This window comes from Planomonospora sp. ID67723 (genome assembly GCF_015711605.1).
Lineage (GTDB): Bacteria > Actinomycetota > Actinomycetes > Streptosporangiales > Streptosporangiaceae > Planomonospora_A.
The window spans coordinates 224,712-340,054 of the sequence record NZ_JABTEZ010000003.1 but is presented as its reverse complement, the minus strand read 5'-3'; the positions used below and the strand labels follow the sequence as shown (position 1 = coordinate 340,054).

The 115,343-nt window shown below is 72.0% G+C and carries 100 protein-coding genes and 4 tRNA genes (2 of these 104 cut by a window edge); 56 read left to right on the top strand and 48 right to left on the bottom strand.

Features of this window, described 5'->3' with window-relative positions:
- Positions 1-1,047, top strand: the 3' portion of a protein-coding gene (locus tag HS041_RS23280) for a zinc-dependent alcohol dehydrogenase (RefSeq protein WP_196442931.1). The gene continues 123 nt to the left of window position 1, outside the view; the window shows 1,047 of its 1,170 coding nt (coding positions 124-1,170); its start codon lies beyond the left edge, outside the window; the stop codon is at positions 1,045-1,047.
- An 88-nt stretch (positions 1,048-1,135) separates the two neighbouring features.
- Here the strand turns inward: HS041_RS23280 and HS041_RS23275 are convergent, their stop codons facing one another.
- From HS041_RS23275 to HS041_RS23235, 9 genes are all read right to left on the bottom strand, one after another.
- Positions 1,136-1,315, bottom strand: a complete 180-nt coding sequence (locus tag HS041_RS23275; protein ID WP_196442930.1) for a hypothetical protein — start codon at positions 1,313-1,315, stop codon at positions 1,136-1,138.
- A gap of 43 nt (positions 1,316-1,358) precedes the next feature.
- Positions 1,359-2,234 carry an MBL fold metallo-hydrolase gene (locus HS041_RS23270; protein ID WP_196442929.1) on the bottom strand — a complete coding sequence of 292 codons (876 nt, stop codon included), beginning with the start codon at positions 2,232-2,234 and terminating at the stop codon, positions 1,359-1,361.
- A gap of 126 nt (positions 2,235-2,360) precedes the next feature.
- On the bottom strand, positions 2,361-3,545 hold the full coding sequence (locus tag HS041_RS23265) for a hypothetical protein (RefSeq protein ID WP_307845425.1): 1,185 nt from the start codon (positions 3,543-3,545) through the stop codon (positions 2,361-2,363).
- A gap of 247 nt (positions 3,546-3,792) precedes the next feature.
- On the bottom strand, positions 3,793-4,497 hold the full coding sequence (locus HS041_RS23260) for a hypothetical protein (protein ID WP_196442927.1): 705 nt from the start codon (positions 4,495-4,497) through the stop codon (positions 3,793-3,795).
- Positions 4,498-4,599: 102 nt separating this feature from the next.
- Positions 4,600-6,192 carry a TROVE domain-containing protein gene (locus HS041_RS23255; protein WP_196442926.1) on the bottom strand — a complete coding sequence of 531 codons (1,593 nt, stop codon included), beginning with the start codon at positions 6,190-6,192 and terminating at the stop codon, positions 4,600-4,602.
- 114 nt (positions 6,193-6,306) lie between these two features.
- A tRNA-Ser gene (locus tag HS041_RS23250) sits at positions 6,307-6,378 on the bottom strand.
- A 218-nt stretch (positions 6,379-6,596) separates the two neighbouring features.
- Positions 6,597-6,663, bottom strand: a tRNA-OTHER gene (locus HS041_RS23245).
- Between the two features lie 83 nt (positions 6,664-6,746).
- A tRNA-Glu gene (locus HS041_RS23240) sits at positions 6,747-6,818 on the bottom strand.
- 238 nt (positions 6,819-7,056) lie between these two features.
- The gene (locus HS041_RS23235; RefSeq protein ID WP_196442925.1) at positions 7,057-8,274 is read right to left on the bottom strand and encodes a BtrH N-terminal domain-containing protein; all 1,218 of its coding nucleotides are present in this window, start codon (positions 8,272-8,274) and stop codon (positions 7,057-7,059) included.
- 414 nt (positions 8,275-8,688) lie between these two features.
- Between HS041_RS23235 and HS041_RS23230 the strand changes: the two genes are divergently transcribed.
- The gene (locus HS041_RS23230) at positions 8,689-8,922 is read left to right on the top strand and encodes a hypothetical protein (RefSeq protein ID WP_196442924.1); all 234 of its coding nucleotides are present in this window, start codon (positions 8,689-8,691) and stop codon (positions 8,920-8,922) included.
- A gap of 90 nt (positions 8,923-9,012) precedes the next feature.
- On the opposite strand, the gene HS041_RS23225 is transcribed toward HS041_RS23230, so the two are convergent.
- Together HS041_RS23225 and HS041_RS23220 are read right to left on the bottom strand one after the other, a co-directional pair.
- Complete coding sequence (locus HS041_RS23225) at positions 9,013-10,182, bottom strand: XdhC family protein (protein WP_196442923.1); 1,170 nt, start codon at positions 10,180-10,182, stop codon at positions 9,013-9,015.
- Between the two features lie 191 nt (positions 10,183-10,373).
- On the bottom strand, positions 10,374-10,811 hold the full coding sequence (locus HS041_RS23220; protein ID WP_196442922.1) for an ATP-binding protein: 438 nt from the start codon (positions 10,809-10,811) through the stop codon (positions 10,374-10,376).
- Between the two features lie 281 nt (positions 10,812-11,092).
- Here HS041_RS23220 and HS041_RS23215 point away from each other — a divergent pair, with 281 nt between their 5' ends.
- Complete coding sequence (locus tag HS041_RS23215) at positions 11,093-11,473, top strand: DUF1304 domain-containing protein (protein WP_196442921.1); 381 nt, start codon at positions 11,093-11,095, stop codon at positions 11,471-11,473.
- 188 nt (positions 11,474-11,661) lie between these two features.
- Entirely contained in the window at positions 11,662-12,183 is a 522-nt protein-coding gene (locus HS041_RS23210; protein ID WP_196442920.1) for a thermonuclease family protein, read from the top strand.
- On the opposite strand, the gene recQ is transcribed toward HS041_RS23210, so the two are convergent.
- Positions 12,176-14,023, bottom strand: a complete 1,848-nt coding sequence (gene recQ / locus HS041_RS23205; protein ID WP_196442919.1) for a DNA helicase RecQ — start codon at positions 14,021-14,023, stop codon at positions 12,176-12,178. The two genes, HS041_RS23210 and recQ, sit on opposite strands and share 8 nt — an antisense overlap.
- Before the next feature lie 193 nt (positions 14,024-14,216).
- Between recQ and HS041_RS23200 the strand changes: the two genes are divergently transcribed.
- The 11 genes from HS041_RS23200 to HS041_RS23150 all read left to right on the top strand — a co-directional run bounded on the left by HS041_RS23200 (position 14,217) and on the right by HS041_RS23150 (position 26,480).
- Positions 14,217-15,893 carry a GspE/PulE family protein gene (locus HS041_RS23200; protein WP_196442918.1) on the top strand — a complete coding sequence of 559 codons (1,677 nt, stop codon included), beginning with the start codon at positions 14,217-14,219 and terminating at the stop codon, positions 15,891-15,893.
- A gap of 183 nt (positions 15,894-16,076) precedes the next feature.
- On the top strand, positions 16,077-17,192 hold the full coding sequence (locus HS041_RS23195; protein ID WP_196442917.1) for a type IV pilus twitching motility protein PilT: 1,116 nt from the start codon (positions 16,077-16,079) through the stop codon (positions 17,190-17,192).
- A gap of 2 nt (positions 17,193-17,194) precedes the next feature.
- Complete coding sequence (locus tag HS041_RS23190) at positions 17,195-18,424, top strand: type II secretion system F family protein (RefSeq protein ID WP_230879659.1); 1,230 nt, start codon at positions 17,195-17,197, stop codon at positions 18,422-18,424.
- Positions 18,425-18,539: 115 nt separating this feature from the next.
- Complete coding sequence (locus HS041_RS40140) at positions 18,540-19,001, top strand: type II secretion system protein (RefSeq protein WP_196442915.1); 462 nt, start codon at positions 18,540-18,542, stop codon at positions 18,999-19,001.
- Positions 19,002-19,101: 100 nt separating this feature from the next.
- Positions 19,102-19,890: a prepilin peptidase gene (locus HS041_RS23180; protein ID WP_196442914.1), complete on the top strand. Its 789-nt coding sequence runs from the start codon at positions 19,102-19,104 to the stop codon at positions 19,888-19,890.
- Between the two features lie 76 nt (positions 19,891-19,966).
- Positions 19,967-21,004, top strand: a complete 1,038-nt coding sequence (pilM, locus tag HS041_RS23175) for a type IV pilus assembly protein PilM (RefSeq protein WP_196442913.1) — start codon at positions 19,967-19,969, stop codon at positions 21,002-21,004.
- Positions 21,004-21,711, top strand: a complete 708-nt coding sequence (locus tag HS041_RS23170; RefSeq protein ID WP_196442912.1) for a PilN domain-containing protein — start codon at positions 21,004-21,006, stop codon at positions 21,709-21,711. The genes pilM and HS041_RS23170 overlap by 1 nt, the downstream gene beginning before the upstream one ends.
- Positions 21,711-22,385 (top strand): type 4a pilus biogenesis protein PilO, encoded by a 675-nt coding sequence (locus tag HS041_RS23165; RefSeq protein WP_196442911.1) that lies wholly within the window; start codon positions 21,711-21,713, stop codon positions 22,383-22,385. Before HS041_RS23170 ends, HS041_RS23165 begins: the two co-directional genes overlap by 1 nt.
- A gap of 101 nt (positions 22,386-22,486) precedes the next feature.
- Positions 22,487-24,253 carry a putative Ig domain-containing protein gene (locus HS041_RS23160; RefSeq protein WP_196442910.1) on the top strand — a complete coding sequence of 589 codons (1,767 nt, stop codon included), beginning with the start codon at positions 22,487-22,489 and terminating at the stop codon, positions 24,251-24,253.
- On the top strand, positions 24,253-24,960 hold the full coding sequence (locus HS041_RS23155) for a PulJ/GspJ family protein (protein ID WP_196442909.1): 708 nt from the start codon (positions 24,253-24,255) through the stop codon (positions 24,958-24,960). Before HS041_RS23160 ends, HS041_RS23155 begins: the two co-directional genes overlap by 1 nt.
- Positions 24,961-24,962: 2 nt before the next feature.
- Positions 24,963-26,480 (top strand): RICIN domain-containing protein, encoded by a 1,518-nt coding sequence (locus tag HS041_RS23150; RefSeq protein ID WP_196442908.1) that lies wholly within the window; start codon positions 24,963-24,965, stop codon positions 26,478-26,480.
- A gap of 14 nt (positions 26,481-26,494) precedes the next feature.
- Here the strand turns inward: HS041_RS23150 and HS041_RS23145 are convergent, their stop codons facing one another.
- The 3 genes from HS041_RS23145 to HS041_RS23135 form a co-directional block, all read right to left on the bottom strand.
- Positions 26,495-27,001, bottom strand: a complete 507-nt coding sequence (locus tag HS041_RS23145) for a flavin reductase family protein (RefSeq protein WP_196442907.1) — start codon at positions 26,999-27,001, stop codon at positions 26,495-26,497.
- Positions 26,998-28,236: a styrene monooxygenase/indole monooxygenase family protein gene (locus HS041_RS23140; RefSeq protein ID WP_196442906.1), complete on the bottom strand. Its 1,239-nt coding sequence runs from the start codon at positions 28,234-28,236 to the stop codon at positions 26,998-27,000. Before HS041_RS23140 ends, HS041_RS23145 begins: the two co-directional genes overlap by 4 nt.
- A gap of 130 nt (positions 28,237-28,366) precedes the next feature.
- A complete protein-coding gene (locus HS041_RS23135) occupies positions 28,367-29,356 on the bottom strand; it encodes an AraC family transcriptional regulator (RefSeq protein ID WP_196442905.1) in 990 nt (329 codons plus the stop codon).
- Positions 29,357-29,628: 272 nt separating this feature from the next.
- Between HS041_RS23135 and HS041_RS23130 the strand changes: the two genes are divergently transcribed.
- The 4 genes from HS041_RS23130 (at position 29,629) to HS041_RS23115 (ending at position 36,436) form a co-directional block, all read left to right on the top strand.
- Positions 29,629-30,768, top strand: a complete 1,140-nt coding sequence (locus HS041_RS23130) for a carboxylate-amine ligase (RefSeq protein ID WP_196442904.1) — start codon at positions 29,629-29,631, stop codon at positions 30,766-30,768.
- A gap of 60 nt (positions 30,769-30,828) precedes the next feature.
- Entirely contained in the window at positions 30,829-32,616 is a 1,788-nt protein-coding gene (locus HS041_RS23125; protein ID WP_196442903.1) for an N-acetylglutaminylglutamine amidotransferase, read from the top strand.
- Positions 32,616-34,484 carry a S9 family peptidase gene (locus HS041_RS23120; protein ID WP_196442902.1) on the top strand — a complete coding sequence of 623 codons (1,869 nt, stop codon included), beginning with the start codon at positions 32,616-32,618 and terminating at the stop codon, positions 34,482-34,484. The genes HS041_RS23125 and HS041_RS23120 overlap by 1 nt, the downstream gene beginning before the upstream one ends.
- A gap of 149 nt (positions 34,485-34,633) precedes the next feature.
- The gene (locus tag HS041_RS23115; protein WP_196442901.1) at positions 34,634-36,436 is read left to right on the top strand and encodes a glycoside hydrolase family 43 protein; all 1,803 of its coding nucleotides are present in this window, start codon (positions 34,634-34,636) and stop codon (positions 36,434-36,436) included.
- A gap of 45 nt (positions 36,437-36,481) precedes the next feature.
- On the opposite strand, the gene HS041_RS23110 is transcribed toward HS041_RS23115, so the two are convergent.
- On the bottom strand, positions 36,482-36,796 hold the full coding sequence (locus HS041_RS23110; RefSeq protein WP_374058875.1) for an MmcQ/YjbR family DNA-binding protein: 315 nt from the start codon (positions 36,794-36,796) through the stop codon (positions 36,482-36,484).
- 28 nt (positions 36,797-36,824) lie between these two features.
- On the opposite strand from HS041_RS23110, the gene HS041_RS23105 reads away from it, so the two are divergent.
- Positions 36,825-36,992, top strand: coding sequence for a hypothetical protein (locus HS041_RS23105; protein WP_196442899.1), 168 nt, complete (start codon positions 36,825-36,827; stop codon positions 36,990-36,992).
- A gap of 99 nt (positions 36,993-37,091) precedes the next feature.
- Positions 37,092-37,718, top strand: coding sequence for a hypothetical protein (locus HS041_RS23100; protein WP_196442898.1), 627 nt, complete (start codon positions 37,092-37,094; stop codon positions 37,716-37,718).
- On the opposite strand, the gene HS041_RS23095 is transcribed toward HS041_RS23100, so the two are convergent.
- Positions 37,705-38,538: a TIGR02452 family protein gene (locus tag HS041_RS23095; RefSeq protein WP_196442897.1), complete on the bottom strand. Its 834-nt coding sequence runs from the start codon at positions 38,536-38,538 to the stop codon at positions 37,705-37,707. The genes HS041_RS23100 and HS041_RS23095 overlap by 14 nt on opposite strands.
- Before the next feature lie 397 nt (positions 38,539-38,935).
- On the opposite strand from HS041_RS23095, the gene HS041_RS23090 reads away from it, so the two are divergent.
- Entirely contained in the window at positions 38,936-40,495 is a 1,560-nt protein-coding gene (locus HS041_RS23090) for a hypothetical protein (protein ID WP_196442896.1), read from the top strand.
- A 75-nt stretch (positions 40,496-40,570) separates the two neighbouring features.
- Here the strand turns inward: HS041_RS23090 and HS041_RS23085 are convergent, their stop codons facing one another.
- A complete protein-coding gene (locus tag HS041_RS23085; RefSeq protein ID WP_196442895.1) occupies positions 40,571-40,807 on the bottom strand; it encodes a helix-turn-helix domain-containing protein in 237 nt (78 codons plus the stop codon).
- The gene (locus HS041_RS23080; protein ID WP_196442894.1) at positions 40,807-41,304 is read right to left on the bottom strand and encodes a DUF2975 domain-containing protein; all 498 of its coding nucleotides are present in this window, start codon (positions 41,302-41,304) and stop codon (positions 40,807-40,809) included. Before HS041_RS23080 ends, HS041_RS23085 begins: the two co-directional genes overlap by 1 nt.
- An 894-nt stretch (positions 41,305-42,198) precedes the next feature.
- Between HS041_RS23080 and helR the strand changes: the two genes are divergently transcribed.
- The 7 genes from helR (at position 42,199) to HS041_RS23045 (ending at position 53,379) form a co-directional block, all read left to right on the top strand.
- The gene (helR, locus tag HS041_RS23075; protein WP_196442893.1) at positions 42,199-44,346 is read left to right on the top strand and encodes an RNA polymerase recycling motor ATPase HelR; all 2,148 of its coding nucleotides are present in this window, start codon (positions 42,199-42,201) and stop codon (positions 44,344-44,346) included.
- Between the two features lie 349 nt (positions 44,347-44,695).
- Positions 44,696-47,701, top strand: coding sequence for an AfsR/SARP family transcriptional regulator (locus tag HS041_RS23070; protein WP_196442892.1), 3,006 nt, complete (start codon positions 44,696-44,698; stop codon positions 47,699-47,701).
- Between the two features lie 93 nt (positions 47,702-47,794).
- The gene (locus tag HS041_RS23065) at positions 47,795-49,543 is read left to right on the top strand and encodes an FG-GAP repeat domain-containing protein (RefSeq protein ID WP_196442891.1); all 1,749 of its coding nucleotides are present in this window, start codon (positions 47,795-47,797) and stop codon (positions 49,541-49,543) included.
- A 148-nt stretch (positions 49,544-49,691) separates the two neighbouring features.
- A complete protein-coding gene (locus HS041_RS23060; RefSeq protein ID WP_196442890.1) occupies positions 49,692-50,324 on the top strand; it encodes a M15 family metallopeptidase in 633 nt (210 codons plus the stop codon).
- A gap of 239 nt (positions 50,325-50,563) precedes the next feature.
- Entirely contained in the window at positions 50,564-51,292 is a 729-nt protein-coding gene (locus HS041_RS23055) for a DUF8817 family protein (protein ID WP_196442889.1), read from the top strand.
- A 323-nt stretch (positions 51,293-51,615) separates the two neighbouring features.
- Complete coding sequence (locus tag HS041_RS23050; RefSeq protein ID WP_196442888.1) at positions 51,616-52,875, top strand: ATP-binding protein; 1,260 nt, start codon at positions 51,616-51,618, stop codon at positions 52,873-52,875.
- Positions 52,876-53,049: 174 nt separating this feature from the next.
- A complete protein-coding gene (locus HS041_RS23045) occupies positions 53,050-53,379 on the top strand; it encodes a helix-turn-helix domain-containing protein (RefSeq protein ID WP_196442887.1) in 330 nt (109 codons plus the stop codon).
- Between the two features lie 148 nt (positions 53,380-53,527).
- Here the strand turns inward: HS041_RS23045 and HS041_RS23040 are convergent.
- The 7 genes from HS041_RS23040 to HS041_RS23010 all read right to left on the bottom strand — a co-directional run bounded on the left by HS041_RS23040 (position 53,528) and on the right by HS041_RS23010 (position 56,851).
- Positions 53,528-53,599: transfer RNA gene (locus HS041_RS23040), tRNA-Val, on the bottom strand.
- Between the two features lie 32 nt (positions 53,600-53,631).
- The gene (locus HS041_RS23035; RefSeq protein WP_196442886.1) at positions 53,632-54,597 is read right to left on the bottom strand and encodes an ROK family protein; all 966 of its coding nucleotides are present in this window, start codon (positions 54,595-54,597) and stop codon (positions 53,632-53,634) included.
- Between the two features lie 146 nt (positions 54,598-54,743).
- Positions 54,744-55,061 carry a hypothetical protein gene (locus HS041_RS23030; RefSeq protein ID WP_196442885.1) on the bottom strand — a complete coding sequence of 106 codons (318 nt, stop codon included), beginning with the start codon at positions 55,059-55,061 and terminating at the stop codon, positions 54,744-54,746.
- 57 nt (positions 55,062-55,118) lie between these two features.
- Positions 55,119-55,595, bottom strand: a complete 477-nt coding sequence (locus HS041_RS23025) for a peroxiredoxin (protein ID WP_196442884.1) — start codon at positions 55,593-55,595, stop codon at positions 55,119-55,121.
- A gap of 91 nt (positions 55,596-55,686) precedes the next feature.
- Positions 55,687-56,115: a DUF3052 domain-containing protein gene (locus tag HS041_RS23020; protein WP_196442883.1), complete on the bottom strand. Its 429-nt coding sequence runs from the start codon at positions 56,113-56,115 to the stop codon at positions 55,687-55,689.
- Between the two features lie 123 nt (positions 56,116-56,238).
- Complete coding sequence (locus tag HS041_RS23015; RefSeq protein ID WP_196442882.1) at positions 56,239-56,646, bottom strand: secondary thiamine-phosphate synthase enzyme YjbQ; 408 nt, start codon at positions 56,644-56,646, stop codon at positions 56,239-56,241.
- Positions 56,647-56,656: 10 nt separating this feature from the next.
- Entirely contained in the window at positions 56,657-56,851 is a 195-nt protein-coding gene (locus HS041_RS23010; protein ID WP_196442881.1) for a DUF1918 domain-containing protein, read from the bottom strand.
- A gap of 255 nt (positions 56,852-57,106) precedes the next feature.
- On the opposite strand from HS041_RS23010, the gene aceE reads away from it, so the two are divergent.
- Both aceE and HS041_RS23000 read left to right on the top strand, forming a co-directional pair.
- Positions 57,107-59,857, top strand: coding sequence for a pyruvate dehydrogenase (acetyl-transferring), homodimeric type (aceE, locus tag HS041_RS23005; protein WP_196442880.1), 2,751 nt, complete (start codon positions 57,107-57,109; stop codon positions 59,855-59,857).
- Between the two features lie 130 nt (positions 59,858-59,987).
- The gene (locus HS041_RS23000) at positions 59,988-61,520 is read left to right on the top strand and encodes an alpha/beta fold hydrolase (RefSeq protein ID WP_196442879.1); all 1,533 of its coding nucleotides are present in this window, start codon (positions 59,988-59,990) and stop codon (positions 61,518-61,520) included.
- Between the two features lie 63 nt (positions 61,521-61,583).
- Here the strand turns inward: HS041_RS23000 and HS041_RS22995 are convergent, their stop codons facing one another.
- Positions 61,584-63,404 (bottom strand): serine/threonine-protein kinase, encoded by a 1,821-nt coding sequence (locus HS041_RS22995; protein WP_196442878.1) that lies wholly within the window; start codon positions 63,402-63,404, stop codon positions 61,584-61,586.
- A 168-nt stretch (positions 63,405-63,572) separates the two neighbouring features.
- A complete protein-coding gene (locus tag HS041_RS22990; protein ID WP_196442877.1) occupies positions 63,573-64,847 on the bottom strand; it encodes an amidohydrolase family protein in 1,275 nt (424 codons plus the stop codon).
- Between the two features lie 76 nt (positions 64,848-64,923).
- On the opposite strand from HS041_RS22990, the gene HS041_RS22985 reads away from it, so the two are divergent.
- Positions 64,924-65,448, top strand: a complete 525-nt coding sequence (locus tag HS041_RS22985; RefSeq protein WP_196442876.1) for a MarR family winged helix-turn-helix transcriptional regulator — start codon at positions 64,924-64,926, stop codon at positions 65,446-65,448.
- A 112-nt stretch (positions 65,449-65,560) separates the two neighbouring features.
- On the opposite strand, the gene HS041_RS22980 is transcribed toward HS041_RS22985, so the two are convergent.
- Positions 65,561-65,947, bottom strand: a complete 387-nt coding sequence (locus HS041_RS22980) for a VOC family protein (RefSeq protein WP_196442875.1) — start codon at positions 65,945-65,947, stop codon at positions 65,561-65,563.
- 78 nt (positions 65,948-66,025) lie between these two features.
- On the bottom strand, positions 66,026-66,727 hold the full coding sequence (locus HS041_RS40135) for a helix-turn-helix transcriptional regulator (protein WP_196442874.1): 702 nt from the start codon (positions 66,725-66,727) through the stop codon (positions 66,026-66,028).
- 142 nt (positions 66,728-66,869) lie between these two features.
- Between HS041_RS40135 and HS041_RS22970 the strand changes: the two genes are divergently transcribed.
- The 9 genes from HS041_RS22970 (at position 66,870) to HS041_RS22930 (ending at position 75,288) form a co-directional block, all read left to right on the top strand.
- Positions 66,870-67,283 (top strand): hypothetical protein, encoded by a 414-nt coding sequence (locus HS041_RS22970; protein ID WP_230879563.1) that lies wholly within the window; start codon positions 66,870-66,872, stop codon positions 67,281-67,283.
- Between the two features lie 10 nt (positions 67,284-67,293).
- Complete coding sequence (locus HS041_RS22965) at positions 67,294-68,454, top strand: glutathionylspermidine synthase family protein (protein ID WP_196442873.1); 1,161 nt, start codon at positions 67,294-67,296, stop codon at positions 68,452-68,454.
- Between the two features lie 31 nt (positions 68,455-68,485).
- Positions 68,486-68,965: a DUF350 domain-containing protein gene (locus HS041_RS22960; protein WP_196442872.1), complete on the top strand. Its 480-nt coding sequence runs from the start codon at positions 68,486-68,488 to the stop codon at positions 68,963-68,965.
- Positions 68,966-69,061: 96 nt separating this feature from the next.
- Positions 69,062-70,171, top strand: coding sequence for a PucR family transcriptional regulator (locus tag HS041_RS22955; RefSeq protein WP_196443511.1), 1,110 nt, complete (start codon positions 69,062-69,064; stop codon positions 70,169-70,171).
- A 117-nt stretch (positions 70,172-70,288) separates the two neighbouring features.
- On the top strand, positions 70,289-71,224 hold the full coding sequence (locus tag HS041_RS22950; RefSeq protein ID WP_196442871.1) for an ACP S-malonyltransferase: 936 nt from the start codon (positions 70,289-70,291) through the stop codon (positions 71,222-71,224).
- 78 nt (positions 71,225-71,302) lie between these two features.
- Entirely contained in the window at positions 71,303-72,259 is a 957-nt protein-coding gene (locus HS041_RS22945) for a beta-ketoacyl-ACP synthase III (protein ID WP_196442870.1), read from the top strand.
- A 74-nt stretch (positions 72,260-72,333) separates the two neighbouring features.
- The gene (locus HS041_RS22940; protein WP_196442869.1) at positions 72,334-72,573 is read left to right on the top strand and encodes an acyl carrier protein; all 240 of its coding nucleotides are present in this window, start codon (positions 72,334-72,336) and stop codon (positions 72,571-72,573) included.
- Between the two features lie 48 nt (positions 72,574-72,621).
- Entirely contained in the window at positions 72,622-73,854 is a 1,233-nt protein-coding gene (fabF, locus tag HS041_RS22935; protein WP_196442868.1) for a beta-ketoacyl-ACP synthase II, read from the top strand.
- Between the two features lie 12 nt (positions 73,855-73,866).
- A complete protein-coding gene (locus tag HS041_RS22930; protein WP_196443510.1) occupies positions 73,867-75,288 on the top strand; it encodes an acyl-CoA carboxylase subunit beta in 1,422 nt (473 codons plus the stop codon).
- A gap of 202 nt (positions 75,289-75,490) precedes the next feature.
- Here the strand turns inward: HS041_RS22930 and HS041_RS22925 are convergent, their stop codons facing one another.
- Entirely contained in the window at positions 75,491-75,985 is a 495-nt protein-coding gene (locus HS041_RS22925) for a DUF3145 domain-containing protein (protein ID WP_196442867.1), read from the bottom strand.
- A 391-nt stretch (positions 75,986-76,376) separates the two neighbouring features.
- Between HS041_RS22925 and HS041_RS22920 the strand changes: the two genes are divergently transcribed.
- The 4 genes from HS041_RS22920 to HS041_RS40130 are packed head-to-tail and all read left to right on the top strand — an operon-like array spanning position 76,377 to position 81,215.
- Complete coding sequence (locus HS041_RS22920; RefSeq protein WP_196442866.1) at positions 76,377-77,426, top strand: S8 family peptidase; 1,050 nt, start codon at positions 76,377-76,379, stop codon at positions 77,424-77,426.
- 34 nt (positions 77,427-77,460) lie between these two features.
- Positions 77,461-78,042 carry an RNA polymerase sigma factor gene (locus HS041_RS22915; RefSeq protein WP_307845424.1) on the top strand — a complete coding sequence of 194 codons (582 nt, stop codon included), beginning with the start codon at positions 77,461-77,463 and terminating at the stop codon, positions 78,040-78,042.
- Positions 78,042-78,503 carry a hypothetical protein gene (locus tag HS041_RS22910; protein ID WP_230879647.1) on the top strand — a complete coding sequence of 154 codons (462 nt, stop codon included), beginning with the start codon at positions 78,042-78,044 and terminating at the stop codon, positions 78,501-78,503. Before HS041_RS22915 ends, HS041_RS22910 begins: the two co-directional genes overlap by 1 nt.
- The gene (locus HS041_RS40130; RefSeq protein ID WP_196442864.1) at positions 78,504-81,215 is read left to right on the top strand and encodes a CHAT domain-containing protein; all 2,712 of its coding nucleotides are present in this window, start codon (positions 78,504-78,506) and stop codon (positions 81,213-81,215) included.
- Here the strand turns inward: HS041_RS40130 and HS041_RS22900 are convergent.
- From HS041_RS22900 to HS041_RS22885, 4 genes are all read right to left on the bottom strand, one after another.
- Positions 81,155-81,967 (bottom strand): sulfurtransferase, encoded by an 813-nt coding sequence (locus tag HS041_RS22900; protein WP_196443508.1) that lies wholly within the window; start codon positions 81,965-81,967, stop codon positions 81,155-81,157. The two genes, HS041_RS40130 and HS041_RS22900, sit on opposite strands and share 61 nt — an antisense overlap.
- Before the next feature lie 173 nt (positions 81,968-82,140).
- Complete coding sequence (locus HS041_RS22895; RefSeq protein WP_307845423.1) at positions 82,141-83,256, bottom strand: alkaline phosphatase family protein; 1,116 nt, start codon at positions 83,254-83,256, stop codon at positions 82,141-82,143.
- Positions 83,253-83,843: a DUF5998 family protein gene (locus HS041_RS22890; protein WP_196442863.1), complete on the bottom strand. Its 591-nt coding sequence runs from the start codon at positions 83,841-83,843 to the stop codon at positions 83,253-83,255. The genes HS041_RS22895 and HS041_RS22890 overlap by 4 nt, the downstream gene beginning before the upstream one ends.
- Before the next feature lie 79 nt (positions 83,844-83,922).
- A complete protein-coding gene (locus HS041_RS22885) occupies positions 83,923-86,562 on the bottom strand; it encodes a bifunctional acetate--CoA ligase family protein/GNAT family N-acetyltransferase (protein WP_307845422.1) in 2,640 nt (879 codons plus the stop codon).
- Positions 86,563-86,739: 177 nt separating this feature from the next.
- On the opposite strand from HS041_RS22885, the gene HS041_RS22880 reads away from it, so the two are divergent.
- Positions 86,740-87,633, top strand: coding sequence for a carbohydrate kinase family protein (locus HS041_RS22880; RefSeq protein WP_196442861.1), 894 nt, complete (start codon positions 86,740-86,742; stop codon positions 87,631-87,633).
- A gap of 22 nt (positions 87,634-87,655) precedes the next feature.
- On the opposite strand, the gene HS041_RS22875 is transcribed toward HS041_RS22880, so the two are convergent.
- The 4 genes from HS041_RS22875 to HS041_RS22860 form a co-directional block, all read right to left on the bottom strand.
- Positions 87,656-87,985: a hypothetical protein gene (locus HS041_RS22875; RefSeq protein ID WP_196442860.1), complete on the bottom strand. Its 330-nt coding sequence runs from the start codon at positions 87,983-87,985 to the stop codon at positions 87,656-87,658.
- Positions 87,986-88,239: 254 nt separating this feature from the next.
- The gene (locus HS041_RS22870) at positions 88,240-90,309 is read right to left on the bottom strand and encodes a RecQ family ATP-dependent DNA helicase (protein ID WP_196443506.1); all 2,070 of its coding nucleotides are present in this window, start codon (positions 90,307-90,309) and stop codon (positions 88,240-88,242) included.
- Between the two features lie 64 nt (positions 90,310-90,373).
- Positions 90,374-91,195, bottom strand: a complete 822-nt coding sequence (locus HS041_RS22865) for a TauD/TfdA dioxygenase family protein (protein ID WP_196442859.1) — start codon at positions 91,193-91,195, stop codon at positions 90,374-90,376.
- A 298-nt stretch (positions 91,196-91,493) separates the two neighbouring features.
- On the bottom strand, positions 91,494-92,054 hold the full coding sequence (locus tag HS041_RS22860) for a hypothetical protein (RefSeq protein ID WP_196442858.1): 561 nt from the start codon (positions 92,052-92,054) through the stop codon (positions 91,494-91,496).
- A gap of 207 nt (positions 92,055-92,261) precedes the next feature.
- Between HS041_RS22860 and HS041_RS22855 the strand changes: the two genes are divergently transcribed.
- Positions 92,262-92,840, top strand: coding sequence for a GNAT family N-acetyltransferase (locus HS041_RS22855; protein WP_196442857.1), 579 nt, complete (start codon positions 92,262-92,264; stop codon positions 92,838-92,840).
- Positions 92,841-92,963: 123 nt separating this feature from the next.
- On the top strand, positions 92,964-95,474 hold the full coding sequence (locus tag HS041_RS22850) for a DNA gyrase/topoisomerase IV subunit A (RefSeq protein WP_196442856.1): 2,511 nt from the start codon (positions 92,964-92,966) through the stop codon (positions 95,472-95,474).
- Between the two features lie 133 nt (positions 95,475-95,607).
- Here the strand turns inward: HS041_RS22850 and HS041_RS22845 are convergent, their stop codons facing one another.
- Both HS041_RS22845 and HS041_RS22840 read right to left on the bottom strand, forming a co-directional pair.
- On the bottom strand, positions 95,608-95,973 hold the full coding sequence (locus HS041_RS22845) for a VOC family protein (RefSeq protein WP_196442855.1): 366 nt from the start codon (positions 95,971-95,973) through the stop codon (positions 95,608-95,610).
- Positions 95,974-96,075: 102 nt separating this feature from the next.
- Positions 96,076-96,393 carry an S-layer homology domain-containing protein gene (locus HS041_RS22840; protein ID WP_196442854.1) on the bottom strand — a complete coding sequence of 106 codons (318 nt, stop codon included), beginning with the start codon at positions 96,391-96,393 and terminating at the stop codon, positions 96,076-96,078.
- A 168-nt stretch (positions 96,394-96,561) separates the two neighbouring features.
- Between HS041_RS22840 and HS041_RS22835 the strand changes: the two genes are divergently transcribed.
- Positions 96,562-97,056 carry a beta-class carbonic anhydrase gene (locus HS041_RS22835; RefSeq protein WP_196442853.1) on the top strand — a complete coding sequence of 165 codons (495 nt, stop codon included), beginning with the start codon at positions 96,562-96,564 and terminating at the stop codon, positions 97,054-97,056.
- A gap of 64 nt (positions 97,057-97,120) precedes the next feature.
- On the opposite strand, the gene HS041_RS22830 is transcribed toward HS041_RS22835, so the two are convergent.
- Entirely contained in the window at positions 97,121-99,193 is a 2,073-nt protein-coding gene (locus HS041_RS22830; RefSeq protein WP_196442852.1) for a DNA gyrase/topoisomerase IV subunit B, read from the bottom strand.
- Positions 99,194-99,434: 241 nt separating this feature from the next.
- On the opposite strand from HS041_RS22830, the gene HS041_RS22825 reads away from it, so the two are divergent.
- On the top strand, positions 99,435-99,665 hold the full coding sequence (locus tag HS041_RS22825; RefSeq protein ID WP_196442851.1) for a DUF7455 domain-containing protein: 231 nt from the start codon (positions 99,435-99,437) through the stop codon (positions 99,663-99,665).
- A 5-nt stretch (positions 99,666-99,670) separates the two neighbouring features.
- Here HS041_RS22825 and HS041_RS22820 read toward each other — a convergent pair whose 3' ends face one another.
- On the bottom strand, positions 99,671-100,423 hold the full coding sequence (locus HS041_RS22820) for a GNAT family N-acetyltransferase (protein ID WP_196442850.1): 753 nt from the start codon (positions 100,421-100,423) through the stop codon (positions 99,671-99,673).
- Positions 100,424-100,542: 119 nt separating this feature from the next.
- On the opposite strand from HS041_RS22820, the gene HS041_RS22815 reads away from it, so the two are divergent.
- Positions 100,543-101,277 carry a YaaA family protein gene (locus tag HS041_RS22815; RefSeq protein ID WP_196442849.1) on the top strand — a complete coding sequence of 245 codons (735 nt, stop codon included), beginning with the start codon at positions 100,543-100,545 and terminating at the stop codon, positions 101,275-101,277.
- 150 nt (positions 101,278-101,427) lie between these two features.
- Here HS041_RS22815 and HS041_RS22810 read toward each other — a convergent pair whose 3' ends face one another.
- Both HS041_RS22810 and HS041_RS22805 read right to left on the bottom strand, forming a co-directional pair.
- Positions 101,428-103,059, bottom strand: a complete 1,632-nt coding sequence (locus tag HS041_RS22810) for an RNA polymerase sigma factor (protein WP_196442848.1) — start codon at positions 103,057-103,059, stop codon at positions 101,428-101,430.
- Positions 103,060-103,300: 241 nt separating this feature from the next.
- Entirely contained in the window at positions 103,301-105,394 is a 2,094-nt protein-coding gene (locus HS041_RS22805; protein WP_196442847.1) for a SpoIIE family protein phosphatase, read from the bottom strand.
- A 525-nt stretch (positions 105,395-105,919) separates the two neighbouring features.
- Here HS041_RS22805 and HS041_RS22800 point away from each other — a divergent pair.
- From HS041_RS22800 to HS041_RS22780, 5 genes are all read left to right on the top strand, one after another.
- Positions 105,920-106,159, top strand: coding sequence for a hypothetical protein (locus tag HS041_RS22800; RefSeq protein ID WP_196442846.1), 240 nt, complete (start codon positions 105,920-105,922; stop codon positions 106,157-106,159).
- A gap of 541 nt (positions 106,160-106,700) precedes the next feature.
- Positions 106,701-108,275, top strand: a complete 1,575-nt coding sequence (locus HS041_RS22795; RefSeq protein WP_196442845.1) for a hypothetical protein — start codon at positions 106,701-106,703, stop codon at positions 108,273-108,275.
- Positions 108,276-108,282: 7 nt separating this feature from the next.
- Positions 108,283-109,038 carry a LamB/YcsF family protein gene (locus HS041_RS22790; RefSeq protein ID WP_196442844.1) on the top strand — a complete coding sequence of 252 codons (756 nt, stop codon included), beginning with the start codon at positions 108,283-108,285 and terminating at the stop codon, positions 109,036-109,038.
- A gap of 16 nt (positions 109,039-109,054) precedes the next feature.
- Complete coding sequence (locus HS041_RS22785; protein WP_307845421.1) at positions 109,055-109,714, top strand: 5-oxoprolinase subunit B family protein; 660 nt, start codon at positions 109,055-109,057, stop codon at positions 109,712-109,714.
- Between the two features lie 85 nt (positions 109,715-109,799).
- Complete coding sequence (locus HS041_RS22780; RefSeq protein WP_196442843.1) at positions 109,800-110,720, top strand: 5-oxoprolinase subunit C family protein; 921 nt, start codon at positions 109,800-109,802, stop codon at positions 110,718-110,720.
- Positions 110,721-110,840: 120 nt separating this feature from the next.
- On the opposite strand, the gene HS041_RS22775 is transcribed toward HS041_RS22780, so the two are convergent.
- The 3 genes from HS041_RS22775 to HS041_RS22765 form a co-directional block, all read right to left on the bottom strand.
- Positions 110,841-111,956: a winged helix DNA-binding domain-containing protein gene (locus HS041_RS22775; RefSeq protein WP_196442842.1), complete on the bottom strand. Its 1,116-nt coding sequence runs from the start codon at positions 111,954-111,956 to the stop codon at positions 110,841-110,843.
- Between the two features lie 62 nt (positions 111,957-112,018).
- On the bottom strand, positions 112,019-114,358 hold the full coding sequence (locus HS041_RS22770; RefSeq protein WP_196442841.1) for an AAA family ATPase: 2,340 nt from the start codon (positions 114,356-114,358) through the stop codon (positions 112,019-112,021).
- A gap of 243 nt (positions 114,359-114,601) precedes the next feature.
- Positions 114,602-115,343, bottom strand: the end of a protein-coding gene (locus HS041_RS22765) for a hypothetical protein (RefSeq protein ID WP_230879561.1). It continues 1,151 nt past the right edge of the window; 742 of the gene's 1,893 nt are visible here — the last part of the coding sequence; the start codon falls outside the window, past its right edge; its stop codon occupies positions 114,602-114,604.

The window sequence follows — 115,343 nt, the reverse complement described above, 5'->3', positions numbered from 1 at the left end:
CTCCACCTGCTGGACGGGTACGTGCCGACCATGATGGCCGGGGACGTCATCGGGCACGAGTTCCTCGGCGAGGTGGTGGAGGTCGGCCCGGACGTGCGCGATCGCCGGGTCGGCGAGAAGGTGGTCGTGTGCTCGATCATCGGCTGCGGTCGCTGCCGCAACTGCCGTGCCGAGATGTGGTCGCTGTGCGACAACAGCAACCCCGACCCCGGGTTCCTGGAGACCCTCAACGGCCACGCGACGGCGGGCATCTTCGGCTACTCCCATGCCATGGGCGGCTTCGCCGGCAGCCACGCCGAGTACATCCGCGTGCCGTACGGCGACGTGAACGCCTTCCCCGTGCCCGAGGGGGTGGCGGACGCCAACGCGGTGTTCGCCTCCGACGCGGTGCCGACCGGGTGGATGGGAGCCGACATCGCCGGAATCGAGCCCGGTGACGTGGTGGCCGTCTGGGGCTGCGGCGGAGTCGGCCAGATGGCGGTGCGCGCCGCCTACCTGATGGGGGCGGAACGGGTGATCGCGATCGACCGGTTCCCCGAGCGCCTGAAGATGGCCGCCGACCACGTGGGCGCCGAACCGCTCGACTACGAGAAGGTCGACGTGCTCGACGCCCTGAAGGAGACCACCGGCGGGCGCGGCCCCGACGTGTGCATCGAGGCCGTCGGGATGGAGGGCCACGGCACCGGCGCGCAGTACGCCTACGACCGGGTCAAGCAGGCCGTCCGCCTGCAGACCGACCGGGGACTGCCGCTGCGCCAGGCCATCCACGCCTGCCGCAAGGGCGGCACCGTCTCGGTGCTCGGGGTCTATCTCGGCTTCGTCGACAAGTTCCCCATGGGCGCGGTGATGAACAAGGGACTCACCCTGCGCAGCGGCCAGCAGCACGGGCAGCGCTACATCGCGATGATCCTCGACCGCATGGCCCGCGGCGAGATCGACGCGAGCCACCTGCTGACCCATCCGATGAGCCTGGACGACGGCCCGCGCGGTTACGAGATGTTCAAGAACAAGGAGGACGGCTGCGTCCGCGCCGTCTTCACTCCCTGAGCCGTCCCCGCGGTCTCCCGTTCAGGGCCGGACCTGGAGCCTCTTCGCCGCCGTCGGGGTTCCAGGTCCGCGGCTCCCGTCTCTCCGGCTACGCCGAGTCCGGCATCTCTGACCTGGCGGCCGCCTTCCGATCGTCGGGGATCTGTGCGGCGGGGCCCTTCGGGTCGTCCCCGCTCGGGGCGTCCGCTCCCGCGGAGTCCTCACGGTCGTCCGGCACCCTGGCCTCCGGGTCGTACGCCTCGGCGCCCTGCGGATCCGTCTCGGTCATGTGGTTCTCCCTCTCCGATCTCGATCCAGGTCCGGCGGGGCCCTCAGTCCTGCGGCCCGCCGTGCTCGGGGGCCGTGGAGGAGCCCCCGGCCGTGAGGCGCTCGCCCCGCTGCGCGCGCCACACGGGCAGGTGGAAGGTCTCACCGCGTTCGAGGTAGTGCACCCGTTCGGACATGCCGACGATCTCGACGTGATTGCGGAAGTCCTCGATCGGGGAGGCGAAGGCCTCGTAGTCGTCGTAGTGCACCGGGATGGCGGCACGCGGGCCGATCAGGTGCAGCCAGTCGGCGCCCTGCGCCCCGTCCATGGTGACCGTCATGCCGAGGATCCGGGTCCCGCCCAGGTGGAGGATGGCCAGGTCGACCTCGGGGAACCGGCGCGGGATCCCGGCCAGTTCCCGGCCCATCAGGGTGTCGCCGCTGATGCACAGGCGGAGTTCCACCCGCCCCCAGCGGGCGAACTCCAGCATGCTGCCCATCACGGGGGGCAGCAGCAGCCGGGCCGGGCCGGGGGCGTGGCGGCCGGGCAGCGAGGTGACCGTCAGCGTGCGCTCGCCCCGGCGCAGCTCGTGCTGGCGCCAGGTCTCCAGGCCCCGCGCCTGGCCGAACCCCTGACGGCGGAGGCGGCGGGCGGCCTGGGGCGTGGTGATGACGGGCAGGTCCTTGTCGAGGCCCCGGCGGGCCACCCGGTCCCAGTGGTCACCGTGCATGTGCGACAGCACCACGGCGTCCAGCGCGGGGAGCTCCCCGATCTCGATCGCCGGGTCGGTGCGGCGCCGGGAGCTGAGCCCGTAGCCCAGATAGGCCCGCTGGCCCCGGTGGAGGAAGTTCGGATCGGTCAGCACCGTGAATCCGCCGTAACGGATCACCGTGGTGGCGTTCCCGACGAAGAAGACACTGACATCATCCGAGCCTGCCATGAGGGCCCCTCCGATCTGCGACAGGCCCTCTACGTACCCTCTGCGGCACGGCAATCACGCGGAGAAGAGACCCAGGTCAGGCACCGGGAGCACGGGGGCGGGGTCACGCCCCCGTGCGGCGGGGCGTCAGTGGCCGGGGCCCGAGCCGTTCACCGTCAGGGCGGGCTCGGGCACCTCGATGGCGGGGAAGGTCCCGGTGTCGACGAGGCCGTGCTCGCTCTGTGCGGCCTCGATCAGGGCGTGGGCACGGGGCTCCAGCTTCCACAGCGCACGGCACTCGCGGGCGGTGGCCAGCGGGATGCCGGTCTCGTGGGCGATGTCCGTCGCGCGGGGGACGAACCTGCGTTCGATCTGCTTGTCCCAGTATTCGCGCGCCGCCCGCATCAGGGCCGCGCGCTGGACCGGGTCGACCGTCATGCCGGTGGTGTCGTCCATCACCTCGGCCTCGTCGTCGTCGTCGACCGCCACGCCGATCGGCGACGCGGCGGGGAGCGCCGGGGAAGCCGTCTCGGGCTCGGGGGCCCACGGGACCGGCGGGCTCAGGTCGATCAGGGCGGAGGTGTTGTAGAGCGCTCCGATCTGCGACAGCAGCGCCTCCTGGCGGGCCTGGTCGACCGCGAGGCCGGTGTGTTCCACCGCCCGGTCCATCTCCCGGTCCAGCTTCGCCAGCGCCGCGCGCATCTTCCGCTCGGAGGCCCCGCCCTCGCGCAGCGCGCGGGCCTTCTTGGCGGCCAGCGCGACCCGGGTCAGCCTCCGGTGGGCGTCGACCTCGCTGGCCGTGCGGTCGCTGACCTCGGCCAGCCCGATCCGGACGAGCATGCGCTCGGGGGTGAGCCTCCAGTTGATGCGGGAGCGCCCGGTGATGCGGTGCCGCTCGATCGCCATGCCCCGCTCCCACAGCCACGCGGCCACCAGCGGGGCGGCGAGCCGGAAGACCGCCTCGGCGACGCTGCGGGCGTCCATGCTGGACAGCACCGCGGTCAGGCAGGTCAGCGCCCACACCGCGACGCCGTCGATGCCGGCGGAGAAGTTCTCCCGCATGTTGCGGCGGGCCCGGACGGCACTGGTGATCACGGCGACTTCGATGAACGCGAAGAGCAGCAGCCGCAGCGGCCCGTCGAAGCCGAGGACGTCGCCGGCGAACTTCCACATGCCCTGGGCGGACACACCGGTGGCGATGCTGGCGGCGACGATGGTGAGGATGTCCTCGACCGGGCGGGGCGCGACGTAGCGGTGGAAGAGCCGGACCGTCACGCGGGCGGCGGCGCGCAGGACGAAGTAGGCGAGGACCGCGAGGATCAGACCTGCCACGCAGATGATGGCCGTTCTGACCGGCTGGTCCGAGACATAAGTGGCAATTTCATCAATAAGGGGCATATGTCACGGTCCGTCAGCTCGATGTCCAGGGGATATCGGGACGATCATTCCAGAAAGGAGGCGTCCTGTTTGCCAAACCCGGGCGCACATTTGGTACCGGAGTGAAAAACGAGACCCGCCCGTGTCGTACGGCGCGCGCCTCGTTCCTTGCGGAGGCGTGCGCCGTACCTCCCCGGGACGATCAGCCGCCGCCGCCCTGCCAGTAGATGTTGACGACCCTGACGATGCGCCCGCCCTCCGTGGTGATCAGCGCGGGCCGGGTGAGGCCCCCGCCCTCTCCGAGCGAGGCGGCCTCCTTCACCTCGTCGATCAACCTCTGCCGGGGGCAGCGCGCGGTACCGAGGTTGGTGGCCTTGTCGTAGGTCGGGCCGGTCCCGTCACAGCCGTAGGCGCTGAAGTACTCCACGTCCTCGGCGATCGGAGCCGCGAACCGGAGCACGTCCCCCTCCGGGGGGCCTTCGAAGTGGCCGTCCTCCCCGCCGCTCAGGGCGAAGCGGATCGGCCGGTACTCGGCCGTCCCGTCCGCGTCCACCCCGGTGATCCAGCCGCGCAGGACCCCCTCGAACGGCGCCGGCCGCCCCTTGCTCCAGTCGCGGTCCGGGCCGGTCTGGAACTCGGTCCCGAAGACGTCGGGAGCCGAGGCCGTCGCGGTGGGCCCGGCGGGACCCGTGGACCGGGCGGGCGCGGCGCCGGTCCCGGCGGGCGAGGAGGCCCCCGTGGCGGTGGGGGCGACGGTGGCGGGCGTGGCCGCCGGAGGGGCGGCCGCCTCCTGCGCCGAGCAGGCGGGCAGCGCGGCGAGGGCCGCGGTCAGGGCCATGGCGGGCAGCAGCGGAGAGCGCCGCCGGGAGAGCTCAGAAAAGTTCACACCCGTATAGATAGCGAACATGCCCGAAAGGGTGTCCCACCTCCGGGTGAAATCGCTTCCCGCAGCGGGCGGCGGGCCGTCCCCGCGCGGTGAACCACCGCGCGGGGACGGCCTCCCGGGTTCTCAGAACGGCCAGCCCGTCCCCTCCCCCGCCTCCAGCAGGGGGATCAGCCGGAACGTCGCGTCGGAGAAGCCGCCGAACTCGTGCCGGTTGCCCGAGCCGGTCGGCATCGCCGCGTGCCGGTATCCCTGCAGGTTGAAGCCGTACATGGGGACGTGCGGCGGTGCCGCGCCGGTGACGTCGCCGCCGTAGTGACCGCTCATCGTCTGCATGTCGGACAGGATGACGACCCGGTCGTGCCCGGAGTACGCCCTGCGGACCGAGGCGGCGATCTGCGTGCCGTGGCCCACCTCGCCGATCCGCGCGCAGAAGCGGTCCATCTCCTTCAGCACGGACGCGCCCTTTCCGACCTTGTGCCGGAACACGCCGTCGGCGAAGCCGTACAGGTCCACCCGCTCGCCGCGGGCGGCCAGCGCGACGCCGAACAGCGCGGCAGCCTGGGCCGGTGTGACGACGGAGCGCGCCGAGACCGCGCCACCCGTCATGGACGCCGAGGTGTCCACCAGGACGAGGGTCCGGCCGCCGAACGACGGCACGTTGCGCGTCGCCAGCCCCAGCGCCCGCTCCAGCGCGTGCCCCCAGCGCAGCGAGGGCGCCGTGCGGTACGCGGAGTAGAACCGGAACGGCAGCTGCCGCGAGCGGGCGACCTCGTCCGGATCGGTGAGCTTGGCGATGACCCGCTCCGCGACCTCGTCGGAGACACCGGCCTCGTCGAGGTTCCTGAGGTTGCGCAGCAGGGCCATGTAGCCCATCGACGGCACGACGGCCTCCCACGCCCGGGCGTCCATCGGCCCCTGCAGCCATCCGGCGAGCGCCTCCCAGGTCATGCCCGCGGCCGCCAGCCGGGCGGGCTCGGCCAGTACGGCGCGGCGCTCGTCCACCGGCAGGGCCGCCAGCTCGGCCCGGGCGCGCAACGTCGCCAGCGTCCGGGGGATCGGCTTGTCCCGTCCGTGCCTGCGGTCCAGGGCGTGCGCGAACAGCTCGCCCTGCCACGGCCGGTCCGCCGCGGGGGCGGGGTGCACCAGGTCGATCACGTCGCCGAAGCGGAAGCCCCGGGTCTCGCCGTCGTACTTGAGCAGGCTGCGCTCGCCGTACAGCCGCTGGACGGCGTCGGCGATGCCGCGCTTGACCGGCTTGGGCACCGCGCGGCCGTACCGGGACATCCAGTAGGCGAGCGCCTCGCCGGGCTCGTCGGCGCGCTGCAGGACACCGCTGACCAACTGCCGGTTGAGGCCGTGCTGCCCGGCGGCCAGGCGCGCCCTGACCGACTCCAGAGCGGCGACGATCGGGGCGGTGCGCAGGTTCGCCGTACCGCGCAGCCAGGGCAGGAAGCGGGCCATCCACGCGCCGTCCTCGACCGCGACCCGGTGGACGAGGGCGCGGAAGCGCTCGTCGCGCTCGCCCGCCTTCTCGTAGAAGGCGTCCTCACCGACCATGTTCGAGACCGCGAGCAGGAACAGCTCCCCCTTGGCCTGGCGGACGTATCCGGGGGCGCCCTCGTGGGTGCGGCCGGACGGCGCGCGCTCGGTCGTCACCGGGCTGGAGACGGCGGAGCGGCTGGTCACGGCGTTGACGAACGTGTTGAACTTGGACATGGACGCGGCTCCTTTCGCGGTGAGAGCAGGAGGGAACCCGCGTTCGCGCAGAACGTGCCCGAGATCGAGGCGGCGAAGGCGAAGGTGCTCTGCCACTTGAGCTACGGGGCTGTTCTGCCCCGGCCGGACTCGAACCGGCAACCACCCCGTCAACAGTGGAAGTATCCCTCGCCTGCGCACCGGGCACGTTCTGGAACGGTGGTCCCCCCGAGATCGGGATGACGACGGACCGCCCGGCCGATCGGGCACCAGCCCGATGGGGTCGGGCTGTCAGGAATCGAACCTCGAAGTATCCGCTGTCGTCGCACCGGGGGGTGCGTATGCAATTGTGGGGCCCTCCCGAGTTCGGAAGACCGGCGACGGTACGAAGCGTGCTGCCTTACACCACGCGCCGCAGGTTCCAGCCGGCGCGCCGGGAATCGAACCCGGACTTCCCGATCCCTAATCGAAGTAACCGTTGCCTTCGCACCGGGAGGGCCCGTGCATTCGTCGTCCTCCCCGAGATCGAAGCCGGCGGCGGCACAGATATGCTGCCGTTACACCACACCGGCCGGAGCCGGCGCCGGGACTCGAACCCGGACCTTCGCTTTGAGAGAGCGATGAAGTATCCGCAGCCTTCGCACCGGGGAAGCGCGTATTCATTTGTCTGCGCCGCAGAGTTCGATATCGGTCCCGGCTGGTTTTCTCTGGAAAAGAAGTATCCGGTCCCCTCGCACCTGAGGCGTTTTCAACGGTAGCGGCGATCGGAATGCGTCGCATCCGATTAATTCCGCCTCCGCCGGAGTCCGGGCCCCCGCCGGCCGCTCAGCGCCCGGCGCCGGCGCCGGCGCCGAGGCCGACACCGGCCCGGACCGAGCCCCGGGTTCAGACGGCCCGCAGCGCCGCCACCGCCTCCTCCTCGACCCGTACGGCCCGCGCCGCCAGCCCGGCCAGCTCGGCCAGCAGGTCCCTCCGCTCGTCCTCACCCAGCGGCCCCCCGTAGGCGCCCGTCGCGGCGATCTCCCGGAGCCGGGCGGCGGCTCCGGCCCCCTCGGTGAGCAGCAGCTCGGCTCTCTCCTCGGCCAGCTCCCGGTAGCGCGGGAACGGCTCGGCCGCCCGGGCGGCGATCCGCGACCACAGCTCCCCCGCCTCACGGTAGAGCCCGGCCGCCCGGGCGCAGGCCGTACCGCCGAGCAGGGCGCCGGCCTCGTCCAGGAAGGCGGCGTACAGCGGGCGGGTCGCGCCGGGCGCGGTGTACTCGGTCTCCAGGCACTCGTGCAGCCGCGTCATCGCGCCGAAGAACGCCTCCGGATGGGCGAACCGCCGCGCCCAGCCGGTCCTGCCCCCGGCGTCCCCGAGCTGCCCGGCGAACCGGTTCATGCCCGAGAGACCGAAGTTGACGTCGAAGGCGTTGCCCAGCACCGGCCCGGTCATCCCGGCCGCGGTCGCGGCGATCGCCTTCCGCACGGCCTCCGCCGGGTCGGCGCCCGCCGGGCCGGTGACCGAGACCAGATGGTGGCGGGCCTTCCTCAGCGCCGACCACGCGGCCATGAACTCCGAGAGGGGCAGCCGCTCCGGCTCGGCGCGCGCGTCCCGCACCAGCGCGTCGCCGCCGTCGAGGCCGACGACCGCGACCTCCAGCGGGTCGGGGAACGGCAGCCCCGGCCGCCAGGGCAGCGCGAAACGACTGACCCGGCAGATCGCCGTCCGGCCCGCCTCCAGGGTCTCGCGCAGGGCGCGCTCGGCGACCCGGGGCGAGCCGGTCTGCCGGACCTCGTGGGCGATCCCGGCACGGGCGAGCGCCGTGGGGATCATCGGTTCGGGATGGGCCTGGGCGACGATCGTCACCGTCGGGTGGTGGCCCCGGTACTCGAAGACGGCGTACATGAACCCGATGCCGCCGCCGAGTCCGGCGAGCATCGCCTCGCTGTGGCCGGGCAGCAGGTGGTGCAGGAGCGCCGCGTCATGGTGCCCGCTCGGCGGGTGTCCCCCCGCTGCGGTCCCACGGGCGGCGAGGACGTGGCGCAGCGCGCCGGTGTAGGACTCGCCGGTCCTGGCCATCCGCTCGCGGACCCGGCGCTTGAGGTGCTTGTGGTCGGTCATGATCTGCTCCTGGGGCGGCGGCGCGCGCACGTCTCCCACGCTCGGTGCTCGTTCCGCCGTGCAGGCCGTGTCAGACCGGGTGACACCGTTCACGCCCCGAGGACAACGATCCCCTCTGCCTCCGCGGGGGCCCGCGGCGTGGGCGCGGGCTCAGGAGGTCCGGCGCGGGACGGCGCCGCCTCCCAGGATATCGGGCAGGGGCGTGCAGGAGGCGCCGCCGGGGTCGAACCCGCGCGTCTGCGGGTGTCATCCGGGCCATTGCGCTCGTGCGCGGTCATCGCCCCCCATCCGGATCAGTGGTTCCGCCGGTGCTCAAGGCCGGGCATACCGGTGAATCCGGCGAACCCCGCCCGCGCGAGGGCCGGAGCCCCTCACAATGACTCAAAGTCACCACCGCCCCATGAAAGGATCTCCGTGACCGCCTCATCCGAGAGGGACAACCTCGACCTCGCCGCGACCGCCCAGGAGCTCGCCGACAACGCGCAGGCGGGATCGATCGATCACGCCGCCGCCGCGTCGGTGGCCATCACCTGCGCCACCACGCGGGACATCACCCATGCCCGCACCGTCCTCGGCGGGCTCACCCCCGACGAGGTCCGGCAGGCCGCCCTCGATCTCTTCGACCGGCTCTCGGCCCCGGCGGAATGAGCCGACGGTCCGGCGAGCCCGTCGGCGCTCCACGGTTTCGAGACGGCCCCGAGGCGGCCCCGGACGGAACCCGTCGCCGGGTTCACGTGCTCACGTCGGCGGCGTCCCGTGGATCCGGCCCTCGGTCTGCTTCAGCGGCATGCCGGTGCCGCCCCAGCGGTGCCGGATGAGCTCGGCCGCGATCGACACCGCCGTCTCCTCCGGGGTGCGGGCCCCGATGTCGAGGCCGATCGGGGAGTGCAGCCGGTCCAGTTCCTCCTCCGCCAGACCCGCCTCGCGCAGCCGCTTCATCCGGTCGTCGTGGGTACGGCGGCTGCCCATCGCGCCGATGTAGCCCGCCGGGGTGCGCAGCGCGACCTCCAGGAGCGGCACGTCGAACTTCGGGTCGTGGGTGAGCACGCAGATCGCCGTGCGCCCGTCGACCTCGGTCTCCCGGAGGTACTGGTGGGGCCAGCGCACCACGACCTCGTCGGCGTCCGGGAAGCGCTTGCGGGTGGCGAAGACGCCGCGGGCGTCGCAGACGGTGATGTGGTAGCCGAGGAACTTCCCGATCCGCGCCACGGCCGCGGCGAAGTCGATCGCCCCGAAGACGAGCATCCGGGGCGGCGGCGCGAAGGACCGCACGAACACCGCGACCTCGTCCATGCGCCGCTCGCCGCGCCGCCCGTAGTGGCGCTCGCCGGTCAGGCCCTGGGCGAGCATGCCGCGCGCGTCGTCGTCGACGGCCACGTCCAGGCCCTCGGCGCCGAGCGAGCCCGAGGCGTGGCCGGGCCAGATCACCCGCCGCGCGCCGAGGACGGCGGCGGCCTCGCCGGACGCGGCGCCGCCCGTCGCGGGCCGGGCCGGCGAGGCGGGACCGGTGCCGGGCGCGGTGACGGTCGTCGCGACGGCGACCGGGCGGCGACCGGCCACCGCCGCCGCCACCGCGGCCAGTTCGGGGAAGGTCTCCCGGTTCACCGGTTCGACGTAGACGTGCAGGATGCCGCCGCAGGTGAGCCCGACGGCGAAGGCCTCGTCGTCGCTGACGCCGTACCTCTCCAGGACCGGCCGCCCCGACTCCATCACCTGCCGGGCCGCCTCGTACACCGCGCCCTCGACGCAGCCCCCGGAGACGCTGCCGACGACCTCGCCTCCGGCGGAGACCGCCATCGCCGCCCCCGGTTCGCGCGGCGCGCTCCTGAACGTGCTCACCACCGTGGCGAGGGCGAACGTCTCCCCCGCCGAGTACCACCTCAGGATCACGTCCAGGACATCCCGCACCGCAGGCCCCTCCCCCAGCTCGACAACCCACTCCAATTTGGACACTTCCCCCAGATGTGCAGGGCGTCAAGCCATGGCCCCGGGTCCGCGCGGCCCGCACCGAGCGCTGCGGTGATCACGAACCGGTGGGGATGCTCCTGCGGCCGGGACCCGCGGACCTCCGGCGCCTGGAGCGGGCCCGCAGGGCGGCCCTACCCGGCGGACGGCGCCGCCAGCACGCACCAGACGATCTTGCCGCCCGATCTCGGGCGGTGGTAGCCCCAGTCGCTGGCGAGCAGGTCGACGAGGTGGAGGCCGCGGCCGTCCTCGTCGTCGCGGCCGGGGGATCTGAGGACGGGCGGGGTGCGGCTGGCGTCCCAGACCCGCAGCACGACCGCCTCCCCGGCCCGGTAGAGATCCAGCCGGACGTGGTCGGGGCTCGTGCGGGCCGCGGCCGCGGAGGCGGGACGGGGCACGGTCGCCTTGACGGCGTTGGAGACCAGTTCGGAGGCGACGAGCCGGGCCGTCTCGACCAGATCGTCCCGCCGCCAGCCCTCCAGCACGCGCTGGACGTACACGCGGGCGTAGTAGGGCGAGGTCGGGAAGGCGGAGAGCTCCAGGCAGTGCGCTGTGGCGGTGACACCGGTCATTTTCCCTCGCTCCTCGTTGGCACGTCGGGCACGGCGGCGCTGCGCGGCCGGGGGCCGCCTCCTCGGCGGGATCCGGGGCGCGGTGCCGCTCCTACGGGAGATACGGCCGCTGAGCGTCTCCGGGACCGGTCCCGGAAGGAGCTTCCGGAGCGGTCCCGTACGGCCCCTGCCGCCTCCGCGCCGCGAACGAGCGCGTCCGTCCCGTGTCCTGTCCGTCGGATTTGAACCGATTGGTACAGTATATTTTGAATCGATCGGTTCAAAACTCGTGGAGGCATCCCATGTTCGTCGTCGCATACGTGGCCGCGGTCGTCGCCGCCCTCGTCCACATCGGGTTCTTCGTCATGGAGAGCCTGCGCTTCACCCGGCCGGAGGTCTGGCGGCGCTTCCTCGTCGCATCGCAGCGCGACGCGGACGTCATCCGGCCCATGGCGTTCAACCAGGGCTTCTACAACCTGTTCCTGGCGCTCGGCGCGCTGGCCGGGGTGGCGGCCGGCACGCTGGGGCGACCGGTGGCCGGTGCCACGCTGATCGGGTTCGCCGCCGCCTGCATGGTGGGCGCGGGAGCGGTGCTGATCGTCACCGACCGCCGGTTCCTGCGCGCCGCCGGGATCCAGATCCTGCCCCCGCTGGTCGCCCTGACCGCCGTCCTGGCGGCGTGAGTCCACCGCCCTCCTCCGCCCGGCCGGCATCCGCGACGCCGTGCCCTGACCCCATCGGGCCCCGGGAGACGCGGGGAATCCGGGGATTACTTCACCGAACGCGGTGATTACCCGGGTGAACAGCCGGGGTACGGGTCTTGCACCGCCTGCCGTACCCGATCACCCGTCCCGTGAGCGAAAGGTCCTCCGTGAGACGTCTCCTTCGCCTGTCCCTGCCGGCCTGCGCCGTCCTCACCGCCGTTCCCCTGACCGTCCTGACGGCCGCGCCGGCCTCCGCCGCCCCGTCCGGCCTGCCGAAGGCCGTCAGGAAGGCGACCGTCGTGCGGATCGTGGACGGCGACACGATCGAGGTCCGGCTCCGCAAGGACGGCCCGGTCGTCCGGGTCCGTTTCCTGGGACCCGACACCCCCGAGCGCGGCCGGTGCTGGTTCGAGGCCGCCACGGAGCGCACCCGCCGGCTCCTGCCCGTCGGGAAGGCCGTCTACCTGCTACGGGACGAAGACGTCAAGGACCACTACGGGCGCCGCCTCTTCTACGTCTGGAACCGAGAGGGCGTGTCCGTGAGCCGCAACCTCATCCGCCACGGATTCGCCAAGGCCCTGCTCTACCGGTCCAACGACAGGTACATCAGGGTGATGCGGACCGAGCAGGCGAAGGCGCGGGACAAGGGGCTGCGGATCTGGTCGGGCCGCTGCGACGCGTTCAGCTGACGAGCTCCCGGAGGATCTGCTCGCCGTACTTGGCCAGCTTGTTCTCGCCGACGCCGCTCACCTCGCCCAGCTCGGCCAGGGTCGACGGGTGCTCGGCCGCGATCTGGCGCAGGGTCGCGTCGTGGAAGATCATGTAAGCGGGCAGTCCCTGCTCCCTCGCGGTCGCGGCCCGCCAGGCGCGGAGCCGTTCGAAGACCGGCAGTGCCTCCTCGGGCAGGTCGGCGGGGGCCGTGCGGCGGGGGCCTGCGGTCCTGTCCGCCGGCTCGGAGCGCGCCGTCCGCTCGGGCTCGCGCCGCAGCGTGACCTGGCGCCGCCGGGCCAGCACCTCGGCGCTGGCGTCGGTGAGCGACAGCGTGCCGTAGTCGCCCTCGACGGCCAGCAGTCCCTGGGCCAGCATCTGGCGCACCACGCCCCGCCACTCCGACTCGTTCAGCTCGGTGCCGATGCCGAACACCGTCAGGGCGGCGTGGTCGTGCTGGACGACCTTCTCGGTCTTCCTGCCCAGCAGGATGTCGATGATCTGTCCCGCGCCGAAGCTCTGCCGCCGCTCGCGCCGGAGCCGGAGCACGGTCGAGAGGATCTTCTGGGCGGCGACGGTGCCGTCCCAGGTCTCCGGCGGCGACAGGCAGGTGTCGCAGTTGCCGCAGGAGGCGGCTCCCTGCTGGCCGAAGTAGGCGAGCAGCCGCGCGCGCCGGCACTCGACCGTCTCACACAGGGCCAGCATGGCGTCGAGGTGGGTGCCCAGGCGGCGGCGGTGGGTGTCGTCGCCTTCGGAGGTCTCGATCATCCTGCGCTGCTGCACGACGTCCTGGAGCCCGTAGACCAGCCACGCGGTGGAGGGCAGGCCGTCTCGCCCGGCCCGACCGGTCTCCTGGTAGTAGCCCTCCACGGACTTGGGCAGGTCGAGGTGGGCGACGAAGCGCACGTCCGGCTTGTCGATGCCCATCCCGAACGCGATGGTGGCGACCATGACGAGGCCGTCCTCGCGCAGGAAGCGGGCCTGGTGGGCGGCCCGGGTCCGCGCGTCGAGCCCCGCGTGGTACGGCAGCGCCTCGATCCCGTTCTCCGTCAGGAAAGCGGCGATCTTCTCGACGGAGGCCCGCGACAGGCAGTAGACGATGCCCGCGTCCCCGGGGTGCTCGGTGCGCAGCAGTTTCAGCAGCTGCCGCTTGGGCTCCTTCTTCGGCGCGATGCGGTACCGGATGTTCGGCCGGTCGAAGCTCGCCACGAAGTGGCGGGCCTCCCGGAGGTTCAGCCGGGAGGCGATCTCGGCGTGGGTGGCCTCGGTGGCGGTCGCGGTCAGCGCGATGCGGGGCACGGCGGGCCAGCGCTCGTGCAGCGCGGACAGGGCCAGGTAGTCGGGGCGGAAATCGTGCCCCCACTGGGCGACGCAGTGCGCCTCGTCGATGGCGAACAGCGCGATCGCGCCCCGGTCGAGCAGGCTCAGCGTCGCGGGGGCCCGCAGGCGTTCGGGGGCGAGGTAGAGCAGGTCCAGCTCGCCGGCGAGGAAGGCGGACTCGACCTCGCGGCGCTCGTCCGGCTCCTGGGTGGAGTTGAGGAAGCCCGCCCGCACCCCGAGCGCCCGCAGCGCGTCGACCTGGTCCTGCATGAGCGCGATGAGCGGCGAGACGACGACGCCGGTGCCCTCGCGCACGAGCGCGGGGATCTGGTAGCACAGCGACTTGCCGCCGCCGGTGGGCATGAGCACGAGCGCGTCGCCGCCGGCGACGACGTGATCGATGATCTCCCGTTGCCCTTCCCGGAACGTGTCGTACCCGAAGATCCGGCGCAGCACGCGAGAGGCGTCATCCGCCTCGGGTCCGCTCTGGGGGGAAGCCATCGGGTCATTCTAGGAGGATCGGGAACCTCCCGCCCGGCGTCCCGCGCGCCGGGGTTCCCGGGGGTCGTGATCGTGGGGTTGTGATCGTGCCCACTCCGGCCCCGGCCCGCGGAAGTAGCTCAGGTAGCGCCCCTGGCGGCCGATGAGACCTCAGGACGGGACACGTCCGGAGACAGGCTGCCGTAGGGGTGACATGAACCAGATCTTCTCTCCGCTGATCGACGCGCTGAAGCAGCGGGGCGCCGACCCGCAGGCGCTCGAGCGAGCGGCGGAGGAGGCCGAGCGTACCGGGCGCTCCCTGCGCGCGGTGCTCATCAACGACAACGTCGTCACGGAGGTCCAGCTCACCGAGGCCTCCGCGGACATGTACGGGATCAAGAGCGTCGACCTGGTCGGCTACCCGATCGACCCGGCCGCGATCTCCAAGATCCCGCTCGCCCTGACGCTGCGCCACCGCGTCCTCGGCCTCTCGCTGAACGAGAACGAGATCACCGTCGGCATCACCGACCCGGGCGACGTGGTCGCGCTCGACGACGTGCGCGCGGCGACCGGGCTGACGGTCCGGCCGGTCGTGGTGGCCCGCAGCGAGCTGCGCCGCATCATGGACAAGCTCAAGCGCGAGGAGAACGACCTCGGCGACGTCGCCGAGGCGCTCCGCGCCGAGCAGGCGGCCGAGGCTGCGGTGTCGAACCTGAACTCCGTCGAGGAGGACGCGCCGATCGTCCGGTACGTCAACTCTCTGCTGGAGCAGGGCATCCAGAACCGCGCCTCGGACCTGCACCTGGAGCCGACCGAGCACGACCTGCGGGTGCGCTACCGCATCGACGGCGTGCTGCACGAGATCGACACCGTGCCCCGGCACGTGCAGTCGGCTCTCATCTCCCGACTGAAGATCATGTCGGGCGTCGACATCACCGAGCGCCGGATCCCGCAGAACGGACGCATCACCGTCATGATCAACGGCCGGAAGGTCGACCTGCGGACCGCCACCCTGCCCACGGTGTGGGGCGAGAAGATCGTGCTGCGGGTCCTCGACACCGGCGGCATCAACCTCGAGCTCGACAACCTCGGCTTCACCGAGGAGAACCACCGGCGCTTCTCCGGCTCCTTCACCAAGCCGCACGGCATGGTGCTGGTGACCGGGCCGACCGGCTCCGGCAAGTCGACCACCCTCTACGCCACCCTCGCGTCGATCAGCAAGCCCACCGTCAACATCATCACCGTCGAGGACCCGGTCGAGTACCGGCTGCCCGGCATCAACCAGGTGCAGGTCGACCACAAGGCCGGGCTGACCTTCGCGGCCGTGCTCCCGGCGATCCTGCGCTCGGACCCCGACGTCGTGCTGATCGGCGAGATCCGCGACCGGGCCACCGCGCAGCTCGCCGTCGAAGCCGCTCTCACCGGCCACCTCGTGCTCTCCACCCTGCACACCAACGACGCGCCCAGCGCGGTCGTCCGGCTGACCGAGATGGGCATCGAGCCGTTCCTCGTCGGCTCGTCGGTCGACTGCGTGCTGGCCCAGCGGCTCGCGCGGCGGTTGTGCGACTGGTGCAAGCAGGAGTACGTCCCGGCCGAGTCCGAGCTGGCCGGGGCCCGCTGGCCCTTCGGCGAGCTGCCCCGCCCGGAGCGCCTGTGGAAGCCGGCGGGCTGCCGCAACTGCGCCAACACCGGCTACCGCGGCCGGATCGCCCTGCACGAGGTCATGCCGATGTCCTCGGAGATCGAGGGCCTCACCATCCAGCGCGCCTCCGCCAACGAGGTGCAGCGGGTCGCCGAGGCCCAGGGCATGCGCCCGCTCCGCCTGGACGGCCTGGCCAAGGCGGCCGAGGGCCAGACCTCGCTCCCGGAGGTCCTGCGCGTCGCGATCTGACCGTGGACACGGCATCCCGGGCCGGGGCGCGGGACACGGCGCGGCGGTACGGCGCGCCCGTAGCGCCGAGGCGGCACACGGCGGACCTGGCGATCAGCGGCAGGACTATTCCGGAATATCACCTCATATCTGAACACATACGGCCGAACAGGCCGTTACTCGGTAACGGCAAGGAGATTTCCCATGGAGGCGGTTCATCCGCTCGGGCACCTGAAGGACGCCTTCGGCGAGGCGCGCAGAACGCTCAACGCGATGCTTGTGTCCCTGGTCGACGAACGCGGCTCGGACCTGCATCTGACGGCGGGCGCGCCGCCCGCGATCCGGGTGGACGGCAGACTGCTCCAGCTGCAGCATTTCGGCAGCCTCTCCCCGAGCGACACGGCGATGCTGCTGCGCGGGGCGGTGAACGAGGCCCAGTGGGCGCGCTTCGAGCGGGATCAGGAGCTCGACGTCGCCTACAGCATCGAGGGCGTCTCCCGCTTCCGCGCCAACTTCTACCAGCAGCGCGGCTCGTACGGCGCGGCCTTCCGGGCCATCCCGCACGAGATCAAGCCGCTGGAGGAGCTGGGCCTGCCGGACTCGGTGGCGAGGTTCGCCCACCTGCCCCGGGGGCTGGTGCTGGTGACCGGGCCCACCGGCTCGGGCAAGACCTCCACGCTGGCCGGCCTGGTCGACCTGGCCAACCGCACCCGTTCGGGGCACATCGTCACCATCGAGGACCCGATCGAGTTCCTCCACCCGCACAAGCGCTGCATCGTCAACCAGCGCGAGGTCGGCGCGGACACCTCCTCGTTCTCCCAGGCGCTCAAGCACGCGCTGCGCCAGGATCCCGACATCATCCTTGTCGGCGAGCTGCGCGACCTGGAGACGACCGCCACCGCGCTGGCCGCCGCGGAGACCGGCCACCTCGTCCTGGCCACCCTGCACACGCAGAGCGCCGCGCAGACGGTCGACCGCGTCATCGACATCTTCCCGCCGCACCAGCAGCAGCAGATCCGCACCCAGCTCTCCACGGCGTTGCAGGGCGTCGTCACCCAGGCGCTGGCCCCGCGGGCGGACGGCGCCGGCCGCGCGGTCGTCGCGGAGATCATGGTCGCCACCCCCGCCATCCGCAACCTCATCCGCGAGGGGAAGAACCACCAGATCCCGTCCTTCATGCAGTCCGGCGGGAGCGGCGGCATGATCTCGTTCGACCAGCACCTGGCCGAGCGGGTCCGGGGACGGCTCATCACCTTCGAACACGCGCTGGACATCTGCCACTCGGCGGAGGAGTTCAAGCGCCTCGTCGGGAGGGCGTGACCATGCCGGTCACCAAGACATTCGAGTACCAGACCATCGACCGCGACGGCAAGCGCGCCAAGGGCACGGTCGAGGCCGCCAACGAGGCCGCCGCCGCCCAGCACCTGCGCCAGCAGGGCCTCACACCGGTGTCGATCACCGAGGGCGGCTCGCTGCTCCGGCGGGAGATCACCATCCCAGGTCTGGGCAGCCGCACCACCCTCAAGGACCTGGCGGTCTTCGCCCGCCAGTTCGCGACCATGACCGCCTCCGGCATGTCGCTGATGCGCTCGCTGACGGTCCTGGAGGACCAGGCGACCAAGCCCTCGCTGAAGAAGGCGATCAGCGAGGTGCGGATGGACATCGAGGGCGGCATCTCGCTCTCCGGCGCCCTCGGCAAGCATCCCAAGATCTTCCCGACGCTCATGGTCGCGCTGGTGCGGGCCGGAGAGGCCGGCGGCTTCCTCGACAACGCCCTGGAACGCATCGCCGTCAACTTCGAGAAGGACGCCTCGCTGCGTGGCAAGATCAAGGGAGCGATGACCTACCCGGTCATCGTCCTGATCTTCACCGGGTTCCTCGTCGCCGGCGTGCTGGCCTTCATCGTCCCGGTCTTCGAGGGGATGTTCAAACAGTTCGGCGGCGAGCTGCCGTTGCCGACGCAGATCCTCGTCACCGCCAGCCACAGCCTGGCCTGGTCGGGACCGCTGTTCGTCGCCGTCGTCATCGGCGGGACCGTGCTGTTCCGCAGGGAACTGCGGAACAGACCGGCGCTGCGGCTGGCGTTCGACAAGCTGAAGCTGCGCCTGCCGGTCTTCGGGAAGCTGTTCGCGAAAATCGCCATCAGCCGGTTCTCCCGCAACCTCGGCACCCTGCTCGGGGCCGGCGTGCCGGTGATGCAGGCCCTCGACGTGGTCGGCGCGACCACCGGCAGCGCGGTCATCGCCGAGGCGATGAAGGACCTGCAGTCGGCGGTGCGCGACGGCCAGCCCATGTCCACACAACTCAGCAAGCACGCCATCTTCCCGCGCATGGTCGCTCAGATGGTCGAAGTCGGCGAAGAAAGTGGACAAATCAGTCAGATGCTCGACAAGGTTGCCGATTTCTATGACAGAGAGGTTGATACCGCGGCGGAGTCCCTGACCGCGGCGATCGAACCGCTCATGGTCATCGTCATGGGTGTCGTGGTCGGCGGAATGGTCGTCTGCCTCTACCTGCCGATGTTCACGATCTACCAGAACATCCAGAACTGACTGACCCCAAGAACTTTCCGTGCGCGCCACGGAAATGACCGGCCTCCGGGCCGGTTCGGCGCCGGGCGACCGCCTGAGCGCCACTTTCCACCAAAATGAGTACAGGAGTCTCACCATGAACGCAACGCTCCGGCGTCTGCAGAAGCGCGCGCACGGCGACCGCGGCTTCACCCTGATCGAGCTGCTGGTGGTCGTCGTGATCATCGGCGTCCTCGTCGCCATCGCGATCCCGGTCTACATGAACTACCGCGAGGGCGCGGCCGACAAGTCGGCGCAGTCCGACGTGCGCGGCGCCATCACCGCCGTGGAGAGCTACTACACGGTGAACGGCAACAAGTACCCGGATGGCCTGGCGGCGCCCGCAAAGGGAGTCTTCACCCTCGGGAGTGGTAGCACCGCACAGAAGGTGAGCATCTCTGCTGGTACCGAGCTGAACTACCTCAAGGTTAGCAACACTGACTACCTGATCTGCGCCACCAACGGCACCGGCTCGGGTGCGGTGTACGTGTACGACAACACCAAGGGTGGTTCGGTCGAAGCGGTGACCAACGCCAAGATCGCTACCTGCAAGGCGTGATCTCGCCCGGCGGGACGGAACGCAGACCGTGCCGTCCCGCCGGAAACCCCGCCACCTCGGCGAATCTCTTTGAGCCCACTGACAGGAAGGAGAGACCTCGATGGACACACTCGTGCTCGTACTGGCCGGAGTGCTCGGCCTGCTGGTCGGCTCCTTCCTGAACGTGGTCATCCACCGGGTCCCGCGGGCCGAGTCGCTGCTGCGGCCCGGCTCGCACTGCCCGCACTGCGCCGCGGCCGTCCGGCCCTGGCAGAACGTACCGGTGCTGAGCTGGCTCGCGCTGCGCGGCCGGTGCGCCGCCTGCCGCGAGCCGATCAGCGCCCGGTACCCCCTGGTCGAGCTGGCCACCGCGGTGCTGTTCGCCGCGGTGACCGCCCGGTTCGGGGTCACCCCGGAACTGCCCGCCTACCTCTACCTGGCGGCGGTCGCGGTGGCCCTCTCCATGATCGACTTTGATGTGCACCGGCTGCCGGACGCCATCGTCAAGCCGTCGTACGCCGTCGGCGCCCTGCTGCTGGCCCCCGCGGCCGTCACCGGCGCCGACTGGACTCCGGCCCTGCGCGGCCTGGCCGCGATGGCCGTGCTGTTCGCCTTCTACTTCGCGCTCGCCTGGATCTACCCGGGGGGGATGGGCTTCGGCGACGTGAAACTCGCCGGACTACTCGGCCTCTACCTCGGCTGGCTGGGCTGGAGCGCGGTCGTCATCGGCACGTTCGCCGCCTTCCTGCTCGGCGGGCTCGCCGGGACGGCGCTGCTGGCCGCCGGCAGAGCCGGTCGCAAGACCGCCATGCCGTTCGGCCCCGCCATGCTCGCCGGCGCCCTGCTCGCGGTGTTCGCCGCCGGGCCGATCGCCGCCTGGTACGTCGGCCTGCTCACGCCGTCCGCCTGACCCCGCCCGCCATGACGACTTCGACGACCCTGCCGACAACCCTGCCGCCGACGACCCTGACCACGAGGAGCACCTGATGGCCGCCGTCAACCCCATCGGACTGGACATCGGTTCGACGTCCATCCGCGCGGTGGAGACCACTCGCGGCAAGGACGGCCCGGTCATCACGAACATCGGGGCGGTCCCGCTACCGCCGGGCGCCGTGCAGGGCGGCGTCATCCACGACGCCAAGGCCGTCACCACCGAGCTGAAGCGGCTCTGGTCGGCGACGAAGTTCCGCAGCCGCAAGGTCGTGCTCGGCGTGACCACCCCCCAGGTCGTGGTCCGCGAGATGTCGGTCAACAACCTGCCGGCCCGCGAGATGCGGCCCTCCCTGCCGTTCCAGGTGCGCGACGCGCTGCCGCTGCCGGTCGAGCGCTCCCTGCTCGACTTCTTCCCTCTGGAGGACGCGGGCGAGCAGGAGACGGTGCGCGGGCTGCTGGTCGCCGCCCCGAAGGACGTCGTCACCACCGCCGTGCACGCCGTCGAGCAGGCCGGGCTGCACGTCGCCCGCGTGGACCTCGCCTCCTTCGCGCTGCTGCGCGCCGCCGCCCGCCTGGACTCGCAGGTCGAGGCCATCATCGACCTCGGCGCCCGGACGACGATCGTCGTCGTCCACACCGACGGCGTGCCGCTGATCGTCCGGACCATCCCCCGGGGCGGCGCCGAGGTCACCGAGACCGTCGCGGCCCAGCTCGGCATCGACCCGTGGCAGGCCGAGGACCTCAAGTGCCGCGTCGGCCTCCGCAGCGACCAGCCCGCCGAGAACGCCGAGAACGCCGAGGTGATCCGCGAGGCCGCCCGGCCCCTCGTCAACGAGATCCGCAACTCCTTCGCCTACCTCGGCTCCGGCAACCGGCCCACCCGGGTCGCGCGGGTGGTGCTCTCCGGGGGCGGCGCCCTGATGCCCGGCCTCGTCGAGGTCCTGCACGCCCAGCTCGGCATCGAGGTGTCCTTCGTCGACCCCACCGTGCGCACGCGCCGCGGCCGCCGCGACAAGCACGACAGCCTCGACCCGGTCCGCGCGGCCACCGCCGCGGTCTCGATCGGCCTCACCCTGGGAGCAGCAGCCTGATGAGCACCACTCCCCTCCTTCCCGGCCCGGACATGCCCGTCCAGGACCCGTTCCGAACGCTGTCCGTCGCGGCCGACCTGCTGCCGCCCGAGATCGCGGCCGCCCGGCGCGGCCGCAGGGCCCGCAACCTCGTGCTGTCCGTCCTCACCGTGTTCGTCCTGCTGCTGGGCGGCTGGTACGTCCTGGCCAGCCAGCAGACGACGGCCGCCGAGGAGGAGCTGGCCCGGGCCCAGACCGAGTTGCACGACTCGATGCGCCGGCGGAACGAGTTCTCCGAGCTCGTCAACGTCCGGGGGCAGGCGGAGACGATCAACACCCAGCTCGCCGCGCTGCTCGCCGACGACCTGCGCTGGGCTCGCCTGCTCTCCTCCGTCAGCCAGGCCGCGCCGGATGGCGTCAAGCTCTCCAGCATCACCGCCAAGATCAAGGAGAAGGCCGAGGGCGGCACCCGGGAGACGGACGACTCCGCCCTGCCGAACACCTCCGGCGAGGAGCTGATCGGGGAGGTCAGCATCACGGGCGTCGGCGACGGCAAGCGGGACGTGGCCGCCTACGTCGACGCGCTCGGCGAGGTGCCCGGCCTGGGCAACCCGCTCCTCAACGACGTGCGCGAGCAGGACGCCGGCGTGGACTTCGGCCTGCGCCTCGACATCACCGACGCCGCGCTCGGCGGCCGGTACTCCACCGAGACCGAGGAGGGGAACTGATGTTCACCGGACGGACCGACCGGCTCTGGATCGTCGGCGGTCTCCTCACCGCGGCCCTCCTGCTCGCCGTCGGCTGGTTCTTCTTCGTCGGGCCACAGCACGACGAGACCGACCGCCTGCAGGCCGAGGCCGAGACCACCGAGGTCCAGGCCGCGACCCTGCGCAGCAGGATCGCGGAGCTGAGCCGGGAGAACGCCGAGCTGCCCCGGTACAAGACCGAGCTGCGCACGGCCAGGGAGGCGCTGCCCACGGCCGCGAACTCGGAGGAGTTCCTGCGCGCGCTGCAGCGGGCGGGTGACGCCGCGGGCGTCACCGTGGACGGGGTCAGCGTCGGTCAGTCCGAACCGGTCACCGCCTCCGGCGCGGAGCTGCACGCCCTGCCCGTCGCCGTGACCGCCACCGGCGACGCCACCGACCTGGGCCGGTTCCTCGACCAGGTGCAGCGGGTGCACTCGCGCGCCGCGCTGATCGGCGACCTCACGCTCGGCTCCTCGGGGGGCGACGGCGAGACGCGCTCCGGCGAGTCGAGCCTCACGGTCAACATGAAGATCTTCGTCGCCCCGCCGACCGACGAGCCGGCGGCCCCCGAGGCCCCGGCGGCCCCGGAGGCCCCGGCGGCCCCGGAGGCCCCGGCTCCCCCGGTCGCCGGGGCGGCCGCCGGACAGCAGCCCTGAACGCGGAAGCCCTAAACAGCGGCGCGACGCCGCCGATCAGTATCCCGATGCCCGCCCTCGGAGCGGACCCCGTGTGCCCGGAAGGAAGACCAGGAGGCGTGATGTCGGCCGATCGCCGTACTCCCGCGCGATCGCGTGCCGGCTCGTGCGACCGCCGTACCCCCGTGCGGTCGCACGCCGCCTCCCGCGCCCGCGGAGCCGCCCGCGGCGAGGCCGGTTTCACGCTGATCGAGGTGATGGTCTCCATGGTGGTGATCGGGACCGTCATGGCCGCTTTGACGGTCTTCTTCACCAACTCACTGACCTTCACCGGCCACAAGCGCAGCGAGCAGCTGGCGATCCAGCTCGCCGGCGACGCCGTCGAGCGGGCGCGGGCCGTCAAGGGGTCGGCTCTCCTCGCCGGACGCAGCGACATCAAGTCGAAGGAGCAGTGGGACGACGCGCCCACCGCCGTGCTCCCCTACCTGCAGACCATGAAGCGGGACTGGGACCCGATGCTGGCCTCCGGCTCCACCTCCGGCGACACCGCGACCCTGCCCACCAAGCCCGTCACCGTCACCGTCGGCGGGGTGCGGTACGAGCAGAGCTGGTACGTCGGCCGCTGCCGCCAGCCGGGCCCGTCCTCCTCCGTGACGGCCCTCGCCTGCGACCACCCCGACAAGCCCATCCCCGGCACCGTGAGCGTGCCGTTCTTCCGCGTCGTGGTCGCGGTGACCTGGAACCACAAGGCCTGCCAGCCCGAAGAGTGCGTCTACGTCACCTCGACCCTGATGAGCTCGGCCGGCGACCCGATCTTCTACATCAAGCGTCCCCCGCCGGTGGTGACCAACCCGGGCCCCCAGTACGGCTACCGCACCGTCGCGGTGAACCTGCAGCTCCTGGCGAGCGGCGGGCGGCTCCCGCTGACCTGGTCGGTGACCGGCCTGCCCGCCGGGCTGACCGGATCGACCAGCGGTCAGGTCACCGGCACGCCGACGACGCCCGGCACGTACACCGTGAAGGCCGCCGTCACCGACCGGGACGGCGACACCGACACCGCCGAGTTCCCCTGGACCATCTACGACCTGCCGGAGCTGACGAACCCCGGGGACCAGACGACCCGGGCCGGCACGCCGGTCTCGCTGCAGATCCAGGCGACCGGGGGACGTGGTCCGCTGGCCTGGTCGGCCGCCGGCCTGCCCGCGGGCCTGTCGGTCAACACCACGACCGGTGTCGTCTCCGGCACCCCGACGACCTACGAGACGAGGCAGGTGACCGTGACGATCACCGACAAGGGCGGCAAGACCGACTCGGTGACGTTCGCCTGGGAGATCCTGACTCTGGACATGGCCGAGGCGGGCCCGCGGACGAACTACATCCGCGACTACGTCAGCGGCGTCCGGATGTCCGCGACCGGCGGCGCCGGCCCCTACATCTGGCGTGCCGAGAACCTCCCGGACGGCCTGCGCATCGACCCGGCGACGGGCGAGATCTACGGCACCACCTGGTGGGGCACCCGTTACGTCACCACGGTGTACGTCAAGGACCGCACGGGCGACGAGGTCGCCACGACCTTCGTCTGGAACGTCCGGCAGCGGCGGCCCAACGACATGGGCGTCGTGGCCCCCGACCCCGCCGCTCCCGACCAGGCCGGCACCGCCGGCCGGCCGGTCTCCCTTGCCGTGGTGGCCGACGGCGGAAGCAACAGCGGCTACAACACCTGGACGGCGGACGGGCTCCCGCCGGGGCTGCGCATCGCCCCCGACGGCCCGTTCAACGGGGAGATCACCGGGACGCCCACCACCCCGGGCACCTACACCGTCAGGCTGAAGGTCGTGGACTCCACCAACAAGTGGGCGGTACTGATGTTCACCTGGACGGTGCGGTGATGGGCGGGCTCCGACTCCTCCGGCTCCGGGCCGCCCGCCGGCTCCGGCCCTCCCGCGGCGCCCCCGCCGCCGGGGACTCCGGGATCTCGCTGATCGAGGTCCTGGTGACGATAGGCGTCATGGGCGTGGTGATGACGATGTTCACGACCGGCGTCATCCAGGTCTACCGCGCCGTCAACACCGTGGAGTCGCTGTCGACCGCCCAGTCCCAGCTCCACACCGCGTTCCAGCGGCTGGACAAGGAGATCCGCTACGCCTCCTGGCTGTCCACCGTCAGGAGCGACAGCAAGTACTGGTACGTGGGGTTCGCCGGGGTGAACGCGCAGACCCGCACGCTGGAGTGCAAGCGGCTGCGGCTGAGCCTCAGCAGCGGAGTTCTGCAGTTGCAGCGGTGGACACCCGGCTCCCCGCCCGCCGCGGGGACGCCGGGCGAGACGCTGGCGTCGTACGTCGTGACCGACGGCGGCCTGGCGACCGACCCGCCGTTCTCCGTGCGCGCCGCCGGGTCCCTCCCGAAGGCCGCCTCCGGCACCGGCCCGGCCGACCCCGCGTTCATCCCCGACTACCAGCAGCTCCGCGTGAACCTGGCCATCCGGGTGGGCACCGGGCAGCACGCCAGGGCCACGGACTTCGACGTCACTTTCACCGCCCTCAACACGTCGCGCGAGACGGAAGCCGACAACGTCTGCGACGAAGGAAGCCCCTGACCATGATCCCCACTTCGAAGCCCTGCCGGCGGGCCGGCGTCCCGCGTCCCGGGACCGGAGACCGCGGCTCGCTGCCGATGGCCCTGCTGCTCACCCTGGTCGGCATCTCGCTGAGCGCGCTGCTGGTGCCGGTGGTCATCGGCCAGATCACCGTCACCCGCACCGGCTCGGAGCGCGTCCACGCGCTGCACGCCGCCCAGGCCGGCATCGACGCCGCGCTCGGGCAGATCCGCGCCGCCGCGGACGGCGCCGGCAACGGCGTGGTGGAGAAGCTGCCCTCGTGTGAGCTGTCCGGGAACCTGCTTCCGGACAGCTCACTGGATTCCCCGCGCTACCGGGTGGAAATCACCTACCGGAACGCCGACGGCACCGTCCTCGCCTGCCCCCCTCCGGACGTGCCGGCCACCGCCTCGATCGTCGCCACCGGCACCGAGACCCCGGAGGGCGCCTTCGGCACCGGCACCAAGGGCACGCGGACGCTCGAGGCGACCTACTCGTTCCAGACCACCAACGCCAACATCGCCGGCGGGGCGATCCCGGTCGCCCAGCCCACCATCGCCCCGCTCTGCATGGACGCCGGCCCCGTCGACCCGCCCGCCCCCGGCACGCCGCTGCGGATGCAGCCGTGCAAGCCCGGCGTCAGCGAGCAGCAGTTCGCCTACACCGAGGACCTCAGCCTCAAGCTGGTGGGCTCGGAGAGCTCCTCGGCGCCGATGGGCATGTGCCTGGACGCCGGCTCCCCGCACAGGACCGGCGCGTCCGTGCTGTTCCAGCCGTGCCTGGACCGCACTCCCCGGCAGCAGTGGAGCCTCAACAACAACTCCAACTTCCAGGGCACCAGCAACGGCGTCGCCCTGAACAGCTTCTGCCTCAGCCTGAGGAACCCCGGCCTGCCCGGCAGCTACGTCGTGCTCGGCGGCTGCACCACCACCGCCACCCAGACCGTCTTCCGGCCCCAGCCCGGCGTCGGCGCGGGAATGGCGAGCGCCGCCACCGGGCAGCTGGTGAACTTCAAGCAGTTCAGCCGCTGCCTGGACGTCACCGACCACGTGGTCAGCCGGCCGTACATGATCGTCTGGTTCTGCAAGCAGGCGCCCGACGGCAACGTGAGCTGGAACCAGAAGTGGTCGATCCCGGCGGTCGTCGCTCCCGCGCGCAAGACCACCGGCCGCATCCGCACCGTCTACAACAACCAGGGATACTGCCTGCGCAGCCCCAACTCCACCGCGGCCAACCAGTACGTCACGGTGACCGCCTGCGCGGCCACCGGCACCCTGGCGACCAACCTGCAGTGGACCGTGTACGGCGACACCGGCGACTACACCACCAGCTACCGCATCATGGACGGCTACGGCAACTGCCTGGTCCCGACCGACCTCGAGGCGCTGAGCCCCGACACCCACAGCGACGGCACCAGCAAGACCAAGGTGGCCGTCTGCGACGACTCCGAGCTGCAGAAGTGGAACGCCCCGGCCAACCTCAAGCAGCCGCTGCCGCTGACGGACATCAACGAGAGGTGACCCGCCGGGCCGGGTCACGCCCCGGCCCGGTCCAGCACCCGCCGCGCCGCGGAGACCGCCCGGTAGCCTCCCGCGTGGAAGACCAGCGGATCGCCCTCCGCGCGGTGGAAGTGCTCGACCTCTCCGATGACGATGAGATGGTCGCCGCCCTCGTGGACGCCCGCCGTACGGCAGGCGAAGTAGGCCAGCGTCCCGGCGAGCACCGGCAGGCCGCCGGGGCCGGGGCGGGTCTCCACCCCGGCGAACTTGTCCGGCGACGGGGTGGCGAACCGCCGTGACAGGTGGCCCTGGTCCTCGCCCAGGACGTTGACCGCGAACCGCCCGGCCCGCAGGAAGACCGGCGCGCTGGGAGCCCGCCGGGACAGGCACCACAGCACCAGCGGCGGGTCGAGCGAGACCGAGGTGAACGAGTTGACGGTCACCCCGGCCCGCTCTCCGTCCGGGGTCGCGGTGGTGACCACCGCGACCCCGGTGGCGAACTGCCCGAAGGCGTCCCGCAGTGATCTCGTGACGGACCTCATGACGGCTCCCCGGCCCCGCCGACGCGTGCCAGGTACTCGCGCGCGCCCGCCGGGTCCATGAACCACTCCGCGTAGTCCGACGGGTCGTCGAAGCCGTTGACGAAGCGGGAGGCCACCTCGGGCAGCCCGCCGGCGGCGCCCAGGATCTCCAGCACGTGCGGGGGCGGGGGCGCCAGGAGGGCGTTCGTCCACGCGGTGGCGTGCCGGGCGTCCGCCCAGTAGCCCTCGAAGGTCCGCTCCATCCAGGCCGCGTCGAACGGCCGCTCGCCGTGCTCCAGGATGGCGGCGAGGTAGGCGGCGGCGCACTTGGCCGCGTTGTTGGCGCCCTGCCCGGTGATCGGGTCGTTGAGCACGACCACGTCGGCGACCCCGAGGACCGCCGCACCCGAGGGCAGCGTCGCGACCGGCCTGCGGACGACCGGGCTGAACCGGCCGGACAGCACGCCGCCGGCGTCGGTCAGCTCGACGCCGGCGCAGCGCTCCGCCTCCCAGGGAAGGAAGGTCTCCAGGACCCACCGGCTCCTGGCCAGGTGCTCGGCGGGGGTGCGCACGTCGGCCCAGCAGTCCATCGGCCCGCCGGGCACGCCCTCGAACACCATGATCTCGCAGGGGCCGCCGACGGTGAGCGCCGGGAAGACGAAGTACTCGCCGACCCCGGGGACGACGTTGAAGCAGACCGCGGAGTGGCCGGGCCGCGGGGTCAGGCCGGTGACGTAGGTGAGGGCCAGCGCCCGCTGCGGGGTGTCGTACGGCGAGCGCGAGGCGTCCCGCTCGAACAGCGAGGCGATCTCCCCCTTGCCCGCGGCGACCATGACCAGGTCGTACTGGGCGGCGTAGGCCTCCAGGTCCCCGGCCGTCGCGTCGTGGACGACGATCTTCCCGCCGAGCCGCTCCACCTCCTCCATCCAGGCGGGCATCTTCAGCCGCTGGTCGACCGAGCGGGCGGGCGCGTCGAGCCGGGCCGCCCAGTCGATCGCCCTGCCGCCGTCCGGACCGGCCACGGTGAACTGGATCCCGTCGATCGGCGGGCAGCCGTCCCCCCACAGGTCCAGGCCGAGGGCGCGCTCGTGGGAGAGCGCGGTGCCGAACATGGCCTGGCTCGACGTGACCCGGCCGCCGCGGATCTCGTCCGGGGTCCGGTTGGAGACGACGGTGACGTCGTAGCCGCTCCGCAGCAGGCCCGCCGCGAGGTGGAGGCCGGCCTGCCCGGCGCCGACGATGAGGACTCTGCGCATGGTGGTGTCCTTTTCTTCCGATGGGAGGGATGGTCGAACGGCGCCTGGTGAGAACGGTACGGCGGGCGCCGCCGGACCGGCTATCCGCTCAGCGCGGGTTCCGTCCGCCTGGCGCGGGATCGCCTCCGCGTCACCGCCCGCGCAGCGTCAACGACGGCGACTGCCCGTATCTCGTGCGGTAGAGCGCCGCGAACCGCCCCTGGTGCAGGAAGCCCCAGCGCGCGGCCACGCCGGTCACGGTGCACCGGGCGGGATCGCCCGCGGCCAGCTCCTCGTGGACCCGGCTCAGCCGCACGTCCCTGAGATGGCCCATCGGGGTCAGGCCGAGGTGGCGGCGGAACCCCTCCTGCAGGGACCGGCCGCTGACCGCCACGGCGCGCGCGACGTCGTCGGTCGTCAGCGGCTCGTGGGCGTGGGCCTCGATGAACTCCATCGCCCGGCGCACCACCTTGGGCACCGCGGGCGTGCGGGGGGCGGCCAGGCGCGCCAGGTAGTTGGAGGGCTGCATGGTCAGCAGCGAGCTGAGCATGGCGTTCTCCAGATGGGCGACGGCCAGCGGCTGCGCGGCGAGCCCGTCGCCGTGCTCGGCCTCGCCGACGATCAGGTCGGCCATCGCCCGCCAGGCCCGCGCCCACCCGGTGGTCATGTCCATACCCAGGCCGAAGACGACCGGGCGGTCGAGCCGCTCCCCGAGCAGGTGCTCCAGGGCGCCCTCGACCGCCCGCCGCTCGAACTTGACGATCAGCTGCGGGCAGCCCGCCTCCCAGCGCATGTCGAGGTACTCCGTCGGCGACGGCAGGGACGCCAGCCGGGGCGTCGACACGATCTCCTGGCCGCCGCACCGGATCAGGCTCCGTCCGGCCAGCGGGATCTGCACGAGGAAGAAGGACTCCAGCTCGCCGGGCTCGATGCGGACGCCGGCCCCGTAGTCGAGGTAGCTCAGCCGTACGGAACCGAGCTGGGCGGAGTTGAAGCACACGGCCGGCCGCGCGGGGTCGCCGGCCGGTTCCAGCCGGTGCGGGCAGAACACCCGGGACACCTGCTCGCGGGCCTCGTCGAGGTTCCCGGTGGCGAAAAGCCTCCTGTTGCCGAGCAGGACCCGCTCTCCCGTCTCGCCCATCGACGTTCCCGTCCTCGGATGCCCGTCACGTGTGCGCGGCGGCGCGGGGTCGCGCACGGCCGATTCCCCCATGGTCGTCGCCCCGGATGCGCCTGACCATGTACAAATGCATACTGGCCGCAGGCGGCCATCCCGCCCGTCACCACACAGGCCGGGCCGGCCCATCCGGACCGGATCTTCGCCTAACACATCACGCCGGAAGTGCCAAGGCCGGTTTTTTGGGCAGATGGTGAAAATCCATTTGCAGCGGCACATTTCTGGGGTGATGGGGAATGACGAGTCTCACAGGGCCGATCACGGTGGGCGTCGAGGAGGAGTTCCACGTCGTCGACGTCGAGACCCGGCACCTCGTGCCGCGATCCGGCCTCCTGCTGCAGCAGCTGCCTGAGGATCGATTCACCCCCGAACTGCAGCGTTCGGTGGTGGAGGCCAACAGCAGGCCCTGCACCCGCCTGGAGGACCTCGCGCAGGACCTGGTCGAGCTGCGCCGTACGGTGATCCGGGCGGCGGACGGGCTGGGACTGGGGATCGCGGCGGCCGGAAGCGTGCCGCTGGTGGACACGGAGGCGCTGAAGATCTCCCCGGACCCCCGTTACGAGCAGATGCTCGCCGACTACCAGGTGCTCACCCGCGAGCAGCTCATCTGCGGGACGCAGGTGCACGCCGAGATCGGTGACCGCGACCTCGCGGTCGCCGTCGCCCACCTGCTGGCCCCCTGGGCGCCGGTGCTGCTCGCGCTGAGCACCAGCTCGCCGTACTGGCTGGGGCGCGACACCGGGTACGCCGGCTACCGCCCGCTCGTCTGGCAGCGCTGGCCCACCGCCGGGCCCATGCCCGAGTTCGGATCGGCCGCGGAGTACGCCGAGACGATCGACGAGCTCGTGCGGTCGGGCGTGATCACCGATCCCGGCATGATCTACTTCGACATCCGGCCCTCCGCCCACGTTCCCACCATCGAGCTGCGGATATGCGACTCCTGCCCCCGCGTGAGCGACATCGCGCTGATCGCCGGGCTGTTCCGCGCACTGGTGACCCGGGAGCTGGAGGCGGTCCGGAACGGAGTCCCCCGCCAGATCCGGCCGGAGCTGGTGCGCGCCGCGACGTGGCGGGCTGCGCGCTCCGGTCTGGAGGGCGAGCTCGTCGATCCGGAGGAGGGCACCCCCCGGCCGGCCGCCGAGGTGGTCCGGCGGCTGGTGAACGGCCTCCGGCCGGAGCTGGAGGCCTCCGGCGACTGGGAGCTCGTCACGGCCCTGGCCCGGGAGGCGCTGGCCCGGGGAAGCTCCTCGGCCCGCCAGCGGAAGGCGTTCACCCGCAACGGCCGGCTGACCGACGTCGTCGACCTCCTCCTGGCCGAGACGCGGTCCGAGGTGTGGAGGCCCGAGACGGCCGGCACCGGCACCAGGGCGGCATGACGCTCCTCCCGCGGAGGGAAGGTTCGAGGACAACACATTTTGTTTTGCGAGGGATGACTGATGTGCGGACTGAGCGGTGAGATCCGGTTCGACGGGCGCACGGCGGACATCGGCGCCGTGGGCCGGATGACCGACGCGATGCACGAGCGCGGCCCCGACGGATCGGGCCTGTGGTCGCTGGGGCCGGTCGCCCTGGGCCACCGGCGCCTGAAGATCATCGACTTGTCGGACAAGGCGGCCCAGCCGATGGTCGACAGCGCCCTGGGCCTGACGGGGGTGTTCAACGGCTGCCTGTACAACTACCGGGAACTGCAGGAGGAACTGCGTGGGGAGGGCTACCGCTTCTTCTCCACCTCCGACACCGAAGTGCTGATGAAGGCCTTCCACCGCTGGGGCCCGGACTGCGTGGAGCGTTTCAAGGGGATGTTCGCCTTCGCCCTCTTCGAGCGGGACACCGGCCGGCTGACGCTCGCCCGGGACCGGCTGGGAATCAAGCCGATGTATCTCGCCCGCGACGCCGACCGGCTGCGGTTCGCCTCCTCGCTGCCCGCCCTGCTGGCCGGTGGAGGGATCGGCGGCGACATCGACCGGGTGGCCCTGCACCACTACATGACCTTCCACTCCCTGGTACCGGGTGAGCGCACGATCCTGGCGGGCGTGCAGAAGCTCCCCGCCGCCACCGTGCGGACGATCGAGGCGGACGGCACGGTCAGCGACCGCCGCTACTGGCAGCCGCTCTACACCCGCTCGGCCCTGCCGGACCACTCCGCGATGAGGGCCGACGACTGGCGCGAGGCCGTACTGGAGCACCTGCGCACGGCCGTACGGCGACGCATGGTCGCCGACGTGCCGGTGGGCGTGCTGCTGTCGGGCGGCCTGGACTCCAGCCTGATCGTCGCGCTGCTGGCCGAGGAGGGGCAGACCGGGCTGTCGAGTTTCAGCATCGGCTTCCAGTCGGCCGGGGGCGTCAAGGGGGACGAGTTCGCCTACTCCGACCTGGTGGCCGCACGGTTCGGCACCGCCCACCACCGCATCCTCATCGACGACACCCGGCTGGTGAGCGGCCTGGAGCGCGCGGTGCGGGCGATGAGCGAGCCGATGGCCAGCCACGACTGCGTCGCCTTCCACCTGCTGTCGGAGGAGGTCGCCAAGCACGTCACGGTCGTGCAGTCCGGGCAGGGCGCCGACGAGGTCTTCGCCGGCTACCGCTGGTTCCCGCCGCTGGCCGGCGTGGCGCGCGAGCAGGCGGCCGCCGTCTACGCCCGGGAGTTCTTCGACCGCCCGCACGAGGCGCTGGCCGAGATCGTCTCGCCCGAGTACCTGATCGACCAGGACGCCAGCGGCGAGTTCGTCCGCCGCCACCTGGCCGCGCCCGGGGCCGACACCGCGCTGGACGCGGTGCTGCGGCTGGAGACCGAGGCCATGATGGTCGACGACCCGGTCAAGCGCGTGGACAACATGACGATGGCCTTCGGGCTGGAGGCGCGCACCCCGTTCCTCGACCACGAACTGGTCGAGCTGGCCGCGGCCTGCCCTCCCGAACTCAAGCTCGCCTCCGGCGGCAAGGGCGTGCTCAAGGACATCGCCCGCAAGCTGCTGCCCGCCGAGGTGATCGACCGGCCCAAGGGGTACTTCCCGGTGCCCGCCGTCCGGCATGTCGACGGGCCGCTGCTGGAGCTCGTCCGTGATGCGCTGACCGCGCCCGCCGCGCGTTCCCGGGGCCTGTTCAACCGGTCGTACGTGGACATGCTGCTCGCCGCGCCCAACGAACACCGGACGCCGGTCGGCGTCAACGTCCTGTGGCACCTTGGACTCCTGGAGCTGTGGTTGCAAGCCCAAGGAGTCTGATGACGCATATCCTCGGCGTCCGTGCTCACCTTCCGGCGGACGCGAGCCTGACCGCCTGGCACTGCCGGGCACCCGCCCTGGCGCCCGATGTGAGCGCCGTCGCCTTCGTCGGCGACTCCGACGGCTCACCCCGCGTCTGGATCCGGTCCCTGCAGGAGGATCGGGAGTGGCCGGTCGACACCGGGCCGGAGCCGGTCTCCGACGTGGGCTGGTCCCCCGACGCCAGGCGGCTGGCCGTCCTCGTCGTACCGCGCGGAGGCGAGCACACGCAGGTGTGGACGGTCCGGCCCGACGGCACCGACCTGCGGCCGCTGGCCGCCCCGGCGGGCGGGTCGGCCTCGTTCGTGCGCTGGACCGGGCGGGGCGAGCTCCTCCTCGTCGCCGAGACCTCCGCGTCGGGCCTGACCGAGGCGGTGCTGGTCGACGCCTCCTCCGGCGCCCGCGAGGTCGTCGCGGCCGGGCGGTTGCTGCACCCTGCGGCGATCAGCCGCGACCACCGGCGGATGCTGCTGCGGCGCGGTCCGCGCGGCGTCCGGCGGATGTACATGGTTGAGCTCCCCTCCGGTCTCCAGCACGGCCTTCCCGGCGGTCTCTCCGCCGCCGACCAGGAAGGGCTCTCGGGCGGGCCTGCGGGGGGCGGGGAAAGGCCGCTGCTGGCGGGGCTGCCCGGGTCCACCGGTTACGGCATCCTCTCCCCCGACGGCACGACCGTCTACCTGCTGACCGACGCGGGCCGTGACCGGGCCGCGCTGGTGGCGGTGCGGAAGGACGGCGAGGCCGCCGTGCTGGCCGAGCGACCGGACGCCGAGCTGGACCAGTTCGCGCTGAGCGCCGACGGCTGCCGTGCCGTACTGGTCTGGAACGCCTCCGGCAGGTCGGAGCTGGAGGTGATGGAGATGGACACCTGTACGGTGCACCCCCTTCCGCCGCCCGCCGAGGTGGTGTCGTCCATCAGGGTGTCGCTGGACGGCGACCTGGCCGTGATGGGGGCCGAGGGGCCCGGCCACCCTCCCCACGTGGTCCTGTGCGACCTGGCGACCGGCCGCTACCGGCAGGTCGCGGGGGCCGGGCGGCTCCCCGGGGCGGCCGAGGCGGAGCCGGTGCGCTTCCCGGCGCGCGACGGCGTGGAACTGACGGGCTGGCTCTACCGGGTCCCGGGGGCGCAGGCGCCGGCGCCCTTCCTCGTCCACCTGCACGGCGGTCCGGAGGACCAGGAGCGGCCCACCTTCAACCCGCTGTACCAGAACCTGCTGGCCGCCGGGATCGGCGTGTTCGCGCCGAACGTGCGCGGCTCGTCCGGCTCCGGCCGGGCCTTCCGCGACGCCGACAACCACGCGCTGCGCTTCCACGCGATCGACGACGTCGCCGACTGCGCCGGTGAGCTGGTACGGCTCGGCCTCGCCGACCCAGCCCGGATCGCCTGCATGGGATGGTCGTACGGCGGCTATCTGACCCTGGCGGCCCTCGTCACCCACCCCGGCCTCTTCCGCGCCGGGGTCGACGTCTGCGGCATCGCCGACTTCGAGACCTTCTACGCGCGGACCGAGCCGTGGATCGCCGCGGCCGCGGTCAGCGAGTACGGCCATCCCGACACCGACCGCGACCTGCTGCACGCCCTGTCGCCGCTGCGCTCCTTCGACCGGCTGGCCGTTCCGCTCCTGGTCGTGCACGGCGCCCATGACACCAACGTCCCGGTGTACGAGGCCGAGCAGGTGGTCCGGGCGGCGCGGGGACGCGGGGTGCCCTGCGACTACCTGCTGTTCGAGGACGAGGGGCACCAGTTCAGGCGACCCGCCAACCGGGTGACCTTCGTCAGGAACGTCGTCACCTGGCTCGAACGGCATCTGACCGCTCCCGCCCCGGCGTGACGGTTCCCGCCGTCGGCGGCCCTGCCGGATCCACCGGATCCGCCGGAAAACGGATCGGCTATGTACAACGTTGAATACAACGTTGTACAAAGATCTGGGAAAGGGGTCGTCCGGTCAGGGCGCGGGCGAGCCGGAGCGGAAGAGGTCTTATGGGTACCAGAGTCGTTCAACGCGTGATCATGGCATTGGCGGGATCGGCCTGCCTCCTCATGGCCGCCCCGGCCATCGCGGCCCCGGGCGCACCGGGCGCCCCGGCCGGGCCTGCCGGGCCGGCCGCGGCCCCCGGCGGGGAGCCGGGCACCTACACCAACCCGGTCAGCCGCACCTTCGCCGACACCTTCGCCGACCCGGCGATCGTCCGCGGCGAGGACGGCTGGTGGTACGCCTTCGGGACCAGCGACCCCCTGCGGGAGGGCGAGGGGAACCGGCACTACCTGCCGATCTCCCGGTCGCGGAACCTGACCGACTGGACCTACGTCGGTGACGCCTTCACCGGGGGGAACCTCCCCGCGTGGGCCGACACCGCGGCGGGCGCCAGCCTGTGGGCGCCGGACGTCCGGCGGGTGGACGGCGAGTACCGCCTGTACTACGTGGTCACCCAGACCACCGTCACGCCGGAGCAGAACGACAACGCGATCGGGATGGCCACCGCGCCCACGCCGGCCGGCCCGTGGACCGACTCGGGCGCTCCGGTCGTGGCCCCGCGCAGGGGCGGCGGCGGTCCCGGCGACTTCAAGTGGACCTTCGACCCGAGCCACGCCGTCGACACCGACGGGACCGAGTACCTCGTCTACGGCTCCTACTACGGCGGGATCTTCATCACGCGGCTCGACCCCACCGGCAGACAGGCCGTGGGCGAGCCCACGATGATCGCCATCGACAACAAGTTCGAGGGCGGTTACCTGCTGCGCCGCGGCGGCTACTGGTATCTGTTCGCCTCCTCGGCCGACTGCTGCGCGGGCCCGACCACCGGATACAGCGTCTACGCCGGGCGCTCCCGCGCCATCACCGGCCCCTACGTCGACCGGGAGGGCGTCCCGCTGGTCGCCTCACGGGCCGGCGGCACCATCGTCATCGCGCCGAACGGCAACCGCTGGGTGGGCACCGGGCACAACGCCGTCGTGACCGACCGCACCGGGCAGGACTGGCTGGTCTACCACGCCATCGACCGCGCCGACCCGTATCTCGACGAGCCGTTCGGGATCAACGAGCGGCCCATGCTGATCGACCGGCTCGACTGGATCGGCGGCTGGCCGACCGTCCGGGGCGGCGCGTGGGCCTCGGAGGACCCCCAGAGGTCGCCCGGCCGTACCGGGCCCGTGAAGGTCGCGCCCACTCCCCGTCCCGGCCCGGTCGACCCGCGTCTCAGCGACGAGTTCGACGGCACGGAGCTGCGCCCCGGCTGGAGCTGGGTGCGCGCACCGCAGGGAGAGCTCACCGGCGGGACGCTGCGCTGGCCGACGCAGGACGCCGAGCTCAACAGGGAGAACAACACCGCCTCGGTGCTCCTGCGCGAGGCGCCCGAGGGCGACTGGACCGCCGAGACCAGGCTCCGCATCGACCTGGGCACCGACACCGTCCGCAACTACCAGCAGGCGGGCCTGATCGCGTACGCCGGGGACGACCTCTACACCAAGCTCGTCCACGTCGCGATCTGGAACACCCGCCAGACCGAGTTCGGCAAGGAGATGCCCTACGCCGGCCGGATCGCCTACGGCGGCACGATCGTCGGTCCGCCCGCCGAGGAGACCCGGCTGCGGCTGATCCACCGCGTCGACCGGCGCAACGGGGAGCACGAGCTCCGCGCGGCCACCAGCCGGGACGGCCGCACGTGGGTCTTCGGCGGCGTGTGGACGCTGCCCGCCGAGGCCGACCTGCGCGTCGGGCTCATCTCCCTGGGAGGTGCCGGCGCCACGGCCGAGTTCGACTACTTCCGCCTCCACCGGCGCTGACGGGCCGTCCGCTCCTCCGGGGCGAGGGCGGTCCGGAGACCCCGGCTACCGCCCCGCCTCGTGGGCGTCGACCAGCTGTCTGGGCGCCGTCAGGCACCACGCCTCGGTGACCAGCTCGAACAGCTCGTCCGCCTCGATCTTCGCCAGATGCACCACGACCCAGCCGAACTGGCCAGCGGTGAACTGGATCTCGAAGACCTCCGGCCGCTCCGCCACCAGCGCGAGCTGCTCGGAGATCGTCGACTTGAGCCCGACGGTCTCGGTCCGCTCCCACAGGTAGCCGAACCCCTTGCCCCGCACCTTCAGCGAGATCCAGTCGCCGCCCTCGCTCTGCCGCACCTCGGGCAGCTTGTCCAGCATCGCCAGGAACTCGTCCACGCTCACAGCCATGGCCCACGTCTACCAGAAAGCCCCGACACTTTCCTCGCGCGGCCGGTCGATCCCGCCGACGCGACGCCCCGTCATCGGCGTCGGGCCCCGCCTGCGCGAGTCCGCCCCGAGCTCTCCCGTCGTCCAGGCGGACCGGGCCACCCATCCCATGCGCGACTATTACTGAACACCGGTGGCACCGCGGCCATCCCACGGAGACGGGCCCTCGCGCACGCCGCCGTCGCGGTGACCGCCACCGGCTCCCGTCGCTCCCCGGAGGTTCCCGTTGATCGCAGACCGGTACGGCTACGCCGTACTTCCGGGTCAGGCCATCGCCACACCCGGAGTGGACGCCGTCCTGCGCCGGCGCGAGCGCGCGGGCACCGTATGGGCCGTGGCCGGGCTGGTCCCCCAGGGCGGGCTCGCGCTCGCCCTCCTGCCGGCGGGAGGCCCGGCGGGGGCGATCGGCGGGATGCTCGCGGTCACGTTCTCGGTGACAGCGGGCCTGGCCGTGCTGTGGCGTCGCGCGCGGCGCAGGGAGCGGCGGATCCTGGAGACCTACGGCTGGCAGGTGTGGCCGTGTCGCACCCGGTCGGTGAAGGTGGTCGAGGCCGGTGGGGAGCGCGCGCGGGGCCGCCGGTGGGGCGCCGAGAACAGGGTGGTGCTGATGCAGCCGGACGGCCAGAGCCACTGCTCGTTCCCGCCGCCCTGGGACGGGTGGGACGGCCCCGGACACCGGGGCCCGGTGGCCGGGGACGAGATGTGGTTCGCCGGGGACACCCGGTTCGGCGGCGTCCTGGCGGTGCCGGGAGGCATGCCCTTCCGCTATGTCACGCGCGGCAGGCCGGGCACGAGAAAGGGCACCCCCGGGGAGGACGAGCTGGCCCGCCGTGCGGGACTCATGAGGAGCTGAGGAAGGCCCGGGCGAACGCGTCGTATGTCGGCGTGCCACGCTGCCGGTCCAGTACGGCGAAGCACACGTGGTCGAACCGGTCGCGTGCGGCCAGCGCTTGGGCGAAGGCGTCGGCGACCAGCGCGGGGTCGTTGCGGAACACCCCGCAGCCCCACGCGCCGAGCACCAACCGGCGGTGCCCGCGAGCCGCGGCCACATCGAGCACCCGGGCGGCCCTGGCCCGCAGCACCGCCGGCACCGTGTCCGCGGACTCCGGCTGGCTGCGCGCGATGGCGCCGGCGTTGGGCGCGGCCGCGGTCAGGAAGGCCACCCGGTACGGCTCGTCGAGCAGCCGTCCCCTGTCGTCGCGGAAAACCGGCACGCCGGGTGAGTAGACGACCCGGTCGCTGTAGCGCAGGTCCCCCTGCTCGCGGTGGTAGGCGTAGAACTCCGGGACGGCGGTGAGGCAGGCGTGCAGCGCCGACGCCCTGGCCAGGCTCTCCTCCTGCGCCTGGGCACCGGTGAGGAACCCGCCTCCGGCGTTCTTCGCCGAGGCGAAGACGAGGCAGGCGAGACCGGCGCCGTCATCGGCCAGCCGCCTGGTGGCCTGCAGCGCGGACTCCTCCGTGACCTCGACGTGCAGTCCGCCGGATGCGACGGGCCCATCCGCGCCGCGCGGGACCGCGCCGAGGTCCTCGCCGGGCAGATACAGCCGGGTGCCCGACACGGCGCGCGCGACGTCGTCCGCGAGCCGTATCCATCGGCCGTCCGGCGCCTCGTAGCCGCCGTGCCGGACGAGGGTGACCGTGTCTCGTGCGATGGCGCGCAACCGGGTGCTCATGGTCTGGCATTGTGGCGTCCGGACCGTTCCCTCCGCGAGGGGTTTTGTCCTTGACCGCGCGGGTCAGGCCGCGCAGCGCGACGACCCGCTCCGGGCCTGCGACCCCCGCTTCGGCGAGGATGCCGAGCACCGCCTCCGACCAGCGCAGCACACCCGCCGAGCGGTGCCGGTGGGTCATCGTCAGCGGCACGACGCCGGGGTGCGCGCCCACGCGGTCGCGGACCCTGCCGACCAGGACCGCTATCCGCCCGGCCCTTTGCCGCCTGCCGGAGACTTGACCGGGAACGGCGTTGCCCATCGGAAACGCCAGGGCATCCCGGGCTTGACGGAAACCTCAGCACTCCCCCGGCCGGCGCAAGAGCGGACACCGGCTGCCGAACTCCTGATGGGGAGCATCATGCAGACCGAGGACATGACCGGCTACTACACGTACCGAGGTTTCAGGGACCTCACCGGTCAGACGGACGACTTCAACGCTCTCCGGTTCGGGGAGGGGGAGCTCCTGCTGTTCGCCCGGCCCGACGGAACCGTGTCGGGGACCCTTTCCTTTCCCGCCGCCCCCGGCGTGGAGGAAAAGGACTTCATGGATCTCACGGGTCGGGTGTCGGACTGGGCGTCCGCCCGGTTGGAGTTCACCGGAAGAGGCCGCCCGGACACCGGGACCGCTGCTTTCCACTATGAGTACGACGGGACCTTCACACACAGGTGGGAAGCCGGCGTCAGCCAGCGGCCGGCACTCACCGGGACGGTCCTGCGCGCCTCACCGCACGGATCGGCCCCCGCGGGCGACACGGCCAGCTTCGTGGCGGTGAAGCGGGAGCTCGCCCATCCGCGGGACGTGCCGGGAGTCGCGCTTCTTCCGGAGGTCACCGCCATGCTCGCCTCACGGGTCCACCGCCTACGACACACCACCTGGCACACACTCCGCTCCACATGGCGCGCTCCTCTCAACGACGACGACCGCAACGAGATCACGCAACTCGGCTGGGCCATCGCCCGCCCGCCTTTCATGGACGACCGCCGGCTGGATCTGAACAACGGCGCCGGCGAGGACTTCCTGTACATGCACCGCAGGATGATCCGCATGGTGAACGAGATCAACGAGCGGGCGGGCGTCGCACCCGTCAGAGGCTGGAGGTCCGTTCCCGGCCCGACCGCGCCGCAGTTCGCCTACGTCGAGCAGGATGATCCGGACGCCTCCGGCGGCAAGGTCTACAAGTACTCGCCCGCGGACTCGGGATTCATGGTCCCTCCCGCCGAACGGAGATTTCTCGATCTGCTCGCCCCTGAGGACCGGGCTGCCACGGAGCTGGTGAAGGCGCCGGTCTTCCACACCGGCACCATGAGGATCCAGGAACGCGCGTTCACGTCGCCGGCCTATCTTTCCGGCCTGTCTCTCGGCGCTCTGGGCAGTCTCCTCGAGTTCTCGATCCACAATCCGATGCACGGGCGGTGGTCGTCCATGCATCGGGATGCGCAGGGGAATCCGGCTCCGCTGCGGGATCCGTTTGATTTCGACGAGAAGTGGGACGACCCAGGCTACGACTACCTCGGAGAGTTCTACTCCTCACACGTCAATCCGGTGTTCTGGCGCCTCCACGGCTGGGTGGACGATCGCATCGACGACTGGTTCCGGGCACATGAGGCGGTCACGCCGGGCGAGGTCGAACGCCGGGAGCTCAACGGGATCTCATGGTTCGGGCCCGGGAAGTGGGTCGTGACCGCCGATCCCTTCGACTGGCCCGGCAGCGGGCACGACCACATCGGACATGGTCATCCCGGCGACGAGCAGGCCGTCGACGACATGCTCGAAGTCCTCCGGATCGTGGAGAGGGCGGTGAACCGGGAACCACGCGAACGCGTCCTGACCGATACGGGTTTCCGGGAGCTGTCGACCGGCGGCCTCATGAGCTTCACGCGGTGGATCGATCCGCGCATCCTCTCCCGCCGAACCTGAAGGTTCGGGAACCGCGCGTCGGCCTGCCGGGACCTGTGAGCACCGAGACCCGCGACGCGTCGGCCCCGGCCGCCGTCACCCGTCCGCGGCCTCGGCCTCGGCCTCGGCCTCGGCCTCCCAGCGCAGCAGGTCTCCCGGCTGGCACTCGAGCACCTCGCACAGCGCGGCGAGCGTCGAGAAGCGCACCGCCTTGGCACGGCCGTTCTTGAGCACCGCCAGGTTGGCGGGGGTGATCCCGACGCGGTCCGCGAGCTCGCCCACGGACATCTTCCGCCTGGCCAGCATCACGTCGATGTCGACGGTGATCGGCATCAGATCACCTCGTCCAGCTCGGCCCGCATCTGCGCCGCCTCGACGTCGCGCGCGACGGCCTGGGCGAGGAGCATCCGCAGCACGAGCACGATGAGCGCCACCCCCAGGACCGCCACGGCGGCCCCGCATATCAGCAGGACGATGCCCGGCGCGACGGGGTCGCCCGGCGCCAGGAGGACCGCGAGCGAGAACACCACCAGGGCGGCCGCCACGAACGCGCCGATCACGACGTCCACGTACCGGAAGGCGGCGTGGGAGAACACCGTGCCACGTCGCACCATCGTCACCAGCCGCCACACGCAGACCAGGACGACCTGGATCGTCACGACCCCCAGGACCGTGATCACGAGGAACGGGGTGCGCAGGTACGCGAATTCCGCGCGGAGCTCCTCCATGTCGGCGGCCAGCAGCGGCACCATCACCGTCTGCACGAACACCGAGCCGGCGAGCAGCACCACGAGCACGGCGCGCAACGCGAGCACTGTCAGCTTTCTCATCGCCCCTCCTTCGATCGAGTTACAATGGAAATCTATCGATAATCGATAGCTCAAGCAAGAGGTCGGATCGGCCGACGAGGTGGGCCGCCATCCGGAGACCGTGCGCCGCTTCGACGCCGAAGGCCCCGACGAGCTCGGAGATCAGCGCGGTCCGGGCCGCACGCCATGCATCCCCCGGCAGCGGCGCTCACGGATCACCGCGCCGGCCACGACCATCCCGCCCCGGGCGGCGCGGGTGTAGCCTCGCGTCTACCGGGATCAGCCACGAGGGCGGAGGAGAGGAGAAGCCGGAACGGCGGTGGTCGCCACAGCAGACCTCGGAACGGCTGCGGCGAGGGTGCGCGCCGTGTTGCCCGCCGACGCCCCGACGTCCTTGCGGCAGCCTCGCGACCGGACTTCCTCACTGCGACCGAAAGCCCGGCAGCGGTCCCTGACAGTAGTCCCCGGGAATAGTTCCCGGCAGCAGCCCCCGGAATAGCCCCCGGGAGTGGTGCCCGGTGATCGCCCACGGCGCGGGAAAGAGGGAGTGCACACTCCTTTCCACTCTCAACGTATAGCGCACCGGGGGGCTTGCGGCAAGACCCGGGTCGTGCTGCAGAATCGTCGGCCGAGGCCAGTGCCTGCGGAAACGGGGGATGCGAAGTGCGTGTGTCGTCGTCGACGCATGGGTGGCGCGAGGACGCCGAACCGGACGACCCCGCCCTCCCGAGAGACCCCCGAGACCCGCGCGTGGGCGACCGCCGCGGCCGGCACGATCCGCAACGGCGGGGCGACGGTGGCCGCGACGCCGCCGCTCGAGGCGATCGGCCGAGAAAGGCCGCCGGTGTCCGCGTGAACCACGCGGGATCGTCGAGCCGGGAGAGCGCCTCGTCCACCTCAGATCGGAGCTATGACGTGAACCCTCTGACCACCAGCGCGTTCGACCTTCCCGGCCACCTGTCGCCCAAGGCCGACCCGGCGCTGATCGCCGGCGACGAGCAGCATTTCGCGGCCGTCGCGGAGAGCCTCGAGCAGTCGATCGCCGACCTGTCCGACCGCCTCGATGCCGAGCGCAGGGCGCCCGGCGGCAAAGGCCGGCAGGCGATGGACCGGGACATGGAGATCCACCGGCTGACCGCTCGCCTGCGCGCACTGCGTCGCTTCGGTCTGGACCTGTGCCTCGGGCACATGGTCGGCGCAGACGACCCCGAGCCCGTGTACGTCGGGCGCCTCGGCCTCACGGACAGCGCGGGTCGCCGGCTGCTGCTCGACTGGCGCTCCCCCGCGGCCGAGCCGTTCTTCGGAGCCACCCACGCCAACCCGATGGGCCTGACAAGCCGCCGCAGGTATCGCTGGACCCGCGGCCGGATCAGCGACTACTGGGATGAGGTGTTCACCTCGGACGGGTTGGTCGGGCACGCCGCGCTCGACGACCAGTCCGCCTTCATCGCCAGCCTCGGCGGCAACCGGTCGGCCCGGATGCGAGACGTGCTCGGCACCATCCAGGCCGACCAGGACGCCATCATCCGCGCGGGATCCCGTGGCGCCCTCGTCGTCGACGGCGGCCCGGGTACGGGGAAGACCGTCGTCGCCCTGCACCGCTCCGCCTACCTCCTCTACTCCGACCCCCGCCTCGGTCACCGCCGGGGCGGCGTGCTGTTCGTCGGTCCGCACCAGCCCTACCTGGCCTACGTCGCCGACGTCCTCCCCAGCCTCGGGGAGGAGGGCGTGCAGACCTGCACCCTGCGGGACCTCGTCGCCGAGGGAGCCGCGGCAGCGATCGAGACCGACCCGGACGTGGCCCGCCTGAAGTCGTCGGCGAGCCTGGTGAAGGCGATCGAGCCGGCCGTCAGGTTCTACGAGAACCCTCCCGCCGAGGGGATGACGGTCACGACCCCCTGGTCCGACATCTGGCTGAGCGCCGACGACTGGGCCGAGGCGTTCGAGGCACCGGAACCCGGTACTCCGCACAACGAGGCGCGCGACCAGATCTGGGAGGAGCTGCTCACGATCCTGGTGGACAAGCACGGCGGCGACGCCTCGCCTGACCTGCTCCGCAAGTCGCTGCGGCGGAACAGGGAGCTGCTCACGACCTTCAACCGCGCGTGGCCGCTGATCGAGGCGGCCGACCTCGTCGGAGATCTGTGGTCGGTACCCGCCTACCTGCGGATGTGCGCTCCCTGGCTCAGCCCCGATGACGTTCGGCAGCTGCAGCGCGAGGACGCCCAGGCGTGGACGGTGTCCGACCTGCCGCTCCTGGACGCAGCACGGCAGCGGCTCGGCGACCCGGAGGCGTCACAACGCAGGCGCCGCCATGAAGCCTCCGTCGCCGCCCAACGCGAGCGTATGGCCAAGGTCGTCGACGCCCTGCTCGAGGCCGATGACGACGGTGAAGGTGTGGTGACGATGCTGCACGGACAGGACATACGGGACGCCCTGGTCGACGAGACCGCATCGCCCAGCACCGAACCGGACCTGCTCGCCGGCCCGTTCGCGCACATCGTCGTGGACGAGGCCCAGGAACTGACCGACGCAGAGTGGCAGATGTTGCTGCTCCGGTGCCCGTCCCGGAGCTTCACCATCGTCGGGGATCGCGCCCAGGCCAGGCACGGGTTCACGGAGTCGTGGCAGGAACGGCTCGAGCGGATCGGGCTCGACCGGATCAACCTGGCCTCCCTGAGCATCAACTACCGGACACCGGAAGAGATCATGGCGGAAGCCGAGCCGGTCATCCGGGCCGTGCTCCCGGACGCCAACGTGCCGACCTCCATCCGCAGCAGCGGCGTCCCCGTCGTCCACGGATCCGCTTCGGATCTGAGCTCGATCCTCGACACCTGGCTCGCCGCACATGCCGACGGGATCGCCTGCGTCATCGGTGATCCCACATTCCGGACGACGTCCCGCGTCCGATCGCTGACCCCGGAACTGTCGAAGGGGCTCGAGTTCGACCTGGTCGTCCTCGTCGACCCGGAGGCGTTCGGCGAGGGCGTCGAAGGAGCGGTCGACCGCTACGTCGCGATGACCCGGGCGACCCAGCGACTCGTCATCCTCACGAGCTCCTGACGTCGGCCTTTGAGGGGCGGAGCGGTTTCCGCGGTACCCCGGAGGGTCGCTTCGGCCGATCCGTACACCGCGTTCGCGTTCCGACCTGGGCTGGGCCCTGGCCCATTGATGCCCGCCGAAGCGGAGCAAGCTCGACCGGTGCCGCGTCGGGCGACGTCCACCCCGGTCTTGGTCGCATTACTCTTCGCCCACACGTCCGAACCGTTGTCACCGGGGCGCGATGCTGGTCGGGGTCCGCCCCGGCCATGGCCAGACAAAAAGGATCTGGCGGCCACAGCATCCTTAATCGACAATGTCCCCAGCTTGATCGTCATGTCTGCACCGAGAAGGCCGAGAGCGGGAGACAGCGGTGGAATTTCGGCTCCTGGGGGCGGCCGAGGTGGCGGCCGGCGGATCGCTGGTGCCCCTCGGCGGGTCCAAACCACAGACACTGCTGGCCGCGCTACTGCTCGAGCACGGCCACATCGTGCCGATCACCCGCCTGATCGACATCATCTGGCCCGACAACCCACCGGACACCGCCAGGGCAGCGATCCAGACCTACGTCAAGACGCTGCGCCGATCGCTGGCCCTGCACGGCGCCACGGACGTGATCGTCACCCACCCGCCCGGCTACCTGGCCCGGATCCCCAGCGGATCGCTGGACGTGGACGAGTTCGACCGGCTCCTGACCCGGGCACGCCAGACGTCCGCGCCCCGGGAGACATCCGACCTGCTCACCGCCGCACTGGCCTTGTGGCGAGGGCCCGCCCTGGCCGGACTGGGCGGCTCCCTGCTGGCCGGCGAGGCGGCCCGGTTGGAGCACCTGCGGCTGACCGCCGTCGAGGAACGCATCGCCGCCGATATGGCGCTGGGACAGCATGGCCGGTTGGTGGCTGAGCTGGCCATGCTGGTCGGCCGCCACCCCGCCAACGAAAGGCTGCGCGGCCAGTACATGACCGCCCTGTACCGGCTCGGCCGCCGGTCCGACGCTCTGGCGACCTTCCGCGAGGGCCGCGACGCCCTGATCGAGGAGCTCGGGGTGGATCCGGGCCCGGAGCTGACCACCCTGCACCAGGCGATCCTGCGCGGCGACCCCGCCCTGGCCGCGCCGCCGACCGGCGAGGTGGCGCACACCGCCGCGCCGGCCCAGTTGCCGCTGGCACCCGCCGACTTCACCGGCCGCGCCCCTCAGGCCTCGGCCCTGATCGCGGCGCTGACGCCCGAGCCGGACACGCCCATCCAGGTGATCGCGGGCCGCGGCGGCAGCGGCAAATCCGCCCTGGCCGTCCACGTCGCCCACCGGGTCGCGGCCGCCTTCCCCGACGGGCATCTGTATGCCGAACTGCGCGGGATGAGTGACGCCCCCGCCGACGCCGGTGAGGTGCTGGGACGGTTCCTCAAGGCGTTGGGGGTGGAGGCGGCGGCCGTCCCGGCATCCACCCCCGAGCGGGCCGAACTGTATCGCCGCCTGCTGGCTGATCGACGGGTGTTGGTGCTTCTCGACGACGCCGCCTCCGAACGGCAGGTCCGTCCGCTGCTTCCGGGCGGACCCGGCTGCGCCGTACTGGTCACTGCACGCAACCGGCTCGGCGGACTGTCCGGAGCCTGCCGTACCGACCTGGACGTCCTGGACACCGGCGAGGCGGTCGAGTTGCTCGCCCGGATCGTCGGCACCGAGCGGGTGGCCGCCGAGGAGCAGGCGGCGCGGGCCATCGCCGAGCTGTGCGGACGGCTGCCGCTGGCGCTCTGCATCGCCGGCGCACGGCTGGCCACCCGGCAGCGCTGGCCGTTGCGGCTGCTGGCTGAGCGGCTGGCCGACGAACGCCGCCGGTTGGACGAGTTGGCGATCGCGGACCTGGAGGTCCGGGCCGGCTTCGAGCTCAGTTACCGGGGACTGGACGCCGACGCGCAGCGGGCGCTGCGGCGGCTGGGGTACCTGGGGGTGCCGGAGTTCTCCCCGCCGATCGTCGCGTGGTTGACCGGCACCGGCGAGATCCTCGCCGAGGACGTGGTGGAGCGGCTGGTGGACGCGCACCTGGTCGACTTCAGCCGGGTCGACGAGGTGGGCGGCCTGCGGTACCGGTTGCACGACCTGGTGGGTCTGTACGGGCGCGAACGGGCCGAAGGCGAGGAACCGGACGAGGCGCTGGCAGGAGTGGCCCAGGTACTGGGCGCCTGGCTGAGCCTCGCGGAGCAGGTCGCCGTGGACACCCCGTCTGAGGAACTCGGCTGGCTGCGGCCGCCGGTGGCGGCGCCCTCGATGCCGCAGGAACTGCTGGCCCGGGTACGGCAAGCCCCGCATGCCTGGTTCGAGGTCGAACAGCCCGCGCTGGTCGTCGGCCTGGAGCGTGCTGCCGCAATCGGTCTGCACGCTCTGGTCTGCCAGTTCGCCTCGGCCCGGCTGGGCCCGTCCTTCCTGGGGGTCAACCGGTTCGGCGCCCGGGAGCGGATCAATCACGCGGCGCTGACCGCCGCCCGGGCCGCCGGCGACCGGTACAGCGAGGTGACCATGCTGGCCGAACTAGGGCACCTGCGTTACCTGCAGGATCGCTATCCCGAGGCCCGGCAGCACTTCACCGAAGCGCTCGGCGCCTTCCGTGAACTGAGCGACCCGCGCGGTCAGGCGATCTCGCTGATCGGGCTGGGCGCGGCCTGCCGTGAAGCCGGCCGCCTGGTCGAATCCCTGCATTTCCTCGACCAGGCCGGCCCGCTGCTCAGGAGGCTCGGCGAGGACAGCGGAATCGGCGACATGCAGCGGCTGGCCGCCTCGGTCCGACTGGAGCGCGGCGACTACGCCACCGGCTGGACGAATCTGGTCGAATCACTGGCCGCCTACCGGCGCGCCGGCAGCCACCGAGGCGAGGCGCTGACCTTGCGCATCATGAGCCTGTTCCACCGGGCGACCGGCCGGTACGGCCCGGCGATCGACACCGCCGGGCAGGCCGTGGCCATCTTCAGCCGGCTCGGCGACAGGCTGATGGAGGCCTATTCGATCCGTGCGCAGGCCAAGGCCCGGTTGCGTCTGGGCCAGGCCGAGCAGGCGCTGGCGTCACTGGAGGACGTGCTGTCGGTCTGCCAGGCGATGGGGGATCGCTGGGGCCAGGGAGTCACCCTGCGCACCCTCGGCGAGCTCCACCTGGCCGACGGGCGTCCGGAGAACGCGGCCGCCTGCCTGGCCGCGGCGATGGAGGTATGGCAGGACGTCGAGGCCCCGCTCTGGCGCGCCCGCACGGAATGCGTCCTCGCCCTGCTCCATGAGGCCCGCGGCGAACCAGAGGCCGCCGCCGCCCTTCGTGCCCAGGCGCTGAAGACCTTCCACGACCATGGCGCCCGCGAGTACGGCGAGCTCACCGCAGGTCCGGGAGTCCGCTGAAAACCATCCGCCACGGATTTTCAGCGAAGTTTCAGTACCCGGCTCGAGCCTTCCGGTGTCAGGGATCACCCCCCTCCACCAGAAGGAATCCCCATGAAACTCAACCACCTGGTCTCCGGCACGCTCAGCCTGATGGCGGCCGCGGCCCTCGGCCTCGCCGGGGCCGCGGTGACCACGGTCACCGCGGCCCCGGCCCACGCGAGCGCCGCGGCGGCCCGCGCCGCCTCCACTCCCGGTGGCCAGATCACTCGCTCCGAGGTGCTCGCCCGCGCTCAGAACTGGGTTGACCGCGCGGTCCGGTACAACCTCACACGACGCTCGGACACGCTTTACACAGACGTGGAAGGAGACAACAGATACGGCCCGGACTGTTCCGGGCTGGTCTCCATGGCATGGCACATCACCGCCAACTCCGGCAAAGGCGGAAACAGCACCGACGACTTCGAGAGCTGGTCGGGGAAGCACTACCTGGGCAGCCTGCACGATCTGAAGCCCGGAGACGCGATCCTGAAGTCCGGCCATATCGAGCTGTTCGCCCGATGGAAGAATCCCGCCGATCACTCCCAGGGAGCGTGGACCTACTCCCTCAACGGCGGAGACGACCGCGACGGCGACGGCTGGCGGGACGACTGGGCCAAGGGGCCGACGGCCAACTCCCACGGCCAGGTGGGCAGCGAGTCGTGGTCCGGCCTGCAGAGCTACCGCCCGATCCGCTACAACAACATCATCGACGACCTGGCCGCGCCACCGTCCCAGGACTCGTCGGTCGGGCAGGCGTCGGGAGACTTCAACGGCGACGGCCGGACGGACTCGGCGATGATGTACCGCCACGCCGACGGCTCCATCCAGCTGTACACCTCCCTGGCCAACGCCAACGGCGACTTCACCCCCTTCACGGGCAGCTACACCGTGCCCGCCGCAGCGGGCTGGGACTGGAACGCCTTCAAACTCCTGGCCGGTGACTACAACGGCGACCACCGCGCCGACCTGGCGATCATGTACCGCCACACCGACGGCTCGATCAGCATGCACACCTCCCGCGCCAGCACCAGCGGCGCTTTCGCCTCCTTCACCAGCGCCTACACCGTGCCCGCCGCAGCGGGCTGGGACTGGAACGCCATCCGCCTGGTGTCCGGCGACGCCAACGGCGACGGCCGGGCGGACGCGGTGATGATGTACCGCCACGCCGACGGCTCCATCCAGCTGTACACCTCCCTGGCCAACGCCAACGGCGACTTCACCCCCTTCACGGGCAGCTACACCGTGCCCGCCGCAGCGGGCTGGGACTGGAACGCCTTCAAACTCCTGGCCGGTGACTACAACGGCGACCACCGCGCCGACCTGGCGATCATGTACCGCCACACCGACGGCTCGATCAGCATGCACACCTCCCGCGCCAGCACCAGCGGCGCTTTCGCCTCCTTCACCAGCGCCTACACCGTGCCCGCCGCAGCGGGCTGGGACTGGAACGCCATCCGCCTGGTGTCCGGCGACGCCAACGGCGACGGCCGGGCGGACGCGGTGATGATGTACCGCCACGCCGACGGCTCCATCCAGCTGTACACCTCCCTGGCCAACGCCAACGGCGACTTCACCCCCTTCACGGGCAGCTACACCGTGCCCGCCGCAGCGGGCTGGGACTGGAACGCCTTCAAACTCCTGGCCGGTGACTACAACGGCGACCACCGCGCCGACCTGGCGATCATGTACCGCCACACCGACGGCTCGATCAGCATGCACACCTCCCGCGCCAGCACCAGCGGCGCTTTCGCCTCCTTCACCAGCGCCTACACCGTGCCCGCCGCAGCGGGCTGGGACTGGAACGCCATCCGCCTCGTGTGAATCTCCGGGGTTCGAACCAGACGGTCCGAACCCCGGTTTCTTTTTGCCGGGTGTCCGGGCCGATGTCGAGGACGGCGCAACGGAGCACTTCCCGTCGCATCCCCACCAAGCAGTGACCGCCACTGGCCGAGTCGCCGAAGGACAAGAAATGATTCTGCTCTCCGATCCCGCGATCAGCCGTATGCCGGTCAAAGAGTCCGGCGAAGCTCTGATCGATCTCCGTACCGTCCAGGCGCTGCGCGTCGATCCGCGCATGGCCGACCCGGACGGCTTCTACGCTCGGCTTCGCTTCGGTGTCGTAGATCGCCTGGTCACCGCCCAGACCTTGCTGGGGCCCGGACTGCGCTTCTTGATCATTGAGGGCTTCCGGCCGGTGGAGACGCAAACCAGGTACTTCGACGCCCACGTCGACCGGCTCCGGATCGCGCACCCGGGTCGTGACGAGGTTTGGTACCGCCGGCGGGCCAGCCGCTACATCTCCCCGCCCGAGATCGCGCCGCACGTCGCGGGCGCCGCGGTCGACCTGACCCTGTGCACCACCGACGGCGCCGAACTCTGGATGGGCACCGAGGTCAACGACACCGGCACCGAGGCCTGCCACACCGCCAGTGCCGGCATCTCCGCTGAGGCCGGGGAGCACCGCCGCATCCTGAGCCAGGCGCTGAGCGCGATGGGCCTGGTCAACTACCCCACCGAGTGGTGGCACTGGTCTTACGGCGACCGCTACTGGGCGCACATCACCGGGGCACCGGCCGCCCGATACGGACCGGTGGTGTTGTGAGGGGGCAGGCCAGAAGGAACGGGCGGCAGGGCGAAGGCCCTGCCGCCCGCGGTCCGTCGGAGTCGCCTCGCGGGCCGGAGCCCAGCCGGTGCATGACCGGCCCACGCAGTGCGCGGACCGGCTCTTCCTCGGGACAGCCGCTGTGCGGGCCGGGGCACGCCACACCGCCTGGAACGATCCATATGCGAGGTTCGCCGAAGGGCGTAAGCATCGTCGGACGACCTGGAAGGTGGAATGACGTGAGTGAACCCGCGATCCGGCCGAACGAGACGACGGTGCCGTTGATGCCGTGCGCGTCGGTGGAGGAGACTCTGGCGTTCTATGAGGCGCTGGGGTTCGAGGCGACCTACAAACAGAGCAAGCCCTATGTCTATCTGGCGCTGCGGTGGAGCGGATTCCACCTGCACTTCGGCCCGGCGCCCAAGGGACTGGATCCGGCCCGGGAGAAGTCCGGAGGCTGCCTGGTCATGGTCGACGCCGTGGCGCCGTACCACGCGGCGTTCGTCGCGGCACTGCGCAGGGTCCACGGGAAGGTGCCGGGTTCCGGCCTTCCCCGGATCACCCGCTACCGGCCGGGCGCGTCCCGGTTCACGCTGATCGATCCGTCCGGGAACTCGATCATATTCATCCAGCGCGACGAACCGACCGAACTGGAGTACGGCGGCTCGAAGAAGCTGACGGGCCTGGCCAAGGCGCTCGACAACGCCCGGATCCTGCGTGAGTTCAAAAACGACGACCTGCAGGCTTTCCGCGCGCTCAAGTCCGCGGTGCGCAGGCACGGCGCGGACGCCCCGGCGGCCGAGCGGGCTATCGCCCTGTGCCACCTCATCGACCTGGCCGCAGTCCTCGGCGAACCCGCCGATCCGTGGGCCGCCGATCTACGCGCTCTGGAGCTCACCGACGACGACAGGCAGCGCATCGAGGCGGAGCTCGGGCATCTCGCCGAGCTTCAGGAGTGGCTTCCCTGAGATCGCGTTCCCATCGGAACGCGATGGTCGTCGGCGCCAGTTCGCGGCTGTCAGGGGGTGTCGGCCCCGGACGGGGCAACGCGGCCTTCACCGGTCCCGACCACCTGGCCGGTGTCCTTCATCGACGGCTACGGAGGAGCCGATACCGCAATCATCTCCTGGAGGGACGCTTTGCCGGACTCCACTCGCCCCGCGCTCCCGCGTGATCACAACGGTCTCCACGTGTCCCCGGAGATGCTCTCACCGACCATTCCACCGTCACATCAGCGACCATCTCACCGTGATCATGACGGCTATCTCACCGCCTCTGGCATGATGAACGTATGGTCACGACACCGCTGGGGCACCTGGTCCGACGTCATGCGGAGCAGGCGGTCACGGACGCTCTAGCCGATACCCGCGTCGTCCTGGTCAACGGCGCCCGCCAGTCGGGCAAAAGCACTCTGGTCCGGCAACTCGCCAAGGCTGGAGACACCGAGTGGCGTGATCTCGACGACCCGTTGACCCGGCAGGCGGCGCTGAGCGACCCCAGCGGATTCGTCGACTTTCCAGAGCGGATGGTCATCGACGAGATCCAGCGGGCTCCCGAACTGCTGCTCGCCATCAAATCCCAGGTGGATGCCAACCCAAGGCCCGGCAGGTATCTCCTCACCGGATCCTCCCGCCTCCTCGCGCTGCGTGGGCTACCTGACACCCTGCCCGGGCGGATGGAGACCATCGAACTCTGGCCGTTCGCACAGGGGGAGATCGGCGGGCGGCCCGACGGGTTCATCGACGCGGTCTTCGGCCGGGGTCCCGAGCTACGGCACACCTCCCAGCTGACCCGAGCGGACTACGCCGAGCGCCTGGTACGCGGCGGTTACCCCGAGGCGGTCGCCCGCACCAACGCCCGTCGCAGGCAACGATTCTTCGACTCCTACGTCGGCGACCTGATCAACCGCGATGTGATGCAGCTGTCGGAGATCGAGCGCATCGCAGAACTACGCGCGTTGATCAAGCTGCTGGCGGCCAGGTCCGGCCAACTGCTCGTCGTCCAGGCGCTGAGCCGTGATCTCGGGTTGCCCGGCACCACGACCGCGAGGTTCCTGGCGCTTCTGGAAGAGGTCTTCCTGGTGAAGCGTGTTCCCGCCTGGTCGAAGAACATCAGCAACCGGGCCGTCCACACCCCGAAGATCGCCTTCGTCGACTCGGGTGTGGCCGCGAACCTTCTCGGCGCCGACGCCCGGGGCCTGCTCCGGCCGGGTTCCGCGTTCGGCCCGCTGCTGGAAGGGTTCGTCCTCATGGAGCTGTCCAGGCAGACGACCTGGTCGGACACCCTGGTCGAGCTCTATCACTACCGGACCAAGGACAAGGTGGAGGTCGACGCCATCCTGGAGACCCGCCAGGGCCAGGTGGTAGGTGTCGAGGTCAAGGCCGCGTCCACCGTACGGCCGGAGGACTTCAAAGGACTTCGTCACCTCGCCGAGCGTGTCGGCCCCGACTTCGTCGCCGGACTGGTCCTGCACACCGGCACCCACACCTTCTCCTTCGGAGACCGCATGCTGGCCGTCCCTGTGAGCGCACTCTGGGAGACACACCCATAGCCCTCCCAGCCCGCCGGCGCCCGGTCGCGTCCACGGTCGCTGTCACCCAGCTAGTCACCCAGAAAGCGATCCCTACCGGCAAGGGTCTCCTCCGGCCGAGTGTCCAGATCTCTTTCGTCGGCGACTACTGCGATCATGCTACGCACACGATCGATGAAGGAAGGAGGACAGGCGATGAGCCCTGCGCGCCGCTGGCAGGAGGTCAAGGCCGAGGCCCACCGGCTCCATCCCGAGCTGGCCACCCCGGAGCGGCAGGCCACCGCCGAAGCCAAGCTGGATGCCTACGTTGGCGGCCACCACCTGAAGGAACTGCGTAAGTCGCTCGGCAAAACCCAAGCTGACGTCGCCGCCGCGCTCGGCATCTCCCAGTCGCGGGTTTCCCAGATCGAAAACGGCGATCTGGACGCCATGGAACTGGAAACCCTTCGCGCCTATGCGACCGCACTGGGCGGACACCTCGATGTGACGATCAGCGTCGGCCCGCACTCCGTCAGGGTCGCCTGAGGCAGGTTACGTTCATCAGGACCAGCCCTTGCCTCGACACACGGAGCGCTCGCCGGTGAAGCGAGTGCTCCCCAGATGGCGGACACCCGGCACCTCCGCTGAAAACACAGAGCCCCTGACCTGTCAGTGCAGGCCAGGGGCATCGCTGTGGGCACTACTGGGTTCGAACCAGTGACATCTCGCTTGTAAGGCGAGCGCTCTACCGCTGAGCTAAGCGCCCGGGAGGTCCCGCGGAACAGACGGGACACAACTTTACGACACCATCGGGGTTCTCGGCACATCGGGCGCCCACGACGCGCCCGCATCCCCGACTCCGGCCGCGCGCCAGCCGAGCAGGGAGGCACCGAGCATGCCCGCGTTGACCCCGAGAACGGCCCGGCGCAGCGGGGGCGCCTCGCGGAAGGTCAGGCGCTTGGCGAGCCGGACGGTCAGAGGGTCGGACAGGAGGGGACCCGCCTCGGCCAGGCCTCCGCCCAGGACGATCGCCGAGGGGTCCAGCAGGAGCGTGTAGGTGGCCAGCGCCAGGGACAGGGCCTCGACCGCCTCGTCCCACACCCGGGTCGCCGCGGGGTCGCCCGAAACGGTCAGCGCGGCGACCTGCTCGGCCGTGGCGGAGGCGCCCGCGCGGGCGGAGTAGCGGCGGCCGACGGCCGAGGCGGAGGCGTAGGTCTCCAGGCAGCCGATCTGCCCGCAGGCGCACGTCTCGCCCTCCGGGAAGACGGGGATGTGCCCGATCTCGCCTCCCCAGCCGGAGGTCCCGCCGTACGGCGCACCATTGATGATCATCGCGCCCGCGATGCCGGTGCCGATGGGCAGGAAGAGGAAGTCGGAGAGTTCCCGGCCGGCTCCGAGCACGCTCTCGGCCAGGCCGCCGGTTCGCACGTCGTGGCCGAGCAGGACGGGGACGTCCAGCGGGACGAAGTCGGCCGCGGGGACATCGCGCCAGCCGAGGTTGGCGGCGTACAGAGCGGTGGCGGTCGCGTCGTCGACGAGTCCCGGTACGGCGATGCCCACGGCGGCGGGTCCGGTGCCGAAGAGCTCGAAGCCGCGGGCGGCCAGGTCTCCGACGAAGGAGCGGATGGTCTCGACCACGTTGGCCGGGCCGCCCTCGCCTCCGGTGGGGCGGCGGCCGGTCGCGGCGACTTCGCCGGACCGGGTGACGATCCCGCCCTTCATCGAGGTGCCCCCGACGTCGACGGCCACCACGTAGTCGCTCATCCAGCCCTCATCATGATCGCGGCGTGGGAACGCCCGGTCCGGGGAGGGCAGCACGAAACCCAGCCGTCTGCCCTTTTTATGCCGACTTACCCTAACCCAGCAGGGGGCGTCGCGGCATCGGGAGGCGGGGCCGTACCGGCCGGAAGTCAGGCGTGCGAGGTCAGGCGTCCGAGGACGCGCTCCAGCGCCGCCGCGACCTCGTCGGCCAGCCCGTCGGGCCGCGGCGAGCTCTCGGGGCGCTGCCCGGCGAGCCGTACCGAACCGCAGGACCGGCACTCCACCTCGCCGAGCCGGCAGATGAGCGCGATGGAGCCGCACGAGCCGCAGGCGTCGAGATCGAGGTCGTGCGTGCGCTGGCAGTCCGGGCAGATGAGGACCTGGGCCTCCTGGCGCACCCCGCGCTTCCACGGGCTCGCGCCACGGACGGGGTCGGTCTGCCGGGCCCCGCACGAGAAGCAGGGCATTATCGCCTCCGAGGATCGAGACCGGTGGACGCCGGATGCGCATCCACCGGATCACCACTACAACACTTGGGGCACCTGGGGCAGGAGGCCGGCGAGCACCTGGCGGTACTCGGCGACGTCGCGCGCCTGGGAGGGCGGGTTCACGACCCGCCAGCGGACCACGCCCTCACCGTCGATGACGAAGGTGCCCCGTCTGGCGACGCCCTTCTCATCGTCGAACACACCGTACGTCCGCGCCACCTGTCCGTGCGGCCAGAAGTCGGAGAGCATCGGGAACCCGTAGCCCTCCCGGTCGGCCCAGGCGCGCTGGACGAAGACCGAGTCGACGGAGACGGTGAGGACCCGGACGTCCTGCGGAAGGCCGGGAAGGAGCTCGTCGCGGAGCGCGGAGAGCTCACCGTGGCAGACACCGCTGAAGGCGAGAGGGTAGAAGACCAGCACGATCCTGTCGCCCCGGTGGTCCGAGAGCCGGACCGGGGCGCCGTGCTGGTCCCTCAGCTCGAAGTCCGGGGCCGGGGAGCCCACCTCGACCATGTTCGCCGGATCCTTTCACGCCGCTGACGGACGCCATCATCCTGCCGTACGGCTCGCGCGAGCCGTACGGCAGGGCGGGCACACCGGTCCCCTACCGGCGTGCCTTGGGCGTGGCCAGCCGCGTTCCCGACCAGTCGGGGGCGGCGCTGATGCTGCTGGTCTGCGAGAGACCCGCGGTCGTGGCATCCTCACCGATGTCGCTGGGCTCGACGTGCCCTTCCCGGCCGGCCTTGGGCGTGAGCAGCCAGATCTGGCCGCCGTCGGTCAGGTTGGTCACCACACCGCTCAGGGCGTCGAACAGATCACCGTCCCCGTCGCGCCACCACAGCAGCACGACGTCGACGACGTCTTCGAAGTCTTCGTCGACCAGTTCGTTACCGGTCAGCTCCTCGATGGAGTCGCGCAGATCGTCGTCGGCGTCCTCGTCCCATCCGACCTCCTGCACCACCTGACCCGGCTTGAGGCCGAGTCGTTCGGCCAGGCTGCGTTCGCCCTGCGCCTGACCCGCGGTCGCGCTCACGTTTATCCCTCCTGCTTCGATGGCCCCGTCCTCACACGGTGCTCACAGTGCTTCGGCACAGTCCACACGCTGTGACCCTCAGTCGTCAACGGTCGCCACGGCAACGACTGGGCTACGCATGAATTAGTCCGACAAAAATGACAGTCGGACCTGGCGTTCCCGGTTGTCCACGTTGAGGTCCACCACGGCTACGGACTGCCATGTGCCGAGTGCGAGACGCCCGGCCAGAACCGGGACGGTGGCGTACGGAGGGATGAGGGCCGGCATGACATGCGACCGTCCGTGCCCCTGGGATCCGTGCGCGTGCTTCCACCGGTCGTCCGCGGGGAGCAGGCCCCCGAGGGCCGCGAGCAGGTCGTCGTCGCTGCCCGAGCCGAGCTCGATCAGCGCGATCCCCGCGGTCGCGTGCGGCACGAACACGTGCAGCAGGCCGTCGCCCCCGCACGACCGGACGAAGCTCTCGCACTCGAAGGTGATGTCGTGCACCCGCTCGCGGGAGCCCGTCACCACTTCGATCATCTGAGATCTCACATATGGAATCCTACGATCCGCGTTGCACCGGAACGACGACCGCGTCCGGGCCGGGGAAGAGCAGGCCGGTGTGGCCGTCCTCGAAACGCACCAGATAGGGAGGCTCGCCTCCGTTCCCGCGGACCTCGACGATCTCCCCTCTCCGGTCGCCGTGTCCGGTCGTGTGACCGTGGACCAGGATCTGGTCGCCCACCGTCGCGTTCATCCCTTGTACCTCCCTCCAACCAGGACAAGTCCTGATATCTCCAGGTTCGTACGCCGAGGCCCTCCAGAAAAGAGGAACCCCGATGTAACCTTGGATGTTGATTCGTCCTACCATCGGTGGTCTAGGCCACTTCCCTCGCCCTGCCAGCAGGGACATCTTGGTTACCGGTCAGTAGAGATGCACTTTCCGGGGTAAGCGACCAGGATGGAAGGCGACCTACACCAGACAAAAGTCCATTCTCGGAAGGCGAGACCAGTGGCTTCCGGACGCCAGCGTTTCTCGGTCATCAGCGACGGCCTACCCAGCCAGCTCCCTGATGTCGACCCCAGCGAGACCCAGGAGTGGCTCGAGTCGCTCGACAACGTCATCAAGACGGAGGGCCGCACTCGGGCGCGTTATCTGATGCTCCGCCTGTTGGAGCGGGCCCGCGAGCGCCAGGTCGGCGTGCCCGGCCTGCGCAGCACCGACTACATCAACACCATTCCCCCGGAGCGCGAGCCCTGGTTCCCCGGCGATGAGCACATCGAGCGGCGGATCCGCGCCTACATCCGGTGGAACGCCGCGGTCATGGTGACCCGGGCCAACGCCCGGACCAACGTCGGCGGTCACATCGCCACCTACGCCTCGGCCGCGTCGCTCTACGAAGTGGGCTTCAACCACTTCTTCCGCGGCAAGGACCACGGCGAGTCGGGCGACCAGGTCTTCTTCCAGGGTCACGCCGCGCCGGGCATCTACGCCCGCGCGTTCCTGGAGGGCCGCCTCAACGAGGGTCAGCTCGACGCCTTCCGCCAGGAGCTGTCGCACGGCTTCAAGGGCCTGCCCTCCTACCCGCACCCGCGCCTCATGCCGGACTTCTGGGAGTTCCCCACGGTCTCCATGGGTCTCGGCCCGATCGGCGCGATCTACCAGGCGCGGTTCAACCGCTACCTGCTGAACCGGCAGATGAAGGACACCAGCCGCAGCCACGTCTGGTGCTTCCTCGGCGACGGCGAGATGGACGAGCCCGAGTCGCTCGGTGCGATCGGCCTGGCCGCCCGCGAGGAGCTCGACAACCTCACCTTCGTCATCAACTGCAACCTGCAGCGCCTCGACGGCCCGGTACGCGGCAACGGCAAGATCATCCAGGAGCTGGAGTCCTACTTCCGCGGCGCCGGCTGGAACGTCATCAAGGTCGTCTGGGGCCGCGACTGGGACCCGCTGCTCGCGGCCGACGTCGACGGCGTCCTCGTCAACCAGATGAACACCACTCCCGACGGCCAGTTCCAGACCTACTCCGTCGAGACGGGCGAGTACATCCGCGAGAACTTCTTCGGCGGAGACCCGCGCCTGCGCAAGATGGTCGAGCACCTGTCCGACGACGACATCCGCAAGCTGTCGCGCGGCGGCCACGACTACCGCAAGGTCTACGCGGCCTTCAAGGCGGCCCGCGAGCACGTCGGGCAGCCGACGGTCATCCTCGCCCAGACCATCAAGGGCTGGACCCTCGGCAAGGACTTCGAGGCGCGCAACGCGACGCACCAGATGAAGAAGATGTCCAAGGCCGAGCTGAAGGAGTTCCGCGACCGGCTCTACCTGCCGATCCCGGACTCGGCGCTCGACGCCGACCTGCCGCCGTACTTCCACCCGGGCGAGAACGACCCCGAGATCGCCTACATGAAGGAGCGCCGCGCGGCCCTGGGCGGGGTCCTGCCCAAGCGCGTGGTCCGCGCCAAGCCGATCAAGCTCCCCGGAGACGCGGCCTACGCGCAGCTCAAGAAGGGCTCCGGCAAGCAGAACGTCGCCACCACCATGGCCTTCGTCCGCCTGCTCAAGGACCTCATGCGCGACAAGGAGATCGGCCACCGCTTCGTGCCGATCATCCCGGACGAGGCGCGCACCTTCGGTCTCGACGCGATCTTCCCGACCGCGAAGATCTACTCGCCGCACGGCCAGACCTACGAGGCCGTGGACCGGGAGCTGCTGCTGTCCTACAAGGAGTCGACCGAGGGTCAGATCCTGCACGAGGGCATCAGCGAGGCGGGCTCGATGGCCTCGCTCGTCGCCGCCGGCACGGCGTACGCCACGCACGGCGAGCACATGATCCCGATCTACATCTTCTACTCGATGTTCGGCTGGCAGCGCACCGGCGACCAGATGTGGCAGCTGGGCGACCAGATGGGCCGGGGCTTCCTGCTCGGCGCCACCGCGGGCCGCACCACGCTGAACGGCGAGGGCCTGCAGCACGAGGACGGCCACACCCCGCTCATCGCCTCGACGAACCCGGCGGCGGTGTCCTACGACCCGTCGTGGGGCTTCGAGATCGGCCACATCGTCCGCGACGGCCTGCGCAGGATGTACGGCGAGCGGCCGGAGGACGTCTTCTACTACCTGACCGTCTACAACGAGCCCTACCTCCAGCCCGCCGAGCCGGAGAACCTCGACGTGGACGGCCTGCTGAAGGGCCTCTACCGGTTCGCGCCCGCACCCGCCGGGGTCTCCGGCCCGAGGGCCAACATCCTGGCCTCCGGCGTGGCCGGTCCGTGGGCCATGGAGGCCCAGCGCATGCTCGCCGAGGACTGGGGTGTGGCGGCCGAGGTGTGGTCGGCCACCTCCTGGTCGGAGCTGCGCCGTGAGGCGCTGGCCGCCGAGGAGCACAACCTGCTCAACCCGGACGCCGAGCAGCGCGTGCCGTACGTGACCCGGGCCCTCTCGCAGGCCCAGGGCCCGTTCGTGGGCGTCAGCGACTACATGCGCGCCGTGCAGGACCAGATCGCCCAGTGGGTGCCGGGTGACTGGACCTCGCTCGGCACCGACGGCTTCGGCCTGTCGGACACCCGGTCGGCGCTGCGCCGCCACTTCCACGTGGACGCGGCCTCGATCACGCTGGCCGTGCTCACCCAGCTCGCCCGGCGCGGCGAGGTGGACGCGGAGGTGCTGCGCGAGGCCATCGCCAGGTACCACCTGAAGAACGGTGTGACCGAGGCCGGCGGCCCCGAGAGCAACGACACCCAGTCGATGGGTCTCTGAGAGAAAAGCCGGCTTTCGAGAACCGGCCGGGCGGGACCTTCGACTCGAAGGTCCCGCCCGGTTAGTGTTGAATCACTTCCCCTGCGAGCGATTACGCACCATCCCGAGCGAGTCCGAGGGGAGCAACACCGTGCGATGGATTCCGGCGGCCGCCGCGGCGGTCCTGACCGCCGCGCTGGCCGCGTGCAGCGGCGGCGGCGAGGCACCGAGCGCCACGGCTCCGGGCGCCACGGCTCCGGGCGCGCCCGAGCGCCAGGGCGCGATCTCCTGGGAGACCTGCGCCGACATCAAGCGTCCCGACGGCCAGGGGCCCGCCACCCCGGATCCGAGCCTCCAGTGCGGGAAGCTGGCCGTCCCCCTCGACTACGCCAAGCCCGGCGGCGCGACGATCGACCTCGCCCTCATCCGGGTCAAGGCCGCCGGCCCCGGCGAGCGGATCGGCTCCCTGCTCTTCAACTTCGGCGGTCCCGGCGGCTCCGGCGTCGACACGCTGGCCCAGGCGGCCAAGTCGTTCGGCACCCTCGGCGCCCGGTACGACCTGGTCAGCTTCGACCCGCGCGGCGTGGAGCGCAGCTCCGGGGTCCGGTGCGGCGGCAGCGAGCAGATGGACCGCTTCACCTCCCTGGACAGCGTGCCCGGCGACGCGGCCGAGCGCGCGGAGATCGAGCGGACCATCGAGGAGTTCGCCGACGCCTGCCAGGAGACCTCCGGCAAGATCCTGCCGCACGTCGGCACCGTCAACGCCGCCCAGGACATGGACCGGATCCGCCAGGCGCTGGGCGACGCGAAGCTCAACTACTTCGGGATGTCGTACGGCACGCAGCTCGGCGCCGTCTACGCCACGAAGTTCCCCGACAGGGTGGGCCGCTTCGTCCTGGACGCCCCGCTCGACCCGAGCGTCTCCATGGAGGAGCGCACCCTGGTCCAGACGGCCGGGTTCCAGCAGGCCTACGAGTCCTTCCTGAAGGACTGCGTGAAGGACGCCGGCCAGTGCGAGACCGGCGCCGACACGACCGTGGCGAACAAGAACGTCGACAAGCTCCTGGACGACCTGGACGACAGGCCCCTGACGGTCGGGGACCGGCGTCTCACCCAGGGACTCGCGGTCACCGGCATCGCCGCCGCCCTCTACTCGGAGCTGAGCTGGCCCTTCCTCGACCAGGCCCTGGGCATGGCGATGAAGGGCGACGGGCGGGGTCTGCTGGCTCTGGCCGACAGCTACAACGGCCGTGACGCCAACGGCTCCTACTCGACCATCATGAGCAGCTTCCCCGCCGTCAGCTGCGTGGACACCGCCGAACGGCCGGACGCCGCGACGCTGGCCAGGACGGAGGCGGCGGCGCTGAAGGTCTCCCCGCTGTTCGGCAACGGCGGCATGGGGATCATCTGCTCCGCCTGGCCGGTCCCCGGCAGCGACGAGGCCATGAAGGTCGACGCCACCGGCTCGGCGCCGATCGTGGTCATCGCCACGACCGGTGACCCCGCCACGCCGTACGAATGGGGACCGAAGCTGACCGAGCAGCTCAAGACCGCCGTGCTGGTGACCCACAAGGGCGAGGGCCACGGCGCCTACCTGTCCGGTGAGGCCTGCGTGAAGAAGACCACCGACGCCTACCTGCTGGAGGGGAAGGTCCCCGCCGAGGGCACCGCCTGCCCCCGGTGACGCCGGGGTGACGCCGGTGTCCCGGGAGCCGGCCTCGCCACGTGCCCGGGCTCGCGCGGCCGGCTACCGGCAGCGCTCCTGGCGGGGCGTCTTGGTCTCGTAGCGGAAGTCCACGGCGCCGAAGTGGCGTGCGAGCCACTGCCTGATCGTCTTGTCGCGGTACATCGCGGCGATGATCTCATTGATCTTCCGGCAGGCCACCGCGTCTCCCTGCCGGAGCGCGACGCCGTACCGCTCGTCGGTGAGCTTGGCCCCGACGATCTTGAGGTCGCGGTTCCGGGCGCCGAACCCTGCGATCAACAGGTCGTCTCCGAGCATGGCATCGGCGCTGCCGTCGGCCACCTTGGCCGCGCACTGCGAGGAGTCGAAGGAGTTGCCGGCCGCGTCGAGCGCGACGGCGTCGAAGTCGATGTCCCGGTCCCTGAGCGCCGCCGCGGCCGGTGAGCCGAAGGGGATGCAGACCTTCCTGCCGCGCAGATCCTCCGGCTCGGAGATCCCGGCCCCGGCGCGGACCAGGATGTCACGGTGAGCCAGGTAGTACGGCCCCGCGAAGGACACCCGGGCCGCGCTCGCCCTGTTGACGGAGAAGGTGGCGATGATGAGGTCGACCTTGTTGCGTTCCAGCGCCGACTCGCGCTCGGTGTGACCGACGGGGACAAACTTCAGGCCGCCGCCGGGCACGCCGAGCTCCTTCGCGATGCGCTCGGCCACGTCGATCTCGAAGCCCTCAGGCGGCTCGCCGAGCGCGATCCCGGGCAGGCCCTTGCGGTAGCCGATCCTCAGTCTCCCGGTCTTCCGGATCTTGTCGAGCAGGTCCGAGCCGGTGGAGACCACGGGGGTCGGGCTCGCCGGGGCGGACGGCGTCCGCGTGGGCGCGGGGGTGACGCCGTCGCCGAAGGTCGGGCCGAGCTGGACGAGGGCGAAGGCCGCGGCCAGGCCGACCGCGGCGGCCCCGCTCACCACCACGGGCCAGCGCCGCCTGGCCGCCGGGGCGGGCCCGTCCGGCCGGGTCAGGTCGGCCGTGGCCGCCTGGACGCCCTCGGCCAGCACCTCGTCGGAGACCTCGTCCTCCTCCGGCGGGTGGCCGAGCAGGCGCCGGAGCACCTCGTCGGCGCTGGGCCTGCGCGCCTGGTCCTTGTTCAGGCAGGCGGCGACGACGGGGCGCATGTCCTCCGGGAGGGCGCTCAGGTCGGGCTCGTGGTTGACGACGCGGTTGAGCGTCGCCACGATCGTGTCCATCCCGAAGGGGGCCTTGCCGGTGGCGGTGAAGACCATGGTCGAGCCCCAGGCGAACACGTCGGCCGGGCAGCCGACGTCCTCCCCTGCGATCTGCTCCGGCGCCATGTAGGCGGGGGTGCCGACCGCGCGGGTGGTGATGGTCCCGCTCTCATCGATGATCTTCGCGATGCCGAAGTCGACGACCCGGGGGCCGTCGGCGGCCAGCAGCACGTTGTCCGGCTTGAAGTCGCGGTGCGCGATGCCGGCGCGGTGGATGGCGGCGAGCGCGGTGGCCGTGCCGATGGCGAGCTTGTCCAGCGCCTCGCCGGTCAGCGGGCCGTCGCGCTCGACGACCCGGCGCAGCGAAGGCCCGTCGATCAGCTCGCTGGCGATGTACGGCGTCTCGCCGTCGAGGTCGGCGGCGAGCACCCGGGCCGTGCAGAAGGCCTCCACGCGCCGGGCGGCGGCCAGCTCACGGGCGAAGCGGGAGCGGGAGCGGGCCTCTCCGGTGAAGCGCACGTGCAGCAGCTTGATGGCGGCGCGCTCGCCGTCCTCGGACTCCCCGAGGTAGACGACCCCCTGACCACCCTCGCCCAGCCTGCCCTTCAGCTCGTAGTCCCCCAGCCGCGGCGGATCCCCGGGCCGCAGCGGTCCGATCTCTGACATCGCCGACCCCTCGTGCTACGGCGGTTTGCCAGAACATTACACACCCTCGGCCAGGGTCGCCGCGCTCCAGCTCGGAGGCTGCGGCAGGTGCGGGCCGGCCGGGGTTCACGCCTCGCCCGGCGACGGGGAGGAGCGCGCCATGAGAGGAGTCCGGGCGGCGATCGGCGGTCACCGTACGGCTTCCGCCCACTGGCCCACCCGGCCGGCCGCCGCCACGTGGGCGGCCGCGCGGGACGCCAGGGAGAGGGCCTTCGGCAGGTCCGCGTGGAGCAGACGGCCCGAGCGCTTGACGACCTCCCCGGCGACCAGGACGGTGTCCACGTCGCCCGGGCCCGCGGCGGTGACCACCGCGCCGATCGGGTCGTGGACGGGGGCCAGGCCGGGAGAACCGGTGCGGATCATCACGATGTCGGCCTGCTTGCCGGGGCGGAGCGACCCGATCCGGTCCTGCAGGCCGAGGACGGCGGCGCCCTCGATCGTGGCCATCCGGAGCACCTCCGCCGTGGTGAGCGGGCCGCCGCGCGCCCGTTCCGCCGCGAAGGCGGCCCGCATGGCGGAGAACAGGTCCCCGGGCACGTCCACCACCGTGTCGACGCCGAGACCGGTGGGGATCCCGGCCCTGCGGAAGCGGCCGGTCTCCGGGTACCCGTGTCCCATCTGCATCTCCACTGCGGGGGCGACCGAGGCGACGCCCCCGCTGTCGGCGAGCAGTTTCACGGCCTCGTCGGTGAAGCCGTTGCCGTGCACGACCATCACGTCCGGTCCGAGCAGACCGGCTCCGTGCAGCCGCTCGACGGCGCCGGCCCCGGTGGCGTGCAGGCTGATGCGCAGGCCGAGCTCGCGGGCGAGCCGCCAGTCGGCCTCCGCCTCGGCCACCGGCCCGTAGACCGGTCCCAGCGCGGCGAAGCCGGGGGTGACGAGCCCGGAGGCGCCCAGCAGCGAGACCGCCCGCCGTACCTCGTCCTCGCTGCGGGCGGCGCCGCTCCCGGCGTGCGCGTAGGCGAAGACCGCCCGGATCCCCGACTCCCGCAGCGCCTCGACCGCGGCGTCGGTGTGCTCGGGGGTGAGCTGGATGTGCGACCAGTCGTGCACCGTGGTGATCCCTGCGTCGAGCGCCTCCAGCGCGCCCCACAGGTTCGCCGCGTACACGTCCTCGGCCCGGAAGGCGGGAGCGAGGCGGCCGAGGACGATTTCGAGATAACCGCCCAGCGTGGTGTCGGCCGCGGCCGAGCGCAGGACGCTCTGCCAGAGGTGCCGGTGGGTGTCGACGAGGCCGGGGAGCACGATCATGCCGGTCGCGTCGACGACCCGGGCGCCGGCGGCGCCCAGGTCCGGGCCGACCGCGGTGATCACGCCGTCCTCGACGAGCACCTCGGCCCGGGGCCGGACGTGCGGCTCCGGCTCGGTGTCGATCACGGTTCCGCCGGTGATGAGAGTGCGCACGGGAAAGCCTCTTTTCCGATAGCAATCAGGAAAGCTTTCTTAAAAGCTATCAGGCGGGAGAGCTATCCTCAATCCCGTGGCAAGAGGAGAGACGGACCACGTCGACGAGATGATCGCGGCCTGGCGGGCCGAGCTGCCGGAGACCGCCACCGTGCAGCTGGAGATCGTCAAGCGTGCCGGGCGGCTGAAGGGCCGCGTCGAGGAGGTCACCCAGTCCGTGCTCGGCCGGTACGGCCTGACCTACGCCGACTTCGACGTCCTGGCCACGCTGCGCAGAGCCGGAGCCCCCTACCGCCTCAAACCGAGCACACTCGCCGCGCGCTCCTCGCTCACCACCGGCGGGACCAGCAACATCCTGCAGCGGCTCACCGGCGCCGGGCTCGTCGAGCGCGAGCCCGACCCGGCCGACGGCCGCAGCTCCTGGGTACGGCTGACGCCTCTGGGCGTCCGGCGTGCGGAGGAGTTGGCCACGGCGACCACGCAGGCGCACAGAGACCTGTTCGCGGCTCTGCCGGAGGACACCGCGCGCGCCCTGGCCGACCTCCTGCGTGAAGCGCTCCTGGCGCTCGGAGACCGGTCCGGCCCGCCCTTCCGGGGGTGACGGGCCGCACCGGGCGAGCGGAGCCGGGGCGGGCCGCGGCGACCGCGACCCCCCGGGCCCCGGGGACTCCGCCCGGCCGGGCCCCGGAGTCACGGTCGCACCGCGCCGGGGACTACTCCCCCGCGGGGGCGCTCGGCGGGGTGAAGACGCCGAAGAGGTTGCCCGAGGCGTCGCGGAGGTAGGCGAAGTCGGGGCCGTTGGGGTTGTCGAGCAGCTTGAAGACGACCTCGCCGCCCAGGCTCTCGGCCTGGGCGCAGGTGGCCGCGGTGTCGGCGACGACGACGGAGAAGACCCCGTGGGCGGGGAACTTCCCGCCGGTGCCGTACACGCCGCCCTGGGGTCCGTCGGCGCCCGGATAGGTGATGAGGCGGTAGTCCATGCCGCCCTTGGCGGCGTTCTCGTCGGTGGAGAACGTCCAGCCGAACAGCCCGCCGTAGAACTTCTCCGCGCCCTGCGGGTCGTCGGTGGCGATCTCGAACCAGGCCACGGTGTTGATCATCAGGTGTCCCCTTGTGAAGTGATTTCCTCGAACACCTCTACGATGAACCGCCTCGACGACAACCCTATGTCGGTGTTTTCACTCCAGTTTCGGATTCCCGAACACCAGGCCGGGCACCTCGGGGGAGAAGCGCTCCGGCGGGTGCTCGGGCGAGGGCTCGTCGGTCTCCTCCGCCCGGGAGATCCGGTCCAGCCGGAAGACCCGCACGTCGCGCCGGAGCCGGCACCAGGCCACGAGGTACCAGTGACCGCCGCGGCCGCCCACGAAGACGCCGGGCTCGACCTCGCGCCGGGTGGTCCGGCCCTTCTGGTCCTCGTAGTCGATCGCGAGCACGCGCCGGTGCAGCAGGGCCTGCTCGATCACGCGCGACACCCGGGGGTACGGCTCCGGCTCGACGAGCAGGTGCACCCTCTCGGCCAGCTCCCTGGCCCGCCGCCCGTCGGGCTCGGGCATAGCGGCCACCAGCTTGCGCAGGGCGCTGCGGGCGTGGAAGGCGAAGGGGGCGTCCCAGGTCCGGCCGAGCGCCACGGCGACCGCGACGGCCTCCTCCGGAGTGAAGTTGAGCGGCGGCAGGGACATGCTCTTGTCCAGGACGTATCCGCCGCGCCTGCCGGGCTCGGCGTAGATCGGCACACCTGACTGCTGGAGAGCCGAGATGTCGCGCTCGACCGTGCGGACGCTCACCTCGAACTTCTCGGCGAGCTCGCGCGCAGAGCGGCATCGGGGCGAGACGGCGCGCAGCTCCTCGACGAGGGCGTAGAGCCGGTCGGTACGGTTCACACCCTGACGTTACGTCCACCCACCGACAACCTCCGGCGGCCCCGCATCGGCCGGGGCGGCCGGGAACCTCACAACATGGTCACGTAGTTGAACAGGTAAAACGGTATCGATACCCTGTCCTGACACTTCTCATTGGAGTTCGATGGCCCAGAAACACCCGATGGCGCAGCAGCCCCCTCGAAAGCCCGGCGCGAAGAAGTCCGGCTCGAAGGCGTCCACGGTCATCACGCTCTCCACGATCGGGATCATCGCGCTGGCGGTCGTCGGCTCGTGCGCGGCGGACGACGACTACGAGGAGATCAACGCCGACTGCGTCAACCTCGACAACCAGTTCCCCGACGGCTCCTACGAGGTCGTGGACGAGGAATACTGCGACGACGACCGCTACCACGGGTCCCGCGGCGCCTACGGCTGGTACTACGGAGGCTCCCGCAGCGGCACGCGCGTGCTGAAGGGCAGCACCGTCAAGCCCTCCGACGTCGGCATCGTCAGCCGCAAGGGCACCGTGATCCAGCGCGGCGGATTCGGCGGCCGCGGCGGATCCAGCGGCGGCTGACCGCCGGCCGATGAGACGTGAGAGCTCGCTCCCCCGCGACGGCTGGGAGCGCATCATCGAGAGCCAGGGCCTGGCCTACCACCGTTCCGCCCACCCCGGCGGCCTCGACCGTCCCTACTGGGACGAGAGCGTGCACTACGTCTTCTCCATGGAGGAGGTCCTCGACCTGGAGAACCAGGTCGAGGAGCTGCACCGGATGTGCCTGCACGCGGTGGAGCACGTCGTCGAGACCGGCCGCTACGCCGACTTCGCCGTCCCGGGATGGCTCGGCCCGGAGATCGCCCGCTCCTGGGAGCGGCGCGACCCGCACCTGTTCGGCCGGTTCGACCTGCGCTACGACGGGACCGGCCCGGCCAAGCTGCTGGAGTACAACGCCGACACCCCGACCAGCCTGCTGGAGAGCTCGGTCGTGCAGTGGTTCTGGCTGAAGGACCGCTACCCCGACGACGACCAGTGGAACTCCATCCACGAGCGGCTCGTCGAGCGCTGGCGGCAGATCGCCGCCGGCCTGCCCACCGGGCCCGCCCATTTCGCCTGGACCAACAGGGACGCCACCGGCGAGGAGGCGATGACGGTCGCCTACCTCCAGGAGACCGCCGACCTGGCCGGGATCAAGACGATCGCGGTGGCCATGGAGGACATCGGCTGGGACAGCCTCAACCTGCGGTTCGTGGACATGGAGCGTCGCGTGATCCGCACGCTCTGCAAGCTCTACCCTTGGGAGTGGGCGGTCGCCGACCCCTTCGGTGAGCGGGCCGTACGCCAGCAGATCTCGATGACCTGGATCGAACCCCTGTGGAAGATGCTCCTGTCGAACAAGGCGTTGCTCGCCGTCCTGTGGGAGCTGTACCCCGGCCATCCGAACCTGCTGCCCGCCTACCTCGACGGCCCCCGCGACCTGTCCGCCCACATCGCCAAGCCGCTGCTGGGCCGGGAGGGGGCGGGCATGCGGATCGTCAGCGCCGGAGGAGAGGTCGAGACCGGCGGCGACTACGGCGCCGAGGGCTACGTCCACCAGGCGTTCGAGGCGCTGCCCTCCTTCGACGGCAGGCGGCCGGTGCTCGGCGCCTGGATGGTCTGCGACGAGTCCGCCGGGCTCGGCATCCGCGAGACCTCGGGGTTGATCACCGACGACACGTCGTCCTTCGTCCCGCACCGCATCGAACTGTGAGCACCGACCTTCAGATCCCGGAGAGAGCCATATGACTCCCACCCCGCAGCCCGCACCGGTCGACATCGAGACCGTCACCGTATCGCTCGCCGAGACCCTCGGCCGAGGCGCTCTCGCCATCGCGTCCTACGCCGTGCTCGGCCTGATCCTGCTGATCATCGGCTTCTACGTGCTCGACCTGGCCATCCCGGGCAAGCTCAGCCAGATGATCAAGGCCGACCGCAACCCCAACGCCGCCCTGCTCACCTCCTCCGGCCTGGCCGCCGTCGGCCTGATCATCGCGGCCTCCATCTGGTCCTCGGGCGGCGCCCTGCACGAGGGACTGCTGGCGACCCTGGTGTTCGGCCTGGTCGGCATCACCGTGCAGACCGTGGCGATGATCGCCTTCGACAAGGTCGTCGGGATCTCCGTCCGCGAGCTGGTCGCCGAGCGCGAGCTCCAGCCGGGTTCCCGCCTCCTCGCCGTCACCCACCTGGCCATCGGCCTGATCACCGCCGTCGCCGTGATCTAGAGGCCGGGCGCGGCCTGCGCATCTCCGGCAACCTGGCACTCTTATTGCGTGAACGATCGGATCCGCGAGGACACCACGCGCAGGCTGGAACGGGCCATGGGCGCCCTGGGGACGGCCGCCATGGCCAGGATGGACGATCGGCTTCCATGGTTCCGCGCCCTGTCCGCCGAGGACAGGTCCTGGGTCGGGCTGGTCGCCCAGGCCGGGATCGCCGCGTTCGTGGAGTGGTTCCAGCATGCCGGAGAGGGACGGCCCACTCCCAGCATAGAGTTCTTCGGCACCGCGCCCCGGGAGCTGAAGCGGTCCATCTCCCTGCAGCAGACCGTGGACATCGTCCGGATCGTGGTCGAGGTGGTCGAGGCCCAGACCGGGGACCTGGCGGCGCCGGGCGGTGAGGACCAGCTCCAGCAGGCGATGCTCCGCTACACGCGGGACGTCGCCTTCGCCGCCGCGCACGTGTACGCCCGCGAGGCGGAGGCGCGCGGGGCGTGGGACGCGCGCCTGGAGGCGCTGATCGTGGACGCGCTGGTCCGCGGCGAGGTGGACGACGGGCTGCACTCATGGGCCGCCGCGCTGGGCTGGACCTCCTCACCGGTGGTCGTGCTCGCCGGGCAGGCGCCCGACGACGACCCGCAGGCGGTGATCGACGGGCTGCGCGACCGGGGCCGCCGGGTCGGCATGGACATGCTGGCCGGGGTCCAGGGTGACCAGCTGATCGTGATCGTGGGCGGAGCCGACAGCGTCAGCGCGGCGGCCAAGCACGTGGTGCCGCGCTTCGGGCCCGGCCCGATCGTGATCGGGCCGGAGGTCAACGACCTGCACACGGCGGCGAGCTCGGCACGGGCCGCGATCGCCGGCCTGCGCGCCGCCGCCGGATGGCCGGACGCGCCCCGGCCGGTCCACGCCGAGGACCTGCTCGCCGAGCGGGCCATCGACGGTGACGAGGACGCCAGGGCCCAGCTCATCGAGAACGTCTACCTGCCCCTGGTGGGCACGCCGCTCCTCGACACGCTCGCGACCTACCTGGAGCAGGGCACGTCCCTGGAGGCCACCGCCCGGTTGCTCTTCGTGCATCCCAACACGGTGCGCTACCGTCTGCGTAAGATCACCGAGCTGACCGGCTACCAGCCGACGGAGGGCCGCTCCGCCTTCACCCTGCAGGTAGGGCTCATCCTCGGCCGTCTGGCGGACACGATCGCCACCTGATCGTCCATACTTAACGTTCGCGAAACCTCCGCTGTAGGTTCCCTACAAAAGATTCCGGACAATGTTCATCCGGATCTCTATCCGTGTGGTGGACCTCTACAGGGCAGGCTGGTTTTCGTGCTCGTCATCGTCGCTCCGGGCCAAGGCGCCCAGACTCCAGGCTTCCTCGCTCCATGGCTCGAGATACCGGGCCTGGCGGACCGGCTGTCCGCATGGTCCGAGGTGGCCGGTCTCGATTTGATCGCCTACGGGACCACCGCCGGCGCGGAGGAGATCCGGGACACCGCGGTCGCCCAGCCGCTGCTCGTGGCCGCCGGGCTGGCCGCCGCCGAGGCCCTCGGGGTGCTGCCCGGCCCGGACGGCGAGTCCGCTGCGGCCGGGAGCGCGCCGGGGCTGGTCGCGGGCCACAGCGTCGGCGAGCTGACCGCCGCCGTGCTCGCCGGGGTCCTCACCCCCGAGCAGGCCCTCACCCTCGTCCGCGAGCGCGGCCGGGCCATGGCGGAGGCCGCCGCGATCACCGAGACCGGCATGGTCGCGGTGCTCGGCGGCATCGAGGACGACGTGCTCGCCGCGATCGACAAGCACGGGCTCACCCCGGCCAACATCAACGGCGCCGGCCAGATCGTGGCCGGCGGCACCGTGGAGAGGCTCGCGGCCTTCACCGCCGAGCCGCCGGCCCGGGCCCGGCTGATCCCCCTCTCGGTCGCCGGAGCGTTCCACACCGCGCACATGGCCCCGGCCGTCGAGCACCTGCGCGCGACCGCCGCCGCGATCGCGCCCCGGGACCCGTCCGTCACGCTGCTGTCCAACGCCGACGGCGCGGCGGTCACCAGTGGGGCCGACTTCATGGACCGGATGGTCAACCAGGTCGCCAACCCCGTCCGCTGGGACGCCTGCATGGCCACCATGGCCGAGCGGGGCGCCACCGCCATGATCGAGCTGGTCCCCGGCGGGACCCTCACCGGCCTGGCCAAGCGGGCGCTGCGCGGGGTCACGGCCGTCGCGCTGAAGACGCCCGCAGACCTGGACGCCGCCCGGGAGGTTCTCCCGTGACCCGGCGCGCACCGGACACGGTGACCCGGCGGGAGCCGGGCACGCCCCATGCAGCGAACGAGGAGCGGTGAGCGACGGATGAAGATCTCCCAGGGCGCCCCCGGCGCGAAGATCCTGGCCTTCGGCCACTACCAGCCGTCCAACGTGGTGACGAACGACGACCTGGCCAAGACACTGGAGACCAGTGACGAGTGGATCCAGAGTCGGGTCGGCATCAAGGAACGCCGGATCGCCCCGCCCGTCGAGTCCGAGATCGACCTGGCCGTGCAGGCGGGCGGCAAGGCCCTCGCCGCGAGCGGCCTGTCCGCCGCCGACATCGACCTGGTGATCGTCGCCACCTGCACGCTGGAGACCCAGATCCCCAATGCGGCGGGCCGCGTGGCCGCCCGGCTGGGCGTCGACGCCCCCGGCGCCTTCGACGTGAACAGTGCCTGCTCCGGCTTCTGCTACGCGCTGGCGGTCGCCAACGACGCGGTCCGCGCCGGCTCGGCCACCCACGTGCTGGTCGTGGGCACCGAGAAGTTCTCCCCGTGGCTCGACTGGACCGACCGCACCACCGCGGTGATCTTCGCGGACGGCGCGGGCGCCGCGGTCGTCGGCCCGTCCGACACTCCGGGCATCGGCCCGGTGGTGTGGGGAAGCGACGGCGACAAGTCCGACGCCATCCTGGTCAAGGACCGGAACTCCTTCCTCCACCAGGAAGGCCAGACCGTGTTCCGCTGGGCCACCACGGCCCTTCACCCGGTGGCCAGGCAGGCGTGCGAGCGTGCCGGGGTGGACCCCGCGGACCTCGCGGCCTTCGTTCCCCACCAAGCCAACCTCCGTATCATCGAAGCCATCGCCCGTAAGATCGGCGCGGACAACGCCGTCATCGCCAAGGACATCGTGCTGGCGGGCAACACCTCCGCGGCCTCGATCCCGATGGCCCTGTCACGGATGATCGAGCGCGGCGAGGTGGAGTCGGGCGGGCTGGCCCTGCTGTTCGGCTTCGGCGCCGGCCTGACCTACGCCGGACAGGTCATCGAGATCCCCTGAGCCCCGCCCCCGAATACCTGCGCGGACCCGCCGCGCAGCCCGATAAGAGAACCGACCCAAGGAGAACACGCGACATGGCCATGACCGAGCAGGAGATCCTCGCTGGTATCGGCAAGATCATCAACGAGATCACCGGCATCCCGGCCGCCGAGGTCACCCCGGAGAAGAACTTCGTGGACGACCTCGACATCGACTCGCTGTCCATGGTCGAGATCGCCGTCGCCGCCCAGGACGAGTTCGGCGTCGAGATCCCCGACGACCAGCTCAAGCACCTCAAGACCGTCAAGGACGTCATCGGTTTCATCCAGGGCTGAGACGCCCGGACCTCCCGACCGACCCGCGAAACACAAGGAGCGCAGAACGTGAGTACAGACCAGGTACGTGTCGTCGTCACCGGGCTCGGCGCGACGACGCCCCTCGGTGGAGACGTCGCCTCAACCTGGTCGGCGCTCCTCGCCGGTCAGTCCGGAGTCCGCACCATCACCGAGGACTGGGTCGACTCGGTCCCGGTGAAGTTCGCCGCCGTGGCCGCCGTGGACCCGGCCGAGGTGCTCCCCCGGCCGGAGGCGCGGCGGCTGGACCGGGCCGAGCAGCTCGCGCTGGTCGCGGCCCGCGAGGCCTGGGCGCACTCCGGGATCGAGAAGGTCGACCCCGAAAGGCTCGGCGTCGTCGTCGGCAGCGGGATCGGCGGCATCACCACGATCCTGGCCGCCTACGACACCTTCAAGGAGAAGGGCTGGCAGCGGCTCTCGCCGTACACCGTCCCGATGCTGATGCCGAACGGCCCGGCGGGCTGGATCGGCATCGAGGTCGGAGCCCGGGCCGGCGTGCACGCCACCGTCAGCGCCTGCGCCACCGGCGCGGAGTCGATCGGCTACGGGATCGAGATGATCCGCTCGGGCCGGGCCGACGTGGTCGTGGCCGGCGGCACCGAGGCGGCGATCCACCCGCTGAACATCGGCTCCTTCGCCGCGATGCGGGCCATGTCCACCCGCAACGACGATCCTCAGGGCGCCTCCCGCCCCTGGGACAGGGGGCGTGACGGGTTCGTGCTCGGCGAGGGCGCGGGCATCGTCGTGCTGGAGTCGGAGGAGCACGCCCGGGCGCGGGGCGCCACCGTCTACGCGGTGGCCGCCGGTGTCGGCTACTCCGCCGACGCCCACCACATCGCCCAGCCGGAGCCGACCGGCGCCGGGGTCATGCTGGCCATGCGCCGCGCCCTGGAGAACGCCGGCCTCACCGGCCAGGACATCGGGCACGTGAACGCGCACGCCACCTCCACTCCCGCGGGCGACGTGGTGGAGACCATCGCGATCAAGGAGGTCATCGGCGGCCACCCGCTGGTGACCGCCACCAAGTCGATGACCGGCCACCTGCTCGGCGGCGCCGGGGGCATCGAGTCGGTCTTCACGATCCTGGCCTTGCATGAGCGGGTCGTCCCCGGAACGATCAACGTGGAGGATCTCGACGACGGCATCGAGGTGGACCTCGTGCTCGGCGAGCCGCGCGCACTGCCGGGCGGCCGGGTCGCCGCGATCAACAACTCCTTCGGGTTCGGCGGACACGACGTCGCCGTGGCCTTCACCAGCATCTGACAGGGAGCCATGATGACCGTGCTCGACAACAGGGTGGTGACCCAGGCCTCCGACAAGGAGGCCGCTGATCCCCGGGACCCGCAGCTTCGCCTGGCGGCCCTTCTCGACGAGGGGTCGATCCGGCTGATCACGCCGGTGGACCGCAGCGGCGTGCTGGCCGCGATGGGCCGCATGGAGGGCGTGCCGGTCGTCGTGTTCTGCAGCGACGCCCGCGTCCAGGGCGGCGCGATGGGCAGTGAGGGCTGCGAGCACATCGTGCACGCCTACGACGTCGCGGTCCGCGAGCGGGTCCCGATCGTCGGCGTGTGGCACTCGGGCGGCGCCCGGCTGGCCGAGGGCGTCGAGTCCCTGCACGCGGTCGGCCGCGTGTTCGCCGCGATGACCCGTGCCTCCGGCGTGGTCCCGCAGATCTCGGTGGTGGTCGGCCCCGCGGCCGGCGGCGCCGCCTACGGCCCCGCGCTGACCGACATCGTGATCCTGGCCGACGAGGGCCGCATCTTCGTCACCGGTCCCGACGTGGTCCGCAGCGTCACCGGCGAGCAGATCGACATGGCGGCGCTCGGCGGCCCGGAGCCGCACAGCAAGCGCAGCGGCGTCGTGCACGTGGTCACCAAGACCGAGACCGACGCCTATGTACAGGCCCGCCGCCTGGCGGTGCTCCTGGGCCACCAGGGCCGGGTCCGCACCGAGGTCGGCGAGGTCGACTTCTCCGGCCTGCTTCCGGAGAACGTCCGCCGCGCATATGACGTGAAACCCCTGGTCAAGGGCCTTCTCGACGAGCCCGGAGTGGAGCTGCACCCCAAGTGGGCGCCGAACATCGTCACCACGCTGGGCCGTCTCGGGGGCCGGACCATCGGGGTGATAGCCAACAACCCGATGCGCCTGGGCGGCTGTCTCGACTCGGCGTCCGCGGAGAAGGCCGCCCGGTTCGTTCGGATGTGTGATGCCTTCGGAGTGCCGCTGGTCGTCCTGGTGGACGTGCCCGGCTACCTGCCCGGTGTGGGCCAGGAGCACGACGGCGTGGTCCGCCGCGGCGCCAAGCTGCTGCACGCCTTCGCCGAGGCCTCGGTGCCGCGGGTCACCCTGGTGACCCGCAAGGCCTACGGCGGCGCCTACATCGCGATGAACTCCCGCTCCCTGGGCGCGACCAAGGTGTTCGCCTGGCCGACCACCCAGATCGCGGTCATGGGCGCGGTCGCCGCGGTCCGCATCCTCAAGCGCCGCGAGCTCGCGGCGGCTCCGGAGGAGGAGCGCGCCGCGCTGGAGGCCAAGCTGGCGGAGGAGCACGAGATCCTCGCCGGCGGTCTGGAGCGGGCCATCGAGCTCGGCGTGGTGGACGAGGTGATCAAGCCCGAGGAGACCCGCGGCGCCATCGCCAAGATCCTCGCCCAGGCCACCCCGGCCCGCGGCGCGCACGGCAACATTCCCCTGTAGATCCCCGGCAGGACCCGCACCAGCCCCCGAGACGCCGAACCGCCCCGCACGGAGATCTCCGTGCGGGGCGGTTCGGCGTCTCATCCCGGAACGACCGTGTGAGGCGGGCGGGCACCGCTCGCGGACAGCGGGAACGCGGTGCGCGGGGACCGGACAGGCCGAGAACGCGTACGGCGCGGCCCGGAGGCGGTACGGGATCCGGTCAGACGGCGGCGTGCAGCCAGCGGACCGGGGCGCCCTCGCCCGCGTAACGGAACGACTCGAGCTCCTCGTCCCACTGCTTGCCCAGCAGCCGGTCCAGCTCCTCCTCCAGCACCACCCGGCCCTGGCGGGCCAGCAGCATGGCGGAGCGCAGCCGGTCTTCGGGCACCATGATGTCGCCGTTGGCCCCGATCACCGCCGTGAAGGCCCCGAGAGCCGGGGTGTAGGCGTGGCGGGAGCCGTCGGCCTCGGCGGTGGCGTCCTCGGTCACCTCGAAGCGAATTCGCTGCCAGCCCATCAACGACGAGGTGATGGCCGCCGCAGTGCCCTGCCGGCCATGCCACTCTGCCTGTGCGCGCACGTGGCCGGGTGCGGCGGGCTGGGGCGTCCACGTCAGGTCTACGGGCACGCCAAGGACGCCCGCGACCGCCCATTCGATATGAGGGCACAGCGCGGGCTGAGCCGAGTGGACGTAAAGCACGCCACGAGCAGACACCGGACCTCCCGTTTCGTACGAGGTGCGCCTTCCCCAACGGCCTCGCCCACGGATGATCACAAGTGACTGAAGGAGAGACTACCGTCGGTTGCGACATCACACCAGAGGGGGGTCATGCCGAGATGGCGCAGCACAAGGGGTTCCTGCGCCACGAAAGACGGAACGGGAGGCGCCGCCAAGCCTCCGGAGTGCGACTTTAGTTTATGTTCGATCCATTTACCGAACAAAAGGTAAAGTTGTCGCCGCTCCTCGTCGGCGCACTCCCCAGGGAGCGATACGCGGCCCGAGCCGGACATGAGAAAACCGGGTTCGCCGGTCCATGCCGCCCCCATACGCCATCGTTCGAGTGCAAGACTTCCAGCGGTCCGTGGAGCAACCTCGGGGAGAGCCAATGAGCACCGGCATCGAGCGGGTCGAACCCGTCCCAGGATCACCCGCCCTCATCAGACCCGGGCAGTTGCTGACGGACGCCTCGGGGGCGGAGGCCGCCGCCCGCTGGACCGCCGCGGTGGCCGAGGCCGACGGGGTCTTCCGGGTACGGCTCTCGCCCGGCGTGGACGTCTGCGACCTCGTGGCCACCATCCGGGACCGCGGGCACCGGGCCTCCCCCAACCACGTCCTGAAGGGCCAGCCCCTCTTCTTCGGCGGTCCCGCGTCCCGCCCCTTCCCCGCCGAGCCGATCCCGGCGCCGCCCGCCGGCGGGAGTCCCGTCACCGTGGCGGTGCTCGACACCGGGCTGACCGCGCACCCGTGGTGGCGGGAGAGCCCCTGGTTCCTGGAGGGGCGCGGCACCGCGGAGCCGCCCGACTCCGACGGCGACGGCGCCCCCGACGCGCAGGCCGGGCACGGCACGTTCATCGCCGGGCTGATCCTGCACTCCGCCCCCGGGGCGCGGCTGCGCCCCCTCCGGGTGCTGGACGGGCACGGCGTCGGGGACGAGGCGGGACTGCTGCGTGCCCTGGTCCGGCTGCGGGAGGACCCGCCGCAGGTTCTCAACCTCTCCTTCGGCGCGCACACCTTCGACGACCGCCCCTCCCCGCTCGTGGAGGCCGCGCTGGGAGAGCTGACCGGCACCGCGCTCGTCGCCTGCGCGGGCAACACCGCCTCGGACCGGCCCTTCTGGCCGGCGGCGCTGCCGGAGGTGGTCGCGGTCGGCGCACTGGACGTCGCGGAGGAGAGGCGGGCACCGTTCTCGGCGCACGGCCCATGGGTGAACGCCTGCGCCCGGGGCGAGTGGCTGACCAGCGCCTTCCTCGATCACGGCCCCTTCGGGGGGTACGCCCGCTGGAGCGGGACCTCCTTCGCCACCGCCGTGGTCAGCGGAGCGATCGCGGACGCCGCCGCGGGCATGGCGCCGAAAGAGGCGGCGGCCCGCGTCCTGGACCCCCGGCGCGGCCGGAGGATCGCGGGGCTGGGGACCGTCGTGCCGCTACCCGGGTAAAGCTTTACCCAAAGTCAGTGTATTGTCACTCAACGTGTCCAACGTGATCCCGGAGACGCAGGTGATCGACCGTCGCACGATCGACGCCGTCCTGGCAGGTGACCAGGCGGCCTGGGACCTGGTGGTCAAGCGCTTCGACCCCCTCGTCTGGGCCGCGGTCCGCGCCTACGGCCTGAGCGCCGCGGACGCGGCCGACGCCATGCAGGGGGCGTGGCTGCGGCTGGTCGAGAACCTGCACACCATCCACGACCCCGGCCGGATCGGCGCCTGGCTGTTCACCACGGCCAGGCGCGAGGCCTCCCTCCTGCGCAGGCGCAACCAGGGCGAGCGCCTGGTCGCCGACCCCGTCGAACCCGGCGGCGCCGACGAGCACGCCCCGCCGGACCCGGCACTGGCCGTGCTGGCCGCCGACGAGGGTCGCCGGCTCTGGCAGACCGTCGAAACCATGCACGAACCCTGCCGATCGCTGCTGCGCCTGATGGCGGCCTCCCCCGACGCGGGCGTCCACCAACTGGCCGGCCGCCTGGGCATGCCCGCCGGCAGCTACGGCCCCACCCGGGGCCGCTGCCTCGACCGGCTCCGCTCCATGCTCACCGTTCAGGAGACCACAGCGTGATGCGACCTTCCCCCACCCTCGACGACGAGTCCCTGATCGCCGTCCTCCGCCTGGCATCGGGTCAGGACCCCGTGCCCGGCCACGTCTCGGCCGCCGCCCGGGCGGCCTTCGCCCTGCGGCTGCCCGGCGCCGTCGCGGCCCGGCCGGTGGTCGTGCCCGCCCCCGCCGGCGTCCGCTCCGCCGAGCAGTCCTGCCTGCTCCGGTTCGACGCGGGCGCGCTCACCGTCGACCTGGAGGTGGGCTCCTCCGACGGCCTGGTCGACCTGGCCGGGCAGATCTCGCCCTGGCCCGGGGCGGGCTCGTGGGTCGAGGTGCGCACCCCCTGCCTGACCGAGTCGCGCGAGCTCTCCCAGGCGGGCCAGTTCGCCGTCACCGGTCTGCCGCCCGGCTGGTTCAGCGTGGTCTGCCACCACAGGGACCACCCTCCCGTCGCGACGAGCTGGACCCGGATCCGGCCGTAAGTGGCCGCCGCCCCTCCAGACGGCTGCCTCGCCTCGGCCGAACGCGCGGTCCGCCTGGCCGCCAGCGACCCCGCGGCCGCCCGCGCCCTGGCGCACGCCGTACTGCTGAACGCCCCGCCGCCTCCCGGGCGGGCGGACGCCGTGCCTGCGCCTGAGGCCGCCGCGGTCGCGCACCGGGCGCTGGCCCTGGCCGCCCGCGAGCTGGGCGACCTGCCGCTGGCCGAGGAGCATCTGCGCCGGTCGGCGGAGATCGCGGACGCGGGCGGGATGCCCCACCGGGTGGCCCAGGCCCGCCTCTCGCTCGTCCCCCTCCGGACCGAGCTGGGACATCCCCGCCAGGCCCTGGCCATCGCCGCGGAGGCGGAGCCGTACCTCACCCCGATCGAGGCGGCCATGCTCGGCGTGAACCAGGCGGGGGCGCTGATCAGGCTCGGCCGTCACGGTGAGGCCGTCCGCCGCTGCGACCACGCCGCCCGCGTCCTCGGGGAGGCCGTCCGCCACAGCGACCGGCATGACGACCGGCACAGCGGCCACCCCGGCGGCCACATCGGCGAGCGCCGCGGTGACCGGCGCCCCGGCCGCCACCGCGACCGTGCCGCCGGCGTCTCCGGCGAGGAGACCACCTTCCTCGCCGGAGCTCTGCTGAACCGCGGAATCGCCCGCGTGTACCTCCGGGAGTTCACCGCGGCCGAGGACGACCTCACGCGGAGCGCCGAACTGGCCAGGGCCGAAGGGCTGGAGCACACGCTCGCACTCGCCGAGGGGAACCTGCCCTTTCTGGCCGCGCGCCGCGGTGACCTGCCCGCGGCGTTCGCCGCCTACCGCCGCGCGGAGCAGACCCTGTTCGGCTGCCCGGAGCGGCTCGCCACGGTCCGCTGTGACCTGGCGGAGGCCCTGGTCGCCGCACACCTGCCCGGCGAGGCGCGGGTGCTGCTGGACCTCGCGGTGCCGGAACTGGAGGCGGCGGGCGCCGGGGCTGCCCTGACCGAGGCCCGGCTGGCGCTGGCCGAGGTCGAACTGCGCACCGGCGATCCCCGCCGGGCCCGGGAGGTCGCGGAGCTGGCCCGCAGCGAGCTGCTCGCCCAGGGGCGGGAGTCCACGGTCCCGCGCGCCACCGAGATCATCCTGCGCGCCCGACTCAAGCTCGGCCTCCCCGGCGCCCCGTCCCCCTACCGCGCCGGACCCGCCGCTGACGGGGAGACCCGGGACGTCTTCACCGGTGCCACCCGGACCGGGAGCGCCTCCGCCGACGCGCCGACCGGCGGTCTCCTGCTCTCCGAGATGCTGGCGTGCGCGGCCGATCTCGACGGGGCGGGCCATCCGTCGGGACCGCTGAGGCTCACCGCGGCGGAGCTCGCGCTCCGGCTGGGCGACGACCGTGCCGCCGGGGAGCAACTCGCCCTGCTCGCCTCGGCCGGCTCCGGCGTGGTGACCCGCCACGCGACGGCGCTGCGACGGGCCCTGGCCGGAGACCGGCGCGGGGCGTTCGCCGCGGTCCGCGCGGGCCTGGCCGAGGTCGGCGCCGGGACGACCGGCCTGGAGGACCCCATGGTGCGGGCGCACGCCGTACGGGCGGGCGAGCCGCTGGCCGCGCTCGGCCTGGCCCTTTCCATGGAGACCGGCCGTGCGCAGGCGGTGCTGGCCTGGGCGGAGCGGTGGCGGGCGGTCGCCCGCGGCGCCGGGCGGCCCGCCGCTCCCGTCCTCGCGGAGCTGCAGGCCGCGCTCGGCGACACCGCGCTGGTGGAGTTCGTCCGCCACGGGAACGAACTGGTCGCCGTCGCGGTCACTCCCGGCCGGGTCGCCCTGCATCGGCTGGGACCCGTCGCCCCTGTCGCCGAGGCCGTCGTCCGGCTCCGGTACGGCCTGCGCCGGGCGCACCTGCGCGACGGGCGGGCACCCGGCACGGCCGTGGAGGCGGCCTCGCTGGAGCGGCTGGTCCTCGGCCCGCTGCTTCCCCGGCTGGGCGATCGGCCGCTGGTGATCGTGCCGTGCGGGACGCTGCACGCCCTGCCCTGGCCGGTGCTGCCGGCGAACGCGGACCGGCCGGTGACCGTCGCGGCGAGCGCGGCCGACTGGCTGTCCGCGCACCGGGCGGGCGCCGGTCCCGCCCCGGGGGACGGCACCCCGGCCAGGACCGGGAGCGTGGTGGTGGCCGGTCCGGGGCTGCGGTACGCCGAGGCGGAGGCGGACATGGTCGCCGAGCACTGGCCGGGAGCCCGGCGGATCCCGGCGACGCGGCCCGCGGTCACGGCGGCGCTGGAGCGCGCGAAGACGGCCCACCTGGCCGCGCACGGCACGTTCTGCGCGCACAGTCCGCTGCTGTCCGGCATCGACCTCGACGACGGCAGGCTCATGGCCTACGACCTGCTCCGGCTGAGCACGCCCCCGGACCTGGTGGTGCTCTCGGCGTGCGACGCGGGGATGGCTCGCGCACCGGCAGACGGTGCCCCGCTGGGACTGGCCGGGACGTTCCTGTCCAGGGGGACGCGGTGCGTGGTGGCCGGCCTGGTGCCGGTGCGCGACGCGGAGACGCTGACGCTGATGACCGCCTTCCACGGCCTGCTGGCCGCCGGTCACCCGCCCGCCCCGGCGCTGACCCTGGCGAGCGGGAAGACCGGGGTGGCCGGGTTCGCCTGCTTCGGGTACGGCGATCAGCCGGTGGCGACCGGCCGGGAGGGGTCGGCCACCCAGTGGGACCAGGACCCCACGTAGAGGGCGGCGGGGATGCCCGCCACCTCCAGGGCCAGCACCTGGTGGGCGGCCGTCACCCCGGAGCCGCAGTAGGCGCCCACCTCCATTCCGGGCACCGCCCCGAGGGTGTTGAACCGCTCGCGCAGGAACTCCGGCAGGTGGAACCGGCCTGCGGGATCGACGTTCTCCCAGGTGGGAGCGCTGATCGCGCCGGGCACGTGCCCGGCGACGGGATCGATCGGCTCGACCTCGCCCCGGTAGCGTTCCGCGGCGCGCGCGTCCAGCAGGATCCCGTCGGCGGCCAGCTCCGCGGCCCCGTCGGCGTCGAGGAGGGGCATGCCGCCCGGGCGCGCGGTGAAGTCACCGGGCGGCGGCTGCGGCACGTCCGCCGAGACGGGACGCCCTTCGGTGGTCCAGGCGCGCAGGCCCCCGTCGAGCACCCGCACGTCGGGGTGGCCGAAGTAACGCAGCGTCCACCAGGCCCGGGCGGCCGCCGTGGAGTCGGCCCCGTCGTAGACGACCACCGGCCGGGAGCCCGAGACGCCCAGGCGGCGCATCGAGGACTGGAAGCGCTCCGCCTCCGGCAGCGGGTGGCGGCCGCCGGGCCCGGGCGGGGCGGCCAGGTCGGCGTTCAGGTCGCAGAAGACCGCACCCGGGACGTGCCCCTGGCGGTACTCCTCGATCCCGGGCGGCCCGCCGAGCGTCCAGCGCACGTCGAGGATGGCCGCCCCGTCCAGTTCGGCCAGGTCTGCGGGCGTGATCAGCGGGCTCATCATGACTCCTCGGCGTGTGACCGCCCCGGGCCGCGGACCCCGGGCGGTCTTCGGAAAGGACGCGGCGGACCGGGCGCTCGGCTCCCGGCGAACCCCATCGTAGAAGCAGCCCCCGATCATCCGGCCCGCGAAGGCCGCGCCTCACCGTACGGGGCACGGCCGAGACCGGGCGTTCAGCGGGTGCTGATCTCCAGCATGGGGACGTACTGCTCGGCGGGGGTCAGTGAGCCGTGGTATCCGGTGAACGACGACTCCCTCGGCTCGGCGACCGAGGCGACGATGACGGCGTCGCCGCAGGGCACGGCGACCACGTCGCCGATCCTCGGCAACCACGCCTCGCGCACCCGCGGCCCGAACCAGCCCGCGGCGACCGCCTCCTCCCGGGAGGCCACCCAGGCCTTCCCCTCCAGCAGGCCGCGCCAGGTCTCCAGCACGGCTCCGGCCGCTCCGGGGGCGGCGTAGACGTGCCGGGCCCTGGCCTCCCCGCCGAGCAGGGCGACGCCCTCGCGCAGTTCGGGAACGGCGTCGGCGTCGATGCGCTCGACGGCGTTGACCATGCCGTGGTCGGCGGTGACGTACATCGCCGAGCCGGGCGGGAGGAGCCCGGCCAGCCGCTCGGCCATCCGGTCCACCCGGGCGAGCTGGTCGAGCCAGGCCGGACTGCCCCAGCCGCTCTCGTGCCCGGCGGAGTCGAGGTCGCCGTAGTAGACCGTGACATGGGCGCGGGGCTCGGCCAGCGCGCGGCGGACCCCCTCGACCCGCTCGTCGACCTCGTCGGCGCCGATGAAGCGCACGCCCCGGTAGACGGCCCGGTTGAAGCCGGTGTCCTTGAAGTAGGCGGGACCGACATAGCTGGCGGCGATCCCTGCCGCCGCCGCCCGCTCGAAGACGGTCGGGACGGGCTGCCAGTCCTCGGGTTCGATCGGATCTCCGGGAGTGGTCCAGCGCAGGCAGTTGAACAGGTGGCCGGTGCCGGGCGCGGCGACCTGGTAGCCCAGCATGCCGTGCTCGCCCGGGGGGAGCGCGGTGCCGAGCGTGCCCAGGCTGGTCGCGGTGGTGGCGGGGAAGCCCGCGGTGAGCACCCGGTCGAGCCGGGCGGACAGGAACGGGGCCTGCTCGGGATGGGCGCGCAGCAGCTCCGCGCCCAGGCCGTCGACCAGGAAGAGCAGGACCCGCTCGGCGGGGGCGAGCCCGAGCGGGTTGCCGGAGTCCATTCCCAGCACGGCCAGCAGCGAGGCGGACAGGTCGGCGAGCGAGGCCTCGCCGTACGCCGGGACGAGGGGGGTCACGAGGCGGCGCGGGCGGTGGCCTCCGACAGTGCCTTGGCGAAAGCCAGCACGTGGGAGACGGCCTCGGGTCCGTCGGCCGCCTCGCTCACCCGCAGGGAGAGGTCGTCGGCCGTGACAGCGCCGGTGTATCCGTGGTCGGCGTCGCAGTTCTCGTCACCGCAGGTGGCCGGCTCGAGGTCGACGTGGGAGATCGCACCCCAGCCGATCGTGAGCGTGACCTCGGTGGGCGGCACGCCCGGCACGTAGGAGGCGGGGTCGGGGACGACCCGGGTGACCGCGACGGACTGGATCCGGCTCAGCCGCACGGCCTCGGTGGTCGTGGAGGCGTGGGAGGCCGAGACCCCCTCCACCGCCGGATGCTCGTCGGTGTGGCAGACGAGCAGCCGGGTGGGCGAGAGCACCAGCACGGTGACGTGCCTGCGCACCTCCATTGCCGGGTCGAACGTGGCCTCGTGGTGCACCACGTAAGCGCCCACCTGCTCCTTGCCCAGGGCGGATTCGACCGCGTCGGCGACCAGGTCCGGATAGTAACCACTGCGGTCGATCGCGTCGCGCAGGCCGGCGGACGAGAGTCGGGTTTCCCTCATGGGTCCATCCTGCCCTGTCCGAGGGGCCGGTTTCACCCTCGCGCCGCGAGGTCCGCCGTCGGCTGATTCCCCGGCCCCGTCAACTGAGCCGGCGGGGACCGTCGTCGGGCCGCGGGCCGGCGGGGCTGCGCAGCACGGCGCGGGCCCCCAGCACGATCACCCCGGACTCCCCCACCAGCACCGGATCGAGGTCGAGCCGTACCACCTCCGGGAGGTCGTCGGCCAGCCTCCCCACCCGCACCAGCAGGTCCTCCAGCGCCTCGACCGCGACCGGCGGGTAGCCGTATTCGCCGAAGAGGAGGGGCGCGGCGCGCGGCGACTCCACGAGCGCCGCCGCGTCCTCCCGCGTCAGCGGGGCCAGGCGGTAGGCCACGTCCCGCAGCAGCCGGGCCGTCACCTCTCCCAGCCCGAAGGAGACGACCGCGCCGACCGCGGGGTCCTCGACGACGCTGACCACGGTCGGCACCGCGGGCTGCGGGACCATCCGCTGCACCGCGAGTACGGCCTCGGGGCCGAGCTGGCGGGTCAGGTCGGCGAAGGCGTCGCGCACCCCGTCGGGGCCGGCCAGGCCCAGCCGTACCGTCCCCGCCCGTTTGGCCGCCTCCGGATCGGCGGCCTTCAGCACCACCGGCCAGCCCAGTCGCTCGGCCGCCGCCACGGCCTCCTCGGGCGAGCCCGCCACCTCGGAGGGCCAGACGGTCAGCCCGTAGCGGGCCAGCAGCTCCGAGGCCTCGATCTCCACCGGGAGCCGCTCGCCGGGGACGTCCCGCGGAGCGTCGAGCAGCCGCTCGACGAGCTCGCGCGCGGCGGCGGTGTCGATGTCGCCGATCTCCACCGGCGTTCCCGCGGGCTGCCCGCGCCAGCGCGCGTGCCGGACGACGTGGGCCAGGGCGCGCACGGCCTCCTCCGGCGCGGCGTACGACGGGATCGACCCCTGCCCGGGTACGGCGCCGCCCCGCAGCTCGGACGGCATGCCGAGCTTGCCCTCGAAGGTGGCCAGCACCGGCTTGCCGCCCTCGCGGGAGACGCGCAGCAGCTCGGCGGCGACCTCGTCGGCCCGGCCGGGGATCGGCGGCATGTAGATCACGACCGCGGCGTCCACGTCCGGCAGCAGCGAGGCCAGGGCCGTGCCGAACTCGGCGGCGCCGGCGCGCGCGCCCAGGTTGACCGGGGGCCGGGGTTCGAGGCCGGCGCTCACGCAGGCGTCCACCGCCAGCAGCGCCAGCGCGTCGGAGTTGCTCACCAGCCCGACCCGGGGCCCGGCGGGCAGCGGCTGGTAGGCCAGGAGCTGCGCCACGTCGAACTGCTGGATCAGGTCGTCGACCCGGATCACCCCGGCCTGCTCGAACAGCGCGCTCAGCGCGGTGTCGGGCAGCCCCAGCGCCGGGGCGGCGTGGCCGGTCGGCACGTTCTGGGTGGTGCCGCCGCTCTTGACCACCACGATCGGCTTGCGCCGGGAGATCCGCCGGGCCAGCCGGGCGAACTTCCGCGGGTTCCCCAGCGACTCCAGGTAGAGCAGGATCACGTCGGTGGCCGGGTCCTCCTCCCAGTACTGGAGCAGGTCGTTGCCGGAGACGTCGGCGCGGTTGCCCGCCGAGACGAACGAGGAGATGCCCATGCCGCGCTGGGCCACCCGCTGCAGCAGCGCCGTGCCCAGGGCGCCCGACTGGCTGAAGAAGCCCACCCGTCCCCGGCCGGGGACGGTCGCGGCGAGGGTGGCGTTCAGCCGGACCGCGGGGTCGGTGTTGGCGATGCCGAGGCAGTTGGGGCCGACGACGCGCAGGCCGTACGCGCGGGCGATGCGGACCAGCTCGTCCTGGCGGGCCCGCCCCTCCGGCCCGGTCTCGCCGAACCCGGAGGAGACCACCACCAGCCCGCGCACGCCCTTCTCCGCGCACTCCTTGACGACGTCGATCACCCCGTCGGCGGGTACGGCCAGGACGGCGAGGTCCACCTCGCCGTCGATGGCCGTCACACTCGGGTAGGCCCGGACCCCCGCGACGGCCCGCGCCTCGCGGTGGACCGGGTAGACCGGGCCGGTGAAGTCGGCGCCGAGCAGGTTGCGCAGCACGGTCTGGCCGACGCCGCCCGGCTCCCTGCCGGCGCCGACGACCGCCACCGAGCCGGGGTTGAGCAGTCGCTCGATCGAACGGGACTCGGCCCGGTGCTCGCGGGAGGCGGTCACCTCCTGAGCGGTCTCGGTCGGAGTGAGGTCGAGGGTCATCCGGACGACGCCGTCGGCGAAGCGGCTCTGCGCGGTGTAACCGACCTGCTTGAGCACGGCCATCATCTTCTGGTTGGCGGGCAGCACGTCGGCGACGAACCTGGCGATGCCGTTCTCTCTCGCCGTCTCGGCCAGGTGCTCCAGCAGCACCGAGGCGACGCCCCGGCCCTGGTGGGCGTCCTCGACGAGGAAGGCGACCTCCGCCTCCCCCGGCTCGATCCGGTCGTAGCGGATCACGGCCACCATCTCCGTGCCGATCGTGGCGATCAGCGCGACCCGGTCCACGTAGTCGACGGTGGTGAACCAGGTCACCTCGCGGTCCGACAGCCGGGGCCGGGGCCCGAAGAAGCGGAAGTAGATGGACTCCTCGGACAGCCGGGAGTAGAAGGCGCGCAACCGGTCCGCGTCTGCGGGCCGGATCGGGCGCACGTGAGCGGTGCCTCCGTCGGACAGGACGACGTCCGCCTCCCAGTGGGCGGGATACTGAGCCTCCACAGTCCCGAGAGTAGACGTGAATCTCACATGCAGGACCAACCGGGTGGATTCACACAACGCTTGTGCATCGACTATGCCCCGGTCTCAGATCCGGGCCCCCTACGCTGGCCGGAAGCTGTTAGGTTTTTGGCGGCTCCATAAGCACGTCGGCATCGAAGGCAGCAAGGTGGTGGCATCATGACGCGGGTGGTCGTGGTGGGCGATCTCATGACCGACGCGGTCGCACGGGCTCGCTACCCTCTGGCCAGAGCCAGCGACACACCGGCCATCGTCACCATGCACGGTGGCGGCTCGGGGGCGAACATCGCCTCCTGGCTCGCCGTGGAGGGCGCGGAGGTGGCCTTCATCGGCCGCCGGGGCGCCGACATCACCGGCCGCAACCGCGACATGGAGCTCATGGGCTACGGCGTGGACGCCCGCCTCGTCATGGACCCCGAGCGCCCGACCGGCACCTGCGTCGTGCTCGTCACCCACAAGGGCGAGCGCACCATGCTCTCCGACCCCGGCGCCAACGCGGCCCTGTCCCCCGAGGACCTCCCCCGCGACCTGTTCTCCCAGGGCGGCCATCTGCACCTCTCCGGCTACACCCTGATCAACGAGGGCTCCCGCGAGGCCGGCCTCGCCGCCCTGGAGATGGCCCGCCGGGCCGGGATGTCCGTCTCGGTCGACTGCTCCTCCTCCGCCCCGCTGGAGCGCACCGGAGCCGAGCCGTTCCTGGAGTGGACCCAGAACGCCAAGCTGCTGTTCGCCAACGTCGACCAGGCCAAGGTCCTGACCGGCCGCGACGAGCCCGCGGCCGCCGCCAAGGTGCTCACCGCCTGGTTCCCCCAGGTCGTGATCAAGCTCAACGACGAGGGCGCGCTGTGGTACACCAACAGCCGCAGCGAGCCGGTCAGGGCCCCCGCCGAGTCCGTGGAGCGCGTGGTCGACGGCACCGGCGCCGGTGACGCCTTCACCGCGGGTTTCCTCCCGGCCTGGCTGGAGGGCAAGCCCCCGGCCGAGGCGCTGTCCGCCGGCAACCGCCTGGCCGCCAAGGCCATCGCCCACCTCGGCGCCCGCCCCCGCCTCTAGGACACGCGCAGACGCGACCAGGTCACCTGGTCGTGGCCTGCCTCCGTCGCGCCACTGGGGCCCGGCGTAGCACGCCCTCACGCTCGAAACCGGCCTTCTCCAGCGCCCGCTGCTCGGGCCAGGTCGTATGGCCGGACCACTGCGGCTCACCGGTCGTCCGGAGAGCCTGGCCGGGAGAGGGGAACTCGGCCATCAGCGACGAGTCGGGGATGCCGAACAGCGGTGCGTCTACGGCATCCGCCCCACCGAGCCCAAGCGCCTGCGCCGTCTCCGCCGGGTTGAGCGGGGCGAGGACCATGTTGTCGGCCCGTCCGGAGAACGGCCGATCGCAGGCGGTCAGCCGCTCCATCATGGGGATGTCACTGCCCGCAAGCAGCAGGACCGCTTTCGCGCCGAGAGGCCGCGGCGACCCTGTCCAGCCGCTTGCGCAGAAGACCGGGTCCGCCCTCCCGCCCGACGGGATCCTGCGCCGTTTCGACCCTCATCCATGTGGATTCAATCCCCATAGATGAGGGTCCCATCGTCAGCTTCTCCGGCCTCCGCGACCACCAGAATGTTCTGGCTCATGCCGATAAGCGGCGGATGACCTGGCTGACCTGCGAGCGGCTAGCTCGTCACCGCCAGGGCCAGGGGGAGCACGGCGGGTGCCCCGGCGTGGCGGAGCATGGCGGCGCCCAGGGTCATCGTCCAGCCGGTGTCGACCCGGTCGTCGACCAGCAGGACCGGGCCGCCCGCCGCGGCCACCGCCGGGCCCAGGGCCGACGGCATCGCGAGGGTGGCCCGGACGGCCTGGACCCGCTGGGCGCTGTTGAACTGGCGGCCGGGCGGGCCCGACCGGTAACCCAGATCGCCCAGGTAGGACAGGCGGCCGACCTGGGACAGCCGCTCGGCCAGGCTCCGGACCAGCTGCGGCCGGGTGGCCGAGGGCACCGCGACCAGGGCGACCGGGCGCTGCTCCCACTCCCACGACGCCAGCACCGCGACCACGGCGGCGAACACGTCGTCGGGGACCGGCCCGTCGGGAGCGCCCTCGGCGAACAGGCCACGCAGGCGGTTGCCCCAGCCGATGTCGGTCAGGCGGCCCAGCGCCCGGCCGGGCTCGGCGCCCAGCTCGGGCTTGATCCGGCCCTTGAGGTCGCTCAGCCCCGTCGGCCACTGCCGCCGCGGCTCGATCTCCACACCGGGCCGGCTCAGGCTCGCGGCGGCGCGCTCCACGGCCGCCTCCGCGACCTCGGGCGAGCGGTGGAGGCCGGTGCAGTTGTCGCAGCGCCCGCAGGGCGCGGCGGAGTCGTCGTCCAGGCGGCGGCGGAGGAACTCCTCGCGGCACCCGGTGGTGTCGAGGTAGTCGAGCATGGCCCGCTGCTCGGCCTCGCGCTCGGCGGCGACCCGGGCGTAGCGCTCGGCGTCGTAGGCCCACTCCTGGCCGGTGGCCTCCCAGCCGCCCTTGACCCGCCGGACCGCGCCGTCCACGTCGAGGACCTTGAGCATGGTGTCCAGACGGGTGCGGCTGAGGTCGACCCGGTTCTCCAGGGCGGCGGTGGACATCACACCGCCCTCGGCGAGCGCGGCCAGCACGTTGCGCACGACCGGCTCGGGCGGGAAGGCCAGCGAGGCGAAATAGGCCCAGATCTCACGGTCCTCGGCGCCGGGCAGCAGGATCACCTCGGCCCGCTCGACCCCGCGCCCGGCTCGGCCGACCTGCTGGTAGTAGGCGACGGGCGACTGCGGGGCGCCGACGTGCACGACGAAGCCGAGGTCGGGTTTGTCGAAGCCCATGCCCAGCGCGGAGGTGGCGACCAGCGCCTTGATCTTGTTGTCGAGCAGGGCCTGCTCGGCGGCGAGCCGCTCGGCCTGCTCGGTCTGGCCGGAGTAGGCGGCCACCTCGTGTCCCTGCTCGCGCAGGTAGGCGGCGATCTCCTGGGCGGCGGCCACGGTGAGGGTGTAGACGATCCCGGAACCGGGCAGCTCGTGCAGGGTCTGGGCGAGCCACGCCAGGCGCTGCTCGGCGCCGCGCAGCCGTACCACGCTCAGGTGGAGGCTCTCGCGCTCCAGCGCCCCGCGCAAGACGAGCGTCTCGTCGCCGAGTTGCTCGGCGACGTCGCGGGTGACGCGGGCGTTGGCGGTCGCGGTGGTCGCCAGGACCGGCACGCCCTCGGGGAGGTCCTCGAACAACGTGCGCAGCCGCCGGTAGTCGGGGCGGAAGTCGTGGCCCCAGTCGGAGATGCAGTGCGCCTCGTCCACCACGACCAGGCCCGCGCTCTCGGCCAGCGCGGGCAGGACCTGGTCGCGGAAGTCGGGGTTGTTGAGCCGCTCGGGACTGACCAGCAGCACGTCGACCGTGCCCTCGGCGACCTGTCCGTAGATCTGCTCCCAGTCCTCGGGGTTGGCCGAGTTGACGGTGACCGCGTGGATGCCGGCCCGCTCGGCGGCGGCGATCTGGTTGCGCATCAGGGCCAGCAGCGGCGAGACGATGACGGTCGGCCCCTCACCCAGCTCGCGCAGGAGCGCGGTGGCGATGAAGTAGACCGCCGACTTGCCCCACCCGGTGCGCTGCACGACGAGGACCCGCCGCCGGTCCATGACCAGCGCCTTGATCGCCGACCACTGGTCGTCGCGCAGCCGGGCGTGCTCCCCGGCCAGCGCCCGCAGTCGCTCCTCGGCCTCTTCCCGCAGCATCAGCTCTTCGCTCACCGGTCATTGGTATCAGTTCCCGGTGACCGTTTCGCCCCGCCGCCGGCTTTTACCCGTCCTGGTGCTCCGGGAAGGCGTTGACGGTGACCCGGTGCATGCGGCGGCGTTCGGTGTAGTCGGCCACCGCGTAGTGCTGGGTGCTGCGGTTGTCCCAGAAGGCCAGGGTGCCCGGACGCCAGTTGAGCCGGACCTGGTACTCGGGGGAGCGGATGTGGTCGATCAGGTACGGCAGCAGCGCCTCGTTCTCCCGGTCGGACAGCTGCACCAGCCGCGTGGTGGAGGCGCGGTTGACGAACAGCGCCTTGCGTCCGGTCTCGGCGTGCACGCGCACGACGGGCCGCTCGATCGGCGGCCACTTGGCCTGGATCTCGGCCAAGTCGAAGTCGTGGCCCTTGGAGATGGCCTTCTTCATCGAGGCCGTGATGTCGTGGACGGCGGTGAGCTCCTCGCAGAGCCGCTGGATGGGCGGAGAGAGCGTCTCGTAGGCCATGCAGGCGTTGGCCCACAGGGTGTCGCCGCCGACGCTGGGCAGCTGGACGCAGCGCAGCAGCGAACCCATCGGCGGGACCGGCTCGAAGGTGTTGTCGCTGTGCCACTCGTCGCCGCCCTCGCCCTTGGGGTCGGTCTGGTCGAGGACGTGGATGGCGCTGCCGCTGTCCTTCTTGAAGGCCGGGTGGTTGATCGTGCCGAAGTTCTCTGCGAAGCGGATGTGCTCCTCGTCGGTGATGTGCTGGTCGCGGAAGAAGAGGACCTTGTGCTCCAGCCAGCCCCGGCGGATCTCCTCGACCTCGCCCTCCGACAGCGGCTTGCGAAGGTCGACGCCGCTCACCTCGGCGCCGATGTGCCTGGTCACCTGCTTGAACTCGATCATCTTGACGCTCCTGTGTGGGTGTCCGCACGCCAGTCCCGGAGGCCGGGACGCCGGCCCCGGCCCGTTCAGCCCGCAGCGGCGCCCGACCGCGCCAATCAAGCAACCGCTTGGTCAAGCATATGCCCGAACCGCATCCCGGAAGAGAGTGACCTGAGTCACTTCGGGCCAGGATCTGGACACCTGCGGTCCCGGCGGCCGCCGGGACCGCAGCGCTCCGAGCGCGAGCACCGCACCGCCTCGGGAGGGCCCGGGCGAGAGCCGTACCGCAGCCGGAGGGGCCGGCCGCGGCAGGGCCCCGTCAGACCTCCTCGACCGCCCCGCACTCGTCATCCTTCAGCGGAGCGGCCTTGCCGTCGTAGGCGTCGTCCACCGGTCCGCTGCCGCTCTCCCCGGAGAAGGCGGGCCGATGGAAGCCGTCGGGGGAACCGCACACGGTCCCGGCGGCCCACATGTCCTCCGACTCGCCCTCCCAGTGGCGGAGCTCGCCCTCGGGCTCGTCCCGCCAGAACTGGTGACGCGCCTTGGCGTAGGCCATCACCCGGACGATCGGCGCCGCCTTGCCCGCGGGACGGACCGCATAGACGAAGCGGGCCTCGCAGTTCACCCTCAGCTCGGGGTCGCCGTTCTCGTCCTTGGCGGCCTCCGGGACCAGCTTCGCCTCCACCTTGACGACGTCGCCGACCAGCTCGGTCGTCCCCGGCGCGAAGCTGAAGACCCAGGCCCGGGTGTTCTTGTCGAGGTCCTTGTGGTCGAGGTTCTCCAGGAAGAACGTCCGCTGTTCGGGATCGAGCAGCTTGGCGTAGGCGTCCGGCTTCCCGCCGAGCAGCGTCTTCCTGTCGAGGTAGGCGGCCTGCAGCATGCGGCTGCTGACCTCGAGGGCCGAGCGGACGTCCGACGTCCTCGGCGGAGAAGTCCCCCACCGCCCCGGCCTCGGGGGCCTCGATCCCCGCGGCGCCGTCGGCGAACTTCTCCGAGGGCGAGCCCTCGAACGGCGCACTCTCGGAGATCATCCCCGGTTCCGACCGGTTGCGGCGGACCGTCCGGAGCGTGGTTTCATGACCTCACTATGGACGTCACCACCTGGTATCTCGAACAGACCTCACCGGCCGATCTGCTCCCGGCCAAGCCCCCGGCGATCGAGCTCGACATCGTCCGCTCGGAGGTCCGCTCCCCCGAGTTCAACCGGTTCCTCTACACCGCCGTCGGCGGCGACTGGCAGTGGACCGACCGGCTGCCGTGGACCTGGCGGCAGTGGGACGAGTGGCTGGGCCGGGGTGTGGAGACCTGGGTGGCCTACCATCGAGGCACCCCCGCCGGATACGCCGAGCTGGTCCCGCAGGACGGCGGGGCGGTCGAGGTGGCCTCCTTCGGACTCGTGCACTGGGCGATCGGCAAGGGCGCGGGCGGGCGCCTGCTGGAGTTCTGCACGGCCCGCGCCTGGGACCTGGCCGAGCGCCACCCCGACCGCGAGCCGACCCGCCGGGTGTGGCTGCACACCTGCTCCCTCGACGGCCCGGTGGCGCTGGCCGCCTATCAGGCACGGGGGTTCCGCATCTACGACACCAGGCTCAACGCGCCCGGCGACGAGGACGAGGGCCTCACCCCCGGCCCCTGGCCCGGCGCCGGTCCCCGCACCCGCCCCTGACGCTCCCTGACGGCGGAGCCCGGGCCGGCCGCCTTCCGGTGCGGGCATCCCGTACCCCTCCATAACGGTCCGTCACCGTGTTCACGTCGCGGGCACCCCCCGTCCTTCGGCAGAATGTTCGACATGGCCCGACGGACGACCACACCCCCACCCGACGAAGACTTCGAGGAGCGGATCGTCGACATCGACGTCTCCGCGGAGATGCGCACGAGTTTCCTCGAGTACGCATACTCGGTGATCTACCAGCGTGCGCTGCCCGATGCCCGCGACGGCCTCAAGCCGGTCCAGCGCCGCATCCTCTACTCGATGAGCGAGATGGGCCTGCGCCCCGACCGGGGGCATGTCAAGTCGTCGCGGGTCGTCGGCGACGTCATGGGCAAGCTCCACCCGCACGGCGACACCGCCATCTACGACGCGCTGGTCCGCATGGCGCAGCCGTTCTCGATGCGGCTGCCGGTGGTCGACGGGCACGGCAACTTCGGCTCTCCCGACGACCTGCCCGCCGCGATGCGCTACACCGAGGCCCGCCTGGCCGCCTCGGCCATGGCGATGGTGCAGTCGATCGACGAGGACACCGTCGACTTCAAGCCCAACTACGACGGCCAGGAGACCGAACCCACGGTCATGCCGTCGGCCTTCCCGAACCTGCTGGTCAACGGGGCTACCGGCATCGCGGTCGGCATGGCGACGAACATGGCGCCGCACAACCTCGTCGAGGTGGTCGCCGCGGCCCGCCACCTGATCAAGAAGCCCGACGCCACGCTCGAGGAGCTGATGCGGTTCGTCCCGGGCCCCGACCTGCCCACGGGCGGCACCATCACCGGGCTGGACGGCATCCGCGACGCCTACGCCCGGGGCCGGGGCACCTTCCGGATGCGCGCCAAGTGCGCGATCGAGCAGGTCAGCCCGAGGCGCAAGGGCATCATCGTCACCGAACTGCCGTTCAACGTGGGCCCGGAGCGGGTGGTCACCAAGATCCGCGAGCTGGTCACCGCCAAGAAGCTGCAGGGCATCTCCGACCTGAAGGACCTCAGTGACCGGCACCGGGGTCTGCGGCTGGTCATCGAGATCAAGAACGGTTTCATCCCCGAGGCCGTCCTCGAGGAGCTCTACCGGCTGACGCCGATGGAGGAGAGCTTCGGCATCAACAACGTCGCGCTGGTCGACGGCGAGCCGCGCACGCTGGGCCTGCGCGAGCTGCTCCAGGTCTACGTGGACCACCGCCTCGACGTGGTCCGCCGCCGCTCGGCGTACCGCCGCCGCAAGCGCGAGGAACGCCTGCACCTCGTCGAGGGTCTCGTCATCGCCCTGCTCAACATCGACGAGGTCATCCAGGTCATCCGCTCCTCCGACGACTCCGGCCAGGCGCGGGAGCGCCTGATCGAGGTCTTCGAGCTCTCGGAGATCCAGGCCGGCTACATCCTCGACACCCCGCTGCGCCGCCTGACCCGCTACGACAAGCTGGAGCTCGACCGGGAGCAGCAGACCCTGCGGGACGAGATCGCCGAGCTGAGCGAGATCCTGTCGTCGGAGACCCGGCTGCGCAAGGTCGTCTCCGACGAGCTGGCCCAGGTCGCCAAGACCTACGGCACCCCGCGCCGCACGGTCCTGCTGGAGTCCTCCGGTGCGCCCAGGAAGGCGGCGGCGCCGCTGGAGCTGGAGGTCGCCGACGACCCGTGCCGGGTCCTGTTCTCCTCCACCGGCCTGCTGGCCCGTACGGCCGACGCCTCCCCGCTGGCAGGTGAGGGCGATCGTTCGGCCCACGACGTGCTGGTCTCGGTCGTGGACAGCACGGTGCGGGGCGAGGTCGGCGTGGTCACCAGCCAGGGCCGGATGATCCGGGTCCAGGTCGTCGACCTGCCGATACTGCCTCCGTCGGCCAGTCCGCCGTCGCTGTCCGGCGGTCATCCGGTCTCCGAGTACGTCACCCTGAACCCCGGCGAGACGGTCGTGGGCATCGGGTCCCTCAACCCGGACGGGCCCGGCCTGGCGCTGGGCACCGCGCAGGGCGTGGTCAAGCGGGTCGTTCCCGACTATCCGGCCAACCGCGACGACTTCGAGGTGATCGGCCTCAAGGACGGCGACACCGTGGTGGGCGCCGTGGAGCTGGCCTCCGAGGCCCACGACCTGGTCTTCATCACCTCTGACGCGCAGCTCCTGCGTTACCCCGCCTCCGTCGTCCGGCCCCAGGGCCGCCCGGCGGGCGGCATGACCGGCATCCGGCTGGACGGCACGGCGAGCGTCATCTGGTTCGGCGCCGTGGATCCCGCCCTGGAGTCCAGGGTCGTGACGATCGCCGGATCCTCCACCGCCCTGCCCGGCACCCAGGTCGGCGGGGCGAAGATCTCCGACTTCGCCGAGTATCCCGCGAAGGGCCGCGCCACCGGCGGTGTCCGTGCCCAGCGGTTCCTCAAGGGTGAGGACGTGCTGCTGCTCGCCTGGGCGGGCCCCGGCCCGGCCCGCGCCGTCTCCGCCACCGGCAAGCCGGTCCCGCTCCCGGAGGAGCTCGGCCGCCGCGACGGCTCCGGCGTCCGCCTCACTCACACGGTGGCGGCGGTGGGCGGCGCCCTGGGCACGACCGCCCACGCCTCCGGTGTGCAGGAGGCCCCGCAACCCGGGGACGGCGAGGAATAGCGTCTGCCCGGAGAGGCCGGCACAGGTGTGCGACCGTGCCGGCCTCCCGGTGGACGGGCTCCGCGGCGCCCCGGACGGCCGTCCGGCCCGGCGGCGGGCCGGCGTTGCGCCGCCCGCGTTTCCAGGAGCGTTCTCAGGGCACGCAGAGGCAGAACGGGTGACCGGCGGGGTCGAGGAAGACACGGAAGTCGTCGTCCTCGCTCGGCTGGTGCGCGTGCTTGACCGCACCGAGCGCGAGCACCTCGGCCTCGGCCTTGTCCAGGTCGTCCACGGTCACGTCGAGGTGGAACTGCTGGGGCCGGTCCGGGCTGGGCCAGTCAGGCGGCTGGTGGTCGGGCGCCTTCTGGAAGCAGAGCCGCTCCGGCCTCCCGTCGGTGACCACCACCCAGTCGTCCTCGACGCTGGTGACCTCCCAGCCGAGCAGGGCGCTGTAGAAGTCGGCCAGGCTTTTCGGGTCAGGACAGTCGATGACGACGGACCGCATCCGGGCGATTGCCATGATTCCTCCCGTGTGAGACACCACTGAAAACCATACGATGGTGTTGTGGTTGATTCAACGGGCAAATGTCCCCAATGCGACGCGTCCTGCCGCGGCGGCCACTCAGACCGGCGAACCCTGCAGAGCCGATCTGATCTCGGCGAGCAACTCCCCGGGCTCACCGGCCTCCCAGAAGCGGATGATCCTGGTGATCTCCTCTCCGGGCCGGAACTCACCGGAGCCCTGCGGGCCGAAGCATCCGGCCTTCTCAAGGGCCTCCAGGAACGGGTCGTCGTCGGCCATCGACTCCACATAGACGGTCGCGTCCAACAGGGCGAGCGCCGAGCGTGCGTTCCTGCCCTTGTCTCGGACTTCCACCCGGTCCAGCTTCCTCCTGGCCTGATCACGCAGATAGCCGGCCAGCGATGCGATCCTGTTCATTCATTCTCCCAAAGAACAGCGGGCCTTGCGTCACGGCATCATTACCTATAGTGAGCGGTGATCGCGCGATCTTCCGGAAGTTGGCCGGTGGTGGCCCCCCGGAAATATCCACGAAACGGGCATGAGGGATTATTGATCCGACGATTTCACCGACCGAGGGATGGATACGTGAGTGCCTTCGACGACCTGCTGGCCGCCAACGAGGAGTTCTCCGCCACGTTCACCGACTCGGAGCTGACGGGCAGGGCGGCACGCGGACTGGCCGTGGTCACGTGCATGGACTCCCGGATCGATCCGCTGGGAGTCTTCGGCCTGAAACCCGGTGACGCCAAGATCCTGCGCAATGCCGGGGCCAGGGTGACCGACGACGTGCTTCGCACGCTCGTCCTGGCGGTCTACCTTCTGGGGGTGAACCGGGTCCTGGTCATGCCGCACACCGACTGCGGCATGGCGAAGGCCACCGACGAGGACGTGCACCGCCTCGCCGCCGGGCATGGTGTGGACACCCGCAGCCTGGAGTTCCACACCGTCCCCGACCAGGACGCCGCGCTCCGCCACGACCTGATCCGGATCAAGAGCAGCCCGTTCCTCCCGTCGGGCCTGGCCATCGGCGGCGCCATCTACGACGTGCGCACCGGAAAGCTCCTGCCCGTCGAGCTGTGATCCCGCAGCCCGGACGCGCCCGGTGATCCCCGCCTCACCATGGGGACCACCGGGCGGGCGTCTCTCAGGCGTCGATGTGGTCGCGGTCGACCTCGGCCGCGCTGCCCACGATGAACTCGCGGCGCGGAGCCACGTCGCTGCCCATGAGAAGGTCGAAGATGCGCTCGGCCTGCTCGACGTCCTCGATCCGGACCCGGCGCAGGGTCCGGTGGCGGGGCTCCATGGTCGTCTCGGCCAACTGGTCGGCGTCCATCTCGCCCAGACCCTTGTAGCGCTGGACCGGGTCCTTCCACCGCTTGCCGCGCCGTTCCAGGTCCCGCAGGACCCGGTGGAGCTCGGCGTCGGAGTAGCAGTAGACGTATTTCTCCTTGCCCCGGCCCGGATTGGTGATCTCGATCCGGTGCAGCGGCGGCACCGCGGCGAAGACGCGCCCGGCCTCGACCAGCGGCCGCATGTAGCGATGGAACAGGGTCAGCAGCAGGCACCGGATGTGCGCGCCGTCGACGTCGGCGTCGGCCATCAGGATGACCTTGCCGTAACGGGCGGCCTCGATGTCGAACGAACGGCCCGAGCCCGCCCCGATGACCTGGATGATCGCGGCGCACTCGGCGTTCTTCAGCATGTCGGCGACGGAGGCCTTCTGCACGTTCAGGATCTTGCCCCGGATCGGGAGCAGCGCCTGGAACTCCGAGTCCCGGGCCGCGCGTGCGGTGCCCAGCGCCGAGTCTCCCTCGACGATGAACAGCTCGCTGCGGTCGACGTCGTCGCTGCGGCAGTCGACCAGCTTGGCGGGGAGCGCGGAGTTCTCCAGGGCGGTCTTGCGCCGCTGGTTGTCACGGTGCTCGCGGGCGGCGATGCGCGCCTTGGCCGCCGTGACGATCTTCTCCAGGGCCGCGCGCAACTGCGGCTTGAGCGTGCGCGACGGGTTGGTGAACAGCTCCTTGAGCTCGCGGGAGACGACATGGGAGACGATCCTGCTGGCCGCCGCGGTGCCGAGGACCTCCTTGGTCTGCCCCTCGAACTGCGGCTCGGGCACCCGGATGGTCACCACGGCGGTGAGTCCCTCGAAGATGTCCTCCCGGGTGACGGGGGCATCGCCGGTCTTGAGCAGGCGGACCTCGCGCAACTGCTCGTTGACCGTGCGGACCAGGGCCCGCTCGAAGCCGTTGACGTGGGTGCCGCCCTTGGGGGTGGCGATCACGTTGACGAAGGAGCGCACGGTGGCGTCGTAGCCCTTGCCCCAGCGCAGAGCGACGTCCACGGTGAGCTCGCGCTGGACCTCGGTGGGGTGCATGTGACCCAGGTCGTCGAGGATCGGCACGGTCTCGTGGAAGTGGCCGACGCCCTGCAGGCGCAGCACGTCGCAGACGGCCTCGTCACGGGCGAGGAAGTCGGTGAACTCGGAGATGCCGCCGTCGAAGCGGAACTCCTCCTCGGTGGACTCCTCGCCGCGGCTGTCGCGCACCGTCAGGGTGAGCCCGGGGACCAGGAAGGCGGTCTGGCGCAGGCGGACATGGATCTCGTCGAGGGAGACCTCGGCCTCGGGCAGGAAGATCTGGCGGTCCGCCCAGAAGCGGACCCGGGTGCCGGTGCCCTTGCGGGCGAGCGGGCCGCCGTCGCGCAGCCCGGACTTCTTCTTGAACTTGGCGGTGGGCCCGTCGCCGTCGAAGACGCCCGGCACACCCCTGCGGAAGCTGATCTCGTGAATCCGGCCGTCGCGGTCGACCTCGACGTCCAGCCTGGAGGAGAGGGCGTTGACCACGGAGGCGCCGACGCCGTGCAGGCCGCCGGAGGCGGCGTAGGAGCCGCCGCCGAACTTCCCGCCCGCGTGGAGCTTGGTGTAGACGAGCTCGACTCCGGCAAGGCCCGTCTTCGGCTCGATGTCGACGGGGATGCCGCGGCCGTTGTCGCGGACCTCGATCGAGCCGTCGGTGTGGAGTTCGACCTCGATGCGGTCGCAGTGACCGGCCAGGGCCTCGTCGACGCCGTTGTCCACGATCTCCCACAGACAGTGCATGAGACCGCGGCTGTCGGTGGACCCGATGTACATGCCCGGGCGCTTGCGGACGGCTTCGAGGCCCTCCAGCACCGACAGATGACGGGCCGTATAACCCGTCTCCGTGCTAACTGCGGTCACACCCACTCCCTCTGTGCTCGAACACGTGTGCGCAGCCTACCGTTCTTCCCGCCGCGACGCGTCCTAGCTTGCCACCAGGTGGCCAACACTGTTACTTCGAGCGTGATCCCCATCACCCACGGATACATTCCGCTCTCGGCGTAGCCGGGGGTCGGTTGGGAACGTCCGTATCGGGTTAGATGTTGTCTCAAGTGACTGACGCCAGATCCCCCAACCCCGGGGATGACCCGAAAGGCGATACGTGACTGGAGCTCTCGCCCCCGCCAAGCCGCTGACCGCCACGGACCGGTGTGACCGGTGTGGCGCCCAGGCCTATATCCGCGCAACCCTTCCCGTAGGTGGGGAGCTGCTGTTCTGCGCCCACCACGGCCGCCAGCACGTAACCGTGCTGCGGGACAAGGGTGCCGACATCCAGGACGAGTCGGCTCGCCTCAGCGCCACCCCCGCGGTCGCGCCCAACGACGAACGGTAGGAGCCCTAGCGGACCCGATAGTGATATCGGCCCACCGTCGTGAAGCCCAGACGCTCGTAGAGCGACCGGGCCCCGGTGTTGGCCTCCACCACGGTCAGATATGCCTGTTTCGCGCCCTGCTCTCGCCCATGTGAGAGCAGGGCGTCCAGCAGGCGTCCCGCATGACCGCGACGCCGCGCGTGCGGCAGCGTGGCCATGCAGTAGACCCCGAACCACTCTCCCTGCGTGACGCCCCGGCCGACCGCCTCCTCCCCCTCGTCTCCGCCGAGCGAGGCGTAGGCGGCGGGCACGCCGGTGAGGATCCGGCGGGCCGTCTCCACATCCCCGCCGGGCCTTCCGTCCACGCTCCACCAGACGCCCAGCCACTCCGGCGCGGGCGCCGCCGAGAGCCGGACCTCCGCCGGCCTCCCGCCGCCCGCTTCCGCGTCCCCGCAGCCCTCCGGTACGGCCTTCGCCAGTGGCGCGGTCATCACGAGCGTGGGATCCACCACCCGGTAGCCGCGGGCGCCGAGCAGTTCGTCCAGGCCGGGGGTCGCACCCGCGCCGATGGAGAACGCGCACGGCAGTCCCCGCCCGGCGTAGAACCTCTCCGCCTCTTCCACGGCCGCCTCCAGGTCCTCCCGCTCACCCAGCGGCAGCACCGAGTTGGCCCGTTTCGTCACCCCGCCCGCCGTCCGCAGCGTCCATCCTCCGGCCGCCGTCCGGCCGAGTGCGGGCCAGGCCTGGTCGACGAGCCTGTCGAACATTTCATCGATCATGGCAGGAGATCCTAGAGCGCGTCGCAGGCCGGGCCGTCCCTGGCCCGTTGCCGCGACCCGGCGGTGAGGCAGCCGCACCTGGCGGGATGCCCGGTGGACAGCGCCTATGCTCGGAGACCGTGCTGATCCTGCTTCCCCCGTCGGAGGGCAAGGCCGGAGCGGGCGACGGCCCCGTTCTCGACCTGTCCACCCTGAGCTTTCCCTCCCTGCCCCGGCAGGCCGTCCTGGACGCGTTGACCGCGTTGTGCGAGGGGTCACGGGCTCGCGCCGTGCTCGGGCTCTCAGAGGGCCAGCTCGGCGAGATCGACAAGAACCGTCTACTCCGGACCGTGCCCACGCTCACGGCCGCCGGACTCTACACCGGGGTGCTCTACGACAACCTCGGCTTGGCCTCTCTGCCGCCGGAGGCGGCCGTCCGGGCACAGGAGCGGCTGTTGATCTTCTCCGGGCTCTGGGGGCTGCTCCGGATCACCGACAGGATCCCGCCGTACCGGCTGTCCATGGGTGTGAACCTGCCGCCGCTCGGCGGGCTGGGGGCCTTCTGGCGCCGCTCGGTCACCCCGGTCCTCGATGCGGAGCCCGGCCTGGTCGTGGACCTGCGCTCCAGTACCTACGCGGCGGCCTGGCGGCCCGGCGACCGCGCGGTGGCCGTGCGGGTGCTCAAGGACGGCAAGGTCGTCAGCCACATGGCCAAGGCGACCAGGGGCGCGATCGCCCGGTCCCTGCTGCTGGGAGACGTCGACCCGCAGTCCCCGGACGAGCTGGTCAAGGTCCTCGACGAGCTGGGCCACACCGTCGCCCTCGGTCCCGCCCCGACCGGCAGCCGGTCCTGGACCGTCGACGTGCTGACCTGACCGGCGCCCGGACGGCGGAGCCCGGACTCCGCCTGTGACGGCGAGCGACATCGCCGTCACGATCGTGTAGCCGGCATCGTGTAAACGGCGGAGCGGCCCGCGCCGGTGGGCGCGGGCCGCTCTCGTCGGCAGAGTCCTGCCGTCGGAGTCCTAGTCCAGGTAGTCGCGCAGCACCTGGGAACGGGACGGGTGGCGGAGCTTGGACATGGTCTTGGACTCGATCTGCCGGATGCGCTCCCGCGTCACCCCGTAGACCTTGCCGATCTCGTCCAGGGTCTTCGGCTGGCCGTCGGTGAGGCCGAACCGCATGGAGACCACGCCCGCCTCGCGCTCGGACAGCGTGTCCAGCACGGAGTGGAGCTGCTCCTGCAGGAGCGTGAAGCTGACCGCGTCCGCGGGGACGATCGCCTCGGAGTCCTCGATGAGGTCACCGAACTCGCTGTCGCCCTCCTCACCCAGTGGGGTGTGCAGGGAGATCGGCTCGCGGCCGTACTTCTGGACCTCGATGACCTTCTCCGGGGTCATGTCGAGCTCGCGGGCCAGCTCCTCGGGAGTCGGCTCGCGGCCGAGGTCCTGCAGCATCTGCCGCTGGACCCGGGCCAGCTTGTTGATCACTTCGACCATGTGGACCGGGATGCGGATCGTCCGCGCCTGGTCGGCCATGGCCCGGGTGATCGCCTGCCGGATCCACCAGGTGGCGTAGGTGGAGAACTTGTAGCCCTTGGTGTAGTCGAACTTCTCGACCGCACGGATCAGGCCCAGGTTGCCCTCCTGGATCAGGTCCAGGAAGAGCATGCCGCGGCCGGTGTAGCGCTTGGCCAGCGAGACCACCAGACGGAGGTTGGCCTCCAGCAGGTGGTTCTTGGCGCGGCGGCCGTCCTCGGCGATCCACTCCAGCTCGGCGCGGACGTCCACCGGGAGCTTGTCGCCGTCGGTGCCGAGCTGCTCCTCGGCGAACAGGCCGGCCTCGATGCGCTTGGCGAGCTCGACCTCCTGCTCGGCGTTGAGCAGGGGGACCTTGCCGATCTGCTTGAGGTAGTCCTTGACCGGGTCGGCGGTGGCACCGGCGGCGGCGACCTGGGCCACGGGGGCGTCGTCGTCGTCGTCGGAGAGGATCAGGACCTCGTCGTCGCTCTGCACGACGACGGCCTCGACCTCGACCTTGGGCTCCTCCTCGGTCTCCGCCTCGGCCTCGACCTCGACTTCGACCTCCTCGGCCTCCACCTCCAGGTCGAAGTCCTCGATCTCGACGTCCTCGAGGTCGATCTCCTCCTCGTCCTCGACGTCGACCGCCTTCGGCTTCGGGTCGGCCTTGGGCGCGGAGTCCTGGGGACCCGTGCCCTTGGCGGGGCCGGCGACCGGCTTCTTGGCCGCCGGAGCGGCCTTCTTCACCGGAGCGACCGGCTTCTTGGCCGCGGGCGCGGGCTCGGAACCGCCGACGACCGCGGTGACGGTCTCGGGCTGCTCCTTGGCCGCCGCCGCGGCGGTCTTGGTCTTCTTGACCGGGGCGGCGGGCGCTGCGGGGGCCCGGCGCTTGGCCTGGGGCCGGGGCTTCTTGGGGGCTGCGGAGTCCTCAGCAGTCAGTCGTACGGTGATGCCCTCTTTGCTGAGGCTGCGCAGGATTCCAGCGACCTGCGCCATCGGAATGTCCGCTTCCTCGACGGCCTTACGGACATCCTCGGACTCGAGGAACCCCTGCGAGCGCCCCCGCTCCATCAGCTGCTGAATGACGGGCTCGTTCAGCTCGGATGGCTTCGAGCGAGTCGAACTTGCAGGCGACACGAACACCTCTCGAAGGAAAGCGAGACGAGATATGGACTCAGATGCCCGCTAGGGGCGGATGCCTCTAGTTGTGGTCAGCGAGGCCGCGGAACCTCGACGCACCTGCCCAGCATTCTGGCACGACACCGTGATTCATACGGCCGCCTCCTGGCGGTTGCCCTCCACCCTAGGCCGACGAAGACAGTAGTGCGTACGGAAGTAGGGCACCGATACCCGAAAGCAACCCTTATGACTGTTTCATTCAGTCACTCTTCGTCGTCGGAGGAACATGAATTGCGAGCACCGTGACGTCATCATCCTGCTCATACCCTGCCAACATGCGATCCACCAGGAAATCCAACAGCATATGCGGACTTCCTACGACCTCCGGGGGCGCTTCGGTCACAACAGAGCAAAGTTCGGCGAGTCCGGCATCCAGCCCGCGCTTACGGTTCTCCACGAGGCCGTCGGAGTACAGGACGGCGGTGTGGCCGGGCGGGACGCAGAACCGGAACTGCCTGCGGCTCGCCGGCCAGCCGAGCGGGGTGCCCGGCTCCCCCTCGCACAGCAACGGCACGCCCTGCGGCGAGACCAGCAGGGGCGGCGGATGGCCGGCCAGCGCCAGCGTGCCCTCTCCCGTGCCCGGCTCGACCACCATGTAGGCGAGGGTGGTGACCTGCTCCTCCTCCTCGGTGGCCTCGAAGACCCGGTCCAGGCCGGTGAGGACGGCCGCAGGCGGCGGGTTGGTCAGGGCCAGGGCCCGCATCGCGTTGCGGATGCGGCCCATTCCGGCCGCGGCTTTGACGCCCTTGCCCATCACGTCGCCGACCACCGCCGCCACCCGGCCGTCCTGCAGGACGAACGCGTCGTACCAGTCACCGCCGACCTGCACGTGGCGGCTTCCGGAGCGGAAGCGCTGGGCGAGCGTCAGCCCGCGCACCACCGGCAGGCGGTCCGGCAGCAGGCTGCGCTGGAGCGTCTCGGCGGTGCGGTGCTCCCGCTCGAACAGGGTGGCCCGCTCGACGGCGAGCGCGCACTGCCCGGCGAGGGCCTCCAGGAAGACGCCGTCCTCCTGGGAGATCTTCTGGGGGCGGGTGAAGGAGAACCGCAGCGCGCCCAGGGCGCGGCCCGCGGCCAGCAGCGGCAGACCAACCCACGCCCGCTCGTCGCTGTGGGCGAGGAACCCGTTGATGACCTCCTCGTCGCCCCCGGCGTCCACGAGCTGGGAGCGCAGGCTCTCGGGCGACTCGGCGAAGACCGGACGGCGGCTGTTGACCGCCATGGTCATCACGCTGGAGTGCGAGAGCGGGATCTCCTCCCCCGGCGCACCGGGGACATCCGGGATGCCGCCGCTGTTGACCAGCTTCAGCGCGGCCCGGTCGGGGTCGAGCAGCGCCACCGCCGAGCGGTCGGCGGCCAGCGCCGTACGGCCCACGTCGATGATGACCTGGACGACCTGCTCGACCGTGAGCGCCTCGGCGAGTATCGCCGTGGCCCCCTGCAGCCGCGCCGTGCGCAGGGCGGCGGCGCCGAGCTGGTCGGTCAGCCGGCCCCGCATCTCCTCGGCCTCGCGCTGCGGGGTGACGTCGGTGTTCGCGCCGACCCACTCGACCACCTTGCCGTGCCGGATGATCGGCACGGCCCGCACCTCGAAGTGGCGGTAGCCGCTGGCGCGGGTGCGGACGCGGTAGTTCCACTCGAACATGGTCCGCCCGCGCAGCGCCTCGCGCCACGCCTCCTCGGTGTACGCCCGGTCCTCGGGGTGGACGGCCTCCAGCCAGCCGTAGGCGAAGTAGTCTTCCAGCCCCTGACCGGTGATGGCCCGCCACTGCGGCGCGTCCTCCAGGATCCCGCCGTTGGGCGCGGTGATCCACACGAGCTGCGACTGCGCCTCGACGAGCGAGCGGTATCGCTCCTCGCTGCGCCGCAGGTCCTCCTCGACCTGCTTGCTCTCGGTGACGTCGACGCCGACCAGGCAGACCGCGCGCAGCGTGCCCTTGTCGTCGTGGATCGGGGAGAAGGTGAGGGACCAGTGACGGGTCTCCCCGCCGGCCGTGCGGACCCGGACGCGCTGGCCGCTCTCGACCTCGGCGCCCTCCACGACGCCGCGGACCGACCCTTCGATCAGGGCGGTCAGGTCGGCGGAGAGCAGCTCGCCCGGGGCGCGGCCGACCAGTCGCTCGGCGGGCAGGCCCACCACGCTCGCGAAGACCTCGTCCACCCGCTGGAAACGACCGGCGGGGTCGAAGAACGCGAAGGCGAACGGCGACTGGGACAGCAGACCCTGCAACAGGCCGGCGTCTGAGATGTCCACACCCGACTCCCGGGGACGGGGCACGGAGGTTTCGGCGCTCATGGTCGGCACCTCCGTCGCGTGCCAGGGTCTCCCACGAGGCACATCTCCAAACTTGCGAATCGGCGTAGCGCGGATCCGGGAGACCGGATCCTGTACTACATCATCGGCGATGGGCACCTACGGACGGAAGTCCCGCCCATGATGCGATGAACCGCCCCGGCCCGAGGACCAGGATGCCCACGGTAACGCGCCGGGCCGCGGCGTGACGGCGGGATTGTCACCAGCGCCCTCGAGCGCTCGCGGCCAGGACACTAGCAGGATCGAGCTGGACCGTCCCGACAACCGCCCACCTCGTCCCGGTCAACGCCTCAAGTAAGATCAGAATACTGACTCGCGTCAGATTTGGCTTCCCCTTCGAGAGCCCTCTTTTACTTTTGCCGAGCCGTCTTGAGTCAAGGCAGGGGTCAGCTTTCCCTCACCCCCATCGAAGGGTTGACACAGGCGCGATACGTTGTGGAATGAAAACGCACGTCCTCGCCGCCCATCCGGGGTATGTCCCCGGTAACCCGGAGGAATGTGACATCCATGCCCGCTCTCGCCATCCGTTCCACCACCACGACGACGCTCCGCGAACCCGTGTGCGCCCGTCTGGCCGCCGAGTTCCTCACCGTCCCTCTCGAGACCGTGGACAGGTGCGTGGCCGACGTGCGCGCCTGCACCGAGCACCTCGGCGTCGAGGCCACACCCGAGGTGATAGAGCGCGTCGCCCGCGAGCATCTCCTCGCCATCGTCAACTCCGCCCCGCCGCCGCGGGGCCTGCGATGACGCGTTTGCGGTGACGTCCCCCGGTGACATCCACCCGTGGCATCCCTGAGGTGACATCCCACATCCCTGAGGTGACGCCACGACGGGACAACAGTGACCCCGGCGACCCCGGCGACCCCGGCGATTCCACGGATTCCGGCGACCCCGGCGATTCCAGGGATTCCAGGGATTGCCGGTGACGCCGGGATGACGGCGCTCCTCGCCGGGTCCTCCGCCGCCGGGACGCGGGGCTGCGGGCCGAGAGGCCCGGGAGAGAGCCCGGCAGCGGTGCACGGCGAGGACCCGGCCGCGGAGCGGCGCGGGGCGCCATCCGGTGCGGCCGGGCCTACTCGAGCGCTGGAATCCTCCGGATTCATCCGTGCGGACGGAGTCTGAGGCTAAGATTGCTCCGATCGCGCGTGACGGCGAGGGCCGGGCCGGAGCGGGCGGTCACACCAATGTGGCGTCGCCGGGCGGTTCCCGCCCTGAAATCACGGAGAACGCCTGCGGAGACCGGCTAAGATCCGCAGACGACAGTCACGCGGCCGGTGGAGGAAACCGCTTGAGCCGCCGACACCGCAGGGACCCCCGGGAAAGCCAGGCCCCGGACGAGGTTTTCTCCGAGATGCTGCTGGCCGCCCGTGAGCTGCTGGCCGTCCGCAGCCCTCTGGACGCCGAGCTCATGGTCTCCGACATGGTCGGCGCCTGGTGGGGGCGGCGGCTGCGGCGCGGGGACGCCGAGCAGGTCCTCGGCGAAGGGCTGGTCGATTACGCGGCCAAGGCCGGCTCCCCCGCGGCGCTGACCCTGCTGATCGCGCTCGCCTACCTCGGCACCGCACGCCAGGCCGCCAAGGCCGAGGGCGCGGCGCTGGCGCTCATCGAGCGCGGCGTGGCCAGGCCGCGCTGGGCCGACCGGCTGGGCGTGGTGAAGCCGACCGGCTGCTTCGTCTCCCGTGACGCCTACGGCGACCAGGACACCGTGGTGTGCACCTTCGGCTACCGGGGCGCCGACAGCAGCGAGGACCGGCACGCCCTGGTCGTGGTCGTCGACTACAACATGCGGGGCATCGCCCGCGACGCGTGGGTCTCCTCGCACGTGGACAGATTGCTGGACCAGGCACGGGTCGAGGCCGAGGCCAACGCGATGCTCCGATTCGAGGAGATCGAGCCGCAGCAGGCCAGGGCCCTGCTCGAGTCGGCCATGAAGGCCACGGCGGAGTACGGCGACCGCAAGACGATCGCCCCGGTCAGCGAGAGCTACAGCTCCTACCACGCGTTCGCCCGCTCCCGGATCAAGGCGCTGCCGCCCGGCCGCAAGCGCCCGGCCCCCCTGCACAGCGAGGCCCCCTACAGCCGTGACCGCCGGGCGATGCTGGCCGCGGAGTTCCTCTCCTCCGAGGCGGCCGAGCAGCTGTCGGACCCGTCGGCGGCCTCCCGGTGCGCCGACCACATCATCGACTACGGCTGCGACCAGGACTTCGGCCGCCCGCTGCGGATCAGCCCGACCAAGTGCGAGACGTTCCTGCTCGACTGGCTGCCGCGCAAGGTGATGCTGAGCCCGGCCGAGCAGGAGGCGGTGCCGTACGTCCTGTCCGCCTGGGCCCGGTTCGCCGCGCACCGCACCGGACTGGCGGACGAGGGCCTGCGGGCCACGCTCGACGGGATCTGGGAGGCGACGGGCAAGTTCGCCGAGAACTACCGCGATCCGACGGCCTTCGGCCTCGACCGCGACCTGGTGGAGCGGCTGCTGCCGGACGGGGACCTGTCGGCCCTGGCCCGGCGGGTCTTCGCCTTCCCCTTCCTGCAGGGCATGCACGGCGAGGTCAAGCTGGACCTGCTCAACCCCGCCGACGAGACCGACCGCAGGGTCCTGCTGGGGATCGACCACGGCGACGACCGCGACCGGTTCGACTACGACGAGCACCTGGCCTGGCACGAGGAGATCGCCGCGCGCCTGTGGGAGGGTGACCCGCCGCAGTTGTGGGAGGCCGCCCAGCGGCTGCTGGATCTCGGCCACGACCGGCACGAGGTGCTGCACGTGCTGATCGAGATCGCCGAGCGGATCGGCGACGATCCGGAGGAGCTCGCCACCGCCCTCGACGACATCGCCGACATCCCCGACGAACCTCCGGTGTAGGTGAGCCATGGAGATCGACCTCAACGCCGACCTCGGTGAGGGCTTCGGCATCTGGCGGCTGGGTGACGACGAGGCCCTGCTCGACGTGGTGACCAGCGCGAACGTCGCCTGCGGCTTCCACGCGGGCGATCCGGCCACGATCCGCCGCACCTGCGCCGCCGCGGTCGACCGGGGCGTGAGCATCGGGGCCCAGGTCTCCTACCGGGACCTCGCCGGGTTCGGGCGCCGCGAGATGGAGATGGACCCGGAGGACCTGTGCGCCGAGGTGCTCTACCAGCTGGCGGCGGTGGACGGCATCGCCAGGGCGATGGGCGGGCGGGTCTCCTACGTCAAGCCGCACGGCGCGCTCTACAACCGGATCTGCCGCGATCCCGAGCAGGCCGCGGCGGTCGTGGCGGCCGTGGCCGACTACGACCAGAGCCTGCCGGTGCTCAGCCTGCCGGGCTCGGCCGTCCACGAGGTCGCCGCCGGGGAGGGGCTCACCACCGTCGCCGAGGCCTTCGCCGACCGCGCCTACACCCCCGCCGGCGCCCTGGTCCCCCGGCGCTCCCCCGGCGCGGTGCTCCACGATCCCGACACGGTCGCGGCCCGGGCCGTGCGCATGGCGACCGCCCGGGTCGTGACCGCCGTCGACGGCTCCCAGGTTCCGGTGGAGGCGCGCTCGATCTGCGTGCACGGCGACACCCCCGGCGCCGTACGGCTGGCGCGCGCGGTCCGCGAGGGCCTCACCCAGGCCGGGGTGACCGTCAGGGCCTTCGCATGACGGGCGGAGACCCGCGGTGACCGGCGCGACCGGAGCGGACCAGCCGGAGACCACGGTGATCCGGCGCGCCGGAGAGCACGCCCTGCTGGTGGAGACCGGGGCGCTGGAGGTCTCGCACCGGCTGGACGCGCTGCTGCGGGCCGACCGTCCGGCCGGCGTGACGGAGATCGTTCCCGGTCCCGCCACCGTGCTGGTCGTCGCGCCCGGCGCGGACCCGCTCCGGCTCCGCTCGCTGCTGTCCCTGCTCGCCCGTGCGGCGTGCGCCCCCGGCGCGGAGACCTCCGTGCCGGAGCGGACCGTGACGGTCCCGGTGGTCTACGACGGAGCCGACCTCGCCGAGGTGGCCGCGCTGACCGGGCTGACGCCGCAGGAGGTGGTCGACCGGCACACCCGCAGGGAGCTCGTGGCGGGCTGGCTGGGATTCGCCCCGGGCTTCGCCTATCTCACCGGCCTGGACCCGGTGCTCCACGTGCCCCGGCTGTCCACGCCGCGGACCTCGGTGCCCGCCGGCGCGGTGGCGATCGCCGGCCCCTACTCCGCGGTCTACCCCGCGGCCTCGCCGGGCGGATGGCGGCTGCTGGGCCGCTCCCCGCTGCCGGTGTGGGACGCGACCGCCGATCCGCCCGCCGTGCTGACCCCCGGCACCCGGGTGCGCTTCCGGGCGGTGCCCGGATGACGGTCCTGCCGCCCCTCCCCTGCCGCGCGCCCCGGCGGGAGTCCCAGCGGGAGTCCGTCCGTGTCCTCCCACGCCCGGCGACCGCATGATCGAGGTGCTCGCGTCCGGGCCGTACGCCACCGTGCAGGACCTGGGCCGCCCCGGGTACGGCCATCTCGGCGTGCCCCGTTCCGGCGCCGCCGACGCGCCGAGCCTGCGGCTGGCCAACCGTCTCGTGGGGAACCCGGAGGGCGCGGCGGGGATCGAGCTGACGTTCGGCGGATGCCACCTGGGGTTCTCCGCCGGAGCGTGGGTCGCGGTCACGGGCGCTCCGTGCCCCGTCGAGCTGCTCGTGCCCGGCTCCGCGCCGAGGCGCCTCCCGGGCCCGGCGGGGCCCCGTCCGGACCCGGGAGCGGAGCACCTCCGGAACACGCGGGCGGGGATGTGCGCGCCGTTCTGGGTGCCGGCCGGCGGACGGGTCCGGCTGGGGACGCCCACGGCCGGGCTGCGGACCTATCTCGCGGTCCGCGGCGGCGTGGACGTGCCGCCGGTCCTGGGCAGCCGCTCGACGGACTCGCTCTCGGGACTCGGTCCCGCCCCGCTCGCCCCCGGCCGGCTGCTGCCCGTGGGCCCGGCCCTCACCCTGCCGCAGATCACGGTGGACGCGGCCCCGCCCCGTCCTGTCACCTCCCGCGTGCTGCGGGTCCTCCCCGGCCCCCGGGACGACTGGTTCGCCCCGGGGGCGACGGCCGCCCTGTGCGCGGGGCCGTACGAAGTGAGCCAGGACAGCAACCGGGTCGGCGTGCGGCTGCGCGGGGCCGCGCTGGAGCGGGTCAGGGGCGGGGAACTGCCGAGCGAGGGCGTGGTCGCCGGGGCCCTGCAGGTGCCGCCGGACGGGCAGCCGATCGTGTTCCTCGCCGACCACCCGCCGACCGGCGGCTACCCCGTCATCGCCGTCCTGACTCCCGCGGATCTGCCGCGTGCCGCCCAGCTCCGCCCGGGGGACACGGTCCGCTTCCGTCTCTGACGGCTCCGCCGGGCCGTCCCTCCCCCTGCCCGCCGGAACGCCGAGCCGCCTGGTCCTCGCCTGGCGCAGAATCGGGAGCTCACCTGTGGTCTCGGCATACGCCCGGCTGCCGGCGGAGGTTCACCGGGCGGCGCCGTGACCGGCGCCCTGTCCGAGAAGCCCCGCGACGCGCTCGGTCTCGGCTCTCAGCGCTGCGGACGGCACGTCCTCGAACAGATCGAGGATGATCTCACCGTCCTTGGCCTCCCAGACCCCGGCCACCCGGCCGCGATGGACCACCACCGGCGAGACCCACCCGGCCGCGCGGCTGACCTTGGCCTTGACCTCCTTGGGCAGCAGGGGTTCGAGGTCGCGGGGAGCACCCAGGATGTACTGGTCGAACCCAGGCAGCAGGTGCACGCCGGTGGCGGGCGCCGTCGCGGCCAGGTCGTCGAGGTGCTCGGCGAGCAGGACCATGGGGCGGCCCTCCACCTCGACCTCGGCCAGCTCGGGGGTGAGGTCGCGGAACCAGCCGCGCAGTGTCGCCTTGCGGGCGGCGCCCCGGTAGAGCCAGGAGTCGAAGGTCTCGGGAGCGCCGGGACCGTGCGCGCCGAGGAAGGAGCGGACCAGGGTCAGGCCGCCCTCCTCCGCCGAGGGCAGCGCGGGCGGCCAGCCGGGCACCCAGTCGCGGGGGCTGACGAAGGTGACCCGGCCCTCGCGCGGCGGGCCGTAGCAGAGCTCGCCGAGGAAACTGAGCGGTTTGAGCAGCGCGCCCCAGCCCGAGGCGAGCGCCTCCTGCAGGTGGACGTCGCCGGTGACCTCGAGAACGCCCTCGACCAGTTCCTCCCGGGTGAGGGTCCGGCCCGCGAGCGCCCGGGGGACGGCGTCGAGGATGGCCGCGACCTCCGCCGCGGTCACGCCGTGCCCCCGCTGCCACGACCCCTTGTCCCAGGTGCGGAACGAGCCGAGGACCGCGGCGTAGCAGGCCAGCTCGTCGGCCGGGACGAGGTGGAGCGTGCCGCGCGCCGTCCAGGTCTTGACCAGTGTGCGCTCCCGCCACAGGGCCTCGCCGACCTCGCCGCGCCGGGGCCGCGCCTGCCGTACGGCGACCGCGAGCTCGGCCGATGACGCCACCTGGGCCTGCACCCCGGTCAGCCGCCTGACCACCGAGACCGCGTCCGCCCCGGCCACCGGATCTGCGAACTGCCGTTTCAACCGCCACGCGAGCACCTGGGGCCAGGTCACCGAGATCGTCATGGTGCGTTCCTATACCCCGGGACCGACACTTCCCGCCCGCGGCCGGAACCGGCACGGCGGGTTCAGCGACCGGAGAGCTCGTCCACCGCGGCCCGCACGTCGGCGCTGGTGATCGTGGTCAGGTCGGCGGCGCTGGCGGTGCCGCCCAGGGCGGCCAGACGCACGTCGCGGCGCATCGCGGCACGCTCGAACAGCGAGCGGGCGAAGCGGCCGTTGCCCAGGCCGTCGATCAGCCCGTCCTCGCAGACCCAGGTGAAGACCTCGGCCAGGTCCTGGCGTGCGTCGTCGTCGAAACCGTCCCCCGAGGTCTCGGCGAGCAACTCGGCGATCTCGGCCAGCTCGCCCGGCGTGTAGGAGGGGAACCGCACCCGCTGGTTGAACCGGCTGGCCAGACCGGGGTTGCTGGACAGGAACGCGGCCGTCTCCCGCTCGTATCCGGCCAGGATGATCACCAGTCGGTCGCGGTCGTCCTCGGCCCGCTTGAGCAGGGTCTGCACGGCCTCGGAGCCGAACGCGTCGCCTCCGGCGTATCCGCTGTTGACCAGGCTGTAGGCCTCGTCGATGAAGAGGACCCCGCCCAGCGCCCGGTCCACCAGCTCGTTCGTCTTGATCGCGGTGGCCCCGAGGTGCTGGCCGACCAGATCGGCGCGCTGCGCCTCCACCACGTCCGGGCGGGAGAGCAGGCCCAGCGCGGCGAAGATGCGGCCGAGGATGCGCGCGACGGTGGTCTTGCCGGTGCCCGGCGGCCCGGTGAAGACGAAGTGCCGCATCTGCGGCGGGGTGGGCAGGCCGCGCTCCTGGCGCATCCTGGCCACCCGCAGCTGGGCGGCGATCGCGTGCACCTGGCGCTTGACCGGCTCCAGGCCGGCCATCCGGTCGAGGTCGGCGAGGGCCTCCTGCAGGCTCGGCGTGGCCTGGTAGCCGCGGTAACGGGCGGTGAGCTCGTCGAACGCCTTCGCCACGTCCGGCGCGGTGGTGGTCACCAGGTCCTCGGCGGTGGGCGAGCCGCCCGCGCCGACCACCCGCACGTCGCGCGCCTGCGCGGTGGCCTCCACCAGGCTGCGGACGAACCGGGCGTTGCCCAGCTCGTCGACGAGACCGCGGCGGTGGACGTCGTCGAACCTGGCCAGGAGCGCGGGCCGGGCGTCGTCGGACATCCGGTCGCCGCGCCGCCGCTGCAGCAGCTCGGTGATCTCCAGCAGCTCGCCCGGGGCGTATCCGGGGAAGCGGACCCGGGTGGCGAACCTGCTGGACAGGCCGGGGTTGGAGGCCAGGAAGGAGGTCATCTCCTTCTCGTATCCGGCCAGGATGACGATCAGCCGGTCGCGGTCGTCCTCGGCCCGCTTGAGCAGGGTCTGCACGGCCTCCGCCCCGAACCGGTCGGGCTGGCCGTCACCGGAGTTGATCAGGCTGTAGGCCTCGTCGATGAAGAGGACCCCGCCCAGCGCCCGGTCGATCAGCTCGTTCGTCTTGATCGCGGTGGCCCCGAGGAACTCCCCGACGAGGTCGGCGCGCTGCGCCTCCACCACGTAGGGCGTCTCCAGCAGGCCGAAGGCATAGAAGATCTTCGCGACGGTCCTGGCCACGCTGGTCTTGCCGGTGCCGGGCGGGCCGACGAACACGAAGTGGCCCATCGGCGGCTCGGTGGAGTATCCCGCCTCCTTGCGCAGGCGGGAGGCCTCGATCGAGGCCGCGATGGAGCGGACCTGCTCCTTGACCGGGGCCAGGCCGATCATGGCGTCCAGTTCTCCGAGCGCCTCCTCCACCGAGATCGGCGGCGGCGCGGACCTGCCGCCGGTCGCCGGGGACGGCTGCCCGCCCTCCTGGATCCGGACCCTGACCGGCTGCTCCCGCACGGTCAGCGTCGTCCTGGCCTGACGGGCCTGGACGAAACGGTAGACCAGCACCGCGCCGGCCACGGCGTATCCCGCCCACATGCCGGCGGCGGGCGCGAGGAAGGCCATCACGAAGATCGTCACCCCGGCGGGGAGCAGCGCCGCCAGCGTGGTCAGCCAGGGCGGGACCCAGCGGATGAGGTGGGCGGCCCCCGCCACGGCCACGCCCAGGAGCAGGAGCATGCCGAGAACGAGCGACTGCCCGCCGTACACGCCGGTGAGGATCGGTGACGGCAGCACCCAGGCGGCCAGGACCAGCGCGGTGGCGGCGGCGCGGGGGAAGCGCAGCGTCAGCGCCGTGAAGCCGAGCAGCGCGCCCGTCAGGAGGAGCGTGGTGATCGGGTCCCAGCTCAGCGCCGTGGCCAGGACGATCGCGGTGAGCAGGACCGCGACGTAGATCAACCGACGCAGCGCGGGGGCAAGGTGGAAGTAGCGCGTCCGTACTTGTTCGAACAGTTCCCGTGCCGCCGCCCGCCCGGCCGGCCTGGCCCTGTCGGAGTCCCGCATCCCGCCTCCCCGGTCCGCCCCCGGTTATACCGCACCGGGAGGGGATTTGGGCGTGCCCGCGCGGTGCGCCACGCCGTCCCTGCGGAACAATCCGGTAACCGTGTGGGATCGGGCGAATCCCGTGAATGGGAATGTCACCGGCGAGTCAGCCCTCCGGCCGGTGACGTTCGCGCCGGATCGGCCGCCTCCCGCCGGGCGGGCGGCCGACTCCGCCGGGGCACCCGGCACGCCCTCCGCCGCCTCTCAGCGCGAGGGCCTGCCGTCCCGCGGGCGCACCCGGCCCTGGTGGCGTCCGGGATACTCGCCGACCACGACGTGCTTGGGGGTGACCCGGAGCACGTCGGCCTCGGCGTCGGCGATCGCGATGCCGCGTACCTCGGCCCAGAAACGCCGGTCCAGCGGGTCGCTGACGAACACCGCCACCCTCGGGTCGCGCTCCGCCGCCCGCCAGGCGTCGTCGGCGGCGATCAGGCGGAGCTCCCCGCCCGGTCCCACCGAGCCGACCGAGCCGACGGCCAGCGCCCGCGGCCCCGTCTGGTCGGCGTAGGCGAGCACCACCCCGCGCGCACCGGTGAGGGCCTGGCGCACCTGCCCGCTGAGCCCGACCGGCGGCCCCACGTCGCCGGGCAGGCCGCGGCCGCAGTTCTCGCACATGACCAGCGAGCCCCGCCACGGCCCGGGCGCACCCCGCCACCACGCCCGGGCCGACCTGATGACGTAGGCGGCCACCACCGTCACCAGGGCCCCGATCCCCGCCTGCCACGCCCAGCGGTCGAACCGATCGGGGAGTTCCAGAGCCCGTACGGCCGCCGCCGCGCCGAGCGCGAGCGAAGCCGCGACGAGCAGGGCCGTCACACCGGTGAGCCAGCGGTCCCCGGCCGGCCCCCGGTGCCCGCCGGAGGCCCGTCCCGCCCTGTCGTGCGCCCAGCGCAGTGCGCCCGGCACGGCGAGCGCCGGGAGCGCCCACCGGGAGTCCGACAGGATC

Coding starts and splice junctions, on each gene's coding strand:
- HS041_RS23275 (WP_196442930.1), bottom strand. CDS start 1,315: ATGACCGAGACGGATCCGCAGGGCGCCGAGGCGTACGACCCGGAGGCC.
- HS041_RS23270 (WP_196442929.1), bottom strand. CDS start 2,234: ATGGCAGGCTCGGATGATGTCAGTGTCTTCTTCGTCGGGAACGCCACC.
- HS041_RS23260 (WP_196442927.1), bottom strand. CDS start 4,497: ATGTTCGCTATCTATACGGGTGTGAACTTTTCTGAGCTCTCCCGGCGG.
- HS041_RS23255 (WP_196442926.1), bottom strand. CDS start 6,192: ATGTCCAAGTTCAACACGTTCGTCAACGCCGTGACCAGCCGCTCCGCC.
- HS041_RS23235 (WP_196442925.1), bottom strand. CDS start 8,274: ATGACCGACCACAAGCACCTCAAGCGCCGGGTCCGCGAGCGGATGGCC.
- HS041_RS23220 (WP_196442922.1), bottom strand. CDS start 10,811: ATGACCGGTGTCACCGCCACAGCGCACTGCCTGGAGCTCTCCGCCTTC.
- HS041_RS23215 (WP_196442921.1), top strand. CDS start 11,093: ATGTTCGTCGTCGCATACGTGGCCGCGGTCGTCGCCGCCCTCGTCCAC.
- recQ (WP_196442919.1), bottom strand. CDS start 14,023: ATGGCTTCCCCCCAGAGCGGACCCGAGGCGGATGACGCCTCTCGCGTG.
- HS041_RS23200 (WP_196442918.1), top strand. CDS start 14,217: ATGAACCAGATCTTCTCTCCGCTGATCGACGCGCTGAAGCAGCGGGGC.
- HS041_RS23195 (WP_196442917.1), top strand. CDS start 16,077: ATGGAGGCGGTTCATCCGCTCGGGCACCTGAAGGACGCCTTCGGCGAG.
- HS041_RS23190 (WP_230879659.1), top strand. CDS start 17,195: ATGCCGGTCACCAAGACATTCGAGTACCAGACCATCGACCGCGACGGC.
- HS041_RS40140 (WP_196442915.1), top strand. CDS start 18,540: ATGAACGCAACGCTCCGGCGTCTGCAGAAGCGCGCGCACGGCGACCGC.
- HS041_RS23180 (WP_196442914.1), top strand. CDS start 19,102: ATGGACACACTCGTGCTCGTACTGGCCGGAGTGCTCGGCCTGCTGGTC.
- pilM (WP_196442913.1), top strand. CDS start 19,967: ATGGCCGCCGTCAACCCCATCGGACTGGACATCGGTTCGACGTCCATC.
- HS041_RS23170 (WP_196442912.1), top strand. CDS start 21,004: ATGAGCACCACTCCCCTCCTTCCCGGCCCGGACATGCCCGTCCAGGAC.
- HS041_RS23165 (WP_196442911.1), top strand. CDS start 21,711: ATGTTCACCGGACGGACCGACCGGCTCTGGATCGTCGGCGGTCTCCTC.
- HS041_RS23160 (WP_196442910.1), top strand. CDS start 22,487: ATGTCGGCCGATCGCCGTACTCCCGCGCGATCGCGTGCCGGCTCGTGC.
- HS041_RS23155 (WP_196442909.1), top strand. CDS start 24,253: ATGGGCGGGCTCCGACTCCTCCGGCTCCGGGCCGCCCGCCGGCTCCGG.
- HS041_RS23150 (WP_196442908.1), top strand. CDS start 24,963: ATGATCCCCACTTCGAAGCCCTGCCGGCGGGCCGGCGTCCCGCGTCCC.
- HS041_RS23145 (WP_196442907.1), bottom strand. CDS start 27,001: ATGAGGTCCGTCACGAGATCACTGCGGGACGCCTTCGGGCAGTTCGCC.
- HS041_RS23140 (WP_196442906.1), bottom strand. CDS start 28,236: ATGCGCAGAGTCCTCATCGTCGGCGCCGGGCAGGCCGGCCTCCACCTC.
- HS041_RS23135 (WP_196442905.1), bottom strand. CDS start 29,356: ATGGGCGAGACGGGAGAGCGGGTCCTGCTCGGCAACAGGAGGCTTTTC.
- HS041_RS23130 (WP_196442904.1), top strand. CDS start 29,629: ATGACGAGTCTCACAGGGCCGATCACGGTGGGCGTCGAGGAGGAGTTC.
- HS041_RS23125 (WP_196442903.1), top strand. CDS start 30,829: ATGTGCGGACTGAGCGGTGAGATCCGGTTCGACGGGCGCACGGCGGAC.
- HS041_RS23120 (WP_196442902.1), top strand. CDS start 32,616: ATGACGCATATCCTCGGCGTCCGTGCTCACCTTCCGGCGGACGCGAGC.
- HS041_RS23115 (WP_196442901.1), top strand. CDS start 34,634: ATGGGTACCAGAGTCGTTCAACGCGTGATCATGGCATTGGCGGGATCG.
- HS041_RS23110 (WP_374058875.1), bottom strand. CDS start 36,796: ATGCTGGACAAGCTGCCCGAGGTGCGGCAGAGCGAGGGCGGCGACTGG.
- HS041_RS23105 (WP_196442899.1), top strand. CDS start 36,825: ATGGCCCACGTCTACCAGAAAGCCCCGACACTTTCCTCGCGCGGCCGG.
- HS041_RS23095 (WP_196442897.1), bottom strand. CDS start 38,538: ATGAGCACCCGGTTGCGCGCCATCGCACGAGACACGGTCACCCTCGTC.
- HS041_RS23090 (WP_196442896.1), top strand. CDS start 38,936: ATGCAGACCGAGGACATGACCGGCTACTACACGTACCGAGGTTTCAGG.
- HS041_RS23085 (WP_196442895.1), bottom strand. CDS start 40,807: ATGCCGATCACCGTCGACATCGACGTGATGCTGGCCAGGCGGAAGATG.
- HS041_RS23080 (WP_196442894.1), bottom strand. CDS start 41,304: ATGAGAAAGCTGACAGTGCTCGCGTTGCGCGCCGTGCTCGTGGTGCTG.
- HS041_RS23065 (WP_196442891.1), top strand. CDS start 47,795: ATGAAACTCAACCACCTGGTCTCCGGCACGCTCAGCCTGATGGCGGCC.
- HS041_RS23060 (WP_196442890.1), top strand. CDS start 49,692: ATGATTCTGCTCTCCGATCCCGCGATCAGCCGTATGCCGGTCAAAGAG.
- HS041_RS23050 (WP_196442888.1), top strand. CDS start 51,616: ATGGTCACGACACCGCTGGGGCACCTGGTCCGACGTCATGCGGAGCAG.
- HS041_RS23045 (WP_196442887.1), top strand. CDS start 53,050: ATGAGCCCTGCGCGCCGCTGGCAGGAGGTCAAGGCCGAGGCCCACCGG.
- HS041_RS23035 (WP_196442886.1), bottom strand. CDS start 54,597: ATGAGCGACTACGTGGTGGCCGTCGACGTCGGGGGCACCTCGATGAAG.
- HS041_RS23030 (WP_196442885.1), bottom strand. CDS start 55,061: ATGCCCTGCTTCTCGTGCGGGGCCCGGCAGACCGACCCCGTCCGTGGC.
- HS041_RS23025 (WP_196442884.1), bottom strand. CDS start 55,595: ATGGTCGAGGTGGGCTCCCCGGCCCCGGACTTCGAGCTGAGGGACCAG.
- HS041_RS23010 (WP_196442881.1), bottom strand. CDS start 56,851: ATGAACGCGACGGTGGGCGACCAGATCCTGGTCCACGGTCACACGACC.
- HS041_RS22995 (WP_196442878.1), bottom strand. CDS start 63,404: ATGTCAGAGATCGGACCGCTGCGGCCCGGGGATCCGCCGCGGCTGGGG.
- HS041_RS22980 (WP_196442875.1), bottom strand. CDS start 65,947: ATGATCAACACCGTGGCCTGGTTCGAGATCGCCACCGACGACCCGCAG.
- HS041_RS22970 (WP_230879563.1), top strand. CDS start 66,870: ATGGCCCAGAAACACCCGATGGCGCAGCAGCCCCCTCGAAAGCCCGGC.
- HS041_RS22965 (WP_196442873.1), top strand. CDS start 67,294: ATGAGACGTGAGAGCTCGCTCCCCCGCGACGGCTGGGAGCGCATCATC.
- HS041_RS22960 (WP_196442872.1), top strand. CDS start 68,486: ATGACTCCCACCCCGCAGCCCGCACCGGTCGACATCGAGACCGTCACC.
- HS041_RS22955 (WP_196443511.1), top strand. CDS start 69,062: ATGGGCGCCCTGGGGACGGCCGCCATGGCCAGGATGGACGATCGGCTT.
- HS041_RS22945 (WP_196442870.1), top strand. CDS start 71,303: ATGAAGATCTCCCAGGGCGCCCCCGGCGCGAAGATCCTGGCCTTCGGC.
- HS041_RS22940 (WP_196442869.1), top strand. CDS start 72,334: ATGGCCATGACCGAGCAGGAGATCCTCGCTGGTATCGGCAAGATCATC.
- HS041_RS22930 (WP_196443510.1), top strand. CDS start 73,867: ATGACCGTGCTCGACAACAGGGTGGTGACCCAGGCCTCCGACAAGGAG.
- HS041_RS22920 (WP_196442866.1), top strand. CDS start 76,377: ATGAGCACCGGCATCGAGCGGGTCGAACCCGTCCCAGGATCACCCGCC.
- HS041_RS22910 (WP_230879647.1), top strand. CDS start 78,042: ATGCGACCTTCCCCCACCCTCGACGACGAGTCCCTGATCGCCGTCCTC.
- HS041_RS22900 (WP_196443508.1), bottom strand. CDS start 81,967: ATGAGCCCGCTGATCACGCCCGCAGACCTGGCCGAACTGGACGGGGCG.
- HS041_RS22890 (WP_196442863.1), bottom strand. CDS start 83,843: ATGAGGGAAACCCGACTCTCGTCCGCCGGCCTGCGCGACGCGATCGAC.
- HS041_RS22880 (WP_196442861.1), top strand. CDS start 86,740: ATGACGCGGGTGGTCGTGGTGGGCGATCTCATGACCGACGCGGTCGCA.
- HS041_RS22875 (WP_196442860.1), bottom strand. CDS start 87,985: ATGATGGAGCGGCTGACCGCCTGCGATCGGCCGTTCTCCGGACGGGCC.
- HS041_RS22870 (WP_196443506.1), bottom strand. CDS start 90,309: ATGCTGCGGGAAGAGGCCGAGGAGCGACTGCGGGCGCTGGCCGGGGAG.
- HS041_RS22865 (WP_196442859.1), bottom strand. CDS start 91,195: ATGATCGAGTTCAAGCAGGTGACCAGGCACATCGGCGCCGAGGTGAGC.
- HS041_RS22860 (WP_196442858.1), bottom strand. CDS start 92,054: ATGCTGCAGGCCGCCTACCTCGACAGGAAGACGCTGCTCGGCGGGAAG.
- HS041_RS22855 (WP_196442857.1), top strand. CDS start 92,262: ATGGACGTCACCACCTGGTATCTCGAACAGACCTCACCGGCCGATCTG.
- HS041_RS22850 (WP_196442856.1), top strand. CDS start 92,964: ATGGCCCGACGGACGACCACACCCCCACCCGACGAAGACTTCGAGGAG.
- HS041_RS22845 (WP_196442855.1), bottom strand. CDS start 95,973: ATGGCAATCGCCCGGATGCGGTCCGTCGTCATCGACTGTCCTGACCCG.
- HS041_RS22840 (WP_196442854.1), bottom strand. CDS start 96,393: ATGAACAGGATCGCATCGCTGGCCGGCTATCTGCGTGATCAGGCCAGG.
- HS041_RS22820 (WP_196442850.1), bottom strand. CDS start 100,423: ATGATCGATGAAATGTTCGACAGGCTCGTCGACCAGGCCTGGCCCGCA.
- HS041_RS22805 (WP_196442847.1), bottom strand. CDS start 105,394: ATGAGCGCCGAAACCTCCGTGCCCCGTCCCCGGGAGTCGGGTGTGGAC.
- HS041_RS22800 (WP_196442846.1), top strand. CDS start 105,920: ATGCCCGCTCTCGCCATCCGTTCCACCACCACGACGACGCTCCGCGAA.
- HS041_RS22790 (WP_196442844.1), top strand. CDS start 108,283: ATGGAGATCGACCTCAACGCCGACCTCGGTGAGGGCTTCGGCATCTGG.
- HS041_RS22780 (WP_196442843.1), top strand. CDS start 109,800: ATGATCGAGGTGCTCGCGTCCGGGCCGTACGCCACCGTGCAGGACCTG.
- HS041_RS22775 (WP_196442842.1), bottom strand. CDS start 111,956: ATGACGATCTCGGTGACCTGGCCCCAGGTGCTCGCGTGGCGGTTGAAA.
- HS041_RS22770 (WP_196442841.1), bottom strand. CDS start 114,358: ATGCGGGACTCCGACAGGGCCAGGCCGGCCGGGCGGGCGGCGGCACGG.